This window comes from Pseudomonas sp. Leaf127 (genome assembly GCF_001423155.1).
Lineage (GTDB): Bacteria > Pseudomonadota > Gammaproteobacteria > Pseudomonadales > Pseudomonadaceae > Aquipseudomonas > Aquipseudomonas ovata.
Genome location: NZ_LMOA01000020.1, coordinates 170029 through 282588 on the forward strand (window position 1 = coordinate 170029; position 112560 = coordinate 282588).

General features: G+C 63.3%; 106 protein-coding genes (2 of these 106 cut by a window edge). 55 read left to right on the forward strand and 51 right to left on the reverse strand.

The window, feature by feature from the left end; translation table 11 throughout:
- The 5 genes from manD to uxuA form a co-directional block, all read left to right on the forward strand.
- Positions 1–253 carry the end of a D-mannonate dehydratase ManD gene (gene manD / locus ASF84_RS11430; protein WP_056838345.1) on the forward strand. It extends 959 nt beyond the left edge of the window, so the window shows 253 of its 1212 coding nt (coding positions 960–1212); its start codon lies beyond the left edge, outside the window; it ends in the stop codon at positions 251–253.
- 65 nt (positions 254–318) lie between these two features.
- Positions 319–1350, forward strand: a complete 1032-nt coding sequence (locus tag ASF84_RS11435; protein WP_056838347.1) for a Zn-dependent oxidoreductase — start codon at positions 319–321, stop codon at positions 1348–1350.
- 67 nt (positions 1351–1417) lie between these two features.
- On the forward strand, positions 1418–2707 hold the full coding sequence (locus tag ASF84_RS11440) for an MFS transporter (protein WP_056838349.1): 1290 nt from the start codon (positions 1418–1420) through the stop codon (positions 2705–2707).
- A 26-nt stretch (positions 2708–2733) separates the two neighbouring features.
- Entirely contained in the window at positions 2734–4197 is a 1464-nt protein-coding gene (locus ASF84_RS11445) for a mannitol dehydrogenase family protein (protein ID WP_056838351.1), read from the forward strand.
- A gap of 12 nt (positions 4198–4209) precedes the next feature.
- A complete protein-coding gene (gene uxuA, locus ASF84_RS11450) occupies positions 4210–5391 on the forward strand; it encodes a mannonate dehydratase (protein WP_056838353.1) in 1182 nt (393 codons plus the stop codon).
- A 244-nt stretch (positions 5392–5635) separates the two neighbouring features.
- On the opposite strand, the gene ASF84_RS11455 is transcribed toward uxuA, so the two are convergent.
- The 4 genes from ASF84_RS11455 to ASF84_RS11470 form a co-directional block, all read right to left on the reverse strand.
- The gene (locus ASF84_RS11455) at positions 5636–6361 is read right to left on the reverse strand and encodes a FadR/GntR family transcriptional regulator (protein ID WP_056838356.1); all 726 of its coding nucleotides are present in this window, start codon (positions 6359–6361) and stop codon (positions 5636–5638) included.
- Between the two features lie 64 nt (positions 6362–6425).
- On the reverse strand, positions 6426–7952 hold the full coding sequence (locus ASF84_RS11460; protein ID WP_056838357.1) for a UxaA family hydrolase: 1527 nt from the start codon (positions 7950–7952) through the stop codon (positions 6426–6428).
- Between the two features lie 11 nt (positions 7953–7963).
- The gene (locus ASF84_RS11465; RefSeq protein ID WP_056838359.1) at positions 7964–8974 is read right to left on the reverse strand and encodes a zinc-binding alcohol dehydrogenase family protein; all 1011 of its coding nucleotides are present in this window, start codon (positions 8972–8974) and stop codon (positions 7964–7966) included.
- Positions 8975–9547: 573 nt separating this feature from the next.
- Positions 9548–10024, reverse strand: coding sequence for an Lrp/AsnC family transcriptional regulator (locus tag ASF84_RS11470; protein WP_056838361.1), 477 nt, complete (start codon positions 10022–10024; stop codon positions 9548–9550).
- Between the two features lie 139 nt (positions 10025–10163).
- On the opposite strand from ASF84_RS11470, the gene kynB reads away from it, so the two are divergent.
- From kynB to ASF84_RS11495, 5 genes are all read left to right on the forward strand, one after another.
- Positions 10164–10805 (forward strand): arylformamidase, encoded by a 642-nt coding sequence (gene kynB, locus ASF84_RS11475; protein WP_056838363.1) that lies wholly within the window; start codon positions 10164–10166, stop codon positions 10803–10805.
- Positions 10806–10810: 5 nt separating this feature from the next.
- The gene (gene kynU / locus ASF84_RS11480; protein WP_056838366.1) at positions 10811–12061 is read left to right on the forward strand and encodes a kynureninase; all 1251 of its coding nucleotides are present in this window, start codon (positions 10811–10813) and stop codon (positions 12059–12061) included.
- A gap of 10 nt (positions 12062–12071) precedes the next feature.
- Positions 12072–12926 carry a tryptophan 2,3-dioxygenase gene (kynA, locus tag ASF84_RS11485; RefSeq protein WP_056838367.1) on the forward strand — a complete coding sequence of 285 codons (855 nt, stop codon included), beginning with the start codon at positions 12072–12074 and terminating at the stop codon, positions 12924–12926.
- Between the two features lie 78 nt (positions 12927–13004).
- Entirely contained in the window at positions 13005–14423 is a 1419-nt protein-coding gene (locus tag ASF84_RS11490) for an amino acid permease (RefSeq protein WP_056838369.1), read from the forward strand.
- Positions 14424–14608: 185 nt separating this feature from the next.
- Positions 14609–15283: a lytic polysaccharide monooxygenase auxiliary activity family 9 protein gene (locus tag ASF84_RS11495; protein WP_082481555.1), complete on the forward strand. Its 675-nt coding sequence runs from the start codon at positions 14609–14611 to the stop codon at positions 15281–15283.
- A gap of 11 nt (positions 15284–15294) precedes the next feature.
- Here the strand turns inward: ASF84_RS11495 and ASF84_RS11500 are convergent, their stop codons facing one another.
- The 3 genes from ASF84_RS11500 to ASF84_RS11510 all read right to left on the reverse strand — a co-directional run bounded on the left by ASF84_RS11500 (position 15295) and on the right by ASF84_RS11510 (position 18501).
- Positions 15295–16560, reverse strand: coding sequence for an NAD(P)/FAD-dependent oxidoreductase (locus ASF84_RS11500; RefSeq protein ID WP_056838371.1), 1266 nt, complete (start codon positions 16558–16560; stop codon positions 15295–15297).
- Entirely contained in the window at positions 16560–17507 is a 948-nt protein-coding gene (locus tag ASF84_RS11505; protein WP_056838373.1) for a dihydrodipicolinate synthase family protein, read from the reverse strand. Before ASF84_RS11505 ends, ASF84_RS11500 begins: the two co-directional genes overlap by 1 nt.
- A gap of 67 nt (positions 17508–17574) precedes the next feature.
- A complete protein-coding gene (locus ASF84_RS11510; protein WP_056839063.1) occupies positions 17575–18501 on the reverse strand; it encodes a 4-hydroxyproline epimerase in 927 nt (308 codons plus the stop codon).
- 208 nt (positions 18502–18709) lie between these two features.
- Between ASF84_RS11510 and ASF84_RS11515 the strand changes: the two genes are divergently transcribed.
- Positions 18710–19477, forward strand: a complete 768-nt coding sequence (locus ASF84_RS11515; RefSeq protein WP_056838375.1) for a helix-turn-helix transcriptional regulator — start codon at positions 18710–18712, stop codon at positions 19475–19477.
- On the opposite strand, the gene ASF84_RS11520 is transcribed toward ASF84_RS11515, so the two are convergent.
- The gene (locus tag ASF84_RS11520) at positions 19474–20331 is read right to left on the reverse strand and encodes a LysR substrate-binding domain-containing protein (protein WP_056838377.1); all 858 of its coding nucleotides are present in this window, start codon (positions 20329–20331) and stop codon (positions 19474–19476) included. The genes ASF84_RS11515 and ASF84_RS11520 overlap by 4 nt on opposite strands.
- A 240-nt stretch (positions 20332–20571) precedes the next feature.
- Between ASF84_RS11520 and ASF84_RS11525 the strand changes: the two genes are divergently transcribed.
- From ASF84_RS11525 to ASF84_RS11575, 11 genes are all read left to right on the forward strand, one after another.
- Complete coding sequence (locus ASF84_RS11525) at positions 20572–21411, forward strand: transporter substrate-binding domain-containing protein (RefSeq protein ID WP_056838380.1); 840 nt, start codon at positions 20572–20574, stop codon at positions 21409–21411.
- 36 nt (positions 21412–21447) lie between these two features.
- Positions 21448–22182: an amino acid ABC transporter permease gene (locus tag ASF84_RS11530; RefSeq protein WP_056838382.1), complete on the forward strand. Its 735-nt coding sequence runs from the start codon at positions 21448–21450 to the stop codon at positions 22180–22182.
- Positions 22172–22852 (forward strand): amino acid ABC transporter permease, encoded by a 681-nt coding sequence (locus ASF84_RS11535; RefSeq protein WP_056838384.1) that lies wholly within the window; start codon positions 22172–22174, stop codon positions 22850–22852. Before ASF84_RS11530 ends, ASF84_RS11535 begins: the two co-directional genes overlap by 11 nt.
- The gene (locus tag ASF84_RS11540) at positions 22842–23660 is read left to right on the forward strand and encodes an amino acid ABC transporter ATP-binding protein (RefSeq protein ID WP_056838386.1); all 819 of its coding nucleotides are present in this window, start codon (positions 22842–22844) and stop codon (positions 23658–23660) included. The genes ASF84_RS11535 and ASF84_RS11540 overlap by 11 nt, the downstream gene beginning before the upstream one ends.
- 35 nt (positions 23661–23695) lie before the next feature.
- Positions 23696–24286, forward strand: a complete 591-nt coding sequence (locus ASF84_RS11545) for a hypothetical protein (protein WP_056838388.1) — start codon at positions 23696–23698, stop codon at positions 24284–24286.
- 39 nt (positions 24287–24325) lie between these two features.
- Positions 24326–27025 carry a cystathionine beta-lyase gene (gene metC, locus ASF84_RS11550; protein ID WP_056838390.1) on the forward strand — a complete coding sequence of 900 codons (2700 nt, stop codon included), beginning with the start codon at positions 24326–24328 and terminating at the stop codon, positions 27023–27025.
- A gap of 350 nt (positions 27026–27375) precedes the next feature.
- Positions 27376–28446, forward strand: a complete 1071-nt coding sequence (locus tag ASF84_RS11555) for an LLM class flavin-dependent oxidoreductase (protein WP_056838392.1) — start codon at positions 27376–27378, stop codon at positions 28444–28446.
- Between the two features lie 94 nt (positions 28447–28540).
- Positions 28541–29521 (forward strand): ABC transporter substrate-binding protein, encoded by a 981-nt coding sequence (locus ASF84_RS11560; RefSeq protein WP_056838393.1) that lies wholly within the window; start codon positions 28541–28543, stop codon positions 29519–29521.
- Positions 29518–29985 carry a tripartite tricarboxylate transporter TctB family protein gene (locus ASF84_RS11565; protein ID WP_056838395.1) on the forward strand — a complete coding sequence of 156 codons (468 nt, stop codon included), beginning with the start codon at positions 29518–29520 and terminating at the stop codon, positions 29983–29985. Before ASF84_RS11560 ends, ASF84_RS11565 begins: the two co-directional genes overlap by 4 nt.
- Before the next feature lie 10 nt (positions 29986–29995).
- Positions 29996–31498, forward strand: coding sequence for a tripartite tricarboxylate transporter permease (locus ASF84_RS11570; RefSeq protein ID WP_056838397.1), 1503 nt, complete (start codon positions 29996–29998; stop codon positions 31496–31498).
- 32 nt (positions 31499–31530) lie between these two features.
- A complete protein-coding gene (locus ASF84_RS11575; protein ID WP_056838399.1) occupies positions 31531–32505 on the forward strand; it encodes a Bug family tripartite tricarboxylate transporter substrate binding protein in 975 nt (324 codons plus the stop codon).
- Between the two features lie 143 nt (positions 32506–32648).
- Here ASF84_RS11575 and ASF84_RS11580 read toward each other — a convergent pair whose 3' ends face one another.
- Together ASF84_RS11580 and ASF84_RS11585 are read right to left on the reverse strand one after the other, a co-directional pair.
- Positions 32649–32918, reverse strand: coding sequence for a hypothetical protein (locus tag ASF84_RS11580; RefSeq protein WP_056838401.1), 270 nt, complete (start codon positions 32916–32918; stop codon positions 32649–32651).
- Positions 32911–33417, reverse strand: a complete 507-nt coding sequence (locus tag ASF84_RS11585) for an isochorismatase family protein (protein ID WP_056838403.1) — start codon at positions 33415–33417, stop codon at positions 32911–32913. Before ASF84_RS11585 ends, ASF84_RS11580 begins: the two co-directional genes overlap by 8 nt.
- Positions 33418–33654: 237 nt before the next feature.
- Here ASF84_RS11585 and ASF84_RS11590 point away from each other — a divergent pair, with 237 nt between their 5' ends.
- From ASF84_RS11590 to ASF84_RS11600, 3 genes are all read left to right on the forward strand, one after another.
- Positions 33655–34314, forward strand: a complete 660-nt coding sequence (locus ASF84_RS11590; protein ID WP_056839065.1) for a substrate-binding periplasmic protein — start codon at positions 33655–33657, stop codon at positions 34312–34314.
- Positions 34315–34576: 262 nt separating this feature from the next.
- Positions 34577–35320 (forward strand): substrate-binding periplasmic protein, encoded by a 744-nt coding sequence (locus ASF84_RS11595; RefSeq protein WP_056838405.1) that lies wholly within the window; start codon positions 34577–34579, stop codon positions 35318–35320.
- A 236-nt stretch (positions 35321–35556) separates the two neighbouring features.
- On the forward strand, positions 35557–36597 hold the full coding sequence (locus tag ASF84_RS11600; protein WP_056838407.1) for a GGDEF domain-containing protein: 1041 nt from the start codon (positions 35557–35559) through the stop codon (positions 36595–36597).
- A 78-nt stretch (positions 36598–36675) separates the two neighbouring features.
- On the opposite strand, the gene ASF84_RS28480 is transcribed toward ASF84_RS11600, so the two are convergent.
- The 3 genes from ASF84_RS28480 to ASF84_RS11610 form a co-directional block, all read right to left on the reverse strand.
- Entirely contained in the window at positions 36676–36837 is a 162-nt protein-coding gene (locus tag ASF84_RS28480; RefSeq protein ID WP_082481539.1) for a DUF2986 domain-containing protein, read from the reverse strand.
- Between the two features lie 89 nt (positions 36838–36926).
- On the reverse strand, positions 36927–37172 hold the full coding sequence (locus ASF84_RS11605; RefSeq protein ID WP_156684212.1) for a hypothetical protein: 246 nt from the start codon (positions 37170–37172) through the stop codon (positions 36927–36929).
- A 61-nt stretch (positions 37173–37233) separates the two neighbouring features.
- A complete protein-coding gene (locus ASF84_RS11610; protein ID WP_056838412.1) occupies positions 37234–37956 on the reverse strand; it encodes a pirin family protein in 723 nt (240 codons plus the stop codon).
- Positions 37957–38167: 211 nt separating this feature from the next.
- On the opposite strand from ASF84_RS11610, the gene ASF84_RS11615 reads away from it, so the two are divergent.
- Positions 38168–39118, forward strand: a complete 951-nt coding sequence (locus ASF84_RS11615) for a GlxA family transcriptional regulator (protein ID WP_056838415.1) — start codon at positions 38168–38170, stop codon at positions 39116–39118.
- Positions 39119–39278: 160 nt separating this feature from the next.
- Complete coding sequence (locus ASF84_RS11620; protein WP_056839067.1) at positions 39279–40739, forward strand: ATP-binding protein; 1461 nt, start codon at positions 39279–39281, stop codon at positions 40737–40739.
- 140 nt (positions 40740–40879) lie between these two features.
- Here the strand turns inward: ASF84_RS11620 and ASF84_RS11625 are convergent, their stop codons facing one another.
- The 4 genes from ASF84_RS11625 to ASF84_RS11640 form a co-directional block, all read right to left on the reverse strand.
- A complete protein-coding gene (locus ASF84_RS11625) occupies positions 40880–43666 on the reverse strand; it encodes an ATP-binding protein (protein ID WP_056838417.1) in 2787 nt (928 codons plus the stop codon).
- 39 nt (positions 43667–43705) lie between these two features.
- Entirely contained in the window at positions 43706–44161 is a 456-nt protein-coding gene (locus ASF84_RS11630) for a helix-turn-helix domain-containing protein (RefSeq protein WP_082481541.1), read from the reverse strand.
- A gap of 296 nt (positions 44162–44457) precedes the next feature.
- Positions 44458–45888: a mechanosensitive ion channel family protein gene (locus tag ASF84_RS11635; RefSeq protein ID WP_056838420.1), complete on the reverse strand. Its 1431-nt coding sequence runs from the start codon at positions 45886–45888 to the stop codon at positions 44458–44460.
- 158 nt (positions 45889–46046) lie between these two features.
- Complete coding sequence (locus ASF84_RS11640; protein ID WP_056838422.1) at positions 46047–47066, reverse strand: alpha/beta hydrolase; 1020 nt, start codon at positions 47064–47066, stop codon at positions 46047–46049.
- Positions 47067–47212: 146 nt separating this feature from the next.
- Between ASF84_RS11640 and ASF84_RS11645 the strand changes: the two genes are divergently transcribed.
- Positions 47213–48112, forward strand: a complete 900-nt coding sequence (locus tag ASF84_RS11645; protein ID WP_056838424.1) for a LysR family transcriptional regulator — start codon at positions 47213–47215, stop codon at positions 48110–48112.
- Positions 48113–48442: 330 nt separating this feature from the next.
- Here the strand turns inward: ASF84_RS11645 and ASF84_RS11650 are convergent, their stop codons facing one another.
- Positions 48443–49690, reverse strand: a complete 1248-nt coding sequence (locus tag ASF84_RS11650) for an OprD family porin (RefSeq protein WP_056838426.1) — start codon at positions 49688–49690, stop codon at positions 48443–48445.
- 195 nt (positions 49691–49885) lie between these two features.
- Here ASF84_RS11650 and ASF84_RS11655 point away from each other — a divergent pair, with 195 nt between their 5' ends.
- Complete coding sequence (locus tag ASF84_RS11655) at positions 49886–52159, forward strand: molybdopterin guanine dinucleotide-containing S/N-oxide reductase (protein WP_056838428.1); 2274 nt, start codon at positions 49886–49888, stop codon at positions 52157–52159.
- Positions 52160–52295: 136 nt separating this feature from the next.
- Here the strand turns inward: ASF84_RS11655 and ASF84_RS11660 are convergent, their stop codons facing one another.
- From ASF84_RS11660 to ASF84_RS11730, 15 genes are all read right to left on the reverse strand, one after another.
- Positions 52296–52952 (reverse strand): response regulator, encoded by a 657-nt coding sequence (locus ASF84_RS11660; RefSeq protein WP_056838429.1) that lies wholly within the window; start codon positions 52950–52952, stop codon positions 52296–52298.
- 159 nt (positions 52953–53111) lie between these two features.
- The gene (locus ASF84_RS11665; protein WP_056838431.1) at positions 53112–54170 is read right to left on the reverse strand and encodes a protein-glutamate methylesterase/protein-glutamine glutaminase; all 1059 of its coding nucleotides are present in this window, start codon (positions 54168–54170) and stop codon (positions 53112–53114) included.
- Positions 54167–54691, reverse strand: a complete 525-nt coding sequence (locus ASF84_RS11670) for a chemotaxis protein CheD (RefSeq protein WP_056838434.1) — start codon at positions 54689–54691, stop codon at positions 54167–54169. The genes ASF84_RS11665 and ASF84_RS11670 overlap by 4 nt, the downstream gene beginning before the upstream one ends.
- On the reverse strand, positions 54682–55494 hold the full coding sequence (locus ASF84_RS11675; protein ID WP_056838436.1) for a CheR family methyltransferase: 813 nt from the start codon (positions 55492–55494) through the stop codon (positions 54682–54684). Before ASF84_RS11675 ends, ASF84_RS11670 begins: the two co-directional genes overlap by 10 nt.
- 1 nt (position 55495) lies before the next feature.
- Positions 55496–56032 carry a chemotaxis protein CheW gene (locus tag ASF84_RS11680; protein WP_082481543.1) on the reverse strand — a complete coding sequence of 179 codons (537 nt, stop codon included), beginning with the start codon at positions 56030–56032 and terminating at the stop codon, positions 55496–55498.
- A 9-nt stretch (positions 56033–56041) separates the two neighbouring features.
- Positions 56042–57670: a methyl-accepting chemotaxis protein gene (locus ASF84_RS11685; RefSeq protein WP_056838438.1), complete on the reverse strand. Its 1629-nt coding sequence runs from the start codon at positions 57668–57670 to the stop codon at positions 56042–56044.
- 27 nt (positions 57671–57697) lie between these two features.
- Positions 57698–59875 (reverse strand): chemotaxis protein CheA, encoded by a 2178-nt coding sequence (locus tag ASF84_RS11690; protein ID WP_082481545.1) that lies wholly within the window; start codon positions 59873–59875, stop codon positions 57698–57700.
- A 3-nt stretch (positions 59876–59878) separates the two neighbouring features.
- On the reverse strand, positions 59879–60196 hold the full coding sequence (locus ASF84_RS11695) for an STAS domain-containing protein (protein ID WP_056838440.1): 318 nt from the start codon (positions 60194–60196) through the stop codon (positions 59879–59881).
- A gap of 4 nt (positions 60197–60200) precedes the next feature.
- Positions 60201–60566 carry a response regulator gene (locus ASF84_RS11700; RefSeq protein ID WP_056838443.1) on the reverse strand — a complete coding sequence of 122 codons (366 nt, stop codon included), beginning with the start codon at positions 60564–60566 and terminating at the stop codon, positions 60201–60203.
- Positions 60567–60598: 32 nt separating this feature from the next.
- Positions 60599–61723: a methyl-accepting chemotaxis protein gene (locus tag ASF84_RS11705; protein ID WP_442963043.1), complete on the reverse strand. Its 1125-nt coding sequence runs from the start codon at positions 61721–61723 to the stop codon at positions 60599–60601.
- A gap of 321 nt (positions 61724–62044) precedes the next feature.
- Positions 62045–63223, reverse strand: a complete 1179-nt coding sequence (locus tag ASF84_RS11710) for an acyl-CoA dehydrogenase family protein (protein WP_056838447.1) — start codon at positions 63221–63223, stop codon at positions 62045–62047.
- A 36-nt stretch (positions 63224–63259) separates the two neighbouring features.
- Positions 63260–63943: a peroxiredoxin-like family protein gene (locus tag ASF84_RS11715; protein WP_056838448.1), complete on the reverse strand. Its 684-nt coding sequence runs from the start codon at positions 63941–63943 to the stop codon at positions 63260–63262.
- Entirely contained in the window at positions 63940–65292 is a 1353-nt protein-coding gene (locus ASF84_RS11720; protein ID WP_056838450.1) for an LLM class flavin-dependent oxidoreductase, read from the reverse strand. The genes ASF84_RS11715 and ASF84_RS11720 overlap by 4 nt, the downstream gene beginning before the upstream one ends.
- A gap of 387 nt (positions 65293–65679) precedes the next feature.
- Complete coding sequence (locus ASF84_RS11725) at positions 65680–67263, reverse strand: rhodanese-related sulfurtransferase (protein WP_056838452.1); 1584 nt, start codon at positions 67261–67263, stop codon at positions 65680–65682.
- Positions 67260–67871, reverse strand: a complete 612-nt coding sequence (locus tag ASF84_RS11730) for a cysteine dioxygenase (RefSeq protein WP_056838454.1) — start codon at positions 67869–67871, stop codon at positions 67260–67262. The genes ASF84_RS11725 and ASF84_RS11730 overlap by 4 nt, the downstream gene beginning before the upstream one ends.
- Positions 67872–68111: 240 nt before the next feature.
- Here ASF84_RS11730 and ASF84_RS11735 point away from each other — a divergent pair, with 240 nt between their 5' ends.
- Positions 68112–69017, forward strand: coding sequence for a LysR family transcriptional regulator (locus ASF84_RS11735; protein WP_056838456.1), 906 nt, complete (start codon positions 68112–68114; stop codon positions 69015–69017).
- Positions 69018–69217: 200 nt separating this feature from the next.
- Here the strand turns inward: ASF84_RS11735 and ASF84_RS11740 are convergent, their stop codons facing one another.
- Positions 69218–70306 carry an LLM class flavin-dependent oxidoreductase gene (locus ASF84_RS11740; RefSeq protein WP_056838458.1) on the reverse strand — a complete coding sequence of 363 codons (1089 nt, stop codon included), beginning with the start codon at positions 70304–70306 and terminating at the stop codon, positions 69218–69220.
- Between the two features lie 241 nt (positions 70307–70547).
- On the opposite strand from ASF84_RS11740, the gene ASF84_RS11745 reads away from it, so the two are divergent.
- Both ASF84_RS11745 and ASF84_RS11750 read left to right on the forward strand, forming a co-directional pair.
- Entirely contained in the window at positions 70548–71441 is an 894-nt protein-coding gene (locus tag ASF84_RS11745) for an ABC transporter permease (RefSeq protein WP_162241257.1), read from the forward strand.
- Between the two features lie 2 nt (positions 71442–71443).
- Positions 71444–72271 carry an ABC transporter ATP-binding protein gene (locus ASF84_RS11750; protein WP_056838462.1) on the forward strand — a complete coding sequence of 276 codons (828 nt, stop codon included), beginning with the start codon at positions 71444–71446 and terminating at the stop codon, positions 72269–72271.
- A gap of 17 nt (positions 72272–72288) precedes the next feature.
- Here the strand turns inward: ASF84_RS11750 and ASF84_RS11755 are convergent, their stop codons facing one another.
- The 5 genes from ASF84_RS11755 to ASF84_RS11775 form a co-directional block, all read right to left on the reverse strand.
- Positions 72289–72813, reverse strand: coding sequence for a permease (locus ASF84_RS11755; RefSeq protein WP_156684214.1), 525 nt, complete (start codon positions 72811–72813; stop codon positions 72289–72291).
- 166 nt (positions 72814–72979) lie between these two features.
- Positions 72980–73675 carry a hypothetical protein gene (locus tag ASF84_RS11760; RefSeq protein WP_056838467.1) on the reverse strand — a complete coding sequence of 232 codons (696 nt, stop codon included), beginning with the start codon at positions 73673–73675 and terminating at the stop codon, positions 72980–72982.
- A 78-nt stretch (positions 73676–73753) separates the two neighbouring features.
- The gene (locus tag ASF84_RS11765; RefSeq protein WP_056838469.1) at positions 73754–77146 is read right to left on the reverse strand and encodes a toxin VasX; all 3393 of its coding nucleotides are present in this window, start codon (positions 77144–77146) and stop codon (positions 73754–73756) included.
- Positions 77133–78017 (reverse strand): DUF4123 domain-containing protein, encoded by an 885-nt coding sequence (locus ASF84_RS11770; protein WP_056838470.1) that lies wholly within the window; start codon positions 78015–78017, stop codon positions 77133–77135. The genes ASF84_RS11765 and ASF84_RS11770 overlap by 14 nt, the downstream gene beginning before the upstream one ends.
- Positions 78014–80038, reverse strand: a complete 2025-nt coding sequence (locus tag ASF84_RS11775) for a type VI secretion system Vgr family protein (RefSeq protein ID WP_056838472.1) — start codon at positions 80036–80038, stop codon at positions 78014–78016. The genes ASF84_RS11770 and ASF84_RS11775 overlap by 4 nt, the downstream gene beginning before the upstream one ends.
- Positions 80039–80366: 328 nt before the next feature.
- Here ASF84_RS11775 and ASF84_RS11780 point away from each other — a divergent pair, with 328 nt between their 5' ends.
- Positions 80367–80657, forward strand: a complete 291-nt coding sequence (locus tag ASF84_RS11780) for a SelT/SelW/SelH family protein (RefSeq protein ID WP_056838474.1) — start codon at positions 80367–80369, stop codon at positions 80655–80657.
- Here the strand turns inward: ASF84_RS11780 and ASF84_RS11785 are convergent.
- The gene (locus ASF84_RS11785; RefSeq protein WP_056838476.1) at positions 80651–81523 is read right to left on the reverse strand and encodes a DMT family transporter; all 873 of its coding nucleotides are present in this window, start codon (positions 81521–81523) and stop codon (positions 80651–80653) included. The genes ASF84_RS11780 and ASF84_RS11785 overlap by 7 nt on opposite strands.
- Before the next feature lie 136 nt (positions 81524–81659).
- On the opposite strand from ASF84_RS11785, the gene ASF84_RS11790 reads away from it, so the two are divergent.
- Entirely contained in the window at positions 81660–82469 is an 810-nt protein-coding gene (locus tag ASF84_RS11790) for a UDP-2,3-diacylglucosamine diphosphatase (RefSeq protein ID WP_056838477.1), read from the forward strand.
- Here ASF84_RS11790 and ASF84_RS11795 read toward each other — a convergent pair.
- Both ASF84_RS11795 and ASF84_RS11800 read right to left on the reverse strand, forming a co-directional pair.
- The gene (locus ASF84_RS11795; RefSeq protein ID WP_056838479.1) at positions 82466–82777 is read right to left on the reverse strand and encodes a DUF962 domain-containing protein; all 312 of its coding nucleotides are present in this window, start codon (positions 82775–82777) and stop codon (positions 82466–82468) included. The two genes, ASF84_RS11790 and ASF84_RS11795, sit on opposite strands and share 4 nt — an antisense overlap.
- A 58-nt stretch (positions 82778–82835) precedes the next feature.
- Positions 82836–84290 (reverse strand): TrkH family potassium uptake protein, encoded by a 1455-nt coding sequence (locus ASF84_RS11800; protein WP_056838481.1) that lies wholly within the window; start codon positions 84288–84290, stop codon positions 82836–82838.
- A 156-nt stretch (positions 84291–84446) separates the two neighbouring features.
- On the opposite strand from ASF84_RS11800, the gene ASF84_RS11805 reads away from it, so the two are divergent.
- Positions 84447–85001: a nitroreductase family protein gene (locus ASF84_RS11805; RefSeq protein ID WP_056838483.1), complete on the forward strand. Its 555-nt coding sequence runs from the start codon at positions 84447–84449 to the stop codon at positions 84999–85001.
- A gap of 277 nt (positions 85002–85278) precedes the next feature.
- Here the strand turns inward: ASF84_RS11805 and ASF84_RS11810 are convergent, their stop codons facing one another.
- The 5 genes from ASF84_RS11810 to ASF84_RS11830 all read right to left on the reverse strand — a co-directional run bounded on the left by ASF84_RS11810 (position 85279) and on the right by ASF84_RS11830 (position 88943).
- Positions 85279–86616 carry a sensor histidine kinase gene (locus tag ASF84_RS11810; RefSeq protein ID WP_056838485.1) on the reverse strand — a complete coding sequence of 446 codons (1338 nt, stop codon included), beginning with the start codon at positions 86614–86616 and terminating at the stop codon, positions 85279–85281.
- Between the two features lie 65 nt (positions 86617–86681).
- A complete protein-coding gene (locus tag ASF84_RS11815; RefSeq protein WP_056838486.1) occupies positions 86682–87131 on the reverse strand; it encodes a Spy/CpxP family protein refolding chaperone in 450 nt (149 codons plus the stop codon).
- Positions 87132–87320: 189 nt separating this feature from the next.
- The gene (locus ASF84_RS11820; RefSeq protein WP_056838489.1) at positions 87321–87998 is read right to left on the reverse strand and encodes a response regulator transcription factor; all 678 of its coding nucleotides are present in this window, start codon (positions 87996–87998) and stop codon (positions 87321–87323) included.
- A gap of 47 nt (positions 87999–88045) precedes the next feature.
- On the reverse strand, positions 88046–88345 hold the full coding sequence (locus ASF84_RS11825; protein WP_056838490.1) for a YciI family protein: 300 nt from the start codon (positions 88343–88345) through the stop codon (positions 88046–88048).
- Position 88346: 1 nt separating this feature from the next.
- The gene (locus tag ASF84_RS11830) at positions 88347–88943 is read right to left on the reverse strand and encodes a septation protein A (protein ID WP_056838492.1); all 597 of its coding nucleotides are present in this window, start codon (positions 88941–88943) and stop codon (positions 88347–88349) included.
- A 65-nt stretch (positions 88944–89008) separates the two neighbouring features.
- Between ASF84_RS11830 and ASF84_RS11835 the strand changes: the two genes are divergently transcribed.
- From ASF84_RS11835 to arfB, 8 genes are all read left to right on the forward strand, one after another.
- Positions 89009–89872, forward strand: coding sequence for a PHP domain-containing protein (locus ASF84_RS11835; RefSeq protein ID WP_056838493.1), 864 nt, complete (start codon positions 89009–89011; stop codon positions 89870–89872).
- 13 nt (positions 89873–89885) lie between these two features.
- The gene (locus ASF84_RS11840; protein WP_056838495.1) at positions 89886–90515 is read left to right on the forward strand and encodes an L-threonylcarbamoyladenylate synthase; all 630 of its coding nucleotides are present in this window, start codon (positions 89886–89888) and stop codon (positions 90513–90515) included.
- 104 nt (positions 90516–90619) lie between these two features.
- Complete coding sequence (locus ASF84_RS11845) at positions 90620–91318, forward strand: segregation and condensation protein A (RefSeq protein ID WP_161959162.1); 699 nt, start codon at positions 90620–90622, stop codon at positions 91316–91318.
- 12 nt (positions 91319–91330) lie between these two features.
- Positions 91331–92107 (forward strand): SMC-Scp complex subunit ScpB, encoded by a 777-nt coding sequence (scpB, locus tag ASF84_RS11850; protein WP_056838498.1) that lies wholly within the window; start codon positions 91331–91333, stop codon positions 92105–92107.
- Positions 92108–92429: 322 nt separating this feature from the next.
- On the forward strand, positions 92430–92621 hold the full coding sequence (locus tag ASF84_RS11855; protein ID WP_056838501.1) for a DUF1289 domain-containing protein: 192 nt from the start codon (positions 92430–92432) through the stop codon (positions 92619–92621).
- Between the two features lie 166 nt (positions 92622–92787).
- Positions 92788–93975 carry a 23S rRNA pseudouridine(2605) synthase RluB gene (gene rluB / locus ASF84_RS11860; RefSeq protein WP_056838503.1) on the forward strand — a complete coding sequence of 396 codons (1188 nt, stop codon included), beginning with the start codon at positions 92788–92790 and terminating at the stop codon, positions 93973–93975.
- Between the two features lie 128 nt (positions 93976–94103).
- On the forward strand, positions 94104–95489 hold the full coding sequence (locus ASF84_RS11865; protein WP_056838504.1) for an amino acid permease: 1386 nt from the start codon (positions 94104–94106) through the stop codon (positions 95487–95489).
- Positions 95490–95491: 2 nt separating this feature from the next.
- Complete coding sequence (arfB, locus tag ASF84_RS11870) at positions 95492–95905, forward strand: alternative ribosome rescue aminoacyl-tRNA hydrolase ArfB (RefSeq protein ID WP_056838506.1); 414 nt, start codon at positions 95492–95494, stop codon at positions 95903–95905.
- On the opposite strand, the gene ASF84_RS11875 is transcribed toward arfB, so the two are convergent.
- The 4 genes from ASF84_RS11875 to ASF84_RS11890 form a co-directional block, all read right to left on the reverse strand.
- Positions 95899–97101 (reverse strand): MFS transporter, encoded by a 1203-nt coding sequence (locus ASF84_RS11875; protein WP_056838508.1) that lies wholly within the window; start codon positions 97099–97101, stop codon positions 95899–95901. The genes arfB and ASF84_RS11875 overlap by 7 nt on opposite strands.
- 165 nt (positions 97102–97266) lie before the next feature.
- Positions 97267–97446: a hypothetical protein gene (locus ASF84_RS11880; protein WP_056838510.1), complete on the reverse strand. Its 180-nt coding sequence runs from the start codon at positions 97444–97446 to the stop codon at positions 97267–97269.
- A gap of 411 nt (positions 97447–97857) precedes the next feature.
- Complete coding sequence (locus ASF84_RS11885; RefSeq protein WP_056838512.1) at positions 97858–98214, reverse strand: 4a-hydroxytetrahydrobiopterin dehydratase; 357 nt, start codon at positions 98212–98214, stop codon at positions 97858–97860.
- A 134-nt stretch (positions 98215–98348) separates the two neighbouring features.
- Complete coding sequence (locus tag ASF84_RS11890; RefSeq protein WP_056838514.1) at positions 98349–98630, reverse strand: DUF2790 domain-containing protein; 282 nt, start codon at positions 98628–98630, stop codon at positions 98349–98351.
- Positions 98631–98932: 302 nt separating this feature from the next.
- Here ASF84_RS11890 and acs point away from each other — a divergent pair, with 302 nt between their 5' ends.
- From acs to astB, 12 genes are all read left to right on the forward strand, one after another.
- Complete coding sequence (gene acs, locus ASF84_RS11895; RefSeq protein WP_056838516.1) at positions 98933–100888, forward strand: acetate--CoA ligase; 1956 nt, start codon at positions 98933–98935, stop codon at positions 100886–100888.
- Between the two features lie 405 nt (positions 100889–101293).
- Positions 101294–102070 carry an ABC transporter substrate-binding protein gene (locus ASF84_RS11900; protein WP_056838518.1) on the forward strand — a complete coding sequence of 259 codons (777 nt, stop codon included), beginning with the start codon at positions 101294–101296 and terminating at the stop codon, positions 102068–102070.
- A gap of 87 nt (positions 102071–102157) precedes the next feature.
- Positions 102158–102847, forward strand: a complete 690-nt coding sequence (locus tag ASF84_RS11905; RefSeq protein WP_056838519.1) for an ABC transporter permease — start codon at positions 102158–102160, stop codon at positions 102845–102847.
- Positions 102844–103542, forward strand: coding sequence for an ABC transporter permease (locus tag ASF84_RS11910; RefSeq protein WP_056838520.1), 699 nt, complete (start codon positions 102844–102846; stop codon positions 103540–103542). Before ASF84_RS11905 ends, ASF84_RS11910 begins: the two co-directional genes overlap by 4 nt.
- A gap of 1 nt (position 103543) precedes the next feature.
- Complete coding sequence (locus tag ASF84_RS11915) at positions 103544–104656, forward strand: succinylglutamate desuccinylase/aspartoacylase family protein (protein ID WP_056838521.1); 1113 nt, start codon at positions 103544–103546, stop codon at positions 104654–104656.
- 22 nt (positions 104657–104678) lie between these two features.
- A complete protein-coding gene (locus tag ASF84_RS11920; RefSeq protein ID WP_056838522.1) occupies positions 104679–105443 on the forward strand; it encodes an ABC transporter ATP-binding protein in 765 nt (254 codons plus the stop codon).
- 102 nt (positions 105444–105545) lie between these two features.
- Entirely contained in the window at positions 105546–106541 is a 996-nt protein-coding gene (locus ASF84_RS11925) for a GlxA family transcriptional regulator (protein ID WP_056838523.1), read from the forward strand.
- A gap of 130 nt (positions 106542–106671) precedes the next feature.
- Positions 106672–107889, forward strand: a complete 1218-nt coding sequence (locus ASF84_RS11930; RefSeq protein ID WP_056838525.1) for an aspartate aminotransferase family protein — start codon at positions 106672–106674, stop codon at positions 107887–107889.
- Between the two features lie 175 nt (positions 107890–108064).
- On the forward strand, positions 108065–109096 hold the full coding sequence (aruF, locus tag ASF84_RS11935) for an arginine/ornithine succinyltransferase subunit alpha (protein WP_056838527.1): 1032 nt from the start codon (positions 108065–108067) through the stop codon (positions 109094–109096).
- Positions 109097–109150: 54 nt separating this feature from the next.
- On the forward strand, positions 109151–110167 hold the full coding sequence (astA, locus tag ASF84_RS11940) for an arginine N-succinyltransferase (protein WP_056838529.1): 1017 nt from the start codon (positions 109151–109153) through the stop codon (positions 110165–110167).
- Positions 110167–111633: a succinylglutamate-semialdehyde dehydrogenase gene (gene astD, locus ASF84_RS11945; protein ID WP_056838531.1), complete on the forward strand. Its 1467-nt coding sequence runs from the start codon at positions 110167–110169 to the stop codon at positions 111631–111633. The genes astA and astD overlap by 1 nt, the downstream gene beginning before the upstream one ends.
- A gap of 49 nt (positions 111634–111682) precedes the next feature.
- Positions 111683–112560: the 5' portion of an N-succinylarginine dihydrolase gene (astB, locus tag ASF84_RS11950; protein WP_056838533.1), read on the forward strand. Its footprint extends 469 nt past the window's final position; the window shows 878 of its 1347 coding nt (coding positions 1–878); its start codon is at positions 111683–111685; its stop codon lies beyond the right edge, outside the window.

Sequence of the window (112560 nt, forward strand, 5' to 3'; positions counted from 1 at the left end):
GGTGTGCATGGGCGCGGCCCTGCATTTCGACACCTGGGTGCCCAACTTCGGCATCCAGGAGCACATGCCCCATGACGAACGCATCGACGAAGTCTTTCCCCATGCCTACCGCTTTGAAGACGGCCACTTCACCCCCGGCGAAACGCCGGGGCATGGCGTCGACATCGACGAAGCGCTGGCAGCCAAGTACCCCTACAAACGCGCCAGCCTGCCGGTCAACCGCCTGGAAGACGGCACGCTCTGGCACTGGTAAGCGCCGTCGCACCGATCAATAACGACAACAGCACAGGGCGCCAGCCGCCCTGTCAGGAGTGAGCGATGAAAGCTTTTCAAGTAAAAGCGCCTTTCGAGTTCGACCTGGCACAGGTCGAGTCGCCGCAGGTTGCACCGGGTGAGGTCAAGGTCAATGTGGCCTACGCCGGTATCTGTGGCTCGGACCTGCACATCATCCACGGCCAGAATGCCTTTGTGCGCTTTCCACGGGTGACCGGCCATGAGTTCTCCGGCGTGGTCAGCGAAGTGGGCGAGGGCGTCGAACACCTCAAGGTCGGCGACCGGGTTTGCATCGACCCGGTCATCAGCTGCGGCACCTGCTACCCGTGCCGCATCAACCGGCCCAATGTCTGCACGCGCCTGCAAGTGATCGGCGTACACCGCGACGGTGGTTTCAGCGAGCAGGTCTGCGTGCCGGCCGACAACGCCCACCGCCTGCCCGATTCGTTGCCCCTGAGCCATGCCGCCCTGGTAGAGCCTTACACCATCGCCCTGAACGTGCTCGACCGCATGCAGCCGCATCCGGGCGACAGCCTGTTGATCTACGGTGCCGGTGTGATCGGCCTGACCCTGGTGCAGATGGCCCGCGCCTTGGGCATGACCGACATCACCGTGACCGACGTCATTGATGCCCGCCTGGAAACGGCCCAAGCGCTGGGTGCCACCCGTGTGCTCAACGGCAAGGACATCGATGTCGAGGCGCACATGCGTGAAGCGACCGGCGGCGAAGGCGTGCCGCTGATTGTCGATGCCGCCTGTATCCCGGCATTGATGCCGCAAATGGTGCGCCTGGCCTCGCCGGCCGGCCGTATCGGCCTGCTGGGCTTCAACACCGTGCCCAGCGACCTGGTGCAGCTGGAAATGATCAAGAAAGAGCTGACCCTGGTGGGCTCGCGGCTGAACAACCGCAAATTCCCGGCAGTCATGGCATTGATTGCCAGCGGCAAATTACAGGTGCGGGACTTGATCAGCCATCAGGTCAGTTTCGACGAAATGCCGGCGGCCATCAGCCTGATCGAAAACCACCCCGAGCAGACCCGCAAGGTGCTGGTCGAGCTCGACAGCACCCACGCATAACGCCCTATAGAGATTCGTGCCCTTGCGGGCACCCTCACCGAATAAACACAAGAAGCGGGAGGTTTACATGTTTGGTCAAGGTCGCACGTTAATCATCATCATGCTGTTCCTGGCAGGCGTCATCAACTACCTGGATCGCTCGGCATTGTCCGTGGCCGCCCCGTTCATCCAGAAGGACTACGGTCTGAGCACGGGTGAAATGGGCATGATCTTCAGTAGCTTTTTCGTCGGCTACGCGGCGTTCAACTTCATCGGTGGCTGGGCGGCCGACCGCTACGGTGCCAAGACCACGCTGCTGCTGGCGATGGTGCTGTGGTCGCTGTTCAGCGGGCTGACGGTGCTGACCGTCGGCTTCGTCACGCTGGTCATCATCCGCATCCTGTTCGGCATGGGCGAAGGCCCCTTGAGCGTGACCACCAGCAAGATGGTCAACAACTGGTACACGCCCAAGCAGCGGGCGCGGGCGCTGGGCACCTCGATGTCCGGCACGCCATTGGGCGGCGCGATCTCCGGGCCGGTGGTGGGCTTTATCGCCATCAGCTACGGCTGGAAGATCTCGTTCATCATCATCATGCTCCTGGGCCTGGTGTGGGCGGTGGTCTGGTACAAGTTCGTCAAGGACAAGCCCGACGGCAAGGTGGCCGAAGAAATCCGCAGCGCCGAACAACAGAGCGAAGTGTCGTCGCTGCCGGTGCACCCGCTGCGTTACTACCTCAAGCAACCGACAGTGCTGTTCACCGCCCTGGCGTTCTTTTCCTATAACTACACGCTGTTCTTTTTCCTGACCTGGTTCCCCAGCTACCTGACCATGGCCCACGGCCTGAACGTCAAGGACATGAGCATCGCCACGGTCATTCCCTGGCTGCTGGGCTTCCTGGGCCTGGCCCTGGGCGGGTTCATCTCCGACTTCGTGTTCAAGAAGACCGGGCGGATCATGTTCTCGCGCAAAGTGGTGCTGGTGACCTGCCTGTTGCTGTGCGCGGTGTGCATCGCCATGGCCGGCCTGGTCAAGACCCTGTACCCGGCGGTCATCCTGGTGGCCTTTGCGGTGTTCTTCCTGTACCTGACCGGCGCGATCTACTGGGCGATCATCCAGGACACCGTACCGGCTGCGCGGGTCGGCGGCGTCAGTGGCTTCATGCATTTCCTGGCCAACACCTCGGGCATCATCGGCCCGACCCTGACCGGCTTTCTGGTGCAGTTCACAGGGTCGTTCACCAGTGCGTTCCTGCTGGCCGGGCTGCTGACCGTGATCGGTGCGGTGTGCGTGGCGCGCTACGTGCGACCACTGTCTGCGAGTGACAGCGGTGCTTCGCCTGCCCAGGCACAACCGGAGTCGGCCCTGAGCCGTCCGTAACTGCCATGAACACAAGGAACCTATCGATGCCTGTCGTCAAACGTGTGCCCTCTGCCGGCGTTGCCGCGCAGATCGGTATCGTGCACCTGGGCCTGGGGGCGTTTCACCGCGCCCATCAGGCGGTCTACCTGCAACGCCACCTCAACCGCCACGGCGCCAGTGACTGGGGGCTGTGCAGCGCCAACCTGCGCTCGAACCGGACGCTGGTCGACCAGTTGCGCGAGCAGGACGGGCGCTACCACGTGGCCGAATACCGCGACCGCGAGCAGGTGACGCTGCGGGAAATCGGCGTGCTGCGCCAGGCCCTGTATGTGGGCGAGGGCGGCCAGGACCTCGAAGCGCTGTTGCAGCGCATGGCCGCGCCGCAGACCCGGATTGTCACCCTGACCGTCACCGAGAAGGGCTATTGCCTGAGTCCGGCCACCGGGCAATTGCGCCTGGACGACCCGACCATCGCCCATGACATCGCTCATCCGCAGGCCCCGCGTTCGGCGCCCGGCATTGTCTTGGAAGCCCTGCGCCGGCGCCGCGCTGCGGGCGTTGCGGCCTTCACTGTGTTGTGTTGCGACAACATGCCCGACAACGGCCAGCGCACCCGCCAGGCGGTGAGCGCCCTGGCCGGGCAACAGGATCAAGGACTGGCTCAATGGGTCAACGAGCACGTGGCGTTTCCCGGCTGCATGGTCGACCGCATCGTACCGGCCATGGATGACGAATCCTTCGAGCGACTGGCGCAGCAAATGGACTGCAACGACCCGGCGGCCGTGGTCTGCGAACGCTTCAGCCAGTGGGTGATCGAGGATCACTTCCCGCTCGGACGCCCGGACTGGGAAGTGGAGGGCGTGCAGATGGTCGAAGACGTGCGCCCGTTCGAAACCATGAAGCTGCGCATGCTCAACGGCAGCCATTCCTTGCTGGCCTACATCGGTGTGCTGGCTGGCCACGAAACCGTGGCCGAGGCCATGCTCGATGCCGACCTGGCACGCTTCATCGAGTGCTACATGACCCGGGAGGCAGTACCGACGCTGGACATGCCGGCCGGCATCGACCTGACGGTCTATGCCCATGACCTGACCGCGCGCTTTGCCAACGACAGCCTGCAACACCGCCTGCGCCAGATCGCCATGGACGGCTCGCAGAAACTGCCGCAGCGCTGGTTGCTTGGCGCCCGGCACTTGCTCGATGACGGACGTGGCATTGCCTGCACCGCGCTAGGCATCGCCGCCTGGATTCATTACTGCACCCGCTCGGTGCCGGGCGCCTCGACGCCTGTGATCGACGACCCGTTGCGCGCCACGTTTGCCCGACTGGCCGAGCAATTCGAAGGCAGCTCGCGGGTGGACGCCTTTCTCGACCTGGAAGAGGTGTTCCCGGTCGCGTTGTCCGACCAGAGTGTGTTTCGCCAGGCGGTGCAGGCCGCCTACAGCGCCTTGCTGCGCGATGGCATGGGGCCGCTGCTGCGCGCCTTTGCCGCATCCAACCCACAATAAGAGGAAAAGCACATGGAACAGACATGGCGCTGGTTCGGCCCCAAGGACCCGATCTCCCTGGCAGACGTACGCCAGACCGGGGCGACCGGCATTGTCACCGCCTTGCACGAAATCCCCAACGGCGCGGTCTGGCCGGTGGAGGCCATCGTGGCGCGCAAGCAATTGATCGAAGCGGCCGGCCTGACCTGGTCGGTGGTCGAAAGCATTCCGGTGCACGAGGACATCAAGCGCGGCTGCGGCCGGCGTGACGAGTACATCGCCAACTACCAGCAAAGCGTGCGCAACCTGGCGAGCTGCGGCATCGACATCGTGTGCTACAACTTCATGCCGGTGCTGGACTGGACCCGCACCGACCTGGCCTGGGAACTGGCCGATGGCGGCTGGGCCCTGCGCTTCGACCAGACCGCCTTTGCCGCCTTCGACCTGTTCATCCTCCAGCGCCCCGGCGCCGAGGCCGAGTACAGTGCCGAGGACATCCGCCAGGCCCGGGACTACTTTGAGCAACTGACCCCGGCGCGCACCGAAACGCTGGTCAACACCTTGATCGCCGGATTACCGGGCGCCGAGGAGCACTACAGCCTGGACGACTTCCGCGCCTTGCTGCGCACCTACGCCGACATCGACGAAGCCCGCTTGCGCGAACACCTGGCGTATTTTCTGCGGGCGGTGATTCCGGTGGCCGAGCAGGTGGGCGTGCGCATGGCGATCCACCCGGACGACCCGCCGCGTGCCTTGCTGGGCCTGCCGCGCATCCTGTCCACGGCCACCGATGCCCAGTGGTTGCTCGACGCCGCCCCCAGCCCGGCCAATGGCCTGACGTTCTGCACCGGCTCCTATGGCGTGCGCGAAGACAATGACCTGGTGGCCATGGCCAGGCAGTTTGCGCCCCGCATCTATTTCACCCACCTGCGCTCGACCCGCCGCGAGGCCGACCCGCGCAGCTTCCACGAGGCTCATCACCTGGACGGCGACGTCGACATGGTCGGGGTCATCGGTGCGCTGGTCGAGGAAGAATGCCGACGTGAACGCGAAGGCGGCCCGCGCCTGCCGCTGCGCCCTGATCACGGGCACCAGTTGCTCGACGACCAGCACCGCCAGAGCAACCCCGGCTACTCACTGATCGGCCGCCTCAAGGGCCTGGCAGAAATCCGCGGCGTCGAACTGGCCGTCAGATCAAACATGGGGCCGGCGTAGGAGCGCGCTTGCCCGCGACCGGCTGCGTTAGCAGTCGTAAATTTGTGGCGTTTCGCAGATTTCTGCGAGCGCTGCGCACTCGGTCGCGGTGGTCGAGCGCGCTCCTACCGCGTTAGCAGTCGTAAATTTATGGCGTTTCGCAGATTTTCGCCTATGAATACATTCAAAATCTCGAAAACGCTGAAATTTTACGACTGCTGACGCAGCCGGTCGCGGGCAAGCGCGCTCCTACCTGGTCTGCGGTTCAGTCTGGCCGGCCGGCGTTGCTGTCATCCGGCTCCAGCGCCTTGAGCCAGCGGTTTTCCGAGCGGCTCAGGTGCTGGCGCATGGTGGTCTGGGCGCCGAGTACATCCTTGCTGGCGACGGCGCGCAGGATGGCTTCGTGCTCGACCACCGCCGCTTCCCAGGTCAGGGTATTTTCAGCGTGTTTGCTCAGGTGTGCCGAGAGCGGGGTGTGGCGTTCATCGAACAGGGCGGTGATGATCCTGACCAGCGCTGAATTGCCACTCATGCTCGCCAGGCGCTGGTGAAACTTGCGGTCGTCCTCCAGCGGCGGCAGGCCGTCGGCGATGCTGGCGCGCATGGCATCGATGCATGCCTGCAGGTAGCGGTAGTCGCTTTTCTTGCCATGCAGGCAAGCCAGGATCACCGACTCGCCCTCGATCAGCGCGCGGGCTTGCATCAATTCCGAAGGACTCTCGCCCAGCGTGGCAGTGCGGTTGTGTGCGCCGGCGGCCTGGGCGCGCACGTACACGCCCGAGCCCATCTTGATCTCGACCCCACCCTCGATTTCCAGGGCGATCAGCGCCTCGCGCAGCGACGGCCTGGAAACCCCCAGCAACTGCGTCAGGTCACGCTCCGGGGGCAGCCTGGAACCGGGCTTGAAATCCCCCTGGGCGATGTAATCACGCAACTGGTCGGCAATTTTCTGGTACGGCTTGCGCTCGGCAGGGGAGATCGGTGCGGCCATCGATACGGCGTCCATCAAGGATTTTGCGCAGGCTACTACAGTGGCTCGCCGCTCACATCACGGCTTACATCACGGCGCCCATCTGCCAGGGCAGAAACTCGTTGTCGCCCAAGCCGTTTTCCTCGCTGCAACTGCGCCGTCCCGAGGCGGTGTCGAGCATCAGCCGCAACAGGCGCTCACCGGCCTGGGCCACCGACTCCTGGCCATCGATGATGGTGCCGGCATTGAAGTCCATGTCCAGCGTCATGCGCTGGAACAGGCCGGTGTGGGTGGCGATCTTCAAGGATGGTGTGGGCTTGCAGCCGTAAGTCGAACCACGGCCGGTGGTGAAGCAGATCAGCGTGGCGCCGCCGGCCACTTGTCCGGTGGCCGACACCGGGTCGTAGCCGGGCGTGTCCATGAATACCAGTCCCTGGGCCCGGACCGTTTCGGCGTAGTGATAAACGCCCATCAGGCCGGTGGTGCCGGCCTTGGCCACCGCGCCCAGGGATTTCTCCAGAATGGTGGTAATGCCCCCGGCCTTGTTGCCCGGCGACGGGTTATTGTTCATGTCGCCGTGGTGCTGGCGCACGTAGTCTTCCCACCAACGGATGCGTGTCATCAACCGGTCGGCAATGTCGGGCGAGGCGGCGCGCGCGGTCAGCAGGTGTTCGGCGCCATAGATTTCCGGCGTCTCCGACAGGATCGCCGTGCCGCCCTGGCGCACCAGCAGATCGACCGCCGCCCCCAGCGCCGGGTTGGCGCTGATGCCTGAGTAACCGTCCGAGCCGCCGCATTGCAGGCCGACGGTCAAGTGCCGGGCCGGCACAGTGGTGCGCCGCAAGCGATCAATCACGGGCAGCATCGCTTCGACCTGGGCGATGCCCGCGGCGACGGTTTCCCGCGTACCGCCAGCTTCCTGAATGATCAGGCTGGCCTTGAGCAGGGCCGGGCGCTCGCCGAGTTCTTCCATCAGCGGTGTCAACTGGTTGACCTCGCAGCCCAGGCCGATCAGCAGCACGCCGGCAAAGTTGGCGTGGTCGGCATAGCCGCGCAGGGTGCGCTTGAGCAGCTCGATGCCGTCACCTTGCGCGCCCATGCCACAGCCACTGCCGTGGGTAATGGCGACCACGCCATCGACGCCGGGAAAATCCTTGAGCCGCTCGCTGGAGAAGGCGTTGGCGATCTGTTTGCAGGCCGTGGCCGAGCAGTTGACGCTGGCAATCACGCCAATGTAATTGCGTGTGCCGACGCGGCCGTCCTCGCGCACATAGCCTTCGAAGGTGGCCGTCGCCGGGTCGGGCACCGTGGGCACATAGATGCTCTGCATGTGTTGTTCGGTGCTGATGGCGGGCATGTCCAGGTTATGCACATGAACATGGTCGCCCGGCACGATGTCAGCGGTGGCCAGGCCAATGCCCTGTCCGTACTTGAGGACGCGCTGGCCGGCCGCAACCGCGCGCAGAGCGATCTTGTGCCCGGACGGCACGGTCTGGCGAGCCGTCAGCGTGACGCCGTCGGCGCACAACGGATGACCGGCGGCGATATCGCCCCGGGCCACGGCAACATCGTCACCGGGTGTCAGGACCAACAGGGTCGGTGCAGTGCTCATCAGGGCCTCTCCTAACACTCGATGATGGCTTTGACCACGCCTTGGCTGGGGTCGAGCAAGGTGGCGAACGAATGGGCCACGTCATCCAGCTTCAGTCGATGGGTGTTGAGCGCCGCATCCGGGATCAGGCCCTCGCGCAGGCACTGCTCGACATGGCGGAAGTCTTCCGGTGTGGCGTTGCGGCTGCCCATCAGTGTGGCTTCACGCTTGTGAAATTCAGGGTCCGAGAAGGTGATGGAGTCGCGCACCACTGAAATCATCACGTAGGTGCCGCCATGGGCGATGAACTCGAAGCCACGTTCCATGGCCTTGGCATTGCCGGTGGCATCGAACACCACGTCGAAGAAATCGCCCTCGGTCAGTTGCGCCAGGGTGTCCTTGTCGCCTGCACCGATTTTCACCGTCGCGTGGAGGTTCAAATGTTGCTTGCAGAACGCCAGTCGATCGTCACGGGTGTCCAGCACCGTGACCTGTGCCCCGCGCAGGCGAGCGAAGATCGCCGCCGCCATGCCGATCGGGCCGGTGCCGACCACCAGCGCACGTTTGCCAGCCTCGATAGCAGAGCGCCGCACGGCGTGGGCGCCGATCGACAGGAATTCAATCATCGCCGCCTGGTCCAGAGAGATGCCCTCGGCCTTGTGCACGAAGGCATGGGGAATGCTCAGGTACTCGGTAAAGGCACCGTCGCAATGCACTCCCAGCACCTGAATGCGCGTGCAGCAGTTGGTCTTGCCCTGGCGGCAGGCGATGCAGGTGCCGCAAGACAGGTAGGGCATCACATAAACGACATCGCCCACGGCCAGGTCGCTTTCGCTGTCGGTCTGCTCGACCACGCCCGAGAACTCATGACCCATCACTCTTGGGTAATCGAGGTAGGGCTGGTTGCCGGTGAAAATGTGCAGGTCGGTGCCGCAGACCCCGACGCGCTTGATGCGGATCAGCACCTCGCCAGGCTGCCTGTGCGGTTTGTCACGGTCGATGGCGGTCAGTGAACCGGGTTCGTCACAGATGACAGTCAGCATGTCATGGCTCCTTGGCAGGTGGTCGGGCGAGGGAAGTGAAGCGATACGGCAGGGCGGCGGGCACCCGGCGAATGGGGAGTCTGCATGGTCAGGCGATCTCTTTTTTGTTGTAGGCAGGCAATGACCTGCGCGCACGATCAAGGCCTGACGCTACACGGCGATCCCTATATTGGCAATACCAATTAATTTATTTTCAAATTGGACTGACCACTTTTGGCCAGCGCCACAAGCCCCTGGTAGGAGCGCGCTTGCCCGCGACCGAGTGCGCAGCGCTCGCAAAATCTCGGAAACGCCACAAATGTACGACTGCTAACGCAGCCGATCGCGGGCAGAGCCCCCTCTCACAGGTCCCATGTTTGCTGAGCGACAGCGTGCCGCTTGCCGGCGACCGAGTGCGCAGCGCTCGCAAAATCTGCGAAACGCCACACATTTACGATTGCTAACCCATCAGAGATCTATGAAACGCCACAAATGTACGACTGCTAACGCAGCCGGTCGCGGGCAAGCGCGCTCCTACCAGGGATGAATCTGATATCCAGTAAAATCAGTAGATTATTTTGATGGCATCACCGCTCAAGTCGCAGGCCGCACGAGGTCAAGCAGGTTGTCCCTGGATTTCAGGCTCTGCAGGATGATGTCCGAGCGGATGTCGGTCACCCCTGGCGTGGCATGCAACTGGTTGACGATGAAGTCGGTGTAGTGGCTGAGGTTGCGCGCCCGTACCCGCAGCAGGTAGTTGCTGGCGCCGGTGACGATGTAGGCGTCGGCCACCTCCGGCCAGCGTTGCACCGCCTCGATGAAGCGTTCGTGCCAGCCCTCCATGTCCTGGCGGACATTGACGTTGACCATCGCATGCACCTCGATCCCCAGCCGGGCCGGGTCCAGGCGCACGCCGTAGCCGGCGATCACCCCGTCGCCTTCCAGGTTGCGCAACCGGCGCAGGCAGGCCGAAGGCGACAGCGAGACCTTCTCGGCCAGGTCCTGGTTGCTCATGCGGCCGTCCTGGTTCAGGCACGCCAGAATGCGCAGATCGATACTGTCCAGTTTCATGTGGTGCAAGATCCTTCGGTTTTGAATTGTTTATTCGAATAATCTGTGAATAAAACGCCTTGGCGCGCGCAGTTAGCAAGATAATTCTGTTCCCTCGCAGATAAAATTCTGTACAGGCTGCCTTGGGAGCAAAACAACAATGAAGCAGGAAAACCTCTGGTGGGACATCAGCCCGCCACTGAACACCCAGACCCCCACCTGGCCCGGCGACACGCCGTTTCAGGAGGAGCGCGTCTGGACCGTCGGGCCGCAATGCCCGGTCAATGTCGGGCGCATCACCCTGTCGCCGCACACCGGTGCGCATGTCGATGCGCCCTTGCACTACAGCGAGCACGGCCTGCCGATCGGCGAGGTTTCGCTGGACCTGTACATGGGCCCGTGCCGGGTGATCCATTGCCTGGGCAGTGGTGCGCTGGTCGAACCGGCCGATGTCGAACATGCGCTGACCGCTGTCCCCGCTCGTGTCCTGTTGCGCACTTATCAGCACGCGCCGTTGACTGAATGGGACCCGGACTTTACCGCCGTGGCGCCAGACACCATTGCCTTGCTGGCCCGCCACGGCGTGCGCCTGATCGGCATCGACACCCCGTCGCTGGACCCGCAGAACTCCAAGACGCTGGACGCCCACCACACCGTCGAACGGCTGGAAATGGCAATCCTCGAAGGCATCGTCCTGGATGCCGTGGCCGAAGGTGACTACGAACTGATTGCCTTGCCCCTGCGTTTTTCTCACCTGGACGCCAGCCCCGTGCGCGCCGTCTTGCGCCCCCTGAAAGGATAAACCCCATGGCTACACAACAGCATTTGCGCGAGCTTGACCTCGCCGACCCCCTGGCGGCGTTGCGCGACGAGTTTGCCTTGCCCGAAGGCGTGATCTACCTGGACGGCAACTCGCTGGGCGCCCGTCCCAAGGCGGCGCTGGCGCGGGCCACACAGATGATCGAGCAGGAGTGGGGCGAAGGCCTGATCCGCAGCTGGAACACCGCGCAGTGGAGCACCTTGTCGGCGCGCCTGGGCGACAAGCTGGCGCCGTTGATCGGTGCCGACAGCGGCGAGGTGGTGATCACCGACACCACCACCGTCAACCTGTTCAAGATCCTCGCAGCCGGGCTGCGTATCCAGGCTGAGCGCGCGCCACAGCGCAAGATCATCCTGTCCGAACTGCACAATTTTCCCGCCGACCTGTATGTCATCGAAGGCCTGGCCGACCTGCTGCAGCAAGGCTATGAGCTGCGTCTGATCGAGCGGCCTCAGGACCTGCCGGGCCTGCTGGACGACCAGGTGGCGCTGGTGCTGCTGACCCACGTCAACTACAAGAGCGGCCACATGTACGACATGACCGCGACCACCGGACTGATCCACCAGCACGGTGCCCTGGCGCTGTGGGACCTGGCGCATTCGGCCGGTGCGGTGCCGGTGCAATTGAAGGCCGCCAACGCCGACTACGCCATCGGTTGCACCTACAAGTACCTCAACGGCGGCCCCGGTTCGCCGGCCTTCGTCTGGGTCTCGCCGCAGCTGTGCGATCAGGTCTGGCAGCCGCTGTCGGGCTGGTGGGGCCATGCCCGGCAATTTGCGATGGAGCCGCACTATGCGCCGGCTTCCGGCATCACCCGCTACCTGTGCGGCACCCAGCCGCTGGTGTCGCTGGGCATGGTCGAGTCCGGGCTGGATATCTTTGCCAAAACCAGCATGCAGGCACTGCGCAACAAGTCGCTGGCGCTGACCGATCTGTTCATCGAACTGGTCGAAGCGCGCTGCAAGGACCACCCACTGACCCTGATCACGCCGCGTGACCACGCCCAGCGCGGCAGCCATGTCAGTTTCGAACACCCTGAAGGCTATGCCGTGGTGCAGGCACTGATTGCCCGTGGCGTGATCGGTGATTACCGCGAACCGCGAATCATGCGTTTTGGTTTCACCCCGTTGTACACCTCGTTCCAGGACGTCGGGGCGGCGGTGCAGGCGCTGGTCGAGGTGCTCGACAGCCAGCAGTGGCGCGAGCCGCAATTCCAGACCCGTCACTCTGTCACTTGAGGATCGCCCCATGAACCAATGCCCATACTCCCAGGCCGGTGCCACCGAACAGTGGCACGATGCCAGGCTGGATTTCACTGACGCCATGACCTATGGCGATTACCTGGACCTCAAGCGTGTCCTCAGCGCCCAGCACCCGTTGTCCACGGACCACAACGAGTTGCTGTTCATCATCCAGCACCAGACTTCCGAGCTGTGGATGAAGCTGATGCTGCACGAGCTGCGTGCAGCCCGTGAGCAGCTCAAGCTCAACGACCTGCCACCGGCATTCAAGATGCTGGCACGGGTGTCGCGCATCTTTGATCAGCTGGTGCACGCCTGGACCGTGCTGGCGACCATGACCCCCAGCGAGTACGTGGCCTTTCGGCCCTCACTGGGGCAGTCGTCGGGCTTCCAGTCGTTCCAGTATCGCGAAATCGAATTCATCCTGGGCAACAAGAGCGTGCCGCTGATGCAGCCGCATGCGCACCGGCCTGAGCTGGTCAGCGAGCTGCAAAAGACCCTGGAAGCGCCATCGCTCTACGACGAAGCCATCCGCCTGCTGGCCATGGCCGGGCTGGACATCAGCGAGGAGCGCCTGGCGCGCGTATCAACCACGCGCACGCTGCACGACGACTCGGTGGAAGCGGCCTGGAAAGTGGTCTATCAACACCCGCACCAGTACTGGGACCTGTACCAGTTGGCCGAGAAATTCATCGACCTGGAGGACTCGTTCCGGCAATGGCGTTTCCGCCATGTGACCACGGTCGAACGCATCATCGGTTTCAAGAAAGGCTCCGGTGGCACCGAAGGGGTCGGCTACTTGCGCAAGATGCTCGACACCGAACTGTTCCCCGAACTGTGGAGCCTGCGCTCGACCCTCTGACCTTGCTGCACTGTCTCAATGGCCTGTCGTGCCCGGCACGGCAGCGTGATCGCCAATAATAATAAAGGTCCACCCATTATGAGTTCTGATCATCAACCGGCCGGGCTCACGCGCGGCCTGAGCAGTCGTCACATTCAACTGATCGCCCTGGGCGGCGCCATCGGCACCGGCCTGTTCCTGGGCTCGGCCGGGGTGCTGAAAACCGCCGGCCCCGCCATGATCCTGGGCTACGCCATCGCCGGCCTGATCGCCTTTCTGATCATGCGCCAGCTGGGCGAAATGGTGGTACAGGAGCCGGTGGCCGGCTCCTTCGGCTATTTCGCCACCCAGTACTGGGGCCGCTTTGCCGGTTTCCTGTCGGGCTGGAACTACTGGATGATGTACGCCCTGGTGTGCATGGCCGAACTGACGGCGGTGGGCAAATACGTGCAGTTCTGGTGGCCGGACATCCCGATCTGGGTCAGCGCGGCGGCCTTCTTCGTGCTGGTCAACCTGATCAACCTGACGAATGTGAAAGCCTTCGGCGAGACCGAGTTCTGGTTTGCGATCATCAAGGTCTTCGCCATCGTCGGCATGATCGCCCTGGCCAGTTACCTGCTGGTCAGCGGCACCGGCGGCCCCCAGGCGTCGGTCAGCAACCTGTGGGCGCATGGCGGCTTTTTCCCCAATGGCGTGGGCGGCATGCTGATGGCGATGGCGTTCATTCTGTTTGCCTTTGGCGGCATGGAAATGGTCGGCATCACCGCCGCCGAATCCGAGAATCCGCGGCGGGTGATTCCCAAGGCAATCAACCAGGTGGTGTACCGCATCATCATTTTCTATGTCGGCGCCCTGACCCTGCTGCTCTCGCTGTACCCGTGGGACCAGTTGTTGCTCAGCCTGTCGGCGTCGCAGGACGCCTACGGCGCCAGCCCGTTCGTGAAGATCTTTTCGCTGATCGGCAATGACGTCGCCGCCCATGTGCTCAACTTCGTGATCCTGACTGCCGCCTTGTCGGTGTACAACAGCGGTGCCTATTGCATGAGCCGCATGCTGTTCGGCCTGGCCGAGCAGGGCAATGCGCCAAAGGTGTTCCTCAAGGTCAACCGCCGCGGTATTCCGGTGCCGGCTGTCATGGCCAGCGCGGCGATCACCGGGGTGTGCCTGCTGATCAATTACCTGGTGCCGGGTAACGCCTTCGAACTGATGATGACCCTGGCGGTGTCGGCCCTGCTGATCAACTGGGTGATGATCACCCTGACCCACCTGCGCTTTCGCCGGGCGATGAACATCAGGGGCGAGGCCCTGTATTTCCGGGCGTTGTGGTACCCGTTCGGCAATATCCTGTGCCTGGCATTCATGGCCATGATCCTGGTCATCATGCTGATGATTCCCGGCATCCGCGTGTCGGTGTTCATGATCCCGGTGTGGATCCTGGCGTTGTGGTGTGTGTTCCGTTTCAGGAAGCCACCACCGCGTGACGTCAAAGCCGAATCCCTGGCTTCACAGGCCTCTTGACCGGCATCGACCTATGAGTTCTGCGAGGTGTGCCGCCCAGGCGGCTTTGCTAGTCTCCGGTGGACCGCGCGCCAGGAGGCGGCGGGTTGCCTGAGCGGTGTCGAGTGTGCGGCTCCAGTCGTGAAGAAGCCGACGGCGAGCCACATGCGGTCCAGGCTTTCTTGCATGAATGGAGACTGCACACCATGAGAACCCGAGAACTCAGAACCCTGATCAATGACACCCTCAACCGGTTGTTTGCCTATCTTGAAGCACAGCAGCCCCGGCACGGGCGCGTGGTCAGTCCCAAATCACGCGCGGTTTATCTCAATGAGCAAGGCGAACTCGATGAAGGCCAGATGAACGAAGTCGAGGGCGGCAAAGGCTTTCCCGGCACCGCCGCCGGCTACAAGGATCCCGACGCCCCGGATGATGTCGCCGGCAAGACCCCGCCTGCCGATGGCTTCATCGCCAGCGGCGGGCATACCGATGCACGCCTGAAGCTCAATCAGCCCGGCAGTCACTGGCCCAAACACCCTGTCAGCCCCGATTCGACCCTGACCGTGGAATGGAACTACTCCAGGCCGCACAAGACCCGCCGCTGGACCTACTGGATCACCCGGGACGGCTGGGATTCGGGCCAGCAATTGGTCAGGGCGCACTTCGAGGACGAGCCCATCCATGTCGTGCTCAATGATTACCAGCCTTATTGGGGCGATGAAGCCGAGGAGCAACTGATGGCGCGAAACCCTACGGTCCACGAAGTGCCTCTGCCCCGGCGTCAGGGCCATCATGCCTTGCTGGCAGTGTGGAACGTGGCCGACACCGAGGCGGCGTTTTATCAGGTCATTGACCTGGACTTCACCGACGACGCTGCCTGAGGGCCCTTCGTTCAGAACCGGTCCAGCCGATAGGGCTTCAGCGCCGGCCGGTCGGTCACCGATGGCTGTAGCAGGGCGGCCACCCATTCGGCCGTCAGCGCTGCCTGGGTCAACCCCAAGTGCTGATGGCCGAAGGCAAGCAGGACCCGGCCGTTTTCCAACCGGTCAATGACCGGCAGCGAGTCCGGCAGCGAGGGACGAAACCCCATCCACGGCGTGGCGCCCTCGACACTCAGTGCCTGGTTGAACAGGCCCTGGCTCAAGCGGTGCAGTTGCCAGGCCCGTGCCATGTTCGGCGGGCGCTCAAGTCCGGCGAATTCCACCGTGCCGGCCAGGCGCAATCCAGCGGCCATGGGCGTCATGATGAACCGGCGCTCCAGCGAGGTGACCGCAAACGGCAGGCGCGCGTGCTCGTGGGGCAGCATCAAGTGATAGCCGCGCTCGGTGTCCAGCGGCACGCGCTTGCCGGTCAGGGCCTGGGTCAGGGGCGCCGAATGCGCGCCGCAGGCAATCAGCACCCGCTGCGCCGCCAGCGGGCCCTGACCGGTCGCCAGCGACACGCCGCCCGCATGCAGGTGCCCGCCGCTCACCTCGCGTTGCATGAACTGCACGCCACAGCCTCTGGCTGCCTTGACCAGTGCGTCGACCACACCCAGCGGGTCGATAAAGTGCCCGGTGGCCGGAAAGAACAGACCGCCTTGCAGGTGCTCGCTCAAGTGCGGCGCGGCATCGCGCACCTGGCTGGTTGCCCAGTACTCGACCGGCACCTGCTGTTGGCGCAGGCGTGCCTGCAAAGCCTCGACGGCCGGGCGCGAAGCGCTGTGCTCGAACATCAGCAATGAGCCGTCGTGCCGAAACAGCTCGGGCTGGCCGATGCTCGCCAGCAGGCGCTGCCAGGCCGCCAGGCTGCCTTCATTGAGTGTACGCAGGCCGGCCACCGTACGCTGGAACGGCGCCGGCCGCAGGTTCAGCAGCAGGCGCGTGAACCAGGGCAGGGCGCGTGGCAGGTACTTCCAGTCCAGGCGCAGCGGCCCCATCGGGTCGGTGAGCATGGCCGGCAGGCGCTTGAGAATCGACGCATCGGCGATGGGAAACACCTGTTCGGTGGCCAGGTGCCCGGCATTGCCGAACGAGGCGCCCTGGCCGGGCGCCTGGCGGTCGACCACCACCACGCGCAGGTTCTGCCGCGCCAGTTGCAGGGCGCAGGCGACGCCGACAATGCCGGCACCGACCACAACGACGTCTGCTGGATCAGAGGCCGCCATCGGGGCGTTCATCAAGCCACATTCTGCGCGACGGACCACTGCGCGTACCACTGGCGAAACAGCGCGTACTGTTGTTCGGCATAACCACGCTGGGCGTCGCTCAGTGCATCGGTGGCGTTGAAGTGCAGGCTGTACTCGAGGTCGCCGTTAAGCACCATCAGGTACTTGTAGTACAGCACCAGGTCGGTGCCTTCGTCGAAGGACGACAGCACCTGCAGTGCGCTGGCCAGTTCCTCGGCCTGGCGCCTGGCCAGCGCATCGCCTCGGACAGCCTGCTTGCTCAGTTCGACCAGGTGCAGCACTTCGCGTGGCAGCGCGTTGCCGATCCCGGTGATCGCGCCGCTGGCGCCGCAGTTGACGAAGCCATGCACCACCTGGGTGTCGACGCCGGCCATCAGGATCACCTCGTCGTCCTGGGAGGTGATGTGCTCGGCGGCGTAGCGCATGTCGGCGGCCCCGCCAAACTCCTTGAAGCCGATCAGGTTCGGGTGCTGGCGCCGCAGCTTGAAGAACAGCTCGGCACGGGTGACAAAGCCGTAGTAGGGGCTGTTGTAGATCACCGCCGGCAGCGCGGGCGCTGCCGCCAGAATGGCCGAAAAGTGCGCCTCCTGTGCAGCCGGCGAGGCCCCGCGCGACAACACCCGCGGGATGACCATCAGGCCCTGGGCCCCCACCTGCGCGGCATGGGCGGCGTGGGCGATCGCTTCGCGGCTGTTGACCGCGCCGGTGCCGACGATGGTCGGCACGCCTGCGGCGACCAGGCGCGCCACACCTTGCTGGCGCTCGGCTTCGGTCAGCAACGGCCAGTCGCCCATCGAGCCGCAATACACCACGGCCCGCATGCCCAGTTCGATCAGCTCTCGGCCCTTGCGCACCAGCGCGTCGAAGTCCGGCGTGCGCCTGGCGGTGCAGGGGGTCATCAGGGCCGCAATAGTGCCGGTGAAAATATCAGTGTTCATCATCGTTCCTCACAGGCGGCCCGGCGGCGAACCGCGCAGGCGTTGAAGACAAAGGTGGGGCGGGGCTTCAGATACCCCAGGCAAACGGATCCTGCTCATCGATCAGCAGGGTGCTGTCGGCGGTCATGTAGGCGCGACCGGTGATCAATGGCCGCACCTGCTCGCCGTCCCATTCGTACCGGGCCTCGAACTGGCTGCCGGTGATGCTCGCCTGCACCCAGCGCTCACCCGCGGCCAGCGTGCCGTCGGCGGCCAGGCAGGCCAGCTTGGCGCTGGTGCCGGTGCCGCACGGCGAGCGGTCGTAAGCCTTGCCGGGGCACATGACGAAGTTGCGGCTGTCGGCCTGCTCGTCGTCGGCAAACAGCTCGATATGATCGATCACGGCATTGTCGGCACCGTAGATGCCCTGGTCTTGCAGGGCCTGGAGCATCTTCCAGGTCAGGTCGGTCAGGCGTTCGGCATTGCTCAGTTGCAGGGCCTGGCCATGCTCGCTGACCAGAAAGAACCAGTTGCCACCCCAGGCAATGTCGCCGTGGAACAGGCCGTAGCCGGGCACCTCGACGGCCACCTGGCGGCGGTAGCGGTACGACGGCACATTGGCCACGGTCACCGCGCCATCGTCATGCAGGGTGGCGGTGACCGTGCCCACCGGCGTGTCGATCCGATGCTCACCCGGCGCGATCCTGCCCAGGTGATGCAAGGAAGCGATCAGACCGATGGTGCCGTGGCCGCACATGCCCAGGTAGCCGGCGTTGTTGAAGAAGATCACCCCGCACACCGCGTCGGGCGACACGGGCGCGCAGTACAGTGCGCCGACCAGCACATCATTGCCGCGCGGCTCCAGCAGGCAGGCGCGGCGCCATTGATCGTGCGTCTCGCGCAAGGCATCGCGCTGTTCGGCCAGGGTCGCGCCGGCCAGCGGTGGAAAGCCGTCGAGCACCAGGCGGGTCGGTTCGCCGCCGGTGTGGGAGTCGATGACACGTAGCTGCTTCATGCAGGAATCCTTCACCCGCAAGGGCAGGGCGGGTGTGCTCATACAGTGCACCGCCACGCCCTGTGGCGCTTGAGGCTTTTCATCAATGTCGATGACGAAATCGGCACAGTTGTGCCAACCGGCTGTCATGCTCGACAAGGCCGCCAGCGCCGGGCAAGCTCGGAGTCTGCGCCGTGATCAGGCGCCCGAGCCCGAAGGATGACGAGCCATGATGCAACCTGCGCTGGCGGCGCTGAGCCAGGAAAACGCAGCGCAACGCCCCGACAGCCTTGACCAGGTGCTGGTCGGTGCCCAGGCGCTCTTGCCCTTGCTCGATGCCATCCCCAACGCCGTGATCTTCATCAAGGACGTGCAGGCCCGTTACCGCCTGGCCAACCACACCCTGGTGCAGCGCTGCGGGTTCAGGCACCTGGCGCCATTGCTGGGCAAGACCAGCACCGAGGTCTTTCCGGCACCGTTCGGTGGCGGCTACACCGAGCAGGACCTGCGTGTGCTGGAAAAGGGCCTGGTGCTGGACGACCAGCTCGAGCTGCACCTGTACGGCAGCCGCCAGCCCGGTTGGTGCCTGACCCACAAGCGTCCGTTGTACAACCGCGACGATGACATCATTGGCCTGGTGGGCATTTCCGTCGACCTGCAATCGGCCAGCGACAGCCACCCGGCCTACCAGCGCCTGGCCGCCGTGGACGCCTATATCCGTACCCACTTCCAGCGGCCGATCGCCTTGAAGGAACTGACTGGCATCGCCGGCATTTCCGTGGCGCAACTGGAGCGCTACTGCAAGCGGGTGTTCCACCTGACCCCGCGGCAGATGATCCACAAGGTGCGCCTGGAGCACGCCCATCGGCTGCTGTTGACTGACCTGCCGATCACCGAGGTGGCCTTGCAGTGCGGCTACACCGACCACAGCGCCTTTACCCGCCAGTTCAAGACCCTGACCGGTTTTACCCCGCGTCAGTATCGGCAGGCACCCTAAAGCCCTTGGCTGCTGCGAATCAGGGCATAGGCCTGGCGGATGATCGGGTTGACTGCGTTGGGCCTTACCCACAGGTGATAAGTCACGTCCGGCAAGCGCGGCAGGCCGTCGCTTTCACCCAGCACGCGCATGTCCGGGCCGACCATTTCCATGCTGCGCGCCGTGATGCCCAGGCCCGCACGCACCGCCGCCTTGATGCCGATCAGGTTCGAGGCCAGGTAGGCCTGGCGCCAGGCGATATCAGCCTGTTCCAGCGCCTGCAGGGCCATGCGTCGGTAAATGCTCGGCTCGTCGACCAGCACCAGGGGCAGGGGCTGCAGCGGGTCGTGCTGGTAATGCGCGGCGCAGATCCACCACACCGGCGAGGTGCGCAGGGCAAAGCCTTGCAGGTCGGGATCGGTGCGGGTCGAGATAATCATGTCGACCTTGCCACGGTGCAGGTCCTGCATCAGGAACGGGCTACGGCCGACGTCGATTTCCAGGCGCAGGTTCGGTGCTGATCGGGCGATGTGGCTGAGGATCGGCGGCAGGACGGTGTCGGCGATGTCGTGCGGCGAGCCGATGCGCAGCACGCCGCTCAGGGTGTTGTCGCGCAGGGCATTGAGCGCCTCGTCGTTGAGCGCCAGCATCTGTCGGGCGCGGCGCAGCAATTGCCGGCCCGCCTCGGTCAGGGCCTTGTGCCGACCCTGCTTGTGAAACAGCCCCACGCCCACTTGTTGCTCCAGCCGTTGCATGTGCTGGGTCACGGACGATTGCGTGCGGGCCAGGGACTGGCCGGCTTCGGCAAAGCTGGCGTGGTCGGCCACGGCCACGAAGGTGCGCAGCAACTCCAGGTCCAGGATGGATTCAGTCATATCGGCGTCGATTCACATAAGCGGCAGTGTCTGACTAATTAGATATCATTATGTGTTCGTGCGTAAAGGGCTCGCTCAATGACGCTTGTCTGCCGTATTTGTTGGGTTTCTACGCCTTTGTCATGTGCGCTGTTTTTTAAGTTATAACAATATTAGATCTTTGCATTTCCGTTCCCTCGGTCGACTGCCTAGGATGCCGCCCAGTTGGCCGGACGCCCCGGCCGTGGACGAGGAATTGCCATGTCACTGTTGTTCAAGGCTCGAAAGCAGCTGATCGGCGCGCTGTTGGCCTCTGCCAGCACCACCGTTGCGGTGTCGGCCTGGGCCGATGCCACGCTGGACAAGGTCCAGCAGCGCGAGCGTATCGTGGTCGGGGTCATGCTTTCGGGCGGACCGTTCGGGGCGCTGGACCCGGCTACTCAGCAGCCGGTAGGCCTGAACGTCGACATGGCCCGTGACCTGGCCCGGCAACTGGGTGTGGAGGTCGAGCTGGTCTCGGTCTTGCCGGCCAACCGCGTGCAGTTCCTGCAACAGGGCAAGGTCGACCTGCTGATCGCCAACATGGAATGGAACACCGACCGCGACAAGCTGCTGGGCCATGTGCCAACACCGTTCTACAAGGTCGGCGGTACTGCCGTGGTCGCCAAGGACAGTCCGATCACCTCCTGGGCGCAGCTCAAGGACCAGCCGGTGTGCACCTCGCAGGGCAGCAGCTACACCCAGCCGCTGATCCAGCTCGGCGTGCAGCTCAAGGCGTTCAAGAGTTCGGCCGAGTCGCTGCTGGCCCTGCGCGGCAGCAACTGCGTGGCCGCCGTGCACGACGCCACGCTGATCAACCCGTTGGTGGCCAAGGGCGGCGAATGGGCCAACTACCGCGCCATCACGCCGGAACTCAACCCCGCGCCGTCAGTGATCTGGACCCGCACCGGCGAGACCGATACCCAGGCGCGCCTCGACGGCATCGTCAAGGGCTGGCACCGCAGCGGCTGGCTGATCGCGCGCGAGAAGGCCAACGCCATCACCCCGGCCTCCCCGGCGCTGGTCAGCCTGCAAGCCGAACAGCAGACCAGTGGTGGTTGAGGTCGCGACGCGACGTGCCGGCCGCGCGGTGCGCTCATGAACGCCTGGCTGCAAGGGTTCATCGACTGGACCGCACCGCTGGGCCTGGACTATGGCTTCCTGCTCGATGGCTATTCACGTAGCAGCCTGCTCGACGGCGCACTGACCACCGTGCTGCTGTGCGTGCTGTCGATCATCGGCAGCCTGTTGGTCGGCATCGGGCTGGCGGCCGCGCTGGCCAGCAGCCGGCGCTGGCTGGTGTTGCCGGCGCGGTTGTTCATCGAAGTCACTCGCAATACCCCTACGCTGGTGCAGCTGTATTGCGCTTTTCTGGTGTTGAACATGCTCCTGACCCAGGCGGTGGGCGCGGCCAACCCGCTGACGCCGTTTGCCTGGGTGGTGATTGTGATTTCCCTGCACAAGGGCGCCTTCCATGCCGAGTCCTTGCGCGCCGGCATCGAGGCGGTGCCGGCGGTGACTCTGGAGGCCGCCCGTTCGCTGGCCTTCAACCAGCGCCAGTTGCTGTGGTACGTGCAGTTGCCTCTGGCGCTGCGTTTCGCCTTGCCGGCGCTGGTCAACAACCTCATCGACCTGGTGAAGATGACCGCCGTCGGCTCGGCCATTGCCGTCAATGACATCACCTACGCCTCGATCATGATCTGGACCCAGAGCGACAACGTCATCGAGTTGATGATTCTGATCCTGAGCTTTTTCGGGCTGTTGAGTTACCTCGTCAATTTGGCCGGCCGTGCCCTGGAAGCCCGCCTGAGGATGCCCGGTTATGGCCACTGAAGTCTTTTACGCGCTCTGGCAGTGGACGCCGGCACTGGGCATGGGCCTGGTGCAGAACATCCTGATCAGCGTCACGGCCATTGCCCTGGGCACGCTGCTGGGCCTGCTGGTCGGCGCCCTGGCGTTGTCGCCGCTGGCGCCGCTGCGCGGCCTGGCACGCCTGTGGGTGCAGGTGTTTCGCAATGCTCCGTGGCTGGTGCTGATCTACTTCACCACCTACGTCTTTCCCTTCGAGGTGCAGGTGGGCGGGTATTACCTGCCGTTTCCCGACTGGCTCAAGGTCACCGTGGGCCTGGCGTTGCCGGCCAGTGCCAATGTCGCGGAAATCTTTCGCGGTGCGATCGGCTCGATTCCGAGCACGCAGTGGGAGGCGGCCCGTTCGCTGGCCTTCACCCGCGGGCAGATCTTCACCTCGATCATCCTGCCGCAGTGCTTCAAGCGCATGTTGCCGCCGTGGATGAACCTGTATGCAGTGGTGACCATGGGCACGGCGCTGGCCTCGCTGGTGGGCGTGCACGACCTGATCGACACCGCCCAGATTGCCAGCAACACCGTCAACCTGACCGGCTTCACCGTGCTGGTGTACTTCACTGTGCTGGCGCTGTTTTTCTTTTATTGCTACCCGATTTCCCGACTCACCCAACGCCTGGAGCGTCGCTATGCCTTCTGAACCCTTGATCGACCTGCGCGACGTGCACCTGGCGTTCGGCGCCAATCGTGTGCTCAAAGGCATCGACCTGCAGGTGCACAAGGGGCAGGCCGTGTCGATCATCGGCCCGTCGGGCTCGGGCAAGTCGACCATCCTGCGCTGCATCACCGGTTTGCTGCGCCCGCAACGCGGTTCGATCCGCGTCGGTGACACCGAGGTCAGCGACCTGCACACCGAGGCCCAGCTCATCGCGCTGCGCAAGCGGGTGGGGTTCGTGTTCCAGCAGTTCAACCTGTTCCCGCACCTGACGGTGCTCGAAAACCTGGTCATCGCCCCGCGCAAGGTCATGGGCCGCGAGCGTGCCGAAGCCGAGCAGCAGGCCCTGCAGTTGCTGGCCAAGGTGCGCATGGAGCACAAGGCCCATGCCTGGCCGGGCGAGTTGTCCGGCGGCCAGCAGCAGCGCGTGGCCATTGCCCGGGCGCTGGCCATGCGCCCCGAGTTGATCCTGTTCGATGAGGTGACCTCGGCGCTGGACCCGGAAACCGTCGGCGAGGTGCTGACCGTGATCCGCGAGCTGACCGAGGAGGGCATGACTTGTGTGCTGGTGACCCATGAAATGCGCTTTGCCGAAGACATCAGCGACCGGGTGTATTTCACCGAGAACGGCCTGATCGCCGAGCATGGCAGCAGCGAGCAGATCTTCCGCGACCCACAGAACGAACGCACCCGTCAGTTCTTGCAGCATGCCCTGCACGACAGCGGCCGGCGCCCGGCCAGACCGGCCCCCGATGTCCTGAGCAACCTGAGCCGCTACAGCATTTCCGTCTGACCCTGAACCCTGCCTGGCCACAAGAGAGACCGCCCATGTCCACCGAATCCGTGATCCAGCCCTTTTTGCATGCCGTGCGCGCCATCCATGCGCGCGGTGTCGACCGCGCGGCACTGGCCGACATCATCCGCCTGGTCGAAGACCTGACCACGCGCCATGACCTGTTCAACTTCGAGCGCTTCCCGGCGCCGAGCGCCGACTCGGGCGAGACCCAGTTCCGCTACCGCCTCAACGACGACGGCGAAAGCCCGACGCTGTACCTCAACTCGCTGCTGCCGGGTAAAAGCACCTTGCCGCACAACCACGAGACCTGGGCGGTGATCGTCGCCGTGCAAGGCCAGGAGCTCAACCGCGTCTATCAGCGCGCCGACGACGGGCGCGACCCGGCCCGTGCACAGCTGGTGCTCGACCGGGAGGTGGTGGTGCAACCTGGCATCCCGATCGGCTTTCTGGGCGAGGACCTGCACGGTATTCGCGTGGACGGCGAGCGGCCGACCCTGCATTTTCATCTTTACGGCCGCCCGCTGGAGTCGCTGGAAAACCGCTACGGCGTGCGCGAGGACGGCACCGTGATCAATTACAACAAATCGCAGATGTCGCCTTCGATCCAGGCGTACGGTCTCTAAACACCCACGGCAACCTTACACAGGAACCGGCACCCCCTCATGAGCCACTCTGTCACCCCTGCGCAACTCAAACGCTGGCTGTTCGACGGTCAGGAAATCGCCCTGTTCGATGTTCGCGAACACGGCCAGTACGGCGAGGCGCACCTGTTTCATGCGGTGAACCTGCCGTATAGCCGCCTGGAGCTCGACGCCCCGCGCCTGGCACCCAACCCCGGCGTGCGCCTGGTGGTTTACGACCAGGAGGGTGGCGCACTGGCGCAACGGGCGTTGCAACGCCTGCAAGCGCAAGGCTACGTCAATGGCCATTGGCTGGCGGGTGGCAGCCAGGGCTGGCAGGCGGCCGGGCATGAGCTGTTCGCCGGGGTGCACCTGCCGTCCAAGGCTTTTGGCGAACGGGTCGAACAGGCTTGCCATACGCCCCGTATCACCGCCCCGGAACTGGCCGCCTGGCAACGCGAGGGGCGGCCACTGGTGGTGCTCGACGGCCGGCCGCTGAGCGAATTTGCCAAGATGAGCATTCCCGGCGCGGTCTGTTGCCCTAACGGTGAACTGGGCCTGCGCCTGGAGGACCTGGTGAGCGACGGGCAGACACCGATTGTGATCAACTGCGCCGGGCGCACCCGCAGCATCATCGGTGCGCAAACCCTGATCAACCTGGGCATCGACAACCCGGTGTATGCGCTGGAAAACGGCACCCAAGGCTGGTTTCTGGCCGACCAGCCGCTGGACCATGGCCGCCAGGTGCATTACCCACCGCGGGACTCGCGCCCGCCGCTGGCTGGACAACTGCAACGCGCGCAGCGCCTGGCCGACCAGGCCGGTGTCCATACCGTCGACGCCGCCCAGGTGCAGGCCTGGGCACAGGACCCACAGCGCAGCCTGTTCGTGTGCGACGTGCGCACCCCCGAAGAGTTTGCCGCCGGCAGCCTGGCCGGTGCCCGGCACGCCCCGGGTGGGCAATTGATCCAGGGCACCGACCTGTACATCGGCGTGCGCAAGGCGCGGGTGGTGGTGTTCGACAGCGAGGGCGTGCGAGCGCCGATCGTGGCCAGCTGGTTGCGGCAACTGGGGCATGAAGCCTATGTGCTCAAGGACGGCCTGCACAGTGGCCTGGCCTTGCCGGCGCCCAAGGCTCTGAGCGTCGATCTGCCTGTGGCCCGGCCCGACCAGGTGCACGGCGCACGGCTGATCGATCTGCGCCCCAGCCAGCAATATTGCCAGCAACATGCACAGGGCGCCGAGTGGTCGATCCGGCCCGTGCTTGCCGAACAGGTACGCGGCGAGCGGCGGCCCTTGGTGCTGCTGGCCGACGACCCGCACGTGGCACAACTGGCCGCCAGCGAACTGCCCCCGGAACAGCGCGAAAGCGTGCGCCTGCTGACTGACTGGCAAGCGCTGGCGCAGGTGAGCGGCGATACCTCGCTGAGCCAGGCGCAGTGCATCGACTTTCTGTTTTTCGTGCACGATCGCCACGATGGCAACAAGGACGCCGCCCGCCAGTACCTGGCCTGGGAAACCGGCCTGATTGCGCAGATGACCGAAGAGGAAATCGCCAGCTTCCAGCCGTTGCCGGCCCGTGAGCCGCTGCGCACCCGGCTGATCCACGCCGGCCGGGGCGCGCAGGTCGAGGGCGGGCGGACGGTCAATCCGGCGGTCACCCGGCTCAGCACGGTGCTGTTCGACAACCTGGCGCAGATGCGCGACATCCGTTCGCGCCGCGATCAGCAGCGGGTGCTCAGCTACGGCGCGCGTGGCAACCCCACCGCCTTTGCCCTGGAAGACCTGGTCACCGAACTGGAAGGCGGCTACCGCAGCAAGCTCTTCGCCACCGGCCTGGCGGCGGTCGCGCAGACCTTTCTGGCCTATCTGCGCCCCGGCGACCATGTGTTGCTGACCGATGGCGTCTACAGCCCGGTGCGACGCCTGGCCAGCGAACTGCTGGAGCCCTTCGGCATCGAGGTGCAGTACTACCGTGCCGACGGCCGCGACCTGGCGTCGGCCTTCAAGCCCAACACGCGCATGGTCTATGCCGAGAGCCCGAGTTCCTTGCTGTATGAAATCCTTGACCTGCCGGCCATCGCCGCGCAGTGCAAGGCCCGCAACGTGCTGCTGGCGGTCGACAACACCTGGGGCGCCGGCTACCTGTGTCGGCCGCTGGCACTGGGTGCCGACATTGTCATCAGCGCACTGACCAAATACCTGGCCGGGCACAGCGATGTGGTGATGGGCTGCGTGTGCACCGTCGAGGCGGCATTTGCGCCGTTGTCACGCATGAGCGACACCCTGGGCTGCACAGTCAGCCCCGACGATGCCTGGCTGGTGCTGCGCGGCGCCCGCACCCTGGCCAGCCGCCTGGAGGTGCATGAACGCCAGGCCCTGGACATCGCCCTTTGGCTGCGGCAACGCCCGGAAGTGGCGCGGGTGTTTCACCCGGCCTTGCCGGAGCATCCTGGCCATGACCTGTGGCGGCGCGATTTCAGTGGCAGCAACGGACTGCTGTCGTTCGAACTGGCCGAGCCTGGGCCCGAGCGGCTGGCCCGGTTCATCGACAGCCTGAAGCTGTTCGGGCTCGGGGCCTCGTGGGGCGGTTATGAAAGCCTGGTGACCGTGGCCGAACTGGGCGAGCGTCAGTTCGAGACGTACCCGAGCGATGCGATCATTCGCCTGCACATCGGCCTGGAAGACCTCCACTCACTCAAGGCCGACCTCAACACCGCCTTCGCCAGCCTGGCACAGTAGGAGCGCGCTCTGCCCGCGACCGGCTGCGTTAGCAGTCGTAAATTTTCAGCGTTTCGCAGATTTCGAATACGTTCACAGTCGTAAATTTTCAGCGTTTCGCAGATTTCGAATACGTTCACAGTCGTAAATTTTCAGCGTTTCGCAGATTTTGCGAGCGCTACGCACTCGGTCGCGGGCAGAGCGCGCTCCTACAAGACCCTGTGCAGGTTAAAAATGCATTTTTTTCATATTAGGTTATGACTAAATTGCATTTCACAAGGTCACTGCTTCTCGATAGCTTATGCGAAAAGGTTTTTAGCGATTGTTGATTTATAACCGCTAATACAAAGTTCGCTATCAAGGAGACCCCTATGAGCGTCCAATTCATCGGCATGATCGGTCACCGATTGGCCTCGGAAACCCTGGCGCCGGCCGGCCCTGTTTTTGACAAGGCCTTTATTGTCGAGTCGGCCCAGGCCCATGAACAGGCCGGCTTCGACCGGGTGCTGGTCGGCTACTGGTCCGATCAACCCGACGGCTTCCTGGTCACCGCCCTGGCCGGCCAGGCCACTTCGAACATCAAGTTCCTGCTGGCCCACCGGCCGGGCTTTGTCGCGCCGACCCTGGCGGCACGCAAGCTGGCGACGCTGGACCACTTGCTCGACGGTCGCCTGGCGGTGCATGTCATCAGTGGCGGCAGCGATGCCGAGCAGCGCAAGGACGGCGACAGTCTCGATCACGACCAGCGCTATGCACGCACCGACGAGTTTCTCGACGTGGTGCGCCGGGTCTGGACCGAAACCCAGCCTTTCGACCATCAGGGTACTTTCTACCAGGCACAGAACGCCTTCTCCGCAATCAAGCCGGTGCAGCAGCCGCACCTGCCGGTGTACTTCGGCGGCTCGTCGCCGGCGGCCTTGCAGGTGGCCGGCAAGCACGCCGATGTCTTTGCCCTGTGGGGCGAGTCGCTGGAGCAGACCCGCGAGACCATTGAAAAGGTGCGTGCCGAGGCCGCCCGCCACGGCCGTGAAGTGCAGTTCAGCGTGTCGTTCCGGCCGATCATTGCCGCCACCGAAGACGCCGCCTGGGCCAAGGCCGACCAGATCCTGAGCACCGCCCGCCAGCGCCTCGAGCAGGCCGGCCCCGTGATCGCCAACAAACCGCAAAGTGTCGGTGCCCAGCGCCTGCTGGAGACCGTGGCCAAGGGCGACCGCGTCGATGAGCGGCTGTGGACCGGCATTGCCGGGCTGGTCGGCGGCGGTCATAACTCCACCGCACTGGTCGGCACCCCCGAACAGGTGGCCGATGCGTTCCTGGCCTATTACGACCTGGGCGTGACCACCTTCCTGATCCGCGGTTTCGACCCCATCGCAGACGCCCGCGACTATGGCCGCGAACTGCTGCCCCTGACCCGCGCCAGAATCGCCGCCCGCCAGGGCTGACACCCTTTCTTTCCTGAATCGACTCAGGCGTCACGAGACCGCACACGCGGATCGGGCTCCTCATCCTGGCCTTGCCGGCCCCGTGGAGACTATCGTGCGTAAACCCCTGCAACTGGCCCTTGGCCTGCTCGCTGCGGCCTTGAGCTTTTCGGCCTCGGCGCTGACCCTCACCGTCGGTGACCAGAGCTTCAACACCCGGGCCGTGATGGAAGCGGCGCAGGTGCTCGACGACCTGCCGTACACCCTGGAATTCAAGCAGTTCACTGCCGGCTCGCCGGTGGCCGAAGCACTCAACGTCGGCAGCCTCGACCTGGGCCTGCTGGGTGATGCACCGCCGTTGTTTCTGGGCGCCCTGGGCGCGCCGATCAAGGTGATCGCCGTCAGCCGGCAGAACCTCGACGGCGTGGCCATCCTGGTGGCCAAGGACTCGCCGATCCAGACCCTGGCCGACTTGCGCGGCAAGCGCGCGGCCATCTGGAAAGGCTCCTGGAGCCAGCAACTGTTGTTCACCGCCCTGGACAAGGCCGGTGTGCCGCGTGAGGCGCTGGAGGTGCGCTACCTCAGTGCACTGGACGCCTCGCATGCGCTGGACGGCGGCTCGGTGGATGTCATCGCCACTTGGGAACCCTACGTGACCCAGCAAGAACGCCAGGGTGCTCGCGTACTGGCCACCGCCAAAGACCTGATCCCGGCGCAGAGCTTCGTGGTCGCCAATGAACACGCGATCAAGGACAAGCGCGAGGCCATCGCCGACTTTCTGCAACGCCTGAAAAAGGCCCGCGACTGGGCGCAGCAAGACCCGGCGCACACCGAGCAATACGCCGACAGCTGGGCACAGCGCACCCGCGCCGACCGTGACATCGCCCGCGTCTGGTTTGCCCGCGCCAGAACCGACCTCGGCCCGCTCAACCCGGCGGTCATCGCCGGAGCCCAGCAGACCGTCGACTTCTTCAGTGGCCTGGGCCTGATCAAGTCCTACCCGGCCGCCAGCCTGTTCGATCAATCCTTCAGTGCCGCCTTGCAGGCGCCGATCACTCAGGCCGCCGCGCCCACCGCTGTGCGGGTGCAACCATGAGGCGCTGGCCGGCGCAGGTCAGCGATGCCCGTGACGTATGCGCCGGGTTGTTGTTTCTGGGCTTTGGCGCTGTGGCCCTGAGCCTGGTGGGTGACTACAGCATCGGCTCGGTGATGCGCATGGGCGCCGGTTATTTTCCCTTGCTGATCGGGGCGCTGTTGTGCGCACTGGGCGCCTTCATCCTGCTGCGTGGCCTGGCGTTTTCGGCAGAGCAGGTCGGGCTGGCCGGTTTGTTCAGCCTGCGTCCGGGGCTGTCGGTCATCGGCGCCGTGGTGGCCTTTGCCGTGTTGCTGCCCAGCCTCGGCCTGGCGCTGGCGACCCTGGCCATGACGGTGCTCAGCGGGCTGGCGCGGCGCAAGGCCAACCTCACCGAACTGACCGTGCTGGGCAGTGCGCTGGGCGGCTTCAGTGCGCTGGTGTTCGCCTGGGCCCTGGGCCTGAACGTGCCCGTGCTGCCGGTCTGAGGGGGCGATCATGGAATTGCTCGCGCACCTGAGCCTGGGGCTGGACGCCGCCTTTACCCTGCAGAACCTGCTGTACTGCCTGCTCGGCGTGACCCTCGGTACGCTGGTCGGCGTGTTACCCGGGCTGGGGCCGGTGGCGACCATCGCCATGTTGTTGCCCATTACCTACGGGCTGACGCCATCGGCGGCGCTGATCATGCTCTCGGGCATCTATTACGGTGCGCAATACGGTGGCTCGACCACCGCGATTCTGGTCAATCTGCCGGGTGAGTCGTCCTCGGTGGTCACCTGCATCGATGGCCACGCCATGGCGCGCCAGGGCCGGGCAGGGGCGGCGCTGGCCATCGCCGCCATCGGCTCGTTTGTCGCCGGCAGCCTGGCCATTCTCCTGCTGGCCGCGGCCGCCACGCCGCTGGCGGCCGCGGCCTTGCAGTTCGGCCCGGCCGATTATTTTTCGCTGATGCTGCTGGGGCTGGTGGCGGCGATCGTGCTGGCTCAGGGCGACGTGCTACGCGCCCTGGCGATGACGATTCTCGGCCTGTTGCTGGGCATGGTCGGCACCGATGTGAACTCCGGCGTCGAGCGCTTTACCTTCGGCCTGCCGCAACTGAGCGATGGCATCAGCTTCGTGGTGATCTCGATGGGCCTCTTCGGCATTGCCGAGATTATCGCCAACCTGGAACGCGACCACACCGGCCAGCAAAGCATCGCCCGGGTCGGACGCCTGTCGCCCAGCCGCGATGACTACCGCCGTTCATGGAAGCCGATCCTGCGTGGCACGGGGCTGGGGGCCTTGCTCGGCATCCTGCCCGGTGGCGGGGCGATGCTCGGCTCGTTTGCCTCGTACATGATCGAAAAGCGCCTGGCCAGGGAGCCGGCGCGCTTCGGCCAGGGCGCCATCGAAGGCGTGGCCGGCCCCGAGTCGGCCAACAACGCCGGTGCCCAGACGTCATTCATTCCGATGCTGGTCATGGGCCTGCCGTCCAATGCGGTGATGGCGCTGATGGCCGGCGCCATGATGATCCACGGCATCGTGCCCGGCCCGCAGGTGATTGAAGAGCGCCCCGAGCTGTTCTGGGGCCTGATTGTCAGCATGTGGATCGGCAACCTGCTGTTGCTAGTGCTCAACCTGCCGCTGATCGGCCTCTGGGTGCGCCTGCTGTCGGTGCCGTACCGCCTGCTGTACCCGGCGATTCTGCTGTTCTGCTGCATCGGTGTGTACAGCGTCAACAACAGCCTGTTCGACGTGCTGCTGACCGTGGGCTTCGGCCTGCTCGGCTACCTGTTCATCAAGCTGCGCTGCGAGCCGGCGCCGCTGCTGCTGGGCTACATCCTGGGGCCGATGATGGAAGAAAACCTGCGCCGCGCCATGTTGCTGTCGCGCGGCGATCCGCTGGTGTTTTTCCAGCGCCCGCTGAGCCTGACCCTGCTGATCGTGACCGCGCTGGTGGTCGCCCTGATGCTGCTGCCGCGCTTTCGCGCCACCCGCCAGGTGGCCTTCAGCGAAGACTGATTTTCTGTCCAACCCTGACTGACGAGCCGTACATGAAAAAGACTCCCCTGATCGCTGTAATTGCCGGCCTCGCCCTGGGCGCTGTCGCCAGCCTGGCCCAGGCCGGCACCTGGCCGGAACGTCCACTGACCCTGATCGTGCCGTTTCCGCCGGGCGGGGCGGCCGACACGGTCGGGCGCTATTACGCCGAACAACTGTCGACCTCACTGGGCCAGCCGGTGGTGGTGGAGAACAAACCCGGTGCTGGCACTGCGATTGCCGCCGAATACGTCGCCCGCGCCAAGCCCGATGGCTACACCCTGTCGCTGGCCACCGCCGGGCAACTGACCATCCTGCCGAACCTGCAAGGCGACCTGCGCTTCGATGCGCAGAAGGACTTCACGCCGGTGGCGGTGCTGGCCTCGGTGCCCAACGTAGTGGCGGTCAATGCCAGCAGCAAGATCCAGACCCTGCAAGAACTGATCGCCGAGGCCAAGGCCCGTCCCGGCGCGCTGACCTATTCGTCCTGCGGCAATGGCACACTGTGCCACCTGTCGGGTGAGCTGCTGAAAAACCTGGCCGGGGTCGACTTGCTGCACGTGCCCTACAAGGGCAGCGCGCCGGCGGTGACCGGCCTGCTGGGTGGGGAAGTGGACGTGGCGGTCGACACCGTCACCGTGCTGGCACCGCAGATCAAGGCCGGCAAGCTCAAGGGCCTGGTGCTCAGCAGCGCCGACCCGTCACCCTTGCTGCCGGGCGTGCCCGGTGCCCTGCAGGCCGGCCTGCCAGGCTTTGTCGCCTCCGGCTGGTTCGGCATTGTCCTGCCCAGGAATGCCCCACCGGCTGTGGTCGAGCGCCTGAGCCACGACATTCAGGTCATCGCCGCCGCCCCGCAGACCGCCGAACGCTTCGCCCAGAACGGCATCACCCTGGAGAAAAGCACCCCGGCTGAATTCGGCCAGTTGATTGCCGATGACTACCAGCGCTGGGGCGAAGTGATCCGCGCAGCGAAGGTGAAGATCGAGTAGGAGCGCGCTTGCCCGCGACCGAGTGCGCAGCGCTCGCAAAATTTGCCAGACGCCACAAATGCTGAACTGTGGACGCATTCAAAATTTATGAAACGCTGAAAATTTACGACTGCTAACGCAGCCGGTCGCGGGCAAGCGCGCTCCTACAAGGGGTTATCGTGCAGGTGTTTTGCCGGGGCGGGCGTCGGTAACAGCGCCTCAATGGCCGGCGCCTGCGCGCGTGCGTAGGCGATCTCGCCTTCGAACCAGACGTCGTAGTCCATCTCGATCAGCAGCTCGCCCCGGGTCAGCGTGGCCCAGGCGTGATCCAGCCCGCCGCCCTTTTCCAGGGTCCAGCCCTGCCCGGCAAGCCGGTCGCGCAGGGCGACCCAGTCGCTTTGGGCGATATCGAGGATTCTGATCGGGTCATGCATCAGGAGGGCACCGGGTGACAGGATCTTGCAAGCCGGCCATCACTTCGCTGGCGGTGGTCACCTGGCGAAAGTGGTGTTTCCATAATTCGATGCCCATCTTGCCTGAGCGGTCCAGCGACGAGCCCACGGTCAGGTCGGTGATCAGGGTCGGGTTGAGCCCGGCATCGAACAGGGCAAAGCCGGCGGCCAGCACGCAGGTTTCGGTCTGCATGCCGCACACCAGCACCCGCTTCACCCCCAGGCGCTTGAGGTGTGCGATGGCTTCGGGTGTCTGCCCGTAGCCGTGCTTGATGAACACTTCATCGGCCTCGATCAGGTTTTCATCCTCGGCGGCCGGGTGCCAGCCCAGTTGTTGCTGAAACGGCGTGACATGCTCGTCATGCAGCTCGACCGAGGCGATGGTGGGGAGGTTGGCGGACAAAAAGCGGATACGGTCGATCAGCCACTCCGGCGGGCTGAAGGTCGATTGCATATCGACGATAAGCAGCACCTGCTCCATGAACATCTCCAGAAAACGGTCGTTGAACGGGGGGCGAGTATAGCGTCAGCAGGCGCCGGGCCGCATTTGCATCTATGCTGCACGGGTCTTATGCCTGACTGCCACCTCTACTGAGTCACTTCAATGGGTCTTTCGACCACACCTGTCCGCCGTCCCGGTCTGCGAGCTTTGCATCTGCGTCATGCCGCGCTGCCTGTGGCACTGTTCTGCTCGGCGTGCCTGGCCGCGCCGGGGCCCATGGACATTTACCTGCCCGACGCGCCCCCGCTGACCATGACCGGACCCGAGGGGCGGCACGGCATCGTCGGCGACGCCACCCTCAAGGCTGCCCAGCGGGCGGGCATCGAGTTGAACCTGATTGTCCTGCCCTGGTCTCGCGGCCAGCGCACGGTGGAGTTCGGCCAGGACCTGCTGATCATGCCGCTGTCGCGCACCCCGGCCCGTGAGGCCAAATACACCTGGATCGCGCCGATCATGACCATGGACCGGGCGTTTTTCAGCCTGGACAAGCGGGTCGAGAGCTTCGAACAGGCGCGCCAGGCCTACCGCCGCATTGCCGTCGGCATGGGCAGCGCGCAGGAACAGAAGCTGCGCGACGAGGGCTTCAGCGACGAGCAGATCTACTCGCTGAAGATTGGCGACAACCCGGCGCAGATGCTGTTGCTGGGGCGCGTGGATGCGTGGTTCAACGGTGTACCGGAAAGCCGCTATATCTGGCGCGGCGTATCCGCCAGGCCCTTGCTGATGAGCCCGGTGCTGATGACCACCGAGCTGTACCTGGCCTGTTCGAAAACCTGCAACGAAGCGATGGTTCAGCGCCTCGCCAAGGCCGTCGAGACCCTGCGCCGCGATGGCACGCTGCAGCGGATCGCGGATCAATACCTCAAGGACTTGTAGCCCGGCGCATTACAGTATGACCGGCCGGGCGGCGATCCGCTTTAGCCGGGAAGGGCCCCGCTCACCGACGCCATGACATTGCGCGAGGCGATGCCTTGGATTTCATGATCGTGCGGACACCTGCACACATCATCCTTATTTGACTGATTGGCCGCCAGGGAACCCCACAAACCGCCCATCGACCCCGCCAGGGGCTATGCTTGTCTGGCTCCTTTGTAAAGGTGCCCCTTTTGTACACCTTGACGTTCGCCAGGCGGAGCACATGAAGCACCTGACCCTTATCGCCATGCTGCTCTGCGTCTTGCAGGGTCCCCAGGCCAGTGCCGAGCCGTACAAGGTCTTCACCGAAGAGTGGGCGCCGTACAACTATCAGGAAAACGATCAGCTCACGGGCATGACCACCGAGATCGTGCAGGCGATCATGGCGCTGACCTATGACGACTTCGAGATGGTCATGGTGCCCAGTATGCGTGCCAGCCATCTATTGCAGAGCCGCCCCAGGTCCATCATGTATTCCATGTTCCGCACGCCCGCGCGCGAGCCGTTGTACAAGTGGGTCGGGCCGATCGTCGAGGAGTCCATCCATGCCTGGCAACTGGCCAATGTGCCGTCGGTGAACACCCTGGAACAACTGCAGGCGGCAGAGCGGATCACCACCCGTCATGCGGGGCTGATGCCCGACCTGCTGGAGGCGATGGGCTTTGACAACCTTGATCGAAGTGCCACCGAGAACCTGCAGTTGTACCGCATGCTGCTGATCGGGCGCACGCCGGTCATTGTTGGCGACACCGATGCCGGGGTGGCTTATTACAGCCGCCAGTTGAATATCGCTCCTGGCAAGCTGCGCCGGATCCCCGTCGAGCTGTATCGCGCATCGTTGTACATCGCGTTCAGCCGCGACTGCGAAGATGAGGTCGTAGCGGCCTGGGCGCAGGCGCTGGCGCACTTGCGCGACTCGGGTGAACTGGCGCGGATTCAGCGTCGGTATGAGCTGCCGGCGCCTTAAGCCGGTATAACCAGAAGCGGCAGGACAAAGGCATCGCTGTTGCGCAGCAGGCCTGGGTGGGCTCTTATCAAACAAAAATAAGTAATTTACTTTATGTATGTTTCTGGCAGCCCTACAAGAACCATCCATTAACTGGCATGGTCGTACTTGCCGTGGTAATCAGTGTTCATTGTTTTCAGAGCGGATGGACGGGGCTCAAATCACCAAGGGCCAGGCCGTCGTCGAGGTTGTAGAGCATGCATGGCACTGAAGAAAGTCTGGAGCAGAAAACCTTTGCTCAACTGCGTCCGCTGAAAGTTTCAAGTGAAATCCTCGCCGTCGCCATTTGCCTGTTGGTCGTGACCCTGGCCAGCGCGAGCCAGGCCATTTCACCCTGGTTGTACGGCTATTGCGCAGCGGCCGGGGTGGCCTGCTACCTCACCTTTCGGGCACGCACCACTTGGCATTTGTGGCTGACCGGGCTGCTGTTGCTGTGCACCTGCAGCGCCTGCCTGGGCGCGCTGGCCAACGCCATCGGCAATCCGCTGGTGTGGTTTCTGCCCATCGGCCTGGTGTTGAGCCTGCCCAGTTCCGCCATGCATGTGCACCCGGCACATGCCTTGAGTACCGGAATTGCCATCTGGGGTACGTTGTTTTATGTCATCAGCCCTGAGTTCGAGCGGCCCCTGGATCATGCGCTGACACTGATCCTGATCGTGGCCAGCCTGCTGGTGGCCACATTGGTGTGCGCGACGTTTTGCCGGATTCGCAAGGACGTGTTCGACCTGCAACGCCAGTTGCACGGCATGGCCTACACCGACACCCTGACCGGGCTGCCCAATCGCCGCGCCTTCATGGAGCGGCTGACCACGACCCTGGCCGGCAGGGCAGTGCCGGTGCCGCTGTTTTTCCTGATGCTCGACATCGATGATTTCAAGAAGATCAACGACGGGTTTGGCCATGATGTCGGCGACCGGGTGCTGGTAGAGGTGGGCAGGCAACTGCAGGATCATAGCCAGGGCCATAATTTTGCCCGCGTGGGCGGTGAGGAGTTTGCGATCGCCGCCCAGTTGCCGGACGTGGCGGCAGCCCAGGCGCTGGCGCGCAGCCTTGTCGATGCCGTGCACTCAAGCCAGCTGTACGGCTTGACCCTGTCCATCAGCGTGGGGCTGGCGCGTCTCGAGCCCGGCGAGTCGATGGTCAGCCTGATGCGCCGCGCCGACCTTGCCTTGTACGACGCCAAGAGCGAGGGCAAGAACCGTTATGTCATGGCGCAACAGGTGGTGCTCAGCGTTTGAGGCGGGCTTCATCACGTATGAAATGACCGGATCCGAGATTTACGACTGCTGACGCAGCCGATCGCCGCCCGGGCGCTCCTACTGTGCGCTGTTTTCTGCGCAGGGCTGTTCGGCCTCGGCGGCCAGCTTGAGGCGGTCGGCCTTGCTGATGTACTTCGACTTGCTGGCCGGTGCCAGTTTGGCGCTGGCCTTTTTGGCGTGGGCCTGGAGCAGTTGTTTGATTTTCTTGCGACGGTTCATGTTATTTACCTAGGGTCTGTTGCCGTTTCAGCACGAGCCGCGTTGCTGGGCCCAATCTCGCCAGGCCAGGCGCAGGACGCAGAAAAGGGTCACTCCCTTTTCAAGTCCTCCAACACCGCCTGGCGAGATTGGGCACGCAACCCGAAGGGCCGGGCCTGTTTTGCCGCGAGAGCGCCGGCGCGGCCGTGATGAAACGGCAACAGACCCTTGGTGTACAGGGGTCGAAGAATATCAGTTTGAGCGTGGGAAGTTTGTATCCCCTCGGATGTTGCTTCGGCAACAGCATCAATGTCAGGCAAAACACCCGCCATGAAAAAAGCCACAGGCAACGGCACCGAAATACCTTTGCTTGTGGCTTGCAGCTTGCAACTGACCGCCCGTGGCGGGCCGCTGCCCTCAAGGACGTTGTGGCCGTTCCTGTGGACGCAGGTCGAACACCAGCACTTCGGCGTCCACGCCCTGGCTCAGTTCAAGACGCTGCTCATCACGAACCCTTGCACCGTCGCCGGCTTGCAGGGTCTGGCCGTTGAGGACCACGCTGCCGCGGGCGACGTGTACATAGGCGTAGCGGTCAGCGGGCAGGTCCAGGGTGGCCGACTCGTTGCCATCGAACAACCCGGCATAGACCCTGGCATCCTGGCGCACCTGCAGCGAACCGTCCTGGCCGTCCGGCGAGATGATCAGCCTCAGCTGGCCGCGCTTGTCGGCAACACTGAAGTGCTGCTGCTGGTAGTTCGGGGTCGCGCCGCCGACGTTGGGCACGATCCAGATCTGCAGGAAGTGCACGCCTTCTTCATGCGAGTGGTTAAACTCGCTGTGCGCCACACCGCTGCCGGCACTCATCAGTTGCACGTCGCCGGGGCGGATCACCGAGCCGGTGCCCAGGGTGTCTTTGTGTTCCAGTGCGCCTTCAAGCACGTAGGAGAAAATCTCCATGTCGCGGTGCGGGTGCTGGCCAAAGCCCTTGCCGGCCTGCACGCGGTCGTCGTTGATCACCAGCAGGTCAGAGAAGCCCATTTCCTGCGGGTTGTAGTAGCTGGCGAAGGAAAAGGTATGGTGCGAATTGAGCCAGCCATGGTCGGCGGCGCCACGTTCGGAAGCTTTGCGAAGAGTGATCATGGGAGGTTCTCCATTCGGTTTCGACCCTGTGCATTCAGGTGTCGAGCAAGTGAGAACAAGGTTACCAAGTCAGGACTGTCGCAATAAGTAGCTCAATCATGAATGACTGTCTCTTTGCGGTTGACAGTTGTGTGCAGCGGGCGAGCGGGTTATAAAGCGCTCTACAACCTCAGACTCGGAGTCCTGCCCTCACCATGCGCGAAGACCCTGCATGAAAACCGTGGCCATGTTGCTGTTTCCCGACCTGCTGCTGCTGGATATGTCCGGGCCGTTGGAGGTGTTTTCCATTGCCAATCGTTATCTGCCGCCGCAGGCGCATTACCGCATCGTCACCGTAGGCTCCCAGGCCGGGCTGTTGCGCGCCTCCAACGGCGTGGCGGTGCAGGCCGATATCACCCTGCAAGAGGCCACCGAAGCCTACGACCTGCTGTTGATTCCCGGGGGTCCCGGTGCCTATGACCAGCCCATGCCGGCCGTGCAGCACTGGCTGCAGGAGGCCGTGCCGCGCACCGAGTATTACGGTTCGATCTGCACCGGGGCCTTCATCCTGGGTGACGCCGGCCTGCTGGACGGCTACCGGGTCACCACGCACTGGCACTACACCGAGCGGCTGATCAAGCGCTGCCCCAAGGCGCTGGTACAGAACGACCAGATCTACATTCAGGACCGCAATGTGCTGACCTCCGGTGGCGTGACGGCCGGCATCGACCTGGCCTTGGCCGTGGTCGCCCGCGATCATGGCAAGAAGGTCGCACAGGACGTGGCCAAGGTGCTGCTGGTGCTCATGAGGCGCCAGGGCGGGCAGGCGCTGTTCAGTCCGTTGACGGCGGCGGTGGCCCCGCAGGAAAGCGCGGTGACCCGCGTGCAGAATTACGTACTGGCGCATCTGGACGAGCCGTTCACGGTCGAGCGCATGGCCGCGCTGGCGAACATGAGCCCCCGGCATTTCTCGCGGCTGTTTGTGCGTGACGTGCAGGTCACGCCCATGGAGTTCGTGCAGAACGCCCGCATCGACTGCGCCCGCAGCCTGCTGGAAACCACCGAGCTGCCCCTCAAGACCATCGCTTATAAAAGCGGCTTCGGCAGCGTGCGGCACATGCGCTTTCTGTTCACGAGCCGGCTGGGACTTACCCCCGTTCAGTACCGTGAGCAATTCAGTTGAGGGAATATGCAGACGCAGTGTCCGTATCGCGCACTGCATTGACCGTATCGCGTCCCCCGTCGTGGTTGCCTCAAACCCTGTGCCTGCCAAGATAACCCCTCTTCTTTATTGAGCGTCATGCGCTGACCGGGCGGTCCCCGTGCAGGGCGTGGGGGTGCGCATGAAAGGTCAGGTCATTACCTTCGCAGAATCAGCCTTGGCAGAATCGGTGCTGCTGTTCGGGCCCTATGCCTTTCATGTGCGCCAGCGCCAGGTGTTGCGTCATGGCCAGCCGGTGCCGATGGGGGGGCGGGCGCTGGATATTCTCCAGGTGCTGGTCGAGCAGGCCGGCGCAGTGGTCGGCAAGCAGCAGATCATCGAACAGGTGTGGCCCGATTCAGTGGTCGAGGCGATCAACCTGCGCGTGCACATCGCGGCCTTGCGCCGTGCCCTGCGCGACGGGCAAGACGGTGAACGTTACATCGCCACGGTCACGCATCGCGGCTACAGCTTCATTGCCCCGGTGGTCCAGGTGCCGGGTGAGCGTACAGCCACCGGTGAGGTGGGTTATGCCCGGCACAACCTGCCGGCGTGCGTAACGCCTCTGATCGGCCGTGACGAGGCGGTGGCCGGTCTGGTGCGGCAGTTTGCGACCCGGCGTTTTGTGACCCTGACGGGGCCGGCCGGAGTCGGCAAGACCCGGTTGGCCAGCCGCGTGGCCGAAGCGTTGATGCCGGGGTATCGCGACGGTGTCTGGCTGGTCGACTGCAGCAGCGGCGATCCCGCGCAGGTCTTGCAGGCGCTGTTGACGCTGCTGCAACGGGAGGCGCACGGCCAGCCGCCCTTCGAGGTGGTGTGCCAGGCACTGGCCGAGCGCCAGTGCCTGCTGTTGATCGACAGTGCCGAATGCCTGCCGCAAACCTGTCGTCAATGGATCGAACAGCTGCTGAATGCCGCGCCGCATCTGGCGGTGCTGGTCACCAGTCGCCAGCCGCTGTATGCCTGGGGCGAATGGTTGCAACAGGTGCCGGGCCTGGCGCTGCAAGGCGCCGATTGTGCGGCCGTGAAGTTATGGGTCAGCCGCGCCCAGGCCAGCCAGCCAGGCTATGGGCTGCGCGACCAGGACCTGCCCGTTGTCATCGACATCTGCCGGCAACTCGACGGCCTGCCGCTGGCAATCGAACTGCTGGCTGCACACGTGGGCGTGTTTGCCGTCGCCGGCTTGCAGCGGCAACTGGCCAATAGCCAATGGCTGCTGAATCTGACCCGGCGCACCGCTGTGGCGCGCCACCAGTCGCTGGCGGCCGCACTGGACTGGAGCCATGCACAGCTGAGCAAGCAGGAATGTGAGCTGTTGCAGCGTCTGGCACTCTTCGCGACGGATTTTTCGCTGGAGGCGGCAGCCAGTGTGGTCTGTGATCGCCGCTACAGCCTCGACCGGTTGCGCAACGATGTGCGTCGCCTGGAGGATCGGTCGTTGTTGGTGTCGGTGCCAGATGAAGGCCAGGTGCGTTACCGGCTGTACAACACGGTACGCCTGCATGCGCAGACCCAATTGAAAGCCAGCGGCGAGTACCAGGCGGTGCTGGCGCGTTACGAGCGCTACAGCGACTACCGGCATGACTTGATGCAGGTGTCGTAATCCTCACCTGTCCGTAGGCGCGACCAACGGTCGCGAAAGGGCATCGCATTTTCAGCGCCTGACAGTCTGCATTCGCAACCCCTTGGGTGGCTCACCCGTAGGCGCTGCTTCAGCCGCGAAGCGTACAACATCCGTCCCGGCTAAAGCGCACCGCCAGCCGGCAGGTTCTGGACCAATAACCGCTGCGCCTCCAGCACATCCGGCGTCTGGCTGTCGGCTTCAAACCCGTCCAGCACCGGCTCCAGCAAGGTCCTGGCCTGTTCCGGCCGTAGCCTGGCCAGGCTCAGGGCACTGCGCAACTCCCACGCCAGCGCCCCTTGCCGGCGGGCGATGGCCAGGGCCTGGTGCAGCAGCGCCTCAGCGGCGCCGAGGTCCTGATCTTCAGTGGGCGCCAGCAGGTTCTCGGCCCGGCAGCGCAGGATTTCTGCCGCGCACCAGCCGGCCTCGCCCTGTTGTGCACGTTCCAGTTGAGCCTGGTCGATCACCCCTGCGCGTACGGTCAGCAGGATGTCGCTGAGCAACCCGGTGGCAGGGCCGGCAGGGGCGTCGGGCAGGCCGAGCAAGCGGGCATAATGCCGGCCCCAGGTATGAAACAGCAGCACGGCATGTTTATGGGTCTGGGCCAGCAGTTGCGTGACCCGTTCCAAGGCTTGCCCGGTACGCCCGGACCACAGGGCGATGGGGCAGCCGGCCAGCGCCAGGGTGTAGCAGATCGACAGGCCGTGATCGATCTGTACGGCAATGTCCAGCGCCTGCCGGGCCACACGTTCAGCCGCAAGCGGCTGGCCTTGCAGCCAGAGGATGCGGGCCAGGCCGGTCAGGGTGGCCACGCTCTGTTCGTACTGGATGCCAAAGCCGCGACTGAAGCGGTTGTGCTGGCCGCTGTGGGCCAGGCGCTGCAGGACTCTTTCAGCCTGTTGCCGGGCCTGGATTTGTTGCCCCTCGTAATGCAAGGCCAGCAGGCGCAAGCGATGGGCGCTGAGATTGATCTCCGGATCCAGCTCCAGTCCCAACTGGTCGAACCTTCGGCTTTGCAGCAGCGCCGCCGGGTAGTCGCCCCGGCACAAGTAGACGGTCATCTGCCCGGACACTGCCCGCAGCCTGCCGGCCGCGTCACCGAGTTGTTCGGCCAGGCGCAAGGCCTCGACAAAGGCGTCCATGGTTTCCAGCCCCGGACCACGGCTGTGATAACTGAAGCTGCCCAGGGCCAGGCGCAGTTGCAGTTCCAGCGGGCGATGGTGCAGCCCTGCGTGTTGCAGGCCCAGCAAGGCCTTGCGCACATACACGCCATGCTCCTTGAGCCGCGACAATTCCTGCCACAGCGGCGCGGAGTGAGCCACCAGGGCGATGGCCAGCGCTTGCGGCCCTTCACCGCTCAGCCCCCAGTCGAGTACTTCGCGTACATCCTTGAGGCTACGGGTATAGCGCTCCAGCCATTGCCCGGTCGGCAAGTGTTCCCAGTCTTGCCGGGCCTGTTGCATCAAGGCCAGGCAATGGTCGGCATGGCGCTCCAGGGTGGCGGGCAGCTCACCGCACTGGCGCAGTTTTTCCAGAGCGTAGTGCCGGGTGGTGTCGAGCAGACGATAAAGCACCTGTTCATCGCCAGCCTCGACATTGAGCAGTGACTTGGCCACCAACTGGCTGATCACGGTGTACAGCGCCTCGACCGGCAGCGCGGCGTCGCCGGCCACCGCCAGCGCCGACTCCAGGGTAAAGCGGTCCTTGAACACCGCCAGCCGGCTCAGGCAACGTTGCTCGGCGGGGGCGAGCAAATGAAAGCTCCAGTCCAGGGTCGCCAGCAAGGTCTGGTGCCGGCCGGTGCTGTCCGGGTGGCCGCTGATCAACTGCCCCGGGTTGTGCTGCAACTGGGCCTGCAAGTCTGACAGGCTCAGGCTGGTCACTTGGGCGGCCGCCAGTTCGATGGCCAGCGGAATGCCGTCCAGGCGCCGGCAGATGTCGCCGGCCATGGCCAGGGTGACGCGGTTGGCCTCGAACTGCTCCTGGGAGCTCATGGCGCGCTCGATGAACAACTGCAGCGCTGGAAAGTCGCTGGCATGCAGGTCGCTGGCCTGATCGAGCGGCGGGCAGGCGAGGGCGTCCAGGCGCTGGATGAACTCGCCCTCGGCGCGCAGGTGTTCGCGGCTGGTGGTCAGGATGCAGACGTGCGGGGCGCTGCGCAGCACCCGCTCGCACAGCAGTGCGGTGGCATCGATCAGGTGCTCGCAATTATCGATCACCAGCAGCAGATGCTTGTCGCGCAGCCAGGCGCATAACTGGCCCAGCGGGTCGCCATCATCGGGGGCCAGGTCGAACAAGGCCGCCAGGTGCGCGGCCAGCAGCAGCGGGTCACTCAGCGGCGCCAGCTCCAGCAGGCGGATGCCATCGCGGTAATGACCGATCAATTGCTCGGCCACGCGCAGCGCCACCGAGGTCTTGCCGATCCCGCCGGGGCCGGTGAGGGTAATCAGGCGCTGGCTTTGCAGGCTGTGCACCAGTGCATCGACCAGCGGCTGGCGGCCGATCATTCGTGCGCGGCGCAAGGGCAGGTTGTGGTCGGCGTTCAGCGGCGTGGCGGGTTTGTCATGAGGAACATTGTGCTGCGCACGGGTGACCGGCGCCACCAGGCTGTAGCCGCGATGAGCCACGGTGACGATATAGCGCTGGCCGCTCTGGCCATCGCCGAGCGCTTTGCGCAGGCCGGCCATGTGCACCCGCAGGTTGCTGTCTTCAACCACACTGGTGGGCCAGACCCGGTTCATCAGGTGCTGACGGCTGATCACTTCGCCAGGCCGTTCCAGCAGCACCAGCAGAATGTCCAGCGCGCGACTGCCCAGGCGCAGTGGCTGGTCAGCGTCCAGCACCAGGCGCTGTTGCGGGTAGATACGGTAAGGGCCGAATTGCAGGGCCTGTTCGGGCATGGGCGTCACTGCCGGGTTCCTGTCCTGGAAAGGGGCAACGGGAAGGGTTCAGAGCGCACGCTGCACGTGGGCCGCCTGGTGCTTTTTGAGCGCATGGCCGCGCCAGGTCAAGGGGGTAATGCCTTCGCTGCGCGAGAAGATATGCGAAAAGTGCGACTGATCGCAAAACCCGCATTCCTGGCTGATCTGGGTCAGGGTCATACCGCTGTGGGCGATCAGGCATTTGGCGCGCAGGATGCGCTGTTCGCGTATCCATTCCTGGGGCGACAGGCCGGTGCTGCATTTGAAGGCCCGGGAAAAATAACTGCGCGACAAGGCGCAGGCGCGGGCCAGTTCGGTGACTTCGATGTTCTCGCCGAGGTTGTCCAGAATCAATTGCTTGGCCAGCTTTTCACGCCAGGGTGTCAGGCCGCCGCTGGCGGCGTGTGCGGTGTGTTCGCGACGATGCACGTACTCACAGGTCTGGCAGGGCGAATGAAGTTGAACACGGGAATTTTGAATCATGGTTAATGTCCTTAATTCTCGGGGCGGCTATCGGGCCTTGAACAGGACTCGCACTTTCAACAGATTGATGTTTGCGCTGAGAAGCCCATTCTTGACGCCGCGAGCAGGACTGACGAGTTAATCGTTGTTAATTTTGTTAAGGCCTTTCACATCCCGCTTTCATCAAACCCAACGCCTGACCGGCATGAACATTCACTCTCGTAGGAGCGACCAGCGGTCGCGAATGCCGCAATGAGTCATGCGGGCCTTTTCGCAACCGTTGGTTGCTCAGGCGGCAGGTGCCTTGTGTTATCCGGTCAGGTGCGTCGTTGCAGCCAGCTCAGGAAGCCGTTCTTGCGCGCCGGGGCCGGGCGCGCCAGCAGCACGCCCTGGCTGTTGCTCTGGCGCACGGCCTGGAGCTTGTTGAAGGCGCGGGTGACCTGCTGGCATTTTTCGAGCGAAGCGCGGGCGATCTCTTTGTCGATGCGGTAGATGATGCTGGAGGTCAGCGCGGTGAAGTAGGCCTCGGAAGGCGTGTCGGCGAGGATGCCCTGTTCACCCATGATTTCGGTGGGGCCCATGCGCCCGGCCTCGACACGCTGCTCGCCGTCCTGCACGGCCGCACTCACCACGCCGGTGCCGATTACGAACAGCGACCCGGACACTTCATTGAGGTCCAGCACCACCTGGCCGGCCACGAACTGTTCGGCGGTCATCGACTCGGCCAGGCGATCGCGTTCTTCCTCGCTCAGCGAGCGGAACACCTTGACCTCATCGAGCAGGGCTCGGGCCCTGGAAACCGGTACCGCGTTGCCTTCGGCCTGGCGAATGATGCCGGCCGCTTCCAGGTGGCGGTGCGCCAGGTCGAACAACTGGTTGCGCACTTCACCCTTGCGCGACAGTTCGGCGATGAAACCGCTGGCCACGTATTCAGCCATGGTTTCGCCCGATTCCTTGAGCACCACCTTGGGCGCCGGGTTCAGCAGCAGGCTGTCGCTGCCCTGCAAGGCGCGGTTCAAGGCGTCCAGCACCCGCCGTGGGCGCACATGCTTGGGCACCTGGATGCTGATCGACACCCCGTGCATATGGGTCGGGCGGCTGAGGTTGACGATCTTGGCCTTGGCCGCCACCGAGTTGGGCACCACGGCAGTGGCGCCGGCGCTGGTCTGCAAGTGCGTGGCGCGCCAGTCGACATCGATCACCTTGCCTTCGACGCCATCGATGCTCACCCAGTCGTCGACCTGATACGGCTTGGTGGTGTTGAGTACGATGCCGCTGAACACATCGCTCAGCGTGCTCTGCAAGGCCAGGCCGACAATGATGGCGACCGCTCCGGAAGTGGCCAGCAAGCCCTTGACCGGCAACTCCAGCACATAGCCGGCCGCCGCGACCACACAGGCCAGAAAGATCAGTGCCCCGAACACATCCTGCAGCAGACGTCCGCTCTGGCCGATGCGGCGCATCAGCATCAGCCCGATCAGCACGGTCATGACCCTGGCTGCAAACAGCCACCAGCCAATCGCCAGGGCCGTGGCGCCCAGTTGCATCACGCTGTCGTCACCCCAGGCCGGGGCCAGCAACGGGCTGATGCCCGAGTTGATCAGCAGGCTGCTGTAGGCCATGAACAGCGCCAGGCGCAACGCCACCCGGACCACGCGCAGGTGCTGCGCGAGCAGGTACCAGAGCACCACGTCGGCCAGCAGGATCAGGGCACTCCACAGCAGCGGATGATTGAGCAACAGGGACATGACGGTGGCTCCATGAAACATCGGTTTACGGCAAGGCCTGCATACGGCAGGTGGTCCATTTCCGGCTCAAGCGGATCGCCGCCCGGCCGCTCCTGCGGATGTTCGATCACCCGCAAAGGCCAGGCGGTGGGTTCACCGTCTGGCCAGGGGTGTTGCGATCAGTTGAGGTGGGCCTTGAGTTCGTCGGCGGCCTGGCGCATGGCGGTGCGCACTTGCGGCACATGGCTGAGCGGGTTGAGCAGGCCGTAGTCGTGGATCATGCCGTTGTAGCGCACGCTGGTGACCGGCACGCCGGCGGCGTCGAGCTTGCGGGCATAGGCTTCGCCTTCATCGCGCAGCACATCGAATTCGGCGGTCTGCACCAGCGCCGGCGGCAGGCCGCGCAGTTGTTCGGGCGTGGCTTGCAGCGGCGAGGCATGCACCTGGGCGCGCTCGGCCGGGTTGGTGGTGTAGTTGTCCCAGAACCACTTCATCATGTTGCGGGTCAGGAAATGGCCTTCGGCAAACTGCCCGTAGGAAGCATCATCGAAGTTGGCATCGGTCACCGGCCACAGCAGCAGCTGGAAGCGCAGCGCCGGGGCTTTCTGTTCCTTGGCCATCAGCGCCACGACCGCCGCCATGTTGCCGCCGACGCTGTTGCCGGCCACCGCCAGGCGCTTGCCGTCGACGCCGATCTGTTTGCCATGCTCGGCCACCCAGCGGGTCGCGGCATAGGCCTGGTTGATCGCGGTCGGGTACTGCGCTTCAGGCGAGGGGGTGTAGTCGACGTACACCGCCACCGCGCCCGAGCCGACCACCAGGTCACGGATCAGTCGCTGGTGCGTCGGGAAGTCGCCCAGCACCCAGCCGCCGCCGTGGAAGAACATGAACACTGGCAGGTCACCCTTGACCTTGGCCGGACGCACGATCTGCAACGTGATGGCCTGGCCTTCGGCCTGGATGGTGCGCTGGCTGACTTCGATACCCGACAGGTCGACCTTGACCGACGCCTGGGCGCCGGTCAGCACCGCACGGGCATCCTTGGGGCTCATCTGCTCCAGCGGCTTGCCACCGCCGGCGGCCAGGGCCTCGAGAAACGCCTGGGTGTCCTGCTCGACGCCCGGGCTGCCGGCGGCGAAGGCGGCATTGACAGACAGGGCCAGGAGGCTGGCAGCGAGGGTCTTCTGGATCAGGTTCATGGTCGTTTCCTTGCGTATTCAATGAGGTAGGAAGTCGGTAGGGCTGCTGGCCTATGGCCTCAGCTGCACCGTGGACACAGATTAATTTGCTGCCGAAATGAGAAAAAGCGGTTATAAAGCGTTTAGCTGTCAACCTGGACGAGACAATGAACCCTTTTGAAGACATGCGTATCTTTTGCCAGGTCATGGAGTCGGGCAGTTTCACGGCGGCTTCCGAGAAGCTGGGGCTGTCCAAGCAGTTCGTCAGCCGGCGCCTGATGCAGCTCGAAGAACGTCTGGGCGTGCGCCTGCTCAACCGCTCGACCCGGCGCCTGGACGTCACGCCGCTGGGGCAGAGCTACTACGAATCGTCGCTGCGCCTGCTCAGCGAGGTGGAGCAGGTCGAGCAGGGCATTGCCGGGCAGAACAGCGAGCCGCGCGGCACCATCCGTGTCAGTGCGCCGCTGTCGTTTGCCATTGCCCACCTGGGCTGCCTGGTGCCGCTGTTCCTGCAACGTCACCGTGAAGTGTCGATGGAAATCGACCTCAGCGACCGGCCGGTGGACCTGATCAGCGAAGGCTACGACCTGGTGCTGCGCATCGGCATCCTGGAAGACTCCTCGCTGGTGGCGCGGCGCATTGCGACCATCGAGCGGGTGTATTGCGCCAGCCCCGTGTACCTGGCCGAGCGCGGCCATCCCGACGTTCCCGAAGACCTACTCGACCACGATTGCCTGCCCTATGGCCACAGCCGCCAGGTGCAATGGCGCTTCGAAGGCCCCGGCAAGCCCACTGTGCTCAACGTCACCGGGCGCATGCGCGTCAACAACGGCGACCTGTTGCGTGATGCGGCGATTGCCGGGCTGGGCGTCACTTACCTGCCGACCTTCATCGTCGGCGCCGCCCTGCGCGCCGGCAGCCTGGTGCCGGTGCTGGACGCCCTGCGCCCGGCGCCTTTGACGCTGTCGGCGGTGTACCCGCAACATCGCCAGACCTCCCGACCGGTACAGGCCTTCATCGAGTTCCTGCGCGAAAAACTCGAAGGCAGCATCGAAGCCGGCTTGTAGGAGCGCGCTCTGCCCGCGACCGGCTGCGTAGCAGTCGTAAAATTGCAGCGTCCCCACAATTTTTTGCGAGCGCTGCGCACTCGGTCGCCGGCAAGCGGGCTCCTACAGGTGTGAATTTTATAGCCAATAAAATCAATAAGTTACTTTGTGTTTGATGAGAGCGGCTTCAGCCGCGACCGAGTGCGTAGCGCTCGCAAAATCTGCGAAACGCCACATATTTTACGGCTGCGAACACATTCAAGATCTGCGAAACGCTGCAATTTTACGACTGCTACGCAGCCGGTCGCGGGCAAGCGCGCTCCTACGGGGGGCGTGGGCAAGTCCAGCGCTTCAATGGCCTGCCATGTCCCACGGGTACTGCACGACAACGTAGATTCGGTCCAGGTCGTTGTTGCCCTGGGCGGCATTGCCGCGGTGGGTGACATACGACAACTCCACCGACAAATCCCTGGCCGGCCCTGAAGGCGCGGTCCAGGCCAGGGTCAGGTCGCGTTCCCAGTGCTTGCCGTCGCCGCGGGCGGTCTCGATGCCGCTGCCGCGCACGTAGCGGCCCATGACGCTCAGGCCCGGCCACAGCGTGGTCAGGTCACGGTCGTAGCGCAGTTGCCAGGAGTGCTCGCCGGCGCCGTTGAAGTCGCTGTACTTGATCGAGTTGGCCAGGTAGATCGAGTCGCCGCCGACAAAATCGAACGGCGTCTGCCCATGGACCTTCTGGTAGCCCAGGCCCAGCGTCTGCCACTGATGGCGCAGCTTGAGCATCAGGCTCGATGCCGTGGTGGCAATCGCGCCGGCGCTGGCCGTACCGGTGTCCAGGGTGCGGTACAGGTTGGCGTCCCACGATAAACGCGTGGTGCTGCCCAACGGGTGCGCGCCGTGCAGGTTGGCGTAGTACTGCCGCCAGGTGTCGCTCAATTCACCCATGTACAGCGCGCCGCCCAAGGGGCCTTCCGTGCGGCTTTCGATCCCGGCCAGGCTGACGCTGTGGCCGGCAGTGCTGACCTGATAGCCGTCGAAGTCGCCATGGCCGCTGGACTGGTTCTGGTTCTTGAAGGCCGTGAAATGCCCGGCCACCAGGCGCACGCCCGGCACCTCAAGGCTGTCGAGCAAGCCGCCGCTGGCGTATTCCGGTTGCAGGCGTTTGTCGGCGGTGTCGAACACCGGGGTTTCGACTTCCATTTCGCCGACTTTCAGTTGGGTCTGGCCCAGGCGCAGTTTCAACGCCGCTCCGGCCGAGGAGTAATCAGGTTCTGCCCGGCCGTCGCTGTCCAGCGGCAACAGGCCGGTGCCGGCTGTGCCACGCCCGCTGTCCAGGCGCAGGCCGAGAAAGCCATGGGCCTCTACGCCCAGCCCGAAGGTACCAGGTGTATAGCCGGAATCGAAACGGCCTATGAAGCCCTGGGCCCATTCCTGCTTGTAGCTCTGTGCACGCACCCGGTCGTTGCGGTCGTCGTTGTGCAGAAAGTAATTGCGCAGCAGCACCGAGGCCTGGGCATCGGGCCACAGGCTGTTGTCGGCGGCGACGGCCGTGTGGGCCAGGGCGCTCAAGGCCAACCCGTTGAGCAGAAGAACAGCACGCATGCCTGATCAGCCTTTGAATCGAAAACCCGACTATGAAGCCGGGCGGCGGTTATGGCTTGTAGGCATGTGTCCAGCTGATTTTAATTACCAGAATGCATATAAAGATAAGCCAAAAATGACTTTTGCTGATTTTTGACCGCGTGCTAGGGTCATGGGCATTGTGCACAGCGCCATCACCCCGGGAGACCTGAATTCATGAGCTTTACGTCGCTGCATTGGGGCGCCTATCAACCACAGGTGGTCGATGGTGAGTTACAGGCCATGGTGCCGGTGGCGTGGGACAAAGACCCGTCGCCGATCGGCGATTCGGTGGTCGGCGCCATTACCTCACCCACGCGCATCCGGCGCCCGGCCGTGCGCCGCAGTTTCCTGACCGGTGAAGGCCGCCCCGAGCGGCGCGGTCAGGAACCGTTCGTCGAGGTGAGCTGGGCGGTGGCGCTGGACCTGGTGGCCGGCGAGCTGCAGCGCGTGCGCCATGAGCATGGCAACCAGGCGATTTTCGGCGGCAGTTACGGCTGGGGCAGTGCCGGGCGTTTTCACCATGCCCAGAGCCAGTTGCACCGCTTCCTCAACACCCTGGGCGGCTATGTGTTCAGCACCGACAGCTACAGCCTGGGCGCCGGGCGGGTGCTGATGCCCCACATCGTCGGCAACATGGACTGGCTGCTGGCCCGGCACACCTCGTGGAGCAACCTGGCCGAGCATTGCGAGCTGTTCGTGGCTTTTGGCGGGCTGCCGCACAAGAATGCCCAGACCAGCCCCGGTGGTGCCAGCGATCACTTGCTCAACGAAGCGCTGGAGAACCTGTCGAACGCGGGCGTGCAGTTTGTCAATGTCAGCCCGTTGCGTGATGACCTGGCGGGACCGGCGCACAATGAATGGCTGCCGGTGCGCCCCGGCAGCGACACTGCCTTGATGCTGGCGCTGGCCTGGGTGCTGGTCACGGAAAACCGGCATGACCAGGCTTTTATCGCCCGCTGCACAGTGGGCTTCGAGCGCTTTGCCCAGTACCTGCTGGGTGAGCTCGATGGCCAGCCCAAAACGCCCGGGTGGGCGGCGGCGCTGACCGATATTCCGGCGGCGCAGATCACCGAACTGGCCCGGCGCATGGCCAGTAAACGCACGATGATCAACATTGCCTATTCGCTGCAGCGCTCAGTGCATGGTGAGCAACCGTTCTGGATGACCGTGACCCTGGCCGCGTTGCTCGGCCAGATCGGCCTGCCCGGCGGTGGCTTCGGCCTGGGCTATGGCTGCATGAATAACACCGGCAGCGGGCGCAAGGCGTTTTCCGGGCCGCGTTTTTCCCAAGGCAGCAACAAGGTCAAGGATTTCATTCCGGTGGCACGGGTCACCGACATGCTGCTCAACCCCGGTGCGCCGTTCGACTACAACGGCCAGCAGCGGCACTACCCGGACATCCGCCTGGTGTATTGGGCCGGTGGCAATATCTTTCACCACCACCAGGACCTCAACCGCCTGCTTGAGGCCTGGCAAAAGCCGCAGACCATCGTGGTCCACGAGCAGTACTGGACCGCCCAGGCCAAATACGCCGACATCGTGCTGCCGGCCACCACGTCGCTGGAGCGCAATGACATCGGCAGCGCCGCCTCCGACCGCTTCATGATCGCCATGCACAAGGCCATTGAGCCGGTGGGCGAGTCGCGTGACGACTACAGCATTTTTGCCGACCTGGCGCAGCGCCTGGGGGTGGCCGAGGCCTTTACCGAAGGCCGCGATGCCGAGGACTGGCTGCGCACGATTTACGAAGAGTCGCGCGGACGGGCCGGCGAGTTCGACATCGAACTGCCTGACTACGACCGGTTCTGGCGTGACGGCCTGTTCGAAGTCCAGCGCCCGGTCGAGGACAGGGTGCTGCTCAAGGATTTTCGCGAGGACCCCGAGGCGCATCCGCTGACGACACCGTCAGGACGCATCGAGCTGTTTTCCGAGCGCATCGCAGGCTTTGGCTATGCCGATTGTCCGGGTCATCCGGTGTGGCTGGCCAAGCCTGTCCCGACGCACGCCCTGCATTTGCTCTCCAACCAGCCACGCACCCGGCTGCACAGCCAGTACGACCATGGCGCCTACAGTCGCGCCTCGAAAATCCAGGGCCGCGAGCCACTGACCCTTAATCCGCTGGATGCCCGGGCGCGGGGGATTCGTGACGGGGACGTGATCAAGGTGTTCAACGCGCGCGGGGCATTCCTGGCCGGGGCGATCCTGTCCGACGGCATCCGCCCGGGCGTGGTGCAGATCGCCACCGGCGCCTGGTTCGACCCGCTGGTACACGGCGCGCCGGGCAGCCTGGAAAAGCACGGCAACCCCAATGTCATCACCCATGACATTGGCGCCTCCAGCCTGTCGCAAGGCTGCTCGGCGCAGACCGCCTCGGTGGAGGTGGTCAAGTGGCAGGGCGAGCTGCCTCCGGTGACGGCGTTCGAACCGCCGGTGTTTGACACACTCTGAGCTTATCGCTGCTGAAGCAGCGCCTACGGATTCCGACCTGTCCCGCGCGCGATGAGTGTTTGTAGGACCGGCTTCAGCCGGGAAGCAGGCTTCGCTGTTGAAGCGGATCGCCGCCCGCAAGCATAGGGGGTGAGCTTCAGTCATTCACCTCGATGATGCCCTCGCGCACGGCGAACAGCACCAGGCTGGCGATGTCGTGGATGCCTAGGCGATGCATCACCTGCGAGCGGTGGGCTTCGATGGTCTTGACCGACAGGCCAAGGCCCACGGCAATCGAGCGGGTCGATTCGCCACGGGCGATCAGGCGCAGGATTTCCAGCTGGCGCTCGGTCAGGGTGAAATTGCCGGGCCTGGTCGGTTGCGTCAGGCTCTTGCGCACGGCCTGGCTGACCACCAGCGGCACCACGGCCGAAGACAGGTACTGGCCGCCCCGGCGCAGGGCCTGCAAGGCCAGTTCCAGTTCCAGTACGCTGGCGCTCTTGAGCAGGTAGCCATGGGCGCCCAGTTGCAGGCATTTCATGACGAAGTCCGAGTCGGTGTGCATCGACAGCATCAGTACCTTGCTGTGCGGGGCGTGCAGCGACAGCTCCTCCAGGGTGTGGACGCTGGCGGTACGCTCCACCGACATGTCCAGCAGGACGATTTCCGGTGCCTGCACCACCGCCAGCTCCACGGTGCTCAAGGTATCACCGGACTCACCGACGATTTCGTATTCGTGTTTCGTTTCCAGAAGTGCCCGGATGCCGGCCCGAAACAGCGGGTAGTCATCGGCGAGCAAAATTCGGCAAGGCATAAGTCAGGCCTGTGTCGCATGGGAATGAGGATGCCGTCCTTCAATATAGGCGGCGTTGTTTTTATCCCGTAGGCGGGTGAGGCTCCGGCATGCTGGTGAACACCCACAGGAAGACGTCCCTATCCCGGTGGTGATGCCCCGGTGTACCGGCAAGATCCTTCAGCCGTGTCGAGCGTGGTCACCAAACTGCTGGATCAGCAGCGGAACCCTGGATAACGGTTCGATCGTTTGCGCGGCGCCCATGCGGATAGCTTCCTTAGGCATACCAAATACCACACAACTGGCCTCGTCCTGGGCCACGGTCTGTGCGCCACTGTCGCGCATGGCCAGCAGGCCGCGTGCGCCATCGTCGCCCATGCCGGTCATGATGATCCCCAGGGTGTTGGCCCCGGCCTGCCGGGCCACCGAACGAAACAGCACGTCTACCGAGGGTTTGTGACGATTGACCGGTGGGCCGTCGAGCACTTCGACCTGATAATGCGCACCATTGCGCTTGAGTTGCATGTGCAGCCCGCCCGGCGCAATCAATGCCAGCCCCGTGTGCACACGGTCCAGATGCCTGGCCTCGCGTACTTCGATCTGGCACAGACTGTCCAGGCGCCGGGCAAAATCTGCCGTGAACTTCTCCGGCATGTGTTGAACGATCACAATGCCCGCGCAGTCACGCGGCAATTGCCGCAACACGAACTCCAGCGCCTGGGTGCCGCCCGTCGAACACCCCAGCGCCACGACCCGGTCGGTGGTCTTCAACAGCCCGTTGGCCGCCGCCGCAGGCTTTTGCTGCACCGCCTGCAAGCCCGCCGGCGGGCGAAAGGCGCCCGGCCGGGTGCGTGCGGCGTCTTCGATGGTACGAATCAGCTCACTGGACATCTGTTCCAGGCTCTGGCGCAGACCCAGCCGCGCCTTGGTGAAAATCCCCACGGCACCGGCGGCCAGGGCCTGTACGGAAACGTTTGCGCCCTGTTCGGTGAGCGTGGAGCATATCAGCGTTGGCGTCGGCCGTTCGCTCATGATCTGGCGCAGGAATGTCAGGCCGTCCATGCGCGGCATCTCGATGTCGAGAATGATCACGTCCGGCCAGTCGCGGCGCATCTTGTCGATGGCGTACAGCGGGTCGGCGGCATGGCCGATGACACGGATGCCGGGATGATTGTCCAGGCATCCGGTCAGCACCTGACGCACCAGCGCCGAATCATCGACGATAAAGACCTTGATCATGAGCTCAGCCTCCTGCTGACAGGCAACCGCATGGCCTTGCGCTGGCAATCGATACGGCCGCTCGCGCCGTCGATGCTCAGACGGCGATAGTGCTCGCCGGCCAGGTCGCAGTGGTCCACCGGCCAGTTGCGTTGCTCGAACTGGTGGCGGGCGAATTCGCTGTTGGCGTGGCCGACCCTCAGGGCCGCCTGTTCGGCTCGGCCCTTGAGGCCGGTGAGAATGCCGCCGCCAAACAGGCTTTTGCGGTATTGAGCGGGGTTGGTGCCGCAGCGCTGCATATCGGCCAGCAGGCGCTGGAACACCGCGTCGCCATAGCGCGTATCGAACGGCTCGCCGGGGGCCTGGTCGCTGCGCAGCAGCGGGTCCCTGGGCAGCACGTAATGCGACACGGCGAGCAATTGCCGACCCGGGTGCCAGAGGATGATCGACACACAACTGCCCAGCAAGGTGGTGACCGGGCCGTTGTAATGCCCGAAAAAATAATCGCCGGGGCGCAGGAACAGGGCAGGGCTTACAGGCATTCGTACACCGAAGGCTGTACCAGCCGCACGGGCAGGTTGAAGCCATGAATGCTTTCGGCATGTCCGATGAACAGCAGCCCACCCGGGCGCAACTGGTGGACGAGGCGCTGCACGATGCGTTTCTTTTCGTCGTTGTCGAAGTAGATGAGTACGTTGCGCAGGAAAATCACATCGAACAGGCCCAGGTCTTCGCTCAGTGGCTGGACCAGATTGACCTCGCGCAGGACCAGGCGTTCGCGCAGGCTCGCCTGGATGCGCAGGCGACCGCTCATGTCGCCGACCCCGCTCAGGCAATAGCGCTGCAGCCAGCCTTCGGGAAAGTACTTGGCCTGGCTGATGTCGTAGATCGCCTCCTGGGCCTTGTGCAGCATGCTCAGGCTCAGGTCGCTGGCGGTGATCGACCAGTCACGGGTGGTGGCGTGCTCGCTCATCACCATGGCCATGCTGTAGGGCTCTTCGCCCGACGAGCAGGCGGCACTCCACAGCCGCAAGGGGCCGCGCTGGCGCAGCAGCCAACTGGCCAGAAAATCGAAATGCGGGTGCTCGCGGAAAAAATAGGTTTCGTTGGTGGTCAGCAGGTCGACCACCAGGCGGCGCTCCTGCCGGTACAGCGGCTGTTCGATCAGGCGCAGGTATTCGTTGAAACTGCCCAGCCGGTAATGGCGCAGGCGCTTCATCAACCGGCCGGCCACCAGCGGGCGCTTGTTGGCAGCCATCTGGATGCCGGAGGCGTCGGCCATGAGTTTCTGCAGGTGCCGGAACTCGGCATCGCCCAGCGCCGGCATCTTCAATGCATCAGGCATCTCAGCTTCCCTTGACCACAGCAAGGCTGAGCTGGCGAATATCGTCAAGAGACAGCACTTGCGGAATGTTCAGAATGATCGTGAAGGTCTGTTCGTTGCGGGCCATGCCGGCAATGAAGTCAGTGCGGATGCCGGCGCCGAACGGCGGAGGTGGCACCACCTGTTGCGGGTCGATGTCCAGCACCGCATCCACGGCATCGACCACCAGGCCGATGCACTGCGCATGATCTTCCAGGTGCAACTCGATAATCACGATGCAGGTGCGTTTGTTCGCCACCGTCAGCTCGAAACCAAAGCGCGCCGCCAGATCAAGCACCGGCACCACATTGCCGCGCAGGTTGAGCACGCCGTGGATGAACGCCGGCATCATCGGCACCGGCGTGACATCGTGGTACTCGATGATTTCACGCACCAGGTCGATGGGCAGCGCATAGGCTGCCTCACGCACGCGAAACGACAGGTGCTGGACGCTTTCGACCTGCGCGGCATCAAGGTGCGTAGCATTCAGGCCGTGCAGGGTTTTCTGGGCAAGGTTCATGGCCTTTCCTCAACTGAAACTGACGAATTGGCCTTCATCGACCTGACGCTTGCCACGCGACCAGGACGCCGGCGTACCGGGATGGCTGTCGTTGATGCGCGGCAATGGCCGGCTGGCGGCGTTTTCGTCGAAGCGGAAGAAACCGATCAGTTCCTGCAACTGGCCGGCCTGGGCGTTCATTTCTTCGGCCGTGGCGGCCAGCTCTTCGGAGGCCGAGGCGTTCTGCTGGGTGATCTGGTTCATCTGGCCCATGGCGATATTGATCTGTCCGGCCGCGCCGCTCTGTTCCTGCGAGGCGGCAGTGATTTCCTGCACCAGGTCCGAGGTTCTCTGGATATTGGGCACGATCTCGTTGAGCAGGCGCCCGGCCTGTTCGGCCAGTTGCACGCTGCTGGAGGCCACCTGGCCGATTTCCTGGGCCGCGATCTGACTGCGTTCGGCCAGTTTGCGTACTTCGGCGGCCACCACCGCAAAGCCCTTGCCATGATCACCGGCACGCGCCGCTTCGATGGCGGCGTTCAGGGCCAGCAGGTTGGTCTGGTAGGCAATGTCATCGATGATGCTGATCTTGTCGGCGATCTGCTTCATGGCCAGCACCGTGTCACTGACGGCCCCCCCACCTTGCACGGCATCGTTGGCGGCCTTGCCGGCAATGCCATCGGTGATCTTGGCACTTTCGGTGTTCTGCGAAATGGACGCTGACATCTGCTCGACCGAGGCGCTGGTCTGCTCGACGCTGGCGGCCTGTTCGTTGGCCGCCTGGCTCAGCGACTGCGAGGTCGAGCTGACCTGCTCGGACGCCGAAGACAAGGCGTCGGCGGCGCTGCGCACATCGCCCAGGATGCTGCGCAGGCGCACGGCCATGTTCTGCATCGCGCCCAGCAACTGGCCGGTCTCGTCCTTGCTGGTGACTTCCAGGTCCTTGCTCAGGTCGCCGGCAGCCATGCGGTTGGCGGCCTCCACGGCCCCATTGAGTGGCTTGGTGATGCTGCGGGTGACGATCACCCCGATCAGCAGGCCCAGCAGGGTGGCGGCGATGATCAGGCCGATCATCTGCACCCGCGAATTGGCCGCGATGAGACCAATGTCTTCATTGGCCTGGCCGGCGCGCATTTTCTTGTGATCGACGATCTCACCCAGGACGCGATCCACGACATCGCCACTGATCATGGCCCGACTCAGCAGGTCGGTGATTTCACCGCTTTCCTGCAACTGGCTCGACTGGCGAATCTGCGTAGTCGCCTGCTTGACCACGGCTTCGTAGTCGTTCAGCGGGGCGGTGATTTCGTCGAATTTGTCCTGGCCTTCCTTGGTCAGAAAGCTTTCGCGGCCCTTGGTGATCGACGCGCGGGTGTTCTCGATGGATTTGAGCGTGCTGGCCAACAGGCGTTCGCGCTCGCTTGCCGTGGTGCTCAGGATGGCGCCGCGCAGCGCGCGACCGATCATCACCAACTCGATATTGGCCTCTTGCAGCTGGTTCATGCCTTCGACGTCAACGTCGTACATGCGGTCGGACAACTGGTTGACCTGATCGAGGTTACGAATGCCGATGACACCGATCACGCCGGTCAGCACCACGACCACCAGAAACCCCAGGGTCAGCCTTAATCCTATTTTCATATTGCGAATGAACTGCATGGTCGATCTCCTGAAAGGCTGCACAAGTTAGTAAGCGTTGGCCATGCCGGGTGTTGCCGTGGCCGGTCCCTGGGGGTCTGTTGCCGGCGGGGTCTGGGGTTGCATCTGGGTTTGCAGGTGGCGCAGCAGGCTGGGAATGTCCAGGATCAGGGCCACTTGCCCGGAGCCCAGGATGGTCGAGCCACTGATGCCGCGCAGGTGCTGGAACATCGTGCCCAGCGGCTTGATCACGGTTTGCAGCTCGCCATGCAACTGGTCGACCACCAGGCCGGCCTGCTGGCGGCCCTGGCTGACCACCACGATGTTGCGCCGCCGTGACGGTTGCGTCTTCAGGCCGAAGTGGCTGTCCAGGGCAATGCACGGCAATGGGTGGCCACGCAGGTTGAGGTAGCCATAGCCTTTGTCCAGGCCCTGTTCGGGGGCTTCCATGCATTCGGTGACCATGTCCAGCGGGATCACGAAGCTCTCGTCGCCGACACTGACCTGAAAACCATCGATGATCGCCAGGGTCAGCGGCAGGCGAATGCGGAAGATGCAGCCGACGCCGGCGACCGAGTCGATTTCGATCAGGCCGCGCAACTGATCGATGGCGCTGCGCACCACGTCCATGCCCACGCCCCGGCCCGACAGGTTCGACACCTGTTCGGCGGTGGAGAAGCCCGGTTCGAAGATCAGCGCATGGATATCGCGCTCGGCCAGTTGCGCCTCAGGCTCGACCATGCCCTTGGCAATGGCCTTGTCGAGGATGCGCCGGGTATTGAGCCCGCGGCCGTCGTCGCTGATTTCGAGCACGATCATGCCCGAGTCGTGATAGGCGTTGAGGCTCAGGTTGCCCTCGACCGGCTTGCCGGCCGCCAGGCGCTCGGCGGCGGGCTCGATGCCGTGGTCGATGGCGTTGCGCACCAGGTGCGTGAGCGGGTCGGCAATCCGGTCGATCACCGACTTGTCCAGCTCGGTCTCGCCGCCGCGGATGGTCAGCTGGATTTTCTTGTCCAGCTCCTGGCTGACATCGCGCACCACGCGATGGAAGCGATTGAAGGTTTCGCCCACTTCGACCATGCGCAACTTGAGCGCGTTGTCGCGGATCTGCTCGACATGCTGCAGCACCGCCTGGGTGCTTTCGATGCAGCGACTGTCGCCGGACAAGCGCGCCTGGATCTGCGCCCCGGCCGTGCTGATGACCAGTTCGCCCACCAGATTGATCAACTCGTCCAGTTTGCTGGCCGAAACCTTGATCAGCGCCGTTTCGCTGGACCGGCGTTCGCGGTTGGCCGTCGCGCTGGCCGACGCTGTAGACGCATTGCGCGCCTGCGCCGCGGGGGCGGTCTGTACCGCACTGGCCGCAGCGCTCTGGACCAGCGCGGTGCCGGTGCCGTTTGCGCTGACAGGCGTCAGTGCCTGCGGCGATTCGACCAAGGTGTCTGCCTGGGACACGGACGAGGAACCATTGTCTTGCGCATCGGCAGGTCGCGCGTCGACCTGCAACGTGCAGAAGTCCTGGATGAATTCGAAAACGTCTTCGATTTCCTGGCGGCTGGCCGTGCTGCACAGGCTGATGTCCAGCGCCAGATGGCACTTGTGCGGGTCGAGGGCGTGCAGCGCCGGCAGGTTCGGGGTGCGTGTCACGAGGCGGGTGATACGCCCGAGCTTGTTCAGGTAGCGCACGAAGGCGGCCGGGTCGAAGCCGTTTTCGAACAGGTCGGGGGCAAACCCGACCGTGATCTGCCAGTCATGCGCCAGGGCGGTGTCGGTGTGCTCAGCGATCTGTACCGGCGCGTCTGTCGTCGCTGCGGACGATGACAGTCCACCCTGCGCTTGTGCCAGGGCGGCAAGCAGTGGCGCCTGGCGTTCATCATCGGCCAGCAGTTCGCCGGTGTCCGGGTTGACGCTTTCGAGCATGGCGCGCAACTCATCCATGCAGGTCAGGATCAGCGAGGTCAGCGGTGAAGTCAGCGCCAGCTGGCCGTCGCGTACCGACATCAGCAGGCTTTCGAGATGGTGGGTCAGGCCCACCAGCGGGCCCAGCGAGAAGATCCCGGCCGAGCCCTTGAGGGTGTGCACCGCACGGAACAACTGGTTGACCGCCTCGTCATCGTCGGGGCAGGTTTCCAGGCGCAGCAGGCTGTCTTCGGCGTCCTTGAGCAGGTCGCGGCCCTCATCCAGAAAACCCTGCAGCAACTGGTTCCATTGTTCGGCGCTGAGCATGGTTCAATCCTCGGCCAGGGCCACGGGGTAAAGAGCGTCCAGGGCCAGTACACCGGCCAGTTCCAGCACGCTGGGCGAGGCGGCCAGGACGGTGGCCGGCCGCTCGGCGCTCGACAGCGCCTGATGCAGGGCCAGCAGCAATTGCACCCCGGCGCTGTCGAGTTCAAGGACGCCGGACAGGTCCAGTTGCCAGGCCGGTGCGTCAAGCGGCAACAGGCCCATGAGTTGCTCATGAGCCTGTTGCACTTCATAGATGGTCAGGTCGCCCTTGACCTGCATCAGTGCAGGACTGTCGGCGGTTGGCGCAATGATCGAAAACACCGCTTCACCCCATCAGTTTCTCAACCGCAGCGAGCAACTGCTGGGGCTGGAAAGGCTTGACGATCCAGGCCTTGGCGCCGGCGGCCTGGCCTTCGGCCTTCTTGGATTGCTCGCTCTCGGTGGTCAGCATGATGATCGGCGTGAAGCGGTACTCAGGCCGCGCCTTGACCGCCTTGACCAGGCCGATGCCGTCCAGGTTGGGCATGTTCACGTCGCTGATGATCAGGTTGATTTTCTGCCCGGTGAGCTTGTTGAGGGCGTCACGGCCGTCGCTGGCCTCGATCACTTGATGGCCGGCGCCGGTCAGGCTCATTTTCACCAGCTGGCGCATCGAAGCGGAGTCATCGACGATCATTACGGTCTTGGCCATGTGTCAGGTCTCGTGCAAAAGAAAGGCAATCATCAGAAAAAGGTCACGTCACTGGCCGGGCTCGCGGTGCGTCCGTGGCGTTCCTCTTCGGTCGTGAAGCGCAGGCGCAGGCGTTCGAGCCAGGCGCGTGGATCATGCAGGCTGGGGTCCTGTTCATGCAGGGCGTCGAGCAGTTGCTGCTGGTCGCTCTGCACGTGATCGAGCATCTGGTCGGCGCGGTCCTGGAACTGCAGGTTGACCATGATGGCCTGGATGTCGTGCTGGGTATCGCGGGCATCGCGCTGCAGGCTCTGGGAGGCGCTGGACAGCTCGTTGAGGTTGTTTTCCAGATGGCTCATGACCTGCTTGACCGAGCCGTCGAGAAATTCCAGGTTGCTGCGCTCGCTGTCGCCCAGGGCGGCAGCGGCGGCAATGGTCGAGCTGATGGCGCGGTTGATTTCTACCACTTTGGCGTCCATGCCCTGGCCGGTTTCGGCCGACAGCGAGGAGAGCTTGCGCACCTCGTCGGCCACCACTGAAAAGCCGCGGCCATGCTCGCCGGCCCGCGCGGCCTCGATGGCGGCGTTAAGGGCCAGCAGGTTGGTCTGGCTGGCGATTTCCTGAACGCGCTTGGCCATTTGCTGCAACTGGCCGGCGTAGTTGCCCAACTGGCTGATGGTGTCGATCAGACTGTGCTGGCGTTCGCTGCTGGCCTGAAACGCCTCGGTGACATCCTGCAGGCGCTGGTTGGCCTCGCGCAGGCTGCTGCCGACGCCACCATTGGCCAGGATGTTTTCCGAGTTGCCCAGGCTGCCTTCCAGGCGGCTGGCAATGTTGCTGAAGCGTTCGAACAGGTCGCCGATGTTGCTTTGCAGCAACTGCCGGCTCTGGGCGATGCTGTCGCTCCAGCTGGGCACCACGCTGTGCAGCAACGCAGGCACATCGGGGCCGGTGGACGCTGTAGCGGGGAGGTCGAGCGGAGCGGCCTGGCTGGCCAGGGCGGCGACGGCAGCCTGTCGATGCAGGCTCAAGGTGGCGATGGCAATGACGACCAGGCCGGCGCCGGCGACCAGCATGTGGCCCAGCGCAAGTCCACTTGCAGCCAGCGCCAGGCCTGCCCAGAAAGCAAGATAAATCAACATTCTCGCGTCCATTCGATGATCTGAAACAGGGATCATATAGGTGGCAATTTGACGTCTATATCGGGAGAACCCCTAAGCCCTGGCGCAGGGAGGTGGGGGGGCGGCTGACACCGGCAAAATCAAAGTTGACTGCCTGGCCAATTAAAAGTCGATCGGCTCAATGGATGCATGGCATGGGTTGTTTTCAAGATGAACATGGATCCAAAAGGCCATTTAAGAAATTGCCTTAAGGGTTGTCATACGAGATGAAGCGGTTTTGTGAATTTTCAAGCAATAAATGTGGTACGGGCCTGTGCAAAAACGGCGCCGCTGCAACATCGCAGGGGCGCCGTTTCAGGCCGGTGCAGGGGATGAGGTTCAGCCAGGGTGACGGCTTGCAAAGACAGCCTTGCCGATGCCTTGCAGCACGGTGTCGTTCTGCGGCGTGTGCACGCGGGCGCACAGCACATTGCGGTAGTGACGTTGCAGCGGGTTGCTGCGTGACAGGCCGGGGTTGCCGCTGGCTTCGATGGCCGCTTCCACGGCGCGCAGGGCGTTGTCGGTGGCCAGGTATTTGATCTGCGCCGCATGCCGGCCTGGCACCTGCCCTCGGGCGGCGCTGCCGAGCAGGTTCTGGTTGGCGAACAACAAGGTGTCGATCCGGCCGACCACTTCCTGAAAGCGTGGCAGGCTCGACAGGGCGGCGCCCAGGTTGGACGGCTTGCGCTGTTCCAGCCACGTCACCAGCCAGTCGCGGGCGGCCTGGGCCACGCCGTCGTAGACCGCCGACAACAACACCGACATCCAGAGCATGCCGTCCGGGTCCAGTTCGGCGCGTGGCGCACTCCAGGGGCTGACGCTGACGGCGTGCTCCAGCGGCACCAGCACGTCGTCGAAGATCACTTCATGGCTGCTGGTGGCACGCATACCCAGGTGATCCCAGTCCTCGACGATGCGAATGCCCGGGGTGTCCTTGTGCACCAGGTAGGTGCCCACCAGCGGGTCGTCATCATCGCTGCGCGCCCACACGCCCAGCCAGGTCAGGCCGTGGCTGCCGGTGGAGTAGATCTTGCGCCCGCTGATACGCCAGCCGTCGGGCGTACGCCGGGCGAGGGTCGATGGCAGGCCGCCGCGTGCCGGAGTGCCCAGGTCCGGCTCGACGCGCAGCGCGTTGATCAGCGCGCCATCGCGCACTGCCTCAAGGGCGACTTGCCGGCGCAGGTGCTCGGGCCACTGGGTGCTGTCTTGCAGGCGGGCATGCTGGATGTACTGCATGACCAGCACCAGTGCTGTGGATGGCTCGCCCCTGGCCACGGCGCTGATCACTTGCAGCGCCTGCGCCAGGTCGGCGCCGCCGCCGCCCAGTGCCTTTGGCACGGTCAGGCCCAGCAGGCCATGTTCGTGCAGCAGGCGAAAGTTGGCATGCGGAAACTCACCGGTTTCATCGTAGTGCTCGGCCGTGGCGGCCAGGTGTGCGGTGAGGGTGTCCAGCCTGGCGCTGAACGCCTCGGCAGACTCGGGTTCGTCATGGCGCTGACGAAGGCTTGAAAGGCTCATGTGCGGTTCCTTGCGCAATTAGTGGTGGTAGCGCATTCAGGTCGTTGCGCCAGCCAGTTGTGTGGCCAGTGCCCGCTCGACTGCCTGAATAATGGGTTCGGCTTCGGTGCGCACCAGCCAGTCGGGGCTGACCTGGGCGAACACCACGCGGGCATCGGCATCGAGCACCACCACAGTGGGTTGCGGCAATTCCCAGGTGCCGGTGCCGGTCACTTCGCCAATGCTGCTGCCCTTGCGCAGCGCCGCCTGGCGCGAGGCCTCATCGAAGCTGTAGAGAATGCCCAGGCGGCGACCCAGTGCGTTGTCCTTGTCGCTGGCAACCTGCAAACGCAGGCTGTGCCTGTGCTTGATCTCGACCAGGCGCTCCGGCACCTGCGGGCTGATCGCCACCAGCGGCACGCCCAGCGCCTCGAGCGCGGGCACCAGGTGGCGGTCGTAATGGGGAATGGCGATATTGCACGCCGGGCAGCCGGCAAAGCGAAAGAACACCAGCACGGCGGCACCGTTCTGCAGGAGCAGATCACGGCTTAAGGTGCCGCCTTCGACCTTGAGCAGTTCAAAAGGCTCGATGCGGTCACCGGCCTTGACGAAGCGTTCGGTGTCGGCGGTGTCCACCAGGTGCTGGCGCTGGTCGATATTGACCTGCAGCGCCTCGGGCGCCCAGTGGGCGACCCGCTCGGCATGCAGGTCGGCCAGTTGTCGGTTCAGGGACAGGCTCATGCCACGGCCTCCTCTGGAGTAGGTTGATGCAGGCGCTCGACGCTGTAGCGGTTGGCCGGTACGGGCAGGCCAAAATGCTCGCGCAGGGTCGCGCCGCTGTACTGGGTACGAAACAGGCCACGCTGCTGGAGGATCGGCACCACGAGTTCGGCGAAGTACTGCAGGCCGTCGGGCAGCACCGAGTTGATGATGAAGCCGTCGGCCGCGCCTTGCTCGAACCAGGTCTGCACGGCATCGGCGACCTGTTCGGGGGTGCCGACAAAGTCGCGGCGCGGGCGGGAGAAATACAACGCCACTTCACGCAGGGTCAGGCCTTCGTCGCGGGCCAGTTGCTTGATGCGGTCGGAGCCGCCTTTCTGGCTGTTGGCGCCCAGGTCGCCGAGCTCCGGAAAGGGTTCGTCCAGCGGGTACTGGCTGAAGTCGTGGTCGTTGAACGGTCGGCCCAGGGCGACGATGGCGTCCTCGATGCTGACCAGTTCCACGGCCTGCTGGAACCGTGCCTCTACCTCGGCTTCATCGCGCCCGACAATCGGGCGGATGCCCGGCAGGATCGACAGGTCCTGCGGGTTGCGGCCAAAACCGGCAGCGCGTTGCTTCAAGTCTTTGGCGTAAGCAATGCCGTCTTCCAGCGACTCGACATGCACGAAGATCGCGTCGGAATACTCGGCAGCGAAGTTGCGCCCATCGTGGCTGGTGCCAGCCTGGAACAGCACCGGCTGGCCCTGGCGGGAGCGGGCGATGTTCAGCGGGCCCTTGACCTTGAAAAACTCGCCCTGGTGGTTGAGCGCGTGCAGTTTGTCAGGGGCGAAAAATTCGCCGGTCTGTTTGTTGCGGGTAAAGGCGTCGTCTTCCCAGGAGTCCCAAAGGCCCTTGACCACCGCCACATGCTCCTTGGCAATGCGGTAGCGCACCGCATGCGGCGGATGTTCGGATTTGCCGAAATTGTCGGCGGTGCCGCTGAGCCAGGAGGTGACGATGTTCCAGCCTGCGCGGCCTGCGCTGATGTGATCCAGCGACGCGAACTGACGCGCCACCTGGAAGGGCTCGGTGTAGCTGACGGTTACGGTGGCCACCAGGCCGATGTGCTCGGTGGTCGCCGCCAGCGCCGACAGCACAGTCAGCGGCTCGAAGCGGTTGAGGTAGTGGGGGCTGGATTTTTCGTGGATATGCAGGCTGTCGGCGATGAATACGAAATCGAACTTGGCATCTTCGGCCAGGCGGGTCTGCTGCTTGTAGAAACCGAAGTTGACGCTGGCATCGGCCTGGGCCTCGGGATGCCGCCATTCGCCCCAGCCATGACCGACACCGTGGACCATGGCACCGAGTTTGAGATGACGTTGCTGGCTCATGAAGCTGCTCCTTGAATGAATCGGGTGATTGCACGCACCGGGCGCCGCTGTCGTCGAAGCGAGCAGGTCATGGCCAGACGGTACAGCAGGCGACGGGATGACATCCGCCAGGCTGGGGTCTGTCTGGAATTGAAGTTATGCCTATAAGAACGGGGAGGGAAGGAACGATTGGCTATATGCTAATTATGTATTTGTTTGATTATTTTTATATTTAATATGATTTTTTATGATTTAAGCGTGATCGGTGCGGTAGGAGCGCGCTCTGCCCGCGACCGAGTGCGCAGCGCTCGCAGAAATCTATGAAACGCTGAAAATTTACGACTGTTGCGCAGCCGGTCGCGGTGGTCAGGCATACCGGCAAGCGCGCTCCTGCACAGTGTACTGAAGTCAGATCACATAGAACCCGTGGGTCCCGTCACGGTCCAGTTGTGCCACCAGGCCGTATTCCCAATCCAGGTACGCCTGCATCGCTTCACGCGGAGCCTCGGTGCCTTCGTACGGGCGGCGATAGCGGTCGATGCGGGGTGAGGCCAGGTTCGTCTCGCCGTGCTCCAGCGCCAGGCCGGCCTTGATCCAACTGGCGGTGCCACCCTTGAGCAGAAACACCGGTTTGCCGGTCAGGGCGTGCACCTCGTCCACGGCCAGGCGGGCCAGGCGGCTGCTGCCACAGGTCAGCACATAGCGCTCGGCGACCGGCACCTTGGCCACAGCGTTTTTCAGGTCGGCCCGCAGGGTCCACCAGGCACCGGGAATATGCTGCTTGACGTAGTTGGCGCTGGCAGTGAAATCCAGCACCGCGACACCGCCTTCGGCCTGCCATTGCGCCAGGGTTTCAGGCGCGATTTCCTCGACCTGCGGCGGGGTGGGGCCGGGCGCGTCCCAGTCGCCCTGCTCGCTGAAGTGTGCGGCCTGCAGCCCGTCGAGCACATGGACCTCCCAGCCCAACTGCGCCAGCCACGAAGCCGACATGTTGGCGCGCACGCCGTCGTCGTCGGCCAGCACAATGCGCGCCCCGCGCACGCTGGCAAAGTGATCGGTTTCCTGTACCAACTGGCCGCCCGGGGTGGAGCGCGCGCCCGGCAGGTGGCCGGCGGCGAATTCTTCCGGTGTGCGCACATCGAACAGGTACGTGGTGCGCGTGGTATCGGCCTGCCAGGTGTGCAGTTCAGTCAGGCTGGCGCGTTGCACGCGGGCCTTGTCGGCGACCCGACGGGCATCGGCGCTGGCGATTTCGCGGGTGTCTTCAGTGACCTGGGCAAAACGCCGGGCCTGGCCGTGGTCGAGGGTCTGGCCGGCCAGCAGCCAGCCGATGGTGCCGTTGCGCAGCGCACTGATCGGATTGGGGAGTCCGGCATTGACCAGCGACTGGGTGCCGATGATGCTGCGTGTGCGACCGGCGCAATTGACCACGATACGCGTGGCCGGGTCAGGCGCCAGCTCGCGGGCGCGCAACACCAGTTCGGCGCCGGGCACGCTGATGCCGGTAGGGATGCTCATGGTCTGGTATTCATCGAAGCGGCGGGCATCGAGCACCACCACGTCGGCCTTGGCATCGAGCAGCGCCTTGACCTCTTCGGCGGCCAGCGACGGGGTGTGACGATGGTGCTCGACCAGTTCGCCAAACGCCTTGCTCGGCACGTTGACGTCGATGAACAGCTCGCCGCCGGCGTCGCGCCAGCCCGCCAGGCCGCCTTCGAGTAATTTCACGTCGACATAGCCCAGCGCCGCGAAGCGCTCCAGGGCCCGTTGCGCCAGGCCTTCGCCATTGTCATAGACGGTCACCGGCGTGTCCTTGCGCGGGATGCGCGCCAGCACTTCCAGCTCCAGCTTGGACAGCGGGATATTCACGGCAAACAACGGGTGCGATTCGGCGAACGGCGCTTCTTCGCGCACATCGACCAGTGCCAGCTCCTGGCGGTCGAGCAGGGCCTGGCGAATGTCGGTGTAGGAACGGGTGGCAGAGGTCGTCATTGGGCTTGGCTCGCTTCTTTGGACAGGTCCCAGATGTTGGGAAGAAAGGCATTGGAATAACCGGAGATAAACGGCTTCTCGGTGCCGTCGGGCAGGTACACCGCGCGGCGCACGGCGCCGATATTGGCGCCGTAGACATGGATGCTGATCGACACCTGGTCGTCGAAGGCGTTGTTGACCTGATGCACATCGTTGCTGCGCGGTGACAGCGCCTCGACCTGGCCCGGTTCCAGACGGATGGCCGGGCCTTCGCGCTCAAGGCGGCCATCGGCGCTGCGGGCAAAGCCTTGCGAATATTCGGCACCGCGCAACATGCCGATCAGGCCCCAGACGCGGTGATCGTGGATCGGTGTGCTCTGGCCCGGGCCCCAGACAAAACTGACCACCGAAAAGCGCTGGCGCGAGTCGGCATGCAGCAGGAACTGCTGGTAGCGGGTCGGGTCTGGCACGGCAAACTCATCGGGCAGCCAGTCGTCGTGGCTGACCAGTTGCGCGAGCAGCTTGCCGCCGCGGTGCAGCAGGTCGCTTTCAGGCGGGTTGCTGTCGATCAGTTCGGCCAGGGCGCCAATAAAGGCCCTGAGTCGTTCGGGGTGTGGGGTGTGTGGCATGTCCATTCCAGGCAGTGGTGAGGCATGGATGGATATAAACATAATAGGCATGGCTAATATGCTATTTTTTCATGATTAGCTTATAGCCAAATGCTCTTTGCCAACGAATGAATGACTTTAGTAAGGCATAGAGAGGTTAAAAATGCAGGCCCCGACAGGTTGTACCCGGGCTATCCAGAAACGCTGAATCGCACTATGCTTTTTGCCTATGTTCCTTTTATGCCTTTATGTGCGGTTCGAATGAAAATTGATGATATCGATGCCTTCGTCGCGGTGATCCGCTGTCAGTCGATCAGCCATGCCGCCGAGTCGCTGGAACTCACCCAGCCGGCCATCACCCGGCGCGTGCAGAATTTCGAGCAGGCGCTGGGGGTCGAGCTGTTCGACCGCAACACCAAGCCGCTCAAACCGACGCCCATGGGCAACCAGGTGTACCAGAAGTGCCTGGCGATCCTGCGCGAGATGGATGCACTGCGGGAACTGGTCGCCAGCGACACGCCGCCCAGCGGCCAGTTGCGCCTGGGCGTGCCGCAGACCATTGGCGATGTGGTGCTGCTCGATGCGCTCAAGCAGCTACGCGGCACCTTTCCCGACCTGCGCGCCCAGGTGGTGACCGGCTGGGGCAGCCACTTGATCGGCAAGATCGAAAACGGCGAACTGGATGCCGCTGCCGCCCTGTTTCCGGCCGGCAAGATCTTTCCGGACAACATCCTGGGCGAGTCGATCGGCAAGGTCGAACTGGTGGTGGTCTGTGCCCGTGATGCGCTGCCGAAAAAGCCCGGCAAGCTGTCTGATTGCTATCAACAGGGCTGGGTGCTCAACCCCGACGGTTGCGGCTTTCGCGCCGGCCTGCAGCGCACGCTGTCCGACCAGGGGCTGGGGCTTAAGGTCAACCTGGAAACCTTCGGCACCGAACTGCAACTGGGGCTGGTGGCCGACGGCATGGGCCTGGGCCTGGTGCCGCGCCCCTTGCTGGAGCGCAGCGCCTACCGCGAGCAACTGGCAATCATGCCGCTGAAAGACTTCAAACCGGTGATGGACCTGTGGCTGGTGTACCCGCGCTTTTTGGGCAACCTGCAAGCGCCGGTCCAGGCCTTCGGCAGCCTGGTGGCGCAATCGCTCAAGCGGGTGTCGGCAGCGGCGTGAGTTTGATCACTGCGCGACTGCCGCCTTGAAGCGCCACGAACCTGGCGCTAGGTAGGAGCGCGCTTGCCCGCGACCGGCTGTGTTAGCAGTCGTAAATTTTCAGCGTCTATACAATTTTTGCGAGCGCTAACGCACTCGGTCGCGGTGGTCCGGCATTCCGGCAAGCGCGCTCCTACGCCAGGACCGTTTTGCCGTGCAGGTCAGGCGACCTTTTCGCGTGCCTCGCGCTCACGTTGTGCTACCCGTTCGCGGGTCAGCGGGATTAGCTGGCGGCCGTAGTCGATAGCGTCCTCCAGCGGGTCGAAGCCGCGAATCAGGAAGGTGGTGATCCCCAGGTCGTAATAGTCCAGCAAGGCGTCGGCCACCTGTTCCGGGGTGCCGACCAATGACGTGGAATTGCCCTGCGCGCCCAGCAACCCGGCGATGCCGGTCCACAAGCGCTTGTCCAGGCGCGTTCCCTGAGCCGCGGCGGCCAGCAACCGGCGCGAGCCCTCGTTCGGCGGCTCCTGGCGCACAAAGCCATTGCTCTGGGCCAGCGCCTTGGCGCGTTCCAGAATGCTGTCGGCACGGGCCCAGGCCTGCGCCTCGGTCTCGGCCAGGATCGGGCGCAGCGACAGGCTGAAGCGAACGGTGCGGCCATGTCTGGCCGCTTCTGCGCGCACCTGCCGTACCACCTCGCGCACTTGCTCATAGGTTTCACCCCACAAGGCGTAGACATCGGCATGCTTGCCAGCCACCGCAATGGCCGCCGCCGACGAGCCGCCAAAGTACAGCGGGATATGTGGCTGCTGCGGCGACTTGACGTGCGAGTGCGCGCCCTCGACGTGGTAGTACTCGCCCTGATAATCGAACGGCGCCTCGGCGGTCCACTCCTGGCGCAGCACACTCAGGTATTCATCGGTACGGGCATAGCGTGCATCCTTGTCGATATGGCTGCCATCGGCACGCAACTCCTGATCGTTGCCGCCGGTGATGATGTGCACGGCGGTGCGTCCGCCATTGAAGGTGTCGAGCGTGGCGAACTGCCGCGCCGCCACGGTCGGGGCGATAAAGCCTGGACGGTGGGCAATCAGAAACTTCAGGCGCGTGGTCAGGCTGGCCGCATGCGCGGCCACGAACGCACTGTCCGGGCTGCTGGAGTGGTAGGCGATCAGCGCCCGGTCAAAGCCTGCCTCCTCATGCGCCCTGGCCACTTTGGCCACGTACTCCGGCTGAATGGCCGGGCCGCTGCGCGGGTGAATTTCCGAACCGGGCTGGGTGCCGATGTAACCGATGAATTCAATGCTCATGAAATCTCCTGCCGTGGATCCTGAGTGAGAGGCAAGTCAGGGCGCAGATGGCCCGGACGCGTGGCAGGCACCTTAAGGGGCGGGCAGGGCGGCTGTGAAATGCCGATTGGATCTAAGTTAATATTAAAAATACGCATTATAAAAATTTATTATGATCAGTATTTTTTAACGATTAGGTTATTTCCAAATAGCATTTCACGGCGTTTTTTTATGCGCCTAGCATGGGGCTTTACCTGCCCGGATGCTGGTTTCCGGGTGGCTCGCCAAGGAGGTGCCTGTGCCCGAAAAGACCCTTGAACCTGGTAATGCCGGCTTTCTGACGATCAGCAAACCTGACCCGGGCAAGGCCGGCACGCCTCAGGCACGTCAGTGGCAGGTGCCGGCTTTTCTGGTGCGCCTGCTCAGCCCGCTGGCCCTGCTGCTGCTCTGGGAGCTGGCTTCGCAGACCGGCCTGTTGCCCAGTCGCGTCATCGCCGCGCCCTCGCAGATCGGCGGTACGCTCTGGGCAATGATCGCCTCTGGCGAGCTGGCCGGGCACTTATGGGTGTCCCTGCAGCGTGCCTTGCTGGGCCTGAGCATTGGCGTGACCATCGGGGTGGCCGCGGCGCTGTTCACCGGCCTGTCCAGGCGCGGCGAGGTGATTCTCGACTCGCCGATGCAGATGCTGCGCACCATTCCCTCGCTGGCCCTGGTGCCGCTGTTCATTCTCTGGTTCGGCATCGGCGAATTCACCAAGGTCGCGCTGATTGTCACCGGCACCACCTTTCCGGTGTACCTGAACCTGTTTTCCGGCATCCGCAACATCGACCCGAAACTGATCGAGGCCGCCAACACCCTCGGTCTGAGCCGCCGCGAACTGATCTGGCACGTCATCCTGCCGGGCGCCTTGCCTTCGTTCTTCGTCGGCTTGCGCTATGCGCTGGGCATTTCCTGGCTGGCGCTGGTGTTCGTCGAGCAGATCAACACCACGGCCGGCATCGGCTTTCTGGCCAGCGATGCGCGCGACTTCATGCGCACGGATGTGATCGTCATCTGCCTGCTGATCTACAGCGTCCTGGGCCTGTTGATCGACGGCCTTATCCGCACGCTGGAGCGCCACGCCCTGGCCTGGCGGCCCACTTTCGTGAGGAATTGAACATGAGTGCAATCAATGTGCTGGACCCGGTAACCCCTCACGCGGCCGCCAGCCCTGCCTTGCCGGCGGCGGTGCAACTGCGCAACGTGGTGCGCCAGTTCGGCGACCAGCGGGTAATCGACAACCTGCACCTGGACATCGGCAGCGGCGAATTCGTCGCCCTGCTGGGCGCCAGCGGCTCGGGCAAGACCACCTTGCTGCGCAGCCTGGCCGGGCTGGACAGCATCGAAGGCGGCGAACTGCGCGTGCCTCGCGCCCGCGCCGCCGTATTCCAGGAGCCACGGCTGATGCCCTGGAAGCGCGCCTGGAAAAACGTCATGCTCGGTGTGCGCAGCGCCGACGCCAGGGCCCGCGCCGAAGCGGCCCTGACTGAAGTCGGCCTGGCCCACCGCATCGACGCCTTCCCGGCGACCCTCTCCGGCGGTGAAGCCCAGCGCGTTGCCCTGGCCCGCGCCCTGGTGCGCGAACCGCAACTGCTGCTGCTCGACGAACCCTTCGCCGCCCTGGACGCCTTGACCCGCATCCGCATGCACCAGTTGATCATCGACCTGTGGCGCAAACACACCCCGGCCGTGCTGCTGGTCACCCACGACGTCGACGAAGCCATCCTGCTGGCCGACCGTGTAATCGTCCTGGCCCACGGCAAGATCGCCGACCAGATCCCCATCGACCTGCCCCGCCAGCGCGACAGCAGCCAGCCGGGCTTCCAGGCGATTCGGGCGCGGTTGCTGGGGTTGTTGGGGGTGAAGGTAGGCGGTGATGAGGTGGCTGCGGTATCGGCGCAAGACCCGACGCTCAATGCCTTGCGGCGAGTGGGCAATGCGCGTTGAGGTAAAGACGGTTGGCTTTACCATTTCCAGACCGTTTCGGTGAATGTGGCGGAGGGTGGGAGGGCGGTGCGCAGGAAGGCGAGGTATTGCTCGAACAGTTCTTTGTTGGGGAAGCGGGCTTCGAAGCCCAGATTCAGCATCGTGCGATGGGTGACGATAACCTGATATTTTCGATCCACCGTAACGAAGTTGTACTCACTCCATGGCAGGCTTTTTTCATGCTCGACCGGGGGTTTTTCCCAATTCATCAGTTGCATGGCGGCCCCTGCTGCAATCGCGGCGGGACCGAACAAGAAGAGCAGAGAGCCTGTGAGCAGGGCGACGCCGACGAAGATCAGAATGGCAAAAGCGGCAATGCCCTGAAACAGATCGCTGGCATCGCTGGCGAAGTCAGGAAAGTAGAGTTGATGTTCCACCTCGCCGTAGTCGGCTTGAATTTTATAGTTGAACACAGTTTTTTGTCGGAGAATGGCCAGGAATATTAAGGGGACTACAGTGGTCGTTATGCACAAGGAGACCCAGAGACCAAGCATGACATCCATTTTCTCACACCACCACCACGTGAAGCCGCTGATACAAATCATGGGTGTGCCGAAACAGAAGTAAAATGCACCATGAATATCACTTCGTGGTTGGTTAACGGTTTTTGTAGTCCATTGGAATATATGTATTTTGTGGTTTTTTTCTTTATGCTGGGTGCTGCGTATCTCACCACTCCCAGACTTTTTCAGTGAACTCTGCATGCGGGGCGACGACGGTACGTAAAAAGGCCAGGTACTGGTCAAAGAGCGCCTTGTCAGGAAAGCGTGCCTTGAAACCAATGGTGGTGTCTGTGTAGTGCGCAACGATGATCAGGTATTTACGGTCGACGGTAACGAAGTCGTGGTCGTTCCATGACATGCTTCTTTCATAGACGACAGGTGGCTTCTCCCAATTCATCAATGTCATGGCTGAGCCTACAGCAATCGCGGCAGGGCCGAGCAAGAAGAGCAGAGAGCCCGTGAGCAGGGCGACGCCGACGAAGATCAGAATGGCAAAAGCGGCAAGGCCCTGAAACAGATCGCTGGCAAAGTCAGGGAAGTAGAGTTGGTGTTCCACCTCGCCGTAGTCGAGTTGGATTTTATAGTTGAATACAGTTTTTTGTCGAAGAATGGCTAGGAATATCATAGGGAAAACGATGGTTGCCATGCACAGGCCTAACCAAAAACCAAACATGATTTCCATTTCGGGCCACAACCACCACGACAGACCGCTTATGCAAATTATGGGTGTGCCGAAACAGAAGTAAAATGCAGCGCGAATGTCACTGGGTGACTGGTTGATAGCTTTGATGCTCCATGTCATCAGTGTGGCCTCTGCGGCTGGATGCTCTAATGTTCTAGGGGTTTGGATGTCAGTTGTCATTGCGTGTCTGTCTTTTTTGTATGGTTCTTGAGTGTGACAAAATTTGCTTATTGATTTTTATGATTCACTTTATCTCAATCACGGCATTATAAATAATTGGCAAGCATCCGCGCGTTTTTCATGATTGACAGTGAGTTCGGTTTTGCTGAGTCCATCAAAAGTGCTTTCACCTTCATCATTTAATTCTAGTTGATAAAGGTAGCTGACCTCATGTGCAAGTTCGTGGGCGATATCCGATGGATACACAACTTTGAACTCCAAGAAGTCTGCTTTTTCATAAAGAGGGATCCATGCTTTCCAGATAATGTCCTCTTTTTCGGGTATGGCTGGAAATATAGAGGGGTAGAAGCCCAGTTCTGGACGTCGATTAGTGATTTTTCCCCAATCAGACAGCGGGTGAAAAGCGCCTTTGTCGAAAAATTCCTTTTGGACTGATGACTCTATTTTTTCAACGGGAAAAACTCCAAGCGGTTGTTTGCTGATAATCACATTAACCAATGCGTTTCGGCCTCGTAGTGCTTTCGGAAAGCGGATTTGAATCCAGGCACCATTTCGCTTTGAAATCGAATTATAAGTTCTGCCCGTGTTGATGATTTCCTGTTCTGTAGTCGCTTTTATTATCACGTGTGGAGAAAATTGAATTTCCAGTAGGGCCTTGATCTCGTCCTTTTGACCATCGGTCGTTTCAGGGTGACGATATTTGGGTAGGCGTGCCCAAGTGCATTTTCTAAGCCATAACCCTACGCAGTCTTGTTTTATAAAATTTAATAATGCGGTGGTAAAGAGATAAGCCATTCCGGCCGCTAGCATGGAAGCAGCGAACCAAGGCCCCATTATTGCTCCTATCCATTTGATTTTGAATAAAAGAGAAAATATTTGGAGGGTGCCGCCCAAGGCCATGCTGGCTACAGAAAAACCTTTTGCTATAATTATCTTTTTTTCATCCTCTGTGTTCGAATTTTTGTAATCGTCATATAAGTCCCATATTTCTAACCCGGTAGCGGCTATTGCAAAGGCTCCTGTTGCAAATAGTCGTATCTTGAAGCCGCTAACTGCATTCGCCCAAGTTGTATTGCCTCGTGCTTTCCAATAAGCGGCGGATCGTTCTAGTATTCCTACCTCATACTTTCCTACTTTTACCGGCTGCGCACTCTTGACAATCTCCCATGGCGCTTCAACATAAAGCGCCATCAACAAATTAAAGCTGTACCCCAGGTTATACCCCACCTTGACCATATCCTTGGCGCTGAGGTTTCCATCACGTCCCACTTCCTGCCAGACCAGCGCGGTATTGATGAAGTTGAGCATGATCACGCTCCAGCTGATGCTGGCGCCATGGATGCCCCATTCCTTGGTTACGTTTCTTACGTGTTGTTGCCAGTGCCTGGCTACGTTCTTACCTGAATGGAAAAACTTCTCTATTTCCTGCCGGAATAATTTGGCGTACTCGTTGTTCCTGAAATCAATCAGCATGGGGATTTTCAGGTCATGTGCCTGCAGGCGGGCGTCACGAGCGTTTACATCGTGGGTCAGGCTTTGACGTACCCAAGGTTTTCCAGGGTAGAACCAGCGCTGCTGTACGATATTGAGGTCTCGCTGCAATCGCAGGCGTTCGCGCTCCCAGGCCTGGAGTTTTTTATCGAACGCTTCATCGATTTTGGTGCCTCCCTCAGTATTGATGAGAACCTTGCCGATGAGGAAATTGCGCAACAGGGCAATCAGATTCGGTTGTTTGCCCTGAGCCAGACGGCTGTCTGCCGGGATCAGGGCGATCAGTATGGCTTGGGCGACTTGCTTGCCGCGGCCGGTGGCCAGTTCCTTCATGGCTTTGAAGGTGTCTTGCACCGGCTGTTTGAGTGCTTTCATCCAGGCCGCATCGGCAAAGCCTGAATGGTTGAGCACGGCATTGAGTTCGCCGGCGCGAGTGACCAGGTTCGTGATATCGCCAAGCCCATTGAGCAGCCTGTCGGCCTGGTGGTGCAGGGCCTCTTTCAAGGGCGCCGAGAATCCATAACGCAGGGTGCCGAACAATGTAGTAGCCTGGTCCTCTTGGGCATTTATCCAACCGACGGCATCATCGTGCTGGCCCCAGAGGGTGAGCAGCTCTTCTGTGATTGTTTGCAGATACAGGAGTGTGTTGGGATTGGCGGTGTCGATAAACAGCTTCAATGGTTCTATGCCGATATGTTCAAACCATTGTCGGAAGTCGGAGCGGGTGTTTTCGATCTGGCTCTGTAGGCGCTTGAGGATTGGCAGTTGTTGCTGCAGGTGCAGGCGTGCAGCCTTGAGATCGGCCTGCATGCGCCATTTGCTTCGAGCGTTCCAGTCCTGAATTTCAGCTGTTGAGGGTGAGGGTTTATAGCGCTGCACAAGTGTTTCGTGCATGCGCAGGCTTGGCGGATCGGTTACAGGTTGCTGGGCAACATCCAGTGTTGTGCCTGATCCCAGTGCTTGCGCTTCTTCAAGCGCGAGCTGTTCCAGGTAGGCTTCCATATCCAGGAGGTACTGTTGGATGCTGACTGGGTCGTCTTTTATCCAGGGCCAGGGTGACTGTTTTGAGTCAGGCTGGCTGGGCATGCCACACAGTCCCGTAACGGCAATGGCCATGTCCACCTTGTGTTGTTCATGTGCCTGCCAGGTCTGATAAGCCGCCAGATCGCCTGCCAGTTGCATTCCCAGGTCCTTCACAATGGCCAGCGGATCGTCCAGCGCAATCAACAGTGCACTGTCCTTGTCCGGCACACTGCCCAGCCAGTGCACATCGGCGCCCAGTGGCACCCAGGCCGCTTCACCCTCCTGAGGGTTGAAAGGTGGTTTGGTGCTTGGGATGGCAGCGTCGTAAAAGCGAAAGTCTTCATGCACTTCTCCGGCATCCACATCCGCCACCGCCTTGGCCATCTCGCTCAACGGCAAGGTCCCCGGCTCGTTCATGGTGATGCAGTAACCGGCCAGGTCCAGGCGTTTCATCCACAGCGCCCGGCTGTCTTCGTGCGAGCGCATGTGCTCGCAGATTCGCCAGGTCCATTGCACCGGCGCGTAGGCAATGTGCAGGGTGTTCTTGCGCGGATAGATCAGATAAGGCTGGGCTTCGCCGCTGCCGGTGCGTATGTCCTGGCCCAGGTGGGCGTCGGTCCAGACGATGCGTTGCAGGCCGGCGTCGCTGGCGCTGTAAGCATATTCGTGGAAGGTGCCGGCGGTTTCGTCGAACACATAGACGTAGCCGTCGTAGAGTTGGCGCAGGGTGTAGGTGCGGCTTCTGATCGATGGCAAGGCGGGCCATTTGCCGGTCTTGGGCAACAGTTTGCGGGCCGTCGGGTTGGGATCGTAGCGCGAGCGGTCCAGGGCATAGCGCACCGGTACGATGGCGATGCCGGCTCCCTTGAAAGGGCACAGGCTGGTGCCGGTGGCTGGTGTCTTGTCGAATTCGGTCGCACGGCACTGCCGCACAGTGCCTTGTTTAAGGTTTTCCATCAGTCAGCTCCTGGGTCGTGCGGCGTTCACGGTAGAGGTCAAAAGCGTCCAGTTGCCGTTCCGGCGCCGGGCAGAGGGGAGTGGGGTGCTCGCTCAGCCACCGCTGCCAGTCGCCGCCTGCGCTTGTGGTGAAGTCCCGTCCCAGCGTATGGCTGTACTCGGCCCAGGTGGCCAGGGCGAATTCGCTGACCAGGCCCCAGTCGCGACCGCTGCGCAGCACTTCATCGAGCCAGGCATCGATCTGCTCCGGGCGCTGGTCGGCAAAGGCGGTGGGTGTGAGTCGGGTGATCCAGGCATGCAGGCGGCGCTTGAACAGAAAGTCGAAGGCGTGCTCGAAGGCTTCAAGCTGGGCCGGGCCTTGCACCGCAAATCGGGATTGCCATTGGTAGGGATCGCCATCGATGGCGAAGGTGGTGATACCCGCCATCGCAGTGGCCGGTTCGGGATGCCAAGGCTGCCGAGGACTCGCCACCTGCACCCGCTCAATCGGGCCAAGCGTCCGGTTGCGATGCGCCTGCTCCTGGCTGGCCAGCCAGAAGTGCAGCACCAGCGGATCGGCAAAGCGCAGCAGGCTGGCGTTGCCCAGATGATCGGGCGGGCAGATGAAGTGGCGCAGGTGGGCAATGATCGCCGATCGCGGTGCCGGGCTGTGCAGCAGGCACGAGCAGGCCTGCCAGTGGTCTTGCTGCTGCCATTCATCGCGCAGGCGGTCGCTGGCCTGGACCAGGATCGGTCCCTTGTCCTTGAGGCCGTCCCAGCGGGTGCCGAGGTAGAGCGGGTCGATCTCCAGGGTTTCGCCGCGGCCATACAGGGTTTTCAGGGCGTCGGGCCGCAACAGACCGTCGATCAGTACAAAGGCCTGGGCGCTCATTGACCGGCCTCCAGGGCGGCTTTTTCACACGCTTCGCAGCGGCTGTGGCGCTTGAAGGTCACTTGCTGGGCCGGCTGCAGCAGGTCGCCGGCCTGGTCGCTGTCGGCAGGCCGTGCTGCGCCGGGCAGCAGGGGGGCCGCCGGTGTGCCATTGCCGGGGCTGGCGCCGCTGTTGAGCTTGATGGCCGCGCCGGTGAGGGTCACGCCGCTGGCGTCGAGGGTCATGACGCTGCCGCCGGCCTTGAGGGTGATGTGCTGGCCGGCATCGAGAATCAGCTTTTGCCCGGCCTTGAGGTGGATCTCGCTGTTGGCCTCGACCAGTTGCGCAACGCCCAGGCGAATGTGCTGGGTCTGGCCGACGGTCAGGTGATCGTCGGCCTTGACCTCGGTGAGGCGTGCCGCATCCGTGGTGCGATGTTGCTCGGCCTGGAAATGGCTGTAGCTGTTGGCCTTGACCCGGTCATGACGCTCATGGCCGACGCGGATGCTCTGATCGTTTTCGATTTCCTGGTCCCAGTTGCGCTGGGCATGGATGAAAATCTGCTCTTCACCGGCACGGTCTTCGATGCGCAGTTCGTTATAGCCCTGGCCGCCTGGGCTGCTCAGGCTCTTGAAGACGCTGCGGGTCTTGTGTTCAGGCAGCGCGTAGGGAGGCGGGTGGTCGCTGTGGTGCAGGCAGCCATTGATCAGTGGCTGGTCGGGATCGCCTTCGAGAAAGGTCACCAGCACTTCCATGCCGACCCGGGGCAGGCTTACCGCGCCATAGCGATTGCCGGCCCAGCCGCTGGCGACCCTGACCCAGCAACTGGAGCGCTCGTTGCGTTCACCTTCGCGGTCCCAGTGGAATTGCACCTTGACCCGCCCATGGCGGTCGCAATAGACCTCTTGCCCGGTGGGGCCGGTGACCCTGGCGGTCTGGCTGCCGAGAATGCGTGGCCTGGGGTGGCGCAGCGGCGGACGGTACAGGGTGTCCCAAGGGGTGGCCACAAAGCGGTTGCGGTAGCCCTGGGTGAAGTCGGCGCTGGCGTCGAACGCGGCCGACTCTTCCAGTACCTGCGGCTGGCGGCCTTCGTGATGCACTTCGATCAGCAGCCATGGCTGGTTGTACTGCGCCTGTGGGTGTTCGGTCATCGGCAAAAAATGACCGCTGACCAGGCCCGGCTGATTGCTGTGGCCTTCGGCCAGGCGATAGTCGTGGCGATGCCGCTCCAGCGCACGTTGTGCGACTACCTGGCCACGGTCGCGGTGCACGAAACGGCCCGGGTAGTCGTAGTCCTCAAGCGCCAGTACCGCCTGGCTGTCGGCGCTGTTGATCAGGTCGACCCTGGGAATTTCGAAGTGGTAGTCGCGGCGGGTGACGTGGTTGGTGCGGGTTTCCAGGCGCAGGTTGAAGCGCTCGATCACCGGTCCGTCGGCAACCTGCGATTGATCCGGGTGATAGGCCAGGGGTGGCAGGGAGGCAAAGAAGGCCTGGTCGTCGCCGAACACCAGCACATGGCCGTCACGGCTGTGCCTGAAGTGGTAGTGCAGGCCTTCTTCTTCACACAGGCGCTGGATGAAATGCAGGTCCGACTCGTCGTACTGCACGCAGTAGTCGCGCACCGGGCAGTCTTTGCCCAGGTTGAAGCACCAGGCATCAGCCAGGATGCCGTGGTCCTTGAGCACCTGGCCGATGATGTCTGGTGCCGTGAGGTTCTGGAAAATGCGCTGGTTGATGCGGTACGCCAGATTGGCCAGCCGGGGCCGCAGGCTGAGCTGATAATGGCTCAGCCTGCGGCCGCGATCACCCTGGGCGATGCGCTCGACCTGGCCGTGGATACCGGTGCCTGCCGGGCTCAGTTGCAGGAATGCCGGCTGATGCAACAGCGCTTCGAGGTCCACATCGTGACGTTCGCTGACCAGTTGCAGATCGAAGCGAAACGGCTGGTTGAGGGCTTCATGGCCCTTGAAGGCCAGGACCTGGAAGTCATGTTTGCCGGGCAGGCTGAGGATAAAGGTCGGCTGATTGGCGCGGGTGCTCATGGCGGATCTACCGGTTATGGCTGATGGATAAGCCATTCCAAGATCTGTGCCGGTAAAATATTTATCTTTTAATTCATAGTCTTACGTTTTTTATTGCATTCTACTGAGTGTTTTTTGACCAGTCAGGTAGCTGATATTGCGCAAAAGCCTGCACGGCTATGCACGCCTTTGCGCGCCACCGCGAAGGCCGTGAGGGTGTTGAGCGACAGACGTCCGTCCACAGGGTTATCCACCGCTGGCTGTGCAACTTTCTGCGCATCAAGGCCGAGGGCTATCGGTGAAGCGGTATGATGACGGTCTTCATCGACCCTGTTTCGAGAGCCCTGCAATGAGCACCGCCAAAGCCCAGATTGTCATCACCTATTGCACCCAGTGCCAGTGGTTGCTGCGCGCGGCCTGGCTGGCCCAGGAACTGTTGAGCACCTTCGGCGATGATCTGGGGCGGGTGTGCCTGGAGCCGGGCACAGGCGGCATTTTTCGCATCACCTGTGATGAGGTGCAGATCTGGGAGCGCAAGCTGGACGGCGGTTTTCCCGAGGCCAAGGTGCTCAAGCAGCGGGTGCGCGATTGCATCGACCCCGAGCGCGACCTGGGGCATAACGACCGCCCGGCTCAGTGAGTGGAAGCGGCCTGGTCGGCAGGCTTGAGCCCCGACAGCAGAATGGCGGCGATGATCAACGCGCCACCGGCCAGCATGCGCAGTGTTGGCGCTTCGGCAAACACCAGCCAGGCCAGGGCAATGCCATAGACCGGCTCCATGGCGAACACCACGGCGGCAATGCGGGCCTTGACCACCGCCAGGCTGGCGACAAACAGGCTATGGGCGAGCCCTGTGCAGATCACCCCGAGCAGCGCCAGCCACAGCCAGTCGATGGCGCGCAGGCTGTGCAATTGGGGCACCGCGAACGGCACCAGGCACAGCATCACCACCAGGTTCTGGCACAGCGCCGCCTGCACGGGCGGTACATGCGCCGCACTGGCCCGGTTGGTCAGCGACAGCAACGCGAAGGTCAGCCCGGAAAAGACGCCCCATAACAGACCGCCGGTGGCCTGGCTGGCCAGGTCGAAGGTCGGGGTCACCAGCACCAGCCCGGCGCTGACCAGCCCCACCAGCATGATTTCCCGGCGGTGGATCTTCTCTTTGAACAGCAAGCCTTCGAGCACCACGGTAAAGGCTGGAAAGGTGGCAAACCCCAGGGTAGCGATGGCCACGCCGGCAGTCTTGATGGCCATGAAAAAGGCCACCCAGTGCACGCACAGCAGGACGCCGGACAGCAGCATCTGCCACCGGTGACGGCGTTGCAGTGGTTGCCAGCCGGTGCGCTGGAGCAGTGTGATGAAGGCCCCCAGTGCCAGGACGGCAAAGGCTGCGCGAGCGAAAACGATGACGACCGGCGTGGTGGCTGCCAGTTTGCCGAGCACACCGGCCATACCGACCAGGATGGCGCCCAGGTGCAGGGCGCCCAATGCGGTGCGTGGAGTCATGGTTATCCTTGAAGAGGGGGGCGGGCAAAGTCTACACCGTGGGCGCGCCGGTCGGCTGTCATGCTAACGCCACGGCGATGTCACATGCGCTTCACTGCGCGCAGGCACGCTGGGCAAAACCCCTCGGAGGTTGCCCATGAGCAGCGCTCAGTTCGCCAGGCCCAGCCGCAAGCAACACGTGCGTACCCTATGGATTTCCGATGTGCACCTGGGCACCCGCGATTGCCAGGCCGAGCACTTGTCGGCGTTTCTCAAGGGCTATCAGGCCGACAGAATCTACCTGGTCGGCGACATCATCGACGGCTGGAAGCTGCGCAGCGGCATGTACTGGCCCCAGGCGCACACCAACGTGATCCGCCGCCTGCTGACCATGAGCAAGCGCGGCACCGAGGTGATCTACATCACCGGCAACCACGATGAGTTCCTGCGCCGTTATTCCAGGCTGGTGCTGGGCAATATCAAGCTGCTCGACGAAGCCGTGCACACCACCGCCGATGGTCGACGCCTGCTGGTGATTCATGGTGACCAGTTCGATGTCATTACCCGCTATCACCGCTGGCTGGCGTTTCTCGGCGACTCGGCCTACGAGTTCACCCTGACCCTGAACCGCTGGCTCAACCATTGGCGCGCCCGCTATGGCCATGGTTACTGGTCGTTGTCGGCTTACCTCAAGCACAAGGTCAAGGGTGCGGTGAACTTCATCAGCGACTTTGAACAGGCCATTGCCCATGAATGCGTCAAGCGCGGGCTCGACGGCGTGGTGTGCGGGCACATCCACCACGCCGAGATCCGCCAGATGGGCGAGGTGGAGTACCTCAATTGCGGGGACTGGGTGGAGTCGTGCACAGCGCTGATCGAGCATCTGGACGGCAGCATCGAGCTGTATCGTCTGGCGGACGCGCAGATGCTGCAGAAGCAGCAGGCCCAGGAGGCGGTGCCCGTCTAGAACGGCACCCGCCCCAGCAGCATGTCGCGAAACATCACGAAATCGCCCATCAGGCTGTACAGCGGATGCTGGAACGTCGCCGGGCGATTGCGTTCGAACAGGTAATGCCCGGCCCAGGCAAAACCGTAGCCTGCCAACGGCACCAGCCACAGCAGTTGCCAGCGGCCACTGCCAACACCAAACGCCAGCAGGAAGATCACCAGGCTGGTGCCGACAAAGTGCAGGCGCCGACAGGTGCTGTTGCGGTGTTCTTCGAGGTAATACGGATAAAACTGGGCGAAGTTCGCGAAATGCCTGACGTGTTCCATGGTGTGCGTCCTCAGGTCGGTCTTTCGCCAGTCTAGCCGCGGCCGGGCCGCCACGTCATCAGTGTCGCCAGAAGGCCGGTACGCACAGCACCAGGATGGTGATGATTTCCAGCCGGCCCAGCAGCATGCCCCCCGACAGGATCCATTTGGCGGCATCCGGCAGGCTGGCGAAGTTGCCGGCCGGCCCGATCACCTCGCCCAGGCCCGGCCCCACACCCGACACGGTGCTGGCCGCGCCGGTCAGGGCGGTCATCCAGTCCAGGCCCAGCAGCGACAACAGCAGGGCGATGACGCAGATGGTGATGGTGAAAAAGAACGAGAAGGTCAGGATCGAACGCACGATCTCGTCGTCGAGGCGATGACCGTTGTAGCGCTGCTTGATCACCGCCCGTGGGTGAATCAGCTGATTGAGGTTGGCCTTGAGCAGGATGTAGGCCACCTGGAAGCGGAAAATCTTCACCCCCCCGGCAGTGGAGCCCGAACAGCCGCCGATGAAGCCCAGGTAGAAGAACAGCATCAGCGAGAAGTTACCCCACAGGCTGTAGTCGCCCAGGGCAAAGCCGGTGGTGGTGACCACCGAGGTGACGTTCAGCGCCACATGGCGCAGGGCATCGAGCCAGGGCAGGTCAGTGGTCAGGCCGTACCACAGGGTCATCACCGCCCAGGTTACCAGCAGCAGGCCGAGCATGCCCTGCACCTGTTCGTCACGGATCAAGGCCTTGCGATTGCCGCGCAAGGTCGCGACGTAGAGGGTGAACGGCAGGCTGCCGAGGATCATCACCACGATCGCCACCCAGTGCACCGCCGGCTGCGGCCACTTGGCCAGTGACAGGTCCGAGGTCGAGAAACCGCCGGTCGAGATGGCCGACATTGCATGGTTGATGGCGTCGAACAGGCTCATGCCCGCCCACCAGAACCCCAGGCTGCCCAGCACGGTAAAGCCCACATACGCGAGGATGATGTACTTGGCCACCATGTGCGAGCGCGGCATGACCTTTTCCGAGCGGTCCGATGATTCGGTCTGGAACAGGCGCATGCCACCGATGCGCAGCAGCGGCAGGATCGCCACCGCCATGCCGATAAAGCCGATGCCGCCCAGCCAGTGCAGCATCGAACGCCAGATCAGGATGCCCGGCGACATGCTGTCTAGGTGGTTGAGCACGGTGGAGCCGGTGGCGGTAATGCCCGACATGCTTTCGAAGAACGAGTCGGTGTAGCTGATGTGCTGGGTCAGCAGGAAGGGCAGCGCGGCAAAGATGCACACCACGATCCAGCTGCTCACGGTCAGCATGTACATGTCGCGCGGGCGCAGGTGCACATGTTCCGGGCGCCCCGGCAGCACCAGGGCGAGCCCTGCGATAAACGTGATGGCGCTGGCCCAGAGGAACGAGCGCAGGTCTTCGAGGCGGTCGTAGATCACCAGGGTCGCCATGGGCACGATCATCGAGATCGCCAGGGTGATCAGGAAGATGCCGATGATGAAACCGATGATGCGTAGGGTCGGCAACGCCATGAAACTGCTCGGGCTGAGGAAGAGAGGGCGCCATTCTACCTGCGCGCCGTGGCATGTAAACCTGTAGCTCAAGCGTAGCGCCTGATGCAGGTTGCGCTCGTTATTGCGGGCAGGCCTGGCCTAGAATGCCCGACGACTTTTCAAGGAGATGCGCCCATGCAGGCCCTCGACGTTTTACTCAACCGTGTTTCAGTCCCGCGCCTGGTCGAACCGGCCCCGGATGCGGCCCAGCGCGAGATTCTGTTTGGCGCCGCCTTGCGCGCGCCAGACCATGGTTTTCTCAAGCCCTATCGTTTCCTGACCGTCGAAGGCGAGTCGCGTGAACGGCTGGGCGAGTTGCTGGCCCAGGCGTTGCTGGAGCAGGACAGCGCCCCGGACGCGGCGAAACTGGACAAGGCCCGCCAGGGCCCGCTGCGTGCGCCGTTGGTCGTGGTGGTGATTGCCTGCTTGCAGGATCACCCGAAGGTGCCGCGCTCGGAGCAGCGCCTGACCGCTGCCTGCGCAGCCCACGGTGTCTTGCTGGCCACTTACGCGCTGGGGCTGGGCGGGGTGTGGCGCACCGGTGAATTGTCCTACGCCGCCAGCGTGGCCCAAGGGCTGGGGTTGGGCGAAGGTGAAGAAGTGCTGGGCTTCCTGTACCTGGGCACCCCGCTGAACCCGCCACGGGTGGCCGCCCGTGAAGACATCGGCGGGTTTGTCAGCGCCTGGTAAGGCTGCATGCTCTTATAAGAAATAAATTATTGATTTAATTGAATATTAAATTCATGTCCTGTAGGAGCGCGCTCTGCCCGCGACCGGCTGCGCAGCAGTCGTAAAATTTCAGCGTTTAATAGATTTCTGCGAGCGCTTCGCACTCGGTCGCCGTGGTCCGGCATTCCGGCAAGCGGGCTCCTACAGGTGTGAATTTATAGCCAATAAAATCAATAAGTTACTTTGTGTTTGATGAGCGCGCGCCTACCTGGCATTCAGGTCATTGCATGGGGTGGCTTCACGCCAGGGTAATAACCGGCACCCGCGGCAGTTCGATCACGGCCAGGAATCCGCCCTCGGGGTGGTTGCTCAGGGTCAGGCTGCCGCCGTGGCGTTCGGCGGCGCGGCGGGCGATGGCCAGGCCCAGGCCGTGGCCGGCGCTGCTCTGGCCCGGGGCGCGGTAGAACGGCTCGCCCAGTTGCGCCAGATGCTCGGGCGCCGCCCCCGGACCGTGGTCGCGCACGCTGATACGAACGCGTTCTTCGAGCCGGGCGGCCTGCACCTCCACGGGCTGTTCGGGCGGGCTGAAGCGCCGGGCGTTGCGCAACAGGTTGTCGACGGCGCGTTCGATCATGTCCGGCCAGCCTTCCACACTCAGCGCGCTTTCCACTTGCAGGGTGATGCCCGGTTCCTGGCCGTCGAGCAGAGCGTCGTTGCGGATCCGTTGCAACAGTTCGTTGAGGTCCACCGGTTCCGCCTTGGCCATGTCGGCGTCCAGCCGCGCCAAGGCAAGGATTTCACTGATCAGTGCTTCGAGCCGGTCGCATTCGCGGTCCAGGCGCGGCCACAGTTTTTCGCGCTCCTCGGGCGTGGCGCGCCCGGCCAGGGCCAGGGCGATGCGCAGGCGGGCCAGGGGCGAACGCAACTCATGCGACACATCGCGCAGCAACTGGCGCTGGCTGCCGATCAGGCTTTGCAAGCGCGCGCCCATGCGGTTGAAGTCCGTCGCCAGCACGCCGAATTCATCGCGGCGGTTGGCCAGTTGCGCCAGGCTGTGCTGCTGGTAGCTGGCCTGGCCCAGGTCATGCACCGCGCCGCGCAGGCGGTTGAGCGGGCGGGTGATCGACAGGGTGACGAACAGGCTGAACAGGGTCAGCACCACCAGGGCAATGCCCAGCGCGCTGAGCGGCCACATCAGGCTCTGGCGATGCCACTCTTCGACTTCCGGGTGAGGAATGCGGTAGATCAGCAGGTAGGTCTCGCCGCTGCTTTCACTGGTGTATTCAGTGGTCAGGCGCCGCCAGGGCAGGGGCCGTGAGTCGTCGCCCTGGCGCGCTTCATAGGCCGCCGCGCGCGGCGGGAAGGTGCCGGGCACCACCGGCTCGCCGCTGCTGTTGAGCACCTGCACATCGATGCGATACTTGCGCTTGAGGGTCTGCAAAAACTCCTGCGCGGCGTCCGGTCCTTGCTCCTCGAAGCGGCTGGCCCATTTCTGCGGCAACTCGTTGAGCACCGGATGGCGGCTGAGGATCCAGGCATCCTGGTTAAGCATGTGCCCGAGCAGGACCGACAGGCCCGCGACCAGGGCGATGGCCAGCCAGAAGCTGGCCAGGATTCGCCAGAACAATGAACGCACGGTGTGACCTCACAGCAACGGAAAAAACCCGACATGCAGGCATGTCGGGTCGGGGAGTGTAGCGATTACTGCGCCTTTTTGGCCTTTTCCGCTTTCCAGGCCTGGAATTCGGCCCACTCGGCGCGACGTTCTTCGCGCTTTTTCTTGTCGGCGTCGAATTCCTTCTGCTGCTCGGGCTTGAGCAGGGCGCGGATGGCGCTGTCGGTCTTGTCGCGGCTGGCCTGCATCTCGTCCTGCATGGCCTTCTGGTCGGCGGCCGGCAGCTTGGCCAGGAAGCGTTTGTTGATCTCTTTGCGTTCATGGGCCTGCTCGCCCATCAGCTTGCCGATCTGCTGGCGCTGTTCGCGGCTCAGGTCCAGGTCGGCGAACGGGCCGCCGCGGTGTTTGCCAGGGCCTTGCTCCTGGTGGTAGCGCGGGCCGTCGTGCTCAGGACCATCGGCCGGTGCAGGTGGCGCGGCCATGGCCAGGGCTGGCAGGGTCGCGGCGAACATCAAAGCGGTCAGGGTCTTGCGCATGGTGGATCTCCTTGTTTCTGGTGCGGCTTGTTTGCCGTTGGTGCCCAGTTTAGGGAGATCAAGGTCAAGCGCGGTCAAGGCTGCGTAAAGCTTCTGTAAAGCCCGTACAACACATGCAGGACCGGCTTCAGCCGGGAATGCAGTCGCTGCCATGCTTGCTGTTTGCGCCGTTCGCGGATAAATCCGCTTTTACAGGCTGTAGTAGTAACCCCGGCTGCGCAGCGCGACGATGCGCGGGCGACCGTCGGGGTGGGGGCCGATTTTCTTGCGCAGGTTGCTGACATGCATGTCCAGGCTGCGATCGTAGAGGGTCAGCTTGCGGCCCAGGGCCAGTTGCGCCAGTTCCTGCTTGTCCAGGGGCTCGCCGGGCTGGCTCAGCAAGGCCTCGAGCAGGCGGCTTTCGGAGACGGTCAGGGTCATTTCCTGTTCGTCGATGATCACCACGCCCCGCGCGGCACTGAAACTCAGGTCGCCCAGTTCCAGCTGACTGGTGGCGGTGGCCGGGTGGCTGCGGCGCAGCACGGCGCGCAGGCGGGCGGTCAGCTCGCGCGGGTCGCACGGCTTGGCCAGGTAATCGTCGGCGCCCAGCTCCAGGCCCAGGATGCGGTCCAGGGGTTCGCCGCGGGCCGACAGCATCAGCACCGGCAGGTCGGGGTGTTCGGTGCGCAGTTGCTTGAGCAATTCAAGGCCACTGCCGTCGGGCAGCATCACGTCCAGCACCACGGCATCAGGCGCCGCCTCGGCCAGTGCCTTGCGGGCACTCTGGCCGTCGTGGCAGGCGCGGATCTGAAAACCTTCCTGAGACAGCCAACTGCCCAGCAGCTCGCACAGCTCCTGGTCATCATCAATCAATAACAGTTCGCTCATGACTCACTCGATAAGACCTGGAGGGTTGCAGAGAAGCCGCCGTGCCGTCAGGGCAGGACCTGGCGAAACGGCTTGACCACTACCTGGGCATAGACACCGGCTTCGACGAAAGGGTCGGCCTTGGCCCAGGTTTCGGCCGCCGACAGGGAATCGAACTCGGCTACGATCAGGCTGCCGCTGAAGCCGGCCGGGCCCGGGTCGTTGCTGTCGATGGCCGGATGAGGACCGGCCAGGACCAGGCGACCGGCGTCCTTGAGGGCATTGAGGCGTTCCAGGTGGGCAGGGCGCACGCTCAGGCGTTTTTCCAGGGAATCGGCGGTGTCGGTGGCAATAATGGCGTAGAGCATGTCAGTCCTTGGTCTTGGTGGTCGATTGGGGGGTGTCGCTCAGGTAGCGGGCCAGGTACAGGCCTTGCAGGACCATGAAGATCAGGGTCATGGCCAGGCTGCCGAAAACCTTGAAGTCGACCCAGAATTGCTCGTAGGTAAAGGCCACGTACAGGTTGGCCGCGCCGCTGAACAGAAAGAATATGACCCAGGAAATGTTCAGGCGTGTCCACACCGCTGCCGGCAGGGTCAGGGCGTGGCCCATCGCACGTTGCACCAGCGGCTTGTCGCCGATGAAGTGGCTGCCGGCAAAAGCCAGGGCAAACAGCCAGTTGACCGCCGGGGCTTTCCACTTGAGGATGGCTTCACTGTGGAAGGTCAGGGTCAGGCTGCCGAAGACGATGCACGCGATCAGGGTCAGCCACTGGCTCTTTTCCAGCTTGCGCTGCTTGATGTACAGGATGCCGTAGACCACGACGGAACTGGCGATCAGCACTTTGGTCGCACTGAATATACCCCCCAGCATGAAGCTGTGACCCAGGATATCGACGGCGTGAGGTTCGATCTTGTAGACGATGAAGAACAGAATCAGCGGGATGAAGTCGATGAGTTGTTTCACAATGGCAGCCAGACGCGGGATGTGGCGGCATAATAACAAACATCAAAGACCGCGAAAGCCATCCAATGAATGTTGACCTGCATTGCCACAGCACCGCTTCCGACGGGGCCCTCGCGCCTTCGGCGGTGGTGGCCCGAGCCTACGAGAACGGCGTGCGCGTCCTGGCCCTGACCGACCATGACACTGTCGAAGGCCTGCCCGAAGCCCGGGCTGCAGCCCAGGCATTGGGCATGCAACTGATCAACGGCGTCGAACTGTCCTGCGTGTGGAATGGCTCGACCATCCATATATTGGGGTACGGGTTCGCCCTCGATGCCCCGGTGCTGGCCGAAGCCATCGCCAGCCTGCACAAGGGCCGCTGGCTGCGTGCCGAAGAAATCAGCCGCAAGCTGGCGCTCAAGGGCATGCCCGGTGCGCTGGAGGGGGCCCGCGCCGTGCAGCAGGCACTGGGCGACAGCGGCAATGCGCCGGCCCGGCCGCACTTTGCCGACTTTCTGGTCAATGCCGGCTTCGTCAAGGACCGTGGCGAAGCCTTTCGCAAGTGGCTGGGCGCCGGCAAGCTGGGCGACGTCAAGCAACACTGGCCTACCCTTGAGGAAACCGTAGGCACCTTGCGTGACTCCGGCGCCTGGATCAGCCTGGCACACCCTATGCATTATGATTTCACACGCAGCAAGCGGCGCCGGTTGGTCACCGACTTCATCAGGGCCGGCGGCCATGCCATCGAAGCGGTCAATGGCATGCAGTCGGCCGATCAGGTCGGCAGCCTCTCGATACTGGCCCGCGAGTTCGGCCTGCTGGTCAGCGCCGGCAGTGATTTCCATGGCCCCGGCCACTGGTCGGAGATCGGCATTTATCGGCCGCTGCCCGAGGATTTGCCGCCGTTGTGGAGCAAATTCAGACATGAACCCGCTATTACCGCCGTTTGAACAGGACATAACCGTGAGTCAATTTTTCCAGGTGCACCCGGAGAACCCGCAACCACGTCTGATCAAGCAGGCCGTGGAGATCATCAAGGCCGGCGGGCTGGTGGTGTACCCGACCGATTCGTCGTACGCACTGGGTTGCCAGATCGGCGACAAGGGCGCCATCGAGCGCATTCGTCGCCTGCGCAAGCTCGACGACAAGCACAATTTCACCCTGATGTGCTGCGATCTGTCGCAACTGGGGCTGTTCGCCAAGGTCGACACCGGCGCCTTTCGCGCCCTCAAGGCGCATACGCCGGGGCCTTACACCTTCATCCTCAACGCCACGCGCGAAGTGCCGCGCCTGCTGCTGCACGCCAAGCGCCGCACCATCGGCCTGCGCGTGCCGGGCCACCCGATTGCCCAGGCCTTGCTGGCGCAACTGGGCGAGCCGCTGATGAGCGTGAGCCTGATCATGCCGGGCGATACCTTGCCACTGAGCGACCCCGAGGAGATGCGTGACATTCTCGAGCACCACGTCGACCTGATCATCGACGGCGGCATCGGCGGCGTTGATGCCTCCACAGTCATCAGCCTCGCCGAAGGCGATCCGCAGATCATTCGCGTGGGCTGTGGCGACCCGACCCCGTTTGGTGAACCGGCCTGATGACCGCCGCTGAAAGCCCGGACGCCACCGGGCAGCAACCGGCGCGGGTCTACGGCCAGCCGTTCGGCCAGCTGCCGCTGGATCTGTACATCCCGCCGGATGCCCTGGAAGTGTTTCTTGAAGCCTTCGAGGGGCCACTGGACCTGTTGTTGTACCTGATCCGCAAGCAGAACATCGATATTCTCGACATCCCGGTCGCGGAAATCACTCGCCAGTACATGGGTTATGTCGAGCTGATGAAAAACGTGCGCCTGGAGCTGGCCGCCGAGTACCTGGTGATGGCGGCCATGCTGGCCGAGATCAAGTCGCGCATGCTGTTGCCGCGTTCCCAGGAGATCGAGACCGAGGAAGACGACCCGCGTGCCGAACTGATCCGTCGCTTGCAGGAGTACGAGCGTTTCAAGAGCGCCGCCGAGGGCCTCGACCGTTTGAACCGGGTGGGCCGCGACACCTATGTGCCGCGCCTGGAGGCCCCTGAGGCCAAGGCCCGCAAGCTGCTGCCGGACGTCAGTATCGAAGAGCTGCTGATGTCGATGGCCGAGGTGCTGCGCCGCGCCGACATGTTCGAAAGCCACCAGGTCAGCCGCGAAACCCTGTCGACCCGCGAGCGCATGAGCGATGTGCTCGAACGCCTCAAAGGCGGCGGCTTCGTGCCGTTCATCGAGCTGTACGGCGCCGATGAAGGCCGTCTGGGCGTGGTCGTGACCTTCATGGCTGTCTTGGAGCTGGTCAAGGAATCGCTGGTCGAGCTGGTGCAGAACGAACCCTTTGCCGCCATCCATGTGCGTGCCCGAGCCCAATAGAGCAAGAACCCCATGAACCTCAATGAACCTCGCGACCTGGCGCCATTGCTGGAAGCCTTTCTGTTGGCCAGTGGCAAGCCGCAACCGCTGGAGCGCCTCTACGAGCTGTTCGAGGAGGCCGAGCGGCCTGGCCCCTCGGTGTTCAAGAAAGCCCTGCAAGTGCTGGCCAAGTCGTGTGAAGGCCGTGCTTTCGAACTCAAGGAAGTCGCCACGGGTTATCGCTTGCAGATTCGTGAACGCTACGCGCCCTGGGTCGGCAGGCTGTGGGAAGAGCGTCCGCAGCGCTATTCGCGGGCCATGCTGGAAACCCTGGCGCTGATCGCCTACCGCCAGCCCATCACCCGGGGTGAAATCGAAGACGTGCGCGGGGTGACGGTCAACAGCCAGATCGTCAAGACCCTGCTGGAGCGCGAGTGGATCCGGGTGGTCGGTTACCGCGACGTGCCGGGCCGGCCGGCGATGTTTGCCACCACCAAAGGGTTTCTCGATCACTTCAACCTCAAGGGGCTTGAGGACTTGCCGCCGCTGGCGGACATCCGCGAGCTGGAGCCCGAGCCGTTGTTTGACCCTGAGGACGCGCCGGTGCCGGCACACCTGCAAGCCCTGGCCGACGCCAGCCTGGACGAGGACGGCGAACCCGAGGCGCCAGCTACGGAAACCAGCTTCCGCAGCCTGCTGGTGGAGCTCGACAGCATGGAAGAAGGGCTGAAGATCGACTTCGACGATTTGCTGCCAGCGGAACCGGCAGACGATGCCGGTGACGAATACAAGGACGACGAACTGCACTGATCGACCCGGATGATCCTGCCGCACGCTGTAACGCTGAAGCCCTGGTAGGAACGCGCTTGCCGCAATGCCGGACGACCGCGACAGAGTACGTTCGCAGTCGTAAATTTGTGGCGTTTCCGAGATTTTGCGAGCGCTGCGCACTCGGTCGCGGGTAAACGCGCTCCTACCGGGTCCATGTTTGAGGCGCGACAGCGCGGTGTCAGTGACACAGGATGATCTCCTACTCACCGGCGAATTCGATAGTCAGTGAAATCAGCAAGTCAATGTGTGTCTGAAGAGCGTGGCCCAGGCTGCGAACAGTCGTTTTGAATGAGCCCCTACCATGAGTTCGAGCAAAAGCCCCTGCACCGGCCTGTGCAAGTTCACCGATGACATCTGCCTGGGCTGTGGCCGCAGCAAGAAGGAAATCAAGGCCTGGAAAAAGCTCGACAAGGACGAACGGCGCGAGGTCATCGACGCCAGCAAACAGCGCCTGGCCGGGCTCAAGGCCTCCGGTCGGCGGAAAAAGAAATGAGCGGTGATGCGCAACCGCACACAAGCGCGTATGATTCGCGCCCCTCTGGCTGTTCATCAAGCCATGATTCTTGAATTGCGCTCGGGCACGGCACACACTGCCTGCCGGGCAACAGGTCTTTCCGGTCCTCGGTGAGCCCTGATTCGACACACCGGGAGGTGCCCAGATGAGTGAAATAGAAGTTAAAGACGACCAGGCCGAGAAACCTGCAGGCGAAAAACTGCAAAAGGTCCTGGCACGTATTGGTGTCGGTTCGCGTCGCGATGTCGAGGCCTGGATCGGCCAGGGCCGGATCAAGGTCAATGGCGCAGTCGCCAGCCTCGGCCAGCGTGTCGACCTGTTCGATGCCATCAGCGTCGACGGCCAGGTGGTCAAGCGCGAAGAATCGCGCGAGAACGTGCGCCGGGTCATCATGTACAACAAGCCGGACGGCGAGATCTGCACCCGCGACGACCCTGAAGGCCGTCCGACCGTGTTCGACCGCCTGCCGCGCCCGAAAGAAGGCCGCTGGGTCAACATTGGCCGCCTGGACATCAACACCACAGGCTTGCTGATGTTCACCACCGACGGTGAACTGGCCAACCGCCTGATGCACCCGTCCTACGAGATGGACCGCGAATACGCAGTGCGTGTGCGTGGCGAAGTCGACGACGACATGCTGCTGCGCCTCAAGAATGGCGTGATCCTCGAAGACGGTCCGGCCCGCTTCACCGACATCAAGAAAGCCCCCGGTGGCGAAGGCTTCAACCACTGGTATCACTGCGTGGTAATGGAAGGCCGCAACCGCGAAGTACGCCGCCTGTGGGAATCGCAAGGCCTGGTGGTCAGCCGCCTCAAGCGTGTGCGTTACGGGCCGGTGTTCCTCAACTCCGACCTGCCGATGGGCCGCTGGCGCGAAATGAGCCAGCAGGAAGTCGACATCCTCGCCGCTGAAGTGGGCCTGACGCCAGTGGCCATGCCGGTGCTCAATGCCAAGAGCCGTGAAAAGCTCGAGCGCCTGCAGCGCCAGTCGTCGCGCCCGTTGGGCAAGGGCGAGCGCGTGCGTAACGTGCGTCCGCCAGTGGACAGTGGTGAGCGTGCCGAACGTGCTCCGCGCCAGCCAGCCGGCGAAGAGCGTAGCCGTCCGGCCACGCGCGGCAGCAGCGACAAGCCGCGCATCGGCGACAAGCCGGCCCGCAGCCCGCGTACGCCTGAGCGTGAACGCGTCAGCACTGTGGCCGAACGCCCGAGCGAAATGCGCAAGGACGTGCGTCCCCGTCCGGGCAGCCCGGATGGCAAGCCAGGCGGAAAACCCGCCGGCAAGCGTGGCGGTGCCGACGCCCCGCGCCGCGGTCCAGGCCGCAAGCCGCAGTGATGACTGCCTGAACAAACGCCGGTCTCGACCGGCGTTTGTTTTTGCACGGTCTGTAGGAGCGACCAACGGTCGCGAATGCCGCGTCACACACGCAGCAGGGTTCAATTGCATCGAACAGGTAGCTTTTCATGAGTGCAACCGACTCACCGCCAGGCGAGCTGAAACGCGGGCTGAAGAACCGCCATATCCAGTTGATCGCCCTGGGCGGCGCCATTGGCACCGGACTGTTCCTGGGCTCGGCCGGGGTACTGAAGTCGGCCGGCCCCTCGATGATCCTGGGCTATGCGCTGTGTGGTTTCATTGCCTTTTTGATCATGCGCCAGCTGGGCGAGATGATTGTCGAGGAACCGGTGGCCGGTTCGTTCAGCCACTTCGCCCACCGTTACTGGGGCGGCTTTGCCGGCTTTCTGTCGGGCTGGAACTGCTGGCTGCTGTACATCCTGGTGGGCATGTCGGAGCTGACCGCCGTCGGTAAATACGTGCATTACTGGTGGCCGGACATTCCGACCTGGGTCACCGCCGCCGCCTTCTTCCTGCTGATCAATGCCATCAACCTGACCAACGTCAAGGTATTCGGCGAGACCGAGTTCTGGTTCGCGATCATCAAAGTGGTGGCGATCATCGGCATGATTGCCCTGGGCAGCTACCTGCTGGTCAGTGGCAAGGGCGGCCCGCAGGCCTCGGTCAGCAACCTGTGGGCGCATGGCGGTTTCTTTCCGCATGGCGTGGGTGGTCTGGTGATGGCCCTGGCATTCATCATGTTTTCCTTCGGTGGCCTGGAAATGCTCGGCTTCACCGCTGCCGAGGCCGAACAGCCCAGGACCGTGATCCCCAAGGCGATCAACCAGGTCATCTACCGCATCCTGATTTTCTATATCGGCGCGCTGGTGGTGTTGCTGTCGCTGACGCCCTGGGACAGCCTGCTCATGACCCTGAATGCTTCGGGCGATGCCTACAGCGGCAGTCCCTTCGTCCAGGTGTTCTCCATGCTGGGCAGTGACACGGCCGCGCACATCCTCAATTTCGTGGTATTGACCGCTGCCTTGTCGGTGTACAACAGCGGCACCTACTGCAACAGCCGCATGCTGGTCGGCATGGCCGAGCAGGGTGACGCCCCGCGTGCCCTGGCGCGCATTGACCGACGTGGCGTGCCGGTGCGGGCGATTCTGGTCTCGGCGGCGGTCACGCTGGTGGCGGTGTTGCTCAACTACCTGATGCCGGGCAAGGCGCTGGAACTGTTGATGTCGCTGGTGGTGGCCACCCTGGTGATCAACTGGGCGATGATCAGTTACTCGCACCTCAAGTTTCGCCAGCACCTGCGTCGCAGTGGGCAGGTCCCGGCCTTCAAGGCCTTGTGGTACCCGTTTGGCAATTACCTGTGCCTGGCATTTGTCGGCGTGATCCTGGTCATCATGCTGATGATTCCGGGCATTCGCCTTTCGGTGTTCGCCATTCCGGTATGGTTGCTGGCAATGGCGCTGTTCTACTGGCTCAAGACCCGTCGCAAGGCCTGAATATGCTGATCATCTCCAGTAACGTGCACGTACCGGATGGCGAAATCGAGTGGAGCGCCATTCGCGCTCAGGGCGCCGGCGGGCAGAACGTCAACAAGGTGTCGAGCGCGATGCACTTGCGCTTCGACATCCAGGCCTCTTCGTTGCCGCCGTTCTACAAGGAGCGCCTGCTGGCGCTGAGCGACAGCCGTATCACCAGTGACGGGGTGATCGTAATCAAGGCCCAGCAATACCGCACTCAGGAGCAGAACCGTGCCGATGCCTTGCTGCGCCTGACCGAGCTGATCATCAATGCCACCAAGGTCGAGAAGAAGCGTCGACCGACCAAGCCGACTTTCGGTTCGCAGAAGCGTCGTCTGGAGTCCAAGACCAAGCGTGGTTCGATCAAGGCGGGGCGCGGCAAGATCGATTATTGAATGCCTGGTGTCCGGCTGCGCCTGTATAGCCAGACACTCAGTGCCAGTCCGCCCAGCGAAGCGGCGGCGGCGAACAGAAAGATCGACACAAAGCCGAAGCCTGCCGCCACCGCGCCCGCCAGTGGCCCGGTAATGCCCAGCGACAGATCGATGAACAGCGAGTAGGCGCCCACCGCCGCACCGCGGCTGGAGGCCGGCACCAGGTTCACCGCCTCGACCCCCAGCGCCGGAAACACCAGCGAGAAACCAAAGCCGGTCAGCGCCGCGCCGACCAGTGCCCACTCCGGCGTCTGTGCCAGCCACAGCAGCAACAGCCCCAGGGTCTCGACGCCCAGGCAGACGATCGCCACGCGAAAGCCCCCCAGGCGGTTGATGAAGTTGCCGAACAGCAAGCGGGCAATGATGAAGCAGCCGCCGAACAGGCTCAGGCACAAGGCCGCATTGGGCCAGTGATTGCTGGCGTAGTACAGGGTGATGAAGGTGGCAATGGTGCCAAAGCCGATCGAGCCCAGCGCCAGGCCCATGCCGTGTGGGAAGACGCGTCCCAGTACGTGCATGAATGGCAGGCGCTCGCCGACAACGATGGGCACCGGTGCGCGTTTCCAGGCCAGCAGCTGACCAACCACGCCCAGCAGGATAATGCCGATGCCCATGCTGGCCAGGCCGAAGGTGCCCACCAGCCAGAACCCCAGTGGCGCACCGACGGCCAGGGCGCCATAGCTGGCGATGCCGTTCCAGGAAATCACCTTGGCGGTGTGCTGCGCGCCGACCCGGCCGATGCCCCAGCCAATTGCGCCCGAACCCACCAGGCTTTCCGCGCTGCCCAGCAGCACTCGACCCAGCAGCAGGCTGATCAGGCTGGCCATGGGCCAACCCTGCAACAGCACCGCCAGCAGCATGAATACGCCGCTCAAGCCACAGCCGAGCAAACCGTATTGCACCGATTTCTTGCAGCCCAGGTTGTCGATCACCTTGCTGGCCCAGGGCCGGCTGAGCAGCGTGGCCAGATACTGCACGCTGATCACCAGCCCGGCCGTGACCGCACCGAAGCCCAGGTCGCTGTGCACGTAACCGGGCAGTACAGCCAGCGGAATACCGATGTTCAGGTAGCCGATAAAGGTGAACAGCACCACAGACACGACCTGCCGGGTGACCTGCATCTGGGTGGGGGTCGAGGTTTTTTCGAATGAGGTCATCAGAAGGGCGCCAGAACATTAGCAAGCTTACGATCGGCGTTCATCATAGCGGGTGATGCGCGGTACAGGTAATGCACCATCGTTTTGTGTAAATGCACCCGCACGCTGGGCTGGCCGGGCGGCGATCCGCTTCAACCGGGAAGCAGGCGCTGGCCAATCCCCATATCAGCTATTGGCAGCCGTCAGCAAATGCGTGGTCACCAGCGCGGCCAGGGCGTTTTCCTGGGTGCCGAAGCGTGCCAGCAGTGCCTCCTGCTTTTCCGGGGTCAGACGGGTCCAGAGGTCGATCATTTTTTCTGCGGTGCCGATCAACACGTCGGCTTGTTCAGGCTTGAAATCATTCATGAGGGCACTTCTTTGGCGGCGGGCCTGATGCGCGAACACCAAGGCATGACAGGCGTATGGAAAACAGTGCAGACCGTTTTCGATACGCCTGTGGTTGGCCCTTTTGCGTCGTTCAGTCTTCGCTCAAGGCCTGTTGGCTGTCTTCAGCCGGGGTTGTCGCTTTGATATCAGCCGCATGTCCGAGCTCTTGTCGAGCCAGAACGGACTGCGAAGGTTCCTGGGGGCCTGTGAAGGGGAAGTTGGGTATTTCGTGCATCGTCATCACTCCTCTCAAGGGGGTTGCAGGTTGAACCGTGCTTGAATAAAGCGGCGTCAGGATAACGCAGTGAAGATGACAATCAGACTTTTAATTTTCCCTTGATGCAACAAAAGCGGTTTTTAACGGTCGCTCATGGCCTTGGGCGCCAACCCTTATTTGCGCCCCGAAGCATGCTGGGCAAGCGCTTCGGTGCGGGCTGCGAGAATGAAGTCGTTGCTGTGCAGGCCGTTGATCGCATGCGTCCACCAGGTGACAGTGACCCGGCCCCACTCGGTGAGCAGGGCCGGGTGGTGGTCCTGTTCTTCGGCCAGGGCGCCCACCGTGTTGGTAAACGCCAGTGCGCTGGCAAAATCCTTGAAGGCGTAGGCCTTTTCCAGTTGTTTGACGCCGTCGCGGGTTTCGAGATGCCAGTCGGGCAGTTGCGCCAGCAAGGCTGGCAGGTCCTTGTCATCCACAGGCCGGGCATTGGCGTGGCAGGGTTGGCAGGTTTGCTGGTGCAGGTCGGTCATGGTGGCAGTCCTGGGCAAGAAGACGATGATTACACCATAGCGCACGCCAGACCCTTGTCGCTGCCAGACAAAAGCGCCTCGCCGGGCAGGCCCGGGAGGCGTTTTCTTGTTGTTGTCTGCAGGCCGGCTACAGGTCAGCTGTTGCCGCAGCCATTGGCCATGACCTGATAGCGCATTACATGCCGTTGCCCATGGGAGTCTTCATAAGTCATGCGCGCTGGCACGACCCCACAGACATTCGGCGTCGGGCTGATGGAGATGACCCGCGAAATATCCGGGTGCGAATCGTAGGTGTAGGTTTCGACGGTATCGACGGCAACGGGGTCGGTCTGGTTGACTGTTTCGGTCGAGGCTTGATCAGCCAGTACCTGCAGGCTGAAACCGCAAAGTGCCAAAACCCAGAGTGAGCGTTTCATGTAGGGACCTTTATCGAGTGCGAGAGAGGCCGCATCGATCCGTGTCCGGATCGATGGGTTCAGCCTGTCTGCGTGGGGGGTTGCCGGTTGGCGAGGTCCATTCTAGGGAGGTGGCAATCCGGGATACAGGTGCCAGACTGATAAGCGTTTTTGGCAAAACTGCAACAATGCTGCAAATGTCCCTGGCCTGGCGCTGTTACGGTGCGCGGGGTGTACGGTAAGACCATCGTCGAATGGCCCCACACTCTGTGGCGGGATAAAACACAGGTATACAACAACAACTATTCACCGAGGTAACCAAGATGAGTGCAGCTTCCCTGTACCCCGTGCGCCCAGAAGTTGCGGCCAATACGTTGACCGACGAGGCCACCTACAAGGCCATGTACCAGCAATCGGTGGTCAACCCCGATGGCTTCTGGCGCGAACAGGCCAAGCGCCTCGACTGGATCAAGCCCTTCACCCACGTCAAGCAGACCTCCTTCGATGACCACCGCGTCGACATCAAATGGTTTGCCGACGGCACCCTCAACGTGGCCTACAACTGCCTGGACCGTCATCTGGAAGAGCGCGGCGACAGCATCGCGATCATCTGGGAGGGCGACGATCCGTCCGAGCATCGCGAAATCACTTACCGCGAATTGCACGCCGAAGTCTGCAAGTTCGCCAACGCCCTGCGTGGCCAGGACGTGCACCGCGGTGATGTGGTGACCATCTACATGCCGATGATCCCCGAAGCCGTGGTGGCCATGCTGGCCTGCGCCCGTATCGGCGCGATCCACTCGGTGGTGTTCGGCGGCTTCTCGCCCGAGGCCCTGGCCGGGCGCATCATCGATTGCAGCTCCAAGGTGGTGATCACCGCCGACGAGGGCCTGCGCGGGGGCAAGAAGACGCCGCTGAAGGCCAACGTCGACCGCGCCCTGACCAACCCGGAAACCAGCAGCGTGCAGAAGGTCATAGTCTGCAAGCGCACCGGCGGCGAGATCGAGTGGAACCGCCACCGCGACATCTGGTACCACGCGTTGCTGGAAGTGGCGTCGAGCACCTGTGCGCCCAAAGAGATGGGCGCCGAAGAATCGCTGTTCATCCTCTACACCTCCGGTTCCACCGGCAAGCCCAAGGGCGTATTGCATACCACTGCCGGCTACCTGCTGTATGCCGCGCTGACCCACGAGCGCGTGTTCGACTACAAGCCCGGCGAAGTCTACTGGTGCACCGCCGACGTCGGCTGGGTCACCGGCCACAGCTACATCGTCTATGGTCCGCTGGCCAATGGCGCGACCACCTTGCTGTTCGAAGGCGTGCCGAACTACCCGGACATCACCCGCGTGTCGAAGATCGTCGACAAGCACAAGGTCAACATTCTCTACACCGCGCCGACCGCCATTCGCGCGATGATGGCCGAAGGCACCAAATCGGTCGAAGGCGCCGACGGCTCCAGCCTGCGCCTGCTGGGCTCGGTGGGCGAGCCGATCAACCCCGAGGCCTGGGGCTGGTACTACGACACCGTGGGCAAGCAGAATTGCCCGATCGTCGACACCTGGTGGCAGACCGAGACCGGCGGCATCCTGATCAGCCCGCTGCCAGGCGCCACCGCGCTCAAGCCAGGCTCGGCGACCCGGCCGTTCTTTGGCGTGATTCCGGCGCTGGTCGACAACCTGGGCAACCTGATCGAAGGTGCCGCCGAGGGCAACCTGGTGATCCTCGACTCCTGGCCGGGCCAGTCGCGCACCCTGTACGGCGACCATGACCGCTTCGTCGACACCTACTTCAAGACCTTTCGTGGCATGTACTTCACCGGTGACGGCGCGCGCCGCGACGAGGACGGCTACTACTGGATCACCGGTCGCGTCGACGACGTGCTCAACGTTTCCGGGCATCGCATGGGCACTGCCGAGATCGAAAGCGCCATGGTCGCGCACCCGAAAGTCGCCGAGGCGGCAGTGGTCGGTGTGCCGCACGACCTGAAGGGGCAGGGCATCTATGTGTATGTGACGCTCAACTCCGGTGAGGTGCCGGACGAAGCGTTGCGCATCGAGCTGCGTAACTGGGTGCGCAAGGAAATCGGCCCGATCGCGTCTCCGGATGTGATCCAGTGGGCGCCTGGCCTGCCCAAGACCCGTTCGGGCAAGATCATGCGTCGTATCCTGCGCAAGATCGCCACCGGCGAATACGACGCACTGGGTGATATTTCCACATTGGCTGATCCGGGTGTGGTGCAGCACCTGATCGATACTCACAAGACCATGAAAGTGGCTTGAGGCTTGCTGGTCTGATCACGCCCCGTCCGGCCTTGCCGTACGGGGCGTTTTTCATGGGCTTGATGATAAAGGTCGATGGAGCGATGAACGATCACCCCGCAGACTTGCCGTATGCCAAGGCATTGCCAATAATGGGCGCGCTTTTTGCCGGGCGGGTTTGAATACTGTGTTGTGTGTTCAGGCTTGCGGGGTGTTGTCAATAGTCCTTGTGTGATATGGGGCGGCATCTGTAATTAGTTGTCGCATTGAAGAACTATTGGCTGGCCACCTGCCGCTAGAATGCCCGCCCATCCGCGATGCCCGGTTTTCAAGTTCCAGCCCTTGGCACCGCACGCTCGCTGCCTCTTCGTATATTGAGCGCTTTGCTCAATCTGCCACCCGATTGTTTACGACGGAGTTTCAGGAATGAAAAAGCTCATGCTTTTCGGCGCACTGGCATTGTCTGTGCTCGCGCAGCCGGTTTTTGCCGATGAAAAACCACTGAAGATCGGTATCGAAGCCGCTTACCCTCCGTTCGCCTCCAAGACTGCCGATGGCAGTATCGTCGGGTTCGACTACGACATCGGCAACGCCCTGTGCGAAGAAATGAAAGCCAAGTGCACCTGGGTCGAGCAGGAATTCGACGGTTTGATCCCGGCACTGAAAGTGCGCAAGATCGACGCCATCCTGTCGTCGATGTCCATCACGGACGATCGCAAGAAGTCCGTGGACTTCACCGGCAAGTACTACAATTCCCCGGCACGCCTGGTCATGAAGGACGGTGTAGTGGTCAGCGACGGCCTGACCGAACTCAAGGGCAAGAACATCGGCGTGCAGCGCGGCTCCATCCATGAGCGCTATGCCCGCGAAGTGCTGGCGCCGCTGGGTGCCGTGGTCAAACCGTATGGTTCGCAGAACGAAATCTACCTGGACATCGGCGCCGGTCGTCTGGATGGCACCCTGGCTGACGCCACGCTGCTGCAGGACGGCTTCCTGAAGACCGATTCGGGCAAGGGCTACGCCTTCGTCGGCCCGTCCTTCACCGATCCCAAGTACTTCGGCGAAGGCATCGGCATTGCCGTGCGCAAGGGTGACAAAGAGAATCTGGAGCGTCTGAACGCGGCTATCGCGGCCATTCGCGCCAATGGCAAGTACAAGGCCATCCAGGACAAATATTTCGATTTTGATATCTACGGCCAGTAAAACCTCGCCAGTCACTGTCGAAAATGGCGCAAGCCGGGACATCCTGCTTGCGCCATTTTTTATCTTCATGCTTGAGGGCCGTACACCATGTTGAAAGGCTACGGGGCCGTGATCCTCGAAGGCACCTGGCTGACCCTGCAATTGGCCCTGGCGTCGATGGCGCTGGCCATCGTCCTGGGACTGATCGGCGTGGCCATACGCCTGTCGCCAGTGCGCTGGCTGGCCTGGCTGGGTGACCTGTACAGCACCGTGGTGCGCGGGATTCCCGACCTGGTGCTGATCCTGCTGATCTTCTATGGCGGCCAGGACCTGATCAACCGCGTCGGGCCGTTGCTCGGCTACGACGAGTACATCGATCTCAACCCCTTGGGCGCCGGTGTCTGCACCCTGGGCTTCATTTTCGGTGCCTATTTGTCCGAGACTTTTCGTGGCGCCTTCCTGGGGATTCCCAAGGGACAGGCCGAGGCCGGTGCCGCGTATGGCATGAGCCGCTTCCAGGTGTTCCGGCGTGTCCAGGTGCCGCAGATGGTGCGCCTGGCCATTCCCGGCTTCACCAATAACTGGCTGGTGCTGGTCAAGGCCACGGCGCTGATTTCCGTGGTCGGCTTGCAGGACATGATGTTCAAGGCCAAGCAGGCCGCCGATGCCACCCGCGAACCCTTCACGTTCTTTCTGACGGTGGCGGCGTTGTACCTGCTGATCACCAGCGTTTCGTTGCTGGTGCTGCGCTATCTGGAAAAACGCTACAGCGTGGGCGTAAGGGCGGCTGACCTATGATGTTCGACTACAACGTGATCTGGGACAGCCTGCCGCTGTACCTGGGCGGCCTGCTGGTCACCCTCAAGCTGCTGGGGATTTCCCTGTTCTTCGGCCTGCTCGCGGCGCTGCCGCTGGGCATCATGCGCGTATCGAAGAACCGCTGGATCAACTTCCCGGCGTGGTTGTACACCTATGTGATTCGTGGCACGCCGATGCTGGTGCAGCTGTTTCTGATCTACTACGGGCTGGCGCAGTTCGAAGGGGTGCGCGACAGTTACCTGTGGCCATGGCTGTCCAGCGCGACCTTCTGTGCGTGCCTGGCGTTTGCCATCAACACCAGCGCCTACACCGCCGAGATCGTGGCCGGCAGCCTCAGGGCCACGCCGGCCGGCGAGATCGAGGCCGCGCGGGCCATGGGCATGTCATCGGTCACCCTGTACCGGCGCATCCTGTTGCCGTCGGCCATGCGCCGGGCCTTGCCGCAGTACAGCAACGAAGTGCTGATGATGATGCAGGCCACCAGCCTGGCGTCGATCGTGACCCTGATCGACCTGACCGGTGCTGCACGTACGGTCAATGCCCAGTATTACCTGCCTTTCGAGGCCTATATCACCGCAGGCGTTTTCTATCTGTGCCTGACTTTCATTCTCGTGCGGCTGTTCAGGCTGGCTGAGCGGCGCTGGCTGGGTTACCTGGCCCCAAGGAAGGTCTGACATGCAACGAATCGATCACCCATTGCCATGGAGCACCCTTGGCACCCAGCGCCACTTGAGCGTCTTCCGTTTTGGCGCCGGCGAGCGCAAGGCCTACCTTCAGGCCAGCCTGCACGCCGATGAGTTGCCCGGCATGCGCACCGCCTGGGAACTGAAAAAGCGCCTGGTCGAGCTTGAAGCCCAAGGCCGGCTCAAAGGCATTATCGAGCTGGTGCCGGTGGCCAACCCGCTGGGGCTGGGCCAGTTGATCCAGGGCGCGCATCAAGGGCGTTTCGAGTTCGGCAGCGGCAAGAATTTCAACCGCGACTTTGCCGAACTGAGCGAGCCGGTGGCCGCGCAACTCGAAGGCCGGCTGGGCGATGATCCGCGGGCCAACGTGCAGATGATCCGCCAGGCCATGCGTGAGGCGCTGGCCGGGCTACCGGCGGCGCAAAGCGAGCTGGAAGGCTTGCAGCGGTTACTGCTCAGCCATGCCTGCGACGCCGATGTGGTGCTGGACCTGCATTGCGATGCCGAGGCGTCATTGCATATGTATGCCTTGCCGCAGCACTGGCCGCAGTGGCGCTCGCTGTCGGCGCACTTGCGCATGACCGTCGCCTTGCTGGCTGAAGATTCGGGTGGCAGCTCGTTCGATGAGGCCTGCTCGCTGCCGTGGCTGCGCCTGTCGCGCATTTTCCCGCAGGCGCAGATTCCCCTGGCGTGCCTTGCGACCACGCTGGAGCTGGGCGGTCAGGCCGACACCGGCCAGGCCCAGGCCTGCGCGCATGCCGAGGGCATCCTGGCGTTTCTTGCCGAACAGGGCCTGATCGATGGAGACGTGGCGGCCCCGGCGGGTGAGCCGTGCGAAGGCATGCCCTTCGAAGGCACCGAACTGATTCATGCACCGCACCCGGGTGTGGTGACTTACCTGCGTGCGCCGGGTGTCTGGGTCGAGGCGGGCGAACCGTTGTTCGAGGTCATCGACCCGCTGTCCGACCAGGCCAGCACCGTGTGTTCGTCCACTGCCGGCGTGTTGTTCGCCGTCGAGCGGCTTCGTTACGCTCAACCCGGTTTCTGGCTGGCCAAGGTGGCGGGGCGCACGGCGCGACGACACGGGCGCCTGCTCAGCGACTGACCGTATTTTCGAGAACTCTCAGATGATCAAACTGCAAGTCCAGGATCTGCACAAGCGCTATGGCACCCACGAGGTGCTCAAGGGTGTGTCTCTGACCGCCCGGGCCGGGGATGTCATCAGCATCATCGGTTCCAGTGGCTCGGGCAAGAGTACCTTCCTGCGTTGCATCAACCTGCTTGAACAGCCCCATGCCGGCAAGATCCTGCTCAATGGCGAGGAACTGCGTCTGGTGCCCGGCAAGGACGGCAGCCTGCACGCCGCCGAGCCTAAACAGCTCCAGCGCATGCGCTCGCGGCTGACCATGGTGTTTCAGCACTTCAACCTGTGGGCGCACATGACCGCCCTGGAAAACGTTATCGAAGCTCCGGTGCAGGTCCTTGGCGTGCCGCGCCGCGAGGCGCTGGAAAAGGCCGAGCATTATCTGGCCCGGGTCGGTGTGGCGCATCGCAAGGACGCCTACCCCGGGCATATGTCCGGGGGTGAGCAGCAGCGCGTGGCCATTGCCCGGGCGCTGGCGATGGAGCCTGAGGTGATGCTGTTCGACGAACCGACTTCGGCGCTGGACCCTGAGCTGGTGGGTGACGTGCTCAAGGTCATGCAGAGCCTGGCCCAGGAAGGCCGGACCATGGTGGTGGTGACCCACGAAATGGGCTTTGCCCGCGAAGTGTCCAACCAGCTGGTGTTCCTGCATCAGGGGCTGGTGCAGGAGCAGGGTGACCCGCGTGAAGTGCTGAGCAATCCGCAATCGGAGCGGTTACAGCAGTTCCTGTCGGGAAGCCTGAAGTGATTTGCACCAGATTGGTGCTTTTGGATGTGGAACAAGGCATGCTGCGTCGGCCCCTGGGGGCGACAGAGTTCCGTTGAGTGGCGATACGTACTGGATGTCCCAATGACTGCCCATCGAATAGGTTTTCTCATCTGGCCCGGCACCAAGGCCCTGACCCTGGCGCTGGCTGAAGAAGCCTTGAGCGTCGCCCAGCATGTCCATCCCGACGTGTCGTACGAGCGGGTGATCCTGCACGCCGAAGCGATCGATGCTGGCGCCGGTGCGGCGGACTGGCGCCTGCCCGGCGAGCTGTGGAGCACAGCGCGCCTTGAGGGCCTGCAAAAGTTGTTCGTGATTGCCGATGAGCCGCCGACGGCCGTTGCGCCGGCGCTGGGCAGCGCGATCAAGCAACTGGTGCGCAGTGGCTGCCTGGTCGGCGGTCTGTCGGCAGGCGTCTACCCGTTGGCCATGCTGGGGTTGCTCGATGGTTATCGGGCAGCGGTGCACTGGCGCTGGCAGGATGACTTCAGCGAGCGCTTTCCCAAGGTGATTGCCACCAGTCATCTGTTTGACTGGGATCGCGACCGGCTGAGTGCCTGCGGCGGTTTGTCGGTGCTGGACCTGTTGCTGGCCGTGCTGTCGCGTGATCACGGCGCGGAACTGGCCGGTGCGGTGTCCGAAGAGCTGGTGGTCGAGCGCATCCGCGAAGGCGGCGAGCGCCAGCGCATTCCCTTGCAGAATCGCCTGGGCTCCAGCCATCCGAAGCTGACCCAGGCGGTGCTGCTGATGGAAGCCAATATCGAAGAGCCGCTGACCACCGATGAAATCGCCCAGCATGTCTGCGTGTCGCGCCGGCAACTGGAGCGCATCTTCAAGCAGTACCTCAATCGCGTTCCGAGCCAGTATTACCTGGAGCTGCGCCTGAACAAGGCCCGCCAGATGCTGATGCAGACCAGCAAGTCGATCATCCAGATCGGCCTGTCGTGCGGTTTCTCCTCGGGGCCGCACTTTTCCAGCGCCTACCGCAATTTCTTTGGTGCCACCCCGCGCGAAGACCGCAACCAGCGGCGCAGCAACAGCCCGTTCGAACTGTCGTCGGTGCCGGCCGAGCGCGGTTGACGGATAAAACCGTATCCAACCGCTGTAACAACTTGTCGCCTGATGACAAGGCCGCGCAAAATGCAGTCCTTACAATCCCTTATCAATCGCTTGCCGGGTCCCGGCAGGCGTTTCTCTTCAGGAGACTCTGATGTCCGTTGAGCATGCTGCGGTGCAACGCGCCGACTTCGACCAGGTAATGGTCCCCAACTATGCACCCGCCGGGTTCATTCCCGTACGCGGGGCAGGCTCGCGGGTCTGGGACCAGGCCGGTCGTGAACTGGTGGACTTTTCCGGCGGTATCGCGGTGAATGTGCTGGGTCATTGCCATCCGGCCCTGGTCGGCGCGCTGACCGTGCAGGCCAACAGCCTCTGGCACGTCTCCAACGTCTTTACCAACGAGCCGGCCCTGCGCCTGGCGCACAAGCTGGTCGAAGCCACCTTTGCCGAGCGCGTATTCTTCTGCAACTCCGGCGCCGAGGCCAACGAAGCGGCCTTCAAGCTGGCACGCCGCGTGGCACACGATAAGTTCGGCCCGGAAAAGTACGAAATCATCGCCGCGCTCAACAGCTTCCACGGCCGTACCCTGTTCACTGTCAGCGTCGGTGGCCAGCCCAAGTATTCCGATGGCTTCGGCCCGAAGATCACCGGCATCTCGCATGTGCCGTACAACGATCTGGAGGCGCTGAAAGCCGCCGTCAGCGACAAGACCTGCGCCGTGGTGCTGGAGCCGATCCAGGGCGAGGGCGGCGTACTGCCGGCCGATCTTGCCTACCTGCAAGGCGCGCGCGAACTGTGTGACCAGCACAACGCACTGCTGATTTTCGATGAAGTGCAAAGCGGCATGGGCCGCTCCGGCAAACTCTTCGCCTATCAGCACTACGGCGTGACCCCGGACATTCTGTCCAGCGCCAAGAGCATCGGCGGTGGTTTCCCGCTGGCGGCCATGCTGACCACCGAGACACTGGCCAAACACTTTGCCGTCGGCGTGCACGGCACCACCTATGGTGGTAACCCGTTGGCCTGCGCGGTGGGCGAGGCGGTGATCGACATCATCAACACCGAGCAGGTGCTCGAAGGTGTCAATGCCAAGCATCAACTGTTCCGCGAGCGCCTGGAGCGCATCGGCCAGCAATACGGTGTATTCAGTGAGGTGCGCGGTCTGGGCCTGCTGATCGGCGCGGTGCTGTCGGATGCCTGGAAAGGCCGGGCCAAGGACATCTTTGCTGCTGCCGAGACCGAAGACCTGATGATCCTGCAGGCCGGTCCCGACGTGATCCGCTTTGCACCCAGCCTGGTGATTCTGGACGCCGACATCGAAGAAGGCCTCGACCGCTTCGAGCGCGCCATCGCCAAACTGGTGGCCTGAAAAGGCGTAGGAGCGCGCTCTGCCCGCGACCGGCTGCGTTAGCAGTCGTAAATTTTCAGCGTTTTCGAGATTTTTACGAGCGCTGCGCACTCGGTCGCGGGCAGAGCGCGCTCCTACAGCGATTGCACCGGTTGCTACCGAATATCCCATTTACTGAACGCCAAGGAGTGACACCATGCTGGTGATGCGCCCCGCGCAAATGGCCGACCTGGCCGAGGTCCAGCGGCTGGCCGCTGACAGCCCGATCGGTGTCACGTCCCTGCCTGACGATGCCGGTCGGCTGGGCGACAAGATTGTCGCTTCGGAGTCTTCGTTTGCCGCCGAAGTGAGCTTCAACGGCGAGGAAACCTACTTTTTCGTCCTCGAAGACAGCGACACCGGTCGCCTGGTGGGCTGCTCGGGCATCGTCGCCTCGGCGGGCTATTCCGAGCCGTTCTACAGCTTTCGTAACGAGACGTTCGTCCACGCCTCGCGTGAACTGAAGATTCACAACAAGACCCACGTGCTGTCGCTGTGTCACGACCTGACCGGCAACAGCCTGCTGACCAGTTTCTATGTCATCCCCGAACTGGTCGGCAGCGCCTGGTCGGAACTCAACTCCCGTGGCCGGTTGCTGTTCATTGCCAGTCATCCCGAGCGCTTTGCCGACTCGGTGGTCACCGAAATCGTCGGCTACAGCGATGAACATGGCGATTCGCCGTTCTGGGACTCGATCGGCCGGCACTTCTTCGACCTCAACTACGCTGACGCCGAGCGCCTCTGCGGGCTCAAGAGCCGGACCTTCCTGGCCGAACTGATGCCGCATTACCCCATCTATGTGCCCTTGCTGTCCGATGATGCGCAAGAGGCCATGGGTCAGGTGCATCCGCGTGCGCAAGTCACTTTCGATATCCTGATGCGCGAAGGTTTCGAGACCGACCATTACATCGATATCTTCGATGGTGGCCCCACTTTGCATGCACGCACTTCGGGGATCCGCTCGATTGCCCAGAGTCGCCTGGTGCCGGTCAAGATCCAGGTCGGGCAGGTCGCTGAGGTCGTGCGTGGCGGGCGACCGTACCTGGTCGCCAACGACCTGTTGCAGGATTACCGGGCGGTCTTGCTGGAACTGGACTGGGCCCCGGGGCGTCCGGTGGTGCTCAATACGCAGGCCGCCGAGGCGCTGGGTGTCGGTGAAGGCGCCAGCGTGCGCATTGTCGCGGTCTGACTGGCAGCGGTCGGTTCGTTTGTCGGGGCTCGCAGAGCCTCATGAGGAGAAAACATGATCGTTCGTCCTGTACGCAGCACTGACCTGCCCGCGCTGATCGACCTGGCGCGCAGCACCGGTGCGGGCCTGACGACCCTGCCGGCCAACGAGCAACGCCTGACGCACCGCGTTGGCTGGGCCGAAAAAAGCTTTCGCGGCCAGGCCGAGCGGGCCGACTCCGATTACCTGTTCGTGCTGGAAGATGATCAGGAGCGGGTCATCGGTATTTCCGCCATCGCCGGCGCGGTCGGCCTGCGCGAGCCCTGGTACAACTACCGCGTGGGCCTGACGGTCAACGCTTCGCAGGAATTGAACATCTATCGCGAGATCCCGACCCTGTTCCTGGCCAATGACCTGACCGGCAACTCGGAGTTGTGTTCGTTGTTCCTGCACAGCGACGCGCGCACCGGCCTCAACGGCCGCTTGTTATCCAAGGCGCGCATGCTGTTCATCGCCGAGTTTCCCGACCTGTTCGGTCCCAAGCTCATCGCGGAAATGCGCGGTATTTCCGATGACCAGGGCCATTCGCCGTTCTGGGAAAGCCTGGGCCGGCACTTTTTCAAGATGGAATTCAGCCAGGCCGATTACCTGACCGGGGTCGGCAACAAGGCATTCATTGCCGAACTGATGCCCAAGTTTCCGCTGTACGCCTGTTTCTTGTCCGAGGCGGCGCGCCAGGTGATTGGTCGGGTTCATGCCGAGACGGAACCGGCGCTGACCATGCTCAAGAGCGAAGGCTTCACCTATCAGGGCTATGTCGACATCTTTGATGCCGGACCGGCCATTGAATGCGAGACCGGCAAGGTCCGCGCGGTGCGTGACAGCCAGACCCTGGTGCTGGCCATCGGCACCGCCGGTGAAGAGGCGCCATTGTTCCTGATTCATAACCGCAAGCGTGAAGACTGCCGCATCACCGTGGGCCGCGCCCGCTCGGTGGCCGGTACGCTGGTGGTCGACCCGGCCACTGCCCGGCGCCTGCGCATGAGCCCTGGCGACAATGTGCGTGCCGTACCGATGGCGGCAGGTGCCTGATGAGTGCCCTGTACATAGACGGTGCCTGGCAGCCGGGGCAGGGCGAGGCGTTTGCCTCGCACAACCCGGTAAGCCAGCAGGTGGTCTGGGCCGGTGAAGCCGCCAGCGCAGGCCAGGTCGACCAGGCCGTGCAGGCCGCTCGCCGGGCCTTTGCCGACTGGGCCTTGCGGCCCTTGCAGGCACGTATCGACCTGCTCGAAGCTTTTGCCGCCCGCCTCAAGGCCCGGACCGACGAGCTGGCTTATCGTATCGGTGCCGAGACCGGCAAGCCGCTGTGGGAATCGGCCACCGAGGTAACCAGCATGGTCAACAAGGTCGCCATCTCGGTGCAGAGCTATCGCGAGCGTACCGGCGAAACGAACGGTGTGCTCGGCGACGCCCGGACGGTCTTGCGTCACAAGCCGCATGGCGTGGTCGCGGTGTTCGGCCCCTATAACTTTCCCGGCCATCTGCCCAACGGCCATATCGTGCCGGCGCTGCTGGCCGGCAACACCGTTTTGTTCAAGCCCAGTGAGCTGACCCCCGGCGTGGCCGAGCTGACCCTGCAGTGCTGGGTCGAGGCCGGCTTGCCGGCCGGCGTGCTCAACCTGTTGCAGGGCGGGCGCGACACTGGCATGGCGCTGGCCGCGCATGCGGGCCTCGACGGGCTGTTCTTCACCGGCTCCAGCCGCACCGGGCAGGCCTTGCACCAGCAGTTTGGCGGGCGTCCGGAGAAGATCCTGGCGCTGGAAATGGGGGGCAATAACCCGCTGGTGGTCGATGAAGTGCGTGACGTGGCCGCGGCGGTGTACGCCGTGGTCCAGTCGGCCTTCATTTCGGCCGGCCAACGCTGCACCTGTGCCCGGCGCCTGCTGGTGCCTGAGGGCGCTTGGGGCGATGCGTTCCTGCAACGTCTGGTGGCGGTGAGCAAAACCTTGCAGGTGGCGGCTTTCGACCAGCAGCCGGCGCCGTTCATGGGCGCGGTGATTTCCTTGCCAGCCGCCGACAGCCTGTTGCAGGCCCAGCATGACCTGCTGGCCAGTGGTGCGGTGGCGTTGCTGGAAATGACCCGTTTGCAACCGGGCACCGCCTTGCTCGGCCCTGGCATCCTCGACGTCACCGAAGTGGAACAGCGCCCTGACCAGGAGCTGTTCGGGCCGCTGCTGCAGGTGATCCGCTACCGTGATTTTGCGGGTGCAATCGCCGAGGCCAATGCCACGCAATTCGGCCTGGCCGCCGGATTGCTGTCGGACAGCGAAGCGCGCTACCGCGAGTTCTGGTTGCACAGCCGCGCCGGGATCGTCAACTGGAACAAACCACTGACCGGCGCCGCCAGCACCGCGCCGTTCGGCGGCGTGGGCGCCTCTGGCAATCACCGCGCCAGCGCCTACCACGCCGCCGATTATTGCGCGTGGCCGGTGGCTTCGCTGGAGGCTGCGGACCTGACCCTGCCTGGCAGCCTGACGCCGGGCATCCGTCTGGACTGAGTGTCCGGGTGTCGGCCTGATAAAAAACAGATCCATGGAGCCGTGCTTGATGAAAACCCGTGAAGTCAATTTTGACGGCCTGGTGGGTCCGACCCACAACTATGGGGGGTTGTCCTACGGCAACGTGGCCTCGCAGAACAACAGCCAGCTCAGCTCCAACCCGCGTGAAGCCGCCTTGCAGGGCCTGGCAAAGATGAAGGCCCTGATGGATCTGGGCTTTACCCAGGGGCTGATCGCCCCGCAAGAGCGCCCGGACGTGGCCAGCCTGCGCCGCCTGGGCTTTGCCGGCAGTGATGCGCAGGTCATCGAGAAGGCCGCGCGCCAGGACATGCCGTTGCTGGCGGCGACCTGTTCAGCATCGAGCATGTGGGTGGCCAACGCCGCCACCGTCAGCCCCAGCGCCGACACCGCCGATGGCCGGGTGCATTTCACCGCCGCCAACCTCAATTGCAAATACCACCGCAGCCTGGAGCATCCGACCACCCGCCGGCTGCTGGAGGCGATGTTCGCCGATGCCCGGTATTTTGCCCATCATCCGGCGCTGCCGGACGTGACTCAATTTGGCGACGAGGGCGCGGCCAACCACACCCGGCTGTGTCGCGACCATGGCCAGCCCGGCGTCGAATTCTTCGTTTTTGGCCGCAGCGCGTTCGACACCCGCTACACCGCGCCGCACAAGTACCCGGCGCGCCAGACCCTGGAAGCCTCCAAAGCCGTGGCACGCCTGCACGGGCTGAGCGATGAGCGTGTGGTGTTCGGCCAGCAGAATCCGTCGGTGATCGATCAGGGTGTGTTTCACAACGATGTCATCGCCGTAGGCAATGGCCAGGTGCTGCTGTATCACCAGGACGCTTTCTTGCACAGCCAGGCGCTGCTGGACGAGTTGCACGGCAAACTGGAGCGGGTCGGCGGGCGCTTGCAGCCTAT

Excerpts from the sequence above, each read along its gene's own strand:
- ASF84_RS11435 (WP_056838347.1), top strand. The coding sequence starts at position 319 with ATGAAAGCTTTTCAAGTAAAAGCGCCTTTCGAGTTCGACCTGGCACAG.
- ASF84_RS11440 (WP_056838349.1), top strand. The coding sequence starts at position 1,418 with ATGTTTGGTCAAGGTCGCACGTTAATCATCATCATGCTGTTCCTGGCA.
- ASF84_RS11445 (WP_056838351.1), top strand. The coding sequence starts at position 2,734 with ATGCCTGTCGTCAAACGTGTGCCCTCTGCCGGCGTTGCCGCGCAGATC.
- uxuA (WP_056838353.1), top strand. The coding sequence starts at position 4,210 with ATGGAACAGACATGGCGCTGGTTCGGCCCCAAGGACCCGATCTCCCTG.
- ASF84_RS11455 (WP_056838356.1), bottom strand. The coding sequence starts at position 6,361 with ATGGCCGCACCGATCTCCCCTGCCGAGCGCAAGCCGTACCAGAAAATT.
- ASF84_RS11460 (WP_056838357.1), bottom strand. The coding sequence starts at position 7,952 with ATGAGCACTGCACCGACCCTGTTGGTCCTGACACCCGGTGACGATGTT.
- ASF84_RS11465 (WP_056838359.1), bottom strand. The coding sequence starts at position 8,974 with ATGCTGACTGTCATCTGTGACGAACCCGGTTCACTGACCGCCATCGAC.
- ASF84_RS11470 (WP_056838361.1), bottom strand. The coding sequence starts at position 10,024 with ATGAAACTGGACAGTATCGATCTGCGCATTCTGGCGTGCCTGAACCAG.
- kynB (WP_056838363.1), top strand. The coding sequence starts at position 10,164 with ATGAAGCAGGAAAACCTCTGGTGGGACATCAGCCCGCCACTGAACACC.
- kynU (WP_056838366.1), top strand. The coding sequence starts at position 10,811 with ATGGCTACACAACAGCATTTGCGCGAGCTTGACCTCGCCGACCCCCTG.
- kynA (WP_056838367.1), top strand. The coding sequence starts at position 12,072 with ATGAACCAATGCCCATACTCCCAGGCCGGTGCCACCGAACAGTGGCAC.
- ASF84_RS11490 (WP_056838369.1), top strand. The coding sequence starts at position 13,005 with ATGAGTTCTGATCATCAACCGGCCGGGCTCACGCGCGGCCTGAGCAGT.
- ASF84_RS11495 (WP_082481555.1), top strand. The coding sequence starts at position 14,609 with ATGAGAACCCGAGAACTCAGAACCCTGATCAATGACACCCTCAACCGG.
- ASF84_RS11500 (WP_056838371.1), bottom strand. The coding sequence starts at position 16,560 with ATGAACGCCCCGATGGCGGCCTCTGATCCAGCAGACGTCGTTGTGGTC.
- ASF84_RS11505 (WP_056838373.1), bottom strand. The coding sequence starts at position 17,507 with ATGAACACTGATATTTTCACCGGCACTATTGCGGCCCTGATGACCCCC.
- ASF84_RS11510 (WP_056839063.1), bottom strand. The coding sequence starts at position 18,501 with ATGAAGCAGCTACGTGTCATCGACTCCCACACCGGCGGCGAACCGACC.
- ASF84_RS11515 (WP_056838375.1), top strand. The coding sequence starts at position 18,710 with ATGATGCAACCTGCGCTGGCGGCGCTGAGCCAGGAAAACGCAGCGCAA.
- ASF84_RS11520 (WP_056838377.1), bottom strand. The coding sequence starts at position 20,331 with ATGACTGAATCCATCCTGGACCTGGAGTTGCTGCGCACCTTCGTGGCC.
- ASF84_RS11525 (WP_056838380.1), top strand. The coding sequence starts at position 20,572 with ATGTCACTGTTGTTCAAGGCTCGAAAGCAGCTGATCGGCGCGCTGTTG.
- ASF84_RS11530 (WP_056838382.1), top strand. The coding sequence starts at position 21,448 with ATGAACGCCTGGCTGCAAGGGTTCATCGACTGGACCGCACCGCTGGGC.
- ASF84_RS11535 (WP_056838384.1), top strand. The coding sequence starts at position 22,172 with ATGGCCACTGAAGTCTTTTACGCGCTCTGGCAGTGGACGCCGGCACTG.
- ASF84_RS11540 (WP_056838386.1), top strand. The coding sequence starts at position 22,842 with ATGCCTTCTGAACCCTTGATCGACCTGCGCGACGTGCACCTGGCGTTC.
- ASF84_RS11545 (WP_056838388.1), top strand. The coding sequence starts at position 23,696 with ATGTCCACCGAATCCGTGATCCAGCCCTTTTTGCATGCCGTGCGCGCC.
- metC (WP_056838390.1), top strand. The coding sequence starts at position 24,326 with ATGAGCCACTCTGTCACCCCTGCGCAACTCAAACGCTGGCTGTTCGAC.
- ASF84_RS11555 (WP_056838392.1), top strand. The coding sequence starts at position 27,376 with ATGAGCGTCCAATTCATCGGCATGATCGGTCACCGATTGGCCTCGGAA.
- ASF84_RS11565 (WP_056838395.1), top strand. The coding sequence starts at position 29,518 with ATGAGGCGCTGGCCGGCGCAGGTCAGCGATGCCCGTGACGTATGCGCC.
- ASF84_RS11570 (WP_056838397.1), top strand. The coding sequence starts at position 29,996 with ATGGAATTGCTCGCGCACCTGAGCCTGGGGCTGGACGCCGCCTTTACC.
- ASF84_RS11575 (WP_056838399.1), top strand. The coding sequence starts at position 31,531 with ATGAAAAAGACTCCCCTGATCGCTGTAATTGCCGGCCTCGCCCTGGGC.
- ASF84_RS11580 (WP_056838401.1), bottom strand. The coding sequence starts at position 32,918 with ATGCATGACCCGATCAGAATCCTCGATATCGCCCAAAGCGACTGGGTC.
- ASF84_RS11585 (WP_056838403.1), bottom strand. The coding sequence starts at position 33,417 with ATGGAGCAGGTGCTGCTTATCGTCGATATGCAATCGACCTTCAGCCCG.
- ASF84_RS11590 (WP_056839065.1), top strand. The coding sequence starts at position 33,655 with ATGGACATTTACCTGCCCGACGCGCCCCCGCTGACCATGACCGGACCC.
- ASF84_RS11595 (WP_056838405.1), top strand. The coding sequence starts at position 34,577 with ATGAAGCACCTGACCCTTATCGCCATGCTGCTCTGCGTCTTGCAGGGT.
- ASF84_RS11600 (WP_056838407.1), top strand. The coding sequence starts at position 35,557 with ATGCATGGCACTGAAGAAAGTCTGGAGCAGAAAACCTTTGCTCAACTG.
- ASF84_RS28480 (WP_082481539.1), bottom strand. The coding sequence starts at position 36,837 with ATGAACCGTCGCAAGAAAATCAAACAACTGCTCCAGGCCCACGCCAAA.
- ASF84_RS11610 (WP_056838412.1), bottom strand. The coding sequence starts at position 37,956 with ATGATCACTCTTCGCAAAGCTTCCGAACGTGGCGCCGCCGACCATGGC.
- ASF84_RS11615 (WP_056838415.1), top strand. The coding sequence starts at position 38,168 with ATGAAAACCGTGGCCATGTTGCTGTTTCCCGACCTGCTGCTGCTGGAT.
- ASF84_RS11620 (WP_056839067.1), top strand. The coding sequence starts at position 39,279 with ATGAAAGGTCAGGTCATTACCTTCGCAGAATCAGCCTTGGCAGAATCG.
- ASF84_RS11630 (WP_082481541.1), bottom strand. The coding sequence starts at position 44,161 with ATGATTCAAAATTCCCGTGTTCAACTTCATTCGCCCTGCCAGACCTGT.
- ASF84_RS11635 (WP_056838420.1), bottom strand. The coding sequence starts at position 45,888 with ATGTCCCTGTTGCTCAATCATCCGCTGCTGTGGAGTGCCCTGATCCTG.
- ASF84_RS11640 (WP_056838422.1), bottom strand. The coding sequence starts at position 47,066 with ATGAACCTGATCCAGAAGACCCTCGCTGCCAGCCTCCTGGCCCTGTCT.
- ASF84_RS11645 (WP_056838424.1), top strand. The coding sequence starts at position 47,213 with ATGAACCCTTTTGAAGACATGCGTATCTTTTGCCAGGTCATGGAGTCG.
- ASF84_RS11650 (WP_056838426.1), bottom strand. The coding sequence starts at position 49,690 with ATGCGTGCTGTTCTTCTGCTCAACGGGTTGGCCTTGAGCGCCCTGGCC.
- ASF84_RS11655 (WP_056838428.1), top strand. The coding sequence starts at position 49,886 with ATGAGCTTTACGTCGCTGCATTGGGGCGCCTATCAACCACAGGTGGTC.
- ASF84_RS11660 (WP_056838429.1), bottom strand. The coding sequence starts at position 52,952 with ATGCCTTGCCGAATTTTGCTCGCCGATGACTACCCGCTGTTTCGGGCC.
- ASF84_RS11665 (WP_056838431.1), bottom strand. The coding sequence starts at position 54,170 with ATGATCAAGGTCTTTATCGTCGATGATTCGGCGCTGGTGCGTCAGGTG.
- ASF84_RS11670 (WP_056838434.1), bottom strand. The coding sequence starts at position 54,691 with ATGCCTGTAAGCCCTGCCCTGTTCCTGCGCCCCGGCGATTATTTTTTC.
- ASF84_RS11675 (WP_056838436.1), bottom strand. The coding sequence starts at position 55,494 with ATGCCTGATGCATTGAAGATGCCGGCGCTGGGCGATGCCGAGTTCCGG.
- ASF84_RS11680 (WP_082481543.1), bottom strand. The coding sequence starts at position 56,032 with ATGAACCTTGCCCAGAAAACCCTGCACGGCCTGAATGCTACGCACCTT.
- ASF84_RS11685 (WP_056838438.1), bottom strand. The coding sequence starts at position 57,670 with ATGCAGTTCATTCGCAATATGAAAATAGGATTAAGGCTGACCCTGGGG.
- ASF84_RS11690 (WP_082481545.1), bottom strand. The coding sequence starts at position 59,875 with ATGCTCAGCGCCGAACAATGGAACCAGTTGCTGCAGGGTTTTCTGGAT.
- ASF84_RS11700 (WP_056838443.1), bottom strand. The coding sequence starts at position 60,566 with ATGGCCAAGACCGTAATGATCGTCGATGACTCCGCTTCGATGCGCCAG.
- ASF84_RS11705 (WP_442963043.1), bottom strand. The coding sequence starts at position 61,723 with ATGATCCCTGTTTCAGATCATCGAATGGACGCGAGAATGTTGATTTAT.
- ASF84_RS11710 (WP_056838447.1), bottom strand. The coding sequence starts at position 63,223 with ATGAGCCTTTCAAGCCTTCGTCAGCGCCATGACGAACCCGAGTCTGCC.
- ASF84_RS11715 (WP_056838448.1), bottom strand. The coding sequence starts at position 63,943 with ATGAGCCTGTCCCTGAACCGACAACTGGCCGACCTGCATGCCGAGCGG.
- ASF84_RS11720 (WP_056838450.1), bottom strand. The coding sequence starts at position 65,292 with ATGAGCCAGCAACGTCATCTCAAACTCGGTGCCATGGTCCACGGTGTC.
- ASF84_RS11725 (WP_056838452.1), bottom strand. The coding sequence starts at position 67,263 with ATGACGACCTCTGCCACCCGTTCCTACACCGACATTCGCCAGGCCCTG.
- ASF84_RS11730 (WP_056838454.1), bottom strand. The coding sequence starts at position 67,871 with ATGCCACACACCCCACACCCCGAACGACTCAGGGCCTTTATTGGCGCC.
- ASF84_RS11735 (WP_056838456.1), top strand. The coding sequence starts at position 68,112 with ATGAAAATTGATGATATCGATGCCTTCGTCGCGGTGATCCGCTGTCAG.
- ASF84_RS11740 (WP_056838458.1), bottom strand. The coding sequence starts at position 70,306 with ATGAGCATTGAATTCATCGGTTACATCGGCACCCAGCCCGGTTCGGAA.
- ASF84_RS11745 (WP_162241257.1), top strand. The coding sequence starts at position 70,548 with ATGCTGGTTTCCGGGTGGCTCGCCAAGGAGGTGCCTGTGCCCGAAAAG.
- ASF84_RS11750 (WP_056838462.1), top strand. The coding sequence starts at position 71,444 with ATGAGTGCAATCAATGTGCTGGACCCGGTAACCCCTCACGCGGCCGCC.
- ASF84_RS11755 (WP_156684214.1), bottom strand. The coding sequence starts at position 72,813 with ATGGATGTCATGCTTGGTCTCTGGGTCTCCTTGTGCATAACGACCACT.
- ASF84_RS11760 (WP_056838467.1), bottom strand. The coding sequence starts at position 73,675 with ATGACAACTGACATCCAAACCCCTAGAACATTAGAGCATCCAGCCGCA.
- ASF84_RS11765 (WP_056838469.1), bottom strand. The coding sequence starts at position 77,146 with ATGGAAAACCTTAAACAAGGCACTGTGCGGCAGTGCCGTGCGACCGAA.
- ASF84_RS11770 (WP_056838470.1), bottom strand. The coding sequence starts at position 78,017 with ATGAGCGCCCAGGCCTTTGTACTGATCGACGGTCTGTTGCGGCCCGAC.
- ASF84_RS11775 (WP_056838472.1), bottom strand. The coding sequence starts at position 80,038 with ATGAGCACCCGCGCCAATCAGCCGACCTTTATCCTCAGCCTGCCCGGC.
- ASF84_RS11780 (WP_056838474.1), top strand. The coding sequence starts at position 80,367 with ATGAGCACCGCCAAAGCCCAGATTGTCATCACCTATTGCACCCAGTGC.
- ASF84_RS11785 (WP_056838476.1), bottom strand. The coding sequence starts at position 81,523 with ATGACTCCACGCACCGCATTGGGCGCCCTGCACCTGGGCGCCATCCTG.
- ASF84_RS11790 (WP_056838477.1), top strand. The coding sequence starts at position 81,660 with ATGAGCAGCGCTCAGTTCGCCAGGCCCAGCCGCAAGCAACACGTGCGT.
- ASF84_RS11795 (WP_056838479.1), bottom strand. The coding sequence starts at position 82,777 with ATGGAACACGTCAGGCATTTCGCGAACTTCGCCCAGTTTTATCCGTAT.
- ASF84_RS11800 (WP_056838481.1), bottom strand. The coding sequence starts at position 84,290 with ATGGCGTTGCCGACCCTACGCATCATCGGTTTCATCATCGGCATCTTC.
- ASF84_RS11805 (WP_056838483.1), top strand. The coding sequence starts at position 84,447 with ATGCAGGCCCTCGACGTTTTACTCAACCGTGTTTCAGTCCCGCGCCTG.
- ASF84_RS11815 (WP_056838486.1), bottom strand. The coding sequence starts at position 87,131 with ATGCGCAAGACCCTGACCGCTTTGATGTTCGCCGCGACCCTGCCAGCC.
- ASF84_RS11820 (WP_056838489.1), bottom strand. The coding sequence starts at position 87,998 with ATGAGCGAACTGTTATTGATTGATGATGACCAGGAGCTGTGCGAGCTG.
- ASF84_RS11825 (WP_056838490.1), bottom strand. The coding sequence starts at position 88,345 with ATGCTCTACGCCATTATTGCCACCGACACCGCCGATTCCCTGGAAAAA.
- ASF84_RS11835 (WP_056838493.1), top strand. The coding sequence starts at position 89,009 with ATGAATGTTGACCTGCATTGCCACAGCACCGCTTCCGACGGGGCCCTC.
- scpB (WP_056838498.1), top strand. The coding sequence starts at position 91,331 with ATGAACCTCAATGAACCTCGCGACCTGGCGCCATTGCTGGAAGCCTTT.
- ASF84_RS11855 (WP_056838501.1), top strand. The coding sequence starts at position 92,430 with ATGAGTTCGAGCAAAAGCCCCTGCACCGGCCTGTGCAAGTTCACCGAT.
- rluB (WP_056838503.1), top strand. The coding sequence starts at position 92,788 with ATGAGTGAAATAGAAGTTAAAGACGACCAGGCCGAGAAACCTGCAGGC.
- ASF84_RS11865 (WP_056838504.1), top strand. The coding sequence starts at position 94,104 with ATGAGTGCAACCGACTCACCGCCAGGCGAGCTGAAACGCGGGCTGAAG.
- arfB (WP_056838506.1), top strand. The coding sequence starts at position 95,492 with ATGCTGATCATCTCCAGTAACGTGCACGTACCGGATGGCGAAATCGAG.
- ASF84_RS11875 (WP_056838508.1), bottom strand. The coding sequence starts at position 97,101 with ATGACCTCATTCGAAAAAACCTCGACCCCCACCCAGATGCAGGTCACC.
- ASF84_RS11880 (WP_056838510.1), bottom strand. The coding sequence starts at position 97,446 with ATGAATGATTTCAAGCCTGAACAAGCCGACGTGTTGATCGGCACCGCA.
- ASF84_RS11885 (WP_056838512.1), bottom strand. The coding sequence starts at position 98,214 with ATGACCGACCTGCACCAGCAAACCTGCCAACCCTGCCACGCCAATGCC.
- ASF84_RS11890 (WP_056838514.1), bottom strand. The coding sequence starts at position 98,630 with ATGAAACGCTCACTCTGGGTTTTGGCACTTTGCGGTTTCAGCCTGCAG.
- acs (WP_056838516.1), top strand. The coding sequence starts at position 98,933 with ATGAGTGCAGCTTCCCTGTACCCCGTGCGCCCAGAAGTTGCGGCCAAT.
- ASF84_RS11900 (WP_056838518.1), top strand. The coding sequence starts at position 101,294 with ATGAAAAAGCTCATGCTTTTCGGCGCACTGGCATTGTCTGTGCTCGCG.
- ASF84_RS11905 (WP_056838519.1), top strand. The coding sequence starts at position 102,158 with ATGTTGAAAGGCTACGGGGCCGTGATCCTCGAAGGCACCTGGCTGACC.
- ASF84_RS11910 (WP_056838520.1), top strand. The coding sequence starts at position 102,844 with ATGATGTTCGACTACAACGTGATCTGGGACAGCCTGCCGCTGTACCTG.
- ASF84_RS11915 (WP_056838521.1), top strand. The coding sequence starts at position 103,544 with ATGCAACGAATCGATCACCCATTGCCATGGAGCACCCTTGGCACCCAG.
- ASF84_RS11920 (WP_056838522.1), top strand. The coding sequence starts at position 104,679 with ATGATCAAACTGCAAGTCCAGGATCTGCACAAGCGCTATGGCACCCAC.
- ASF84_RS11925 (WP_056838523.1), top strand. The coding sequence starts at position 105,546 with ATGACTGCCCATCGAATAGGTTTTCTCATCTGGCCCGGCACCAAGGCC.
- ASF84_RS11930 (WP_056838525.1), top strand. The coding sequence starts at position 106,672 with ATGTCCGTTGAGCATGCTGCGGTGCAACGCGCCGACTTCGACCAGGTA.
- aruF (WP_056838527.1), top strand. The coding sequence starts at position 108,065 with ATGCTGGTGATGCGCCCCGCGCAAATGGCCGACCTGGCCGAGGTCCAG.
- astA (WP_056838529.1), top strand. The coding sequence starts at position 109,151 with ATGATCGTTCGTCCTGTACGCAGCACTGACCTGCCCGCGCTGATCGAC.
- astD (WP_056838531.1), top strand. The coding sequence starts at position 110,167 with ATGAGTGCCCTGTACATAGACGGTGCCTGGCAGCCGGGGCAGGGCGAG.